Annotated in this window: 102 protein-coding genes and 1 riboswitch (1 of these 103 cut by a window edge); of the genes, 57 read left to right on the forward strand and 45 right to left on the reverse strand. The window is 61.5% G+C overall.

Annotated features, from left to right (window positions below):
• The 5 genes in view from JOE33_RS11585 to JOE33_RS11605 are tightly spaced (at most 16 nt apart) and all read right to left on the reverse strand, a layout consistent with a single transcriptional unit that may run on beyond the window.
• Positions 1-381, reverse strand: the beginning of a protein-coding gene (locus JOE33_RS11585; protein WP_187625027.1) for a biotin carboxylase N-terminal domain-containing protein. The gene continues 1,353 nt to the left of window position 1, outside the view; only the first 381 of its 1,734 coding nucleotides appear in the window; its start codon is at positions 379-381; its stop codon lies beyond the left edge, outside the window.
• Entirely contained in the window at positions 378-1,982 is a 1,605-nt protein-coding gene (locus tag JOE33_RS11590; protein ID WP_010440074.1) for a 5-oxoprolinase/urea amidolyase family protein, read from the reverse strand. Before JOE33_RS11590 ends, JOE33_RS11585 begins: the two co-directional genes overlap by 4 nt.
• Positions 1,983-1,991: 9 nt before the next feature.
• Positions 1,992-2,786, reverse strand: a complete 795-nt coding sequence (locus JOE33_RS11595) for a putative hydro-lyase (RefSeq protein ID WP_010440072.1) — start codon at positions 2,784-2,786, stop codon at positions 1,992-1,994.
• A 2-nt stretch (positions 2,787-2,788) separates the two neighbouring features.
• Positions 2,789-3,553: a 5-oxoprolinase subunit PxpA gene (locus JOE33_RS11600; RefSeq protein WP_010440069.1), complete on the reverse strand. Its 765-nt coding sequence runs from the start codon at positions 3,551-3,553 to the stop codon at positions 2,789-2,791.
• A 16-nt stretch (positions 3,554-3,569) separates the two neighbouring features.
• On the reverse strand, positions 3,570-4,802 hold the full coding sequence (locus JOE33_RS11605) for an NRAMP family divalent metal transporter (protein ID WP_010440067.1): 1,233 nt from the start codon (positions 4,800-4,802) through the stop codon (positions 3,570-3,572).
• Positions 4,803-5,055: 253 nt separating this feature from the next.
• Between JOE33_RS11605 and JOE33_RS11610 the strand changes: the two genes are divergently transcribed.
• Positions 5,056-5,721, forward strand: a complete 666-nt coding sequence (locus JOE33_RS11610; RefSeq protein ID WP_080009348.1) for a GntR family transcriptional regulator — start codon at positions 5,056-5,058, stop codon at positions 5,719-5,721.
• Between the two features lie 138 nt (positions 5,722-5,859).
• Positions 5,860-7,323, forward strand: a complete 1,464-nt coding sequence (gene selO, locus JOE33_RS11615; protein ID WP_010440062.1) for a protein adenylyltransferase SelO — start codon at positions 5,860-5,862, stop codon at positions 7,321-7,323.
• A gap of 111 nt (positions 7,324-7,434) precedes the next feature.
• On the opposite strand, the gene JOE33_RS11620 is transcribed toward selO, so the two are convergent.
• The 6 genes from JOE33_RS11620 to pilG are packed head-to-tail and all read right to left on the reverse strand — an operon-like array spanning position 7,435 to position 17,396.
• The gene (locus tag JOE33_RS11620; RefSeq protein WP_003392217.1) at positions 7,435-7,905 is read right to left on the reverse strand and encodes a chemotaxis protein CheW; all 471 of its coding nucleotides are present in this window, start codon (positions 7,903-7,905) and stop codon (positions 7,435-7,437) included.
• On the reverse strand, positions 7,898-13,879 hold the full coding sequence (locus JOE33_RS11625) for an Hpt domain-containing protein (RefSeq protein ID WP_209924073.1): 5,982 nt from the start codon (positions 13,877-13,879) through the stop codon (positions 7,898-7,900). Before JOE33_RS11625 ends, JOE33_RS11620 begins: the two co-directional genes overlap by 8 nt.
• A gap of 47 nt (positions 13,880-13,926) precedes the next feature.
• Positions 13,927-15,969 (reverse strand): methyl-accepting chemotaxis protein, encoded by a 2,043-nt coding sequence (locus JOE33_RS11630; protein WP_010440052.1) that lies wholly within the window; start codon positions 15,967-15,969, stop codon positions 13,927-13,929.
• A gap of 50 nt (positions 15,970-16,019) precedes the next feature.
• Positions 16,020-16,559 carry a chemotaxis protein CheW gene (locus JOE33_RS11635; protein ID WP_187625025.1) on the reverse strand — a complete coding sequence of 180 codons (540 nt, stop codon included), beginning with the start codon at positions 16,557-16,559 and terminating at the stop codon, positions 16,020-16,022.
• A 14-nt stretch (positions 16,560-16,573) separates the two neighbouring features.
• Positions 16,574-16,939 (reverse strand): twitching motility response regulator PilH, encoded by a 366-nt coding sequence (pilH, locus tag JOE33_RS11640; RefSeq protein ID WP_003316741.1) that lies wholly within the window; start codon positions 16,937-16,939, stop codon positions 16,574-16,576.
• 46 nt (positions 16,940-16,985) lie between these two features.
• On the reverse strand, positions 16,986-17,396 hold the full coding sequence (gene pilG, locus JOE33_RS11645) for a twitching motility response regulator PilG (RefSeq protein ID WP_002551738.1): 411 nt from the start codon (positions 17,394-17,396) through the stop codon (positions 16,986-16,988).
• Positions 17,397-17,650: 254 nt separating this feature from the next.
• On the opposite strand from pilG, the gene gshB reads away from it, so the two are divergent.
• The 7 genes from gshB to JOE33_RS11680 all read left to right on the forward strand — a co-directional run bounded on the left by gshB (position 17,651) and on the right by JOE33_RS11680 (position 23,664).
• Positions 17,651-18,610, forward strand: coding sequence for a glutathione synthase (gshB, locus tag JOE33_RS11650; RefSeq protein WP_003316740.1), 960 nt, complete (start codon positions 17,651-17,653; stop codon positions 18,608-18,610).
• Positions 18,611-18,776: 166 nt separating this feature from the next.
• On the forward strand, positions 18,777-19,679 hold the full coding sequence (locus JOE33_RS11655) for an energy transducer TonB (RefSeq protein ID WP_187625024.1): 903 nt from the start codon (positions 18,777-18,779) through the stop codon (positions 19,677-19,679).
• 76 nt (positions 19,680-19,755) lie between these two features.
• Complete coding sequence (locus tag JOE33_RS11660) at positions 19,756-20,328, forward strand: YqgE/AlgH family protein (RefSeq protein ID WP_010440039.1); 573 nt, start codon at positions 19,756-19,758, stop codon at positions 20,326-20,328.
• The gene (gene ruvX / locus JOE33_RS11665; RefSeq protein WP_010440037.1) at positions 20,328-20,768 is read left to right on the forward strand and encodes a Holliday junction resolvase RuvX; all 441 of its coding nucleotides are present in this window, start codon (positions 20,328-20,330) and stop codon (positions 20,766-20,768) included. The genes JOE33_RS11660 and ruvX overlap by 1 nt, the downstream gene beginning before the upstream one ends.
• A gap of 98 nt (positions 20,769-20,866) precedes the next feature.
• Positions 20,867-21,379, forward strand: a complete 513-nt coding sequence (gene pyrR / locus JOE33_RS11670) for a bifunctional pyr operon transcriptional regulator/uracil phosphoribosyltransferase PyrR (RefSeq protein WP_122694561.1) — start codon at positions 20,867-20,869, stop codon at positions 21,377-21,379.
• 12 nt (positions 21,380-21,391) lie between these two features.
• Positions 21,392-22,396, forward strand: a complete 1,005-nt coding sequence (locus JOE33_RS11675) for an aspartate carbamoyltransferase catalytic subunit (RefSeq protein WP_003366142.1) — start codon at positions 21,392-21,394, stop codon at positions 22,394-22,396.
• Positions 22,393-23,664 carry a dihydroorotase gene (locus JOE33_RS11680; RefSeq protein ID WP_010440032.1) on the forward strand — a complete coding sequence of 424 codons (1,272 nt, stop codon included), beginning with the start codon at positions 22,393-22,395 and terminating at the stop codon, positions 23,662-23,664. The genes JOE33_RS11675 and JOE33_RS11680 overlap by 4 nt, the downstream gene beginning before the upstream one ends.
• Before the next feature lie 283 nt (positions 23,665-23,947).
• On the opposite strand, the gene JOE33_RS11685 is transcribed toward JOE33_RS11680, so the two are convergent.
• Positions 23,948-24,352: a TM2 domain-containing protein gene (locus tag JOE33_RS11685; RefSeq protein WP_003345171.1), complete on the reverse strand. Its 405-nt coding sequence runs from the start codon at positions 24,350-24,352 to the stop codon at positions 23,948-23,950.
• A gap of 250 nt (positions 24,353-24,602) precedes the next feature.
• Here JOE33_RS11685 and JOE33_RS11690 point away from each other — a divergent pair, with 250 nt between their 5' ends.
• Positions 24,603-25,283: a C40 family peptidase gene (locus JOE33_RS11690; protein WP_010440029.1), complete on the forward strand. Its 681-nt coding sequence runs from the start codon at positions 24,603-24,605 to the stop codon at positions 25,281-25,283.
• A gap of 93 nt (positions 25,284-25,376) precedes the next feature.
• On the opposite strand, the gene JOE33_RS11695 is transcribed toward JOE33_RS11690, so the two are convergent.
• Entirely contained in the window at positions 25,377-26,411 is a 1,035-nt protein-coding gene (locus tag JOE33_RS11695) for a type IV pilus twitching motility protein PilT (RefSeq protein ID WP_003366137.1), read from the reverse strand.
• Positions 26,412-26,466: 55 nt separating this feature from the next.
• Between JOE33_RS11695 and JOE33_RS11700 the strand changes: the two genes are divergently transcribed.
• The 8 genes from JOE33_RS11700 (at position 26,467) to JOE33_RS11735 (ending at position 33,180) form a co-directional block, all read left to right on the forward strand.
• Positions 26,467-27,153 (forward strand): YggS family pyridoxal phosphate-dependent enzyme, encoded by a 687-nt coding sequence (locus tag JOE33_RS11700; RefSeq protein ID WP_010440022.1) that lies wholly within the window; start codon positions 26,467-26,469, stop codon positions 27,151-27,153.
• A 21-nt stretch (positions 27,154-27,174) separates the two neighbouring features.
• The gene (proC, locus tag JOE33_RS11705; protein ID WP_010440018.1) at positions 27,175-27,993 is read left to right on the forward strand and encodes a pyrroline-5-carboxylate reductase; all 819 of its coding nucleotides are present in this window, start codon (positions 27,175-27,177) and stop codon (positions 27,991-27,993) included.
• 25 nt (positions 27,994-28,018) lie between these two features.
• Positions 28,019-28,609, forward strand: coding sequence for a YggT family protein (locus tag JOE33_RS11710; RefSeq protein ID WP_010440016.1), 591 nt, complete (start codon positions 28,019-28,021; stop codon positions 28,607-28,609).
• 632 nt (positions 28,610-29,241) lie between these two features.
• Positions 29,242-30,381 (forward strand): homoserine O-acetyltransferase, encoded by a 1,140-nt coding sequence (locus tag JOE33_RS11715; RefSeq protein WP_010429616.1) that lies wholly within the window; start codon positions 29,242-29,244, stop codon positions 30,379-30,381.
• A 7-nt stretch (positions 30,382-30,388) separates the two neighbouring features.
• Positions 30,389-31,009, forward strand: coding sequence for a methionine biosynthesis protein MetW (gene metW, locus JOE33_RS11720; RefSeq protein ID WP_003316724.1), 621 nt, complete (start codon positions 30,389-30,391; stop codon positions 31,007-31,009).
• Between the two features lie 33 nt (positions 31,010-31,042).
• Positions 31,043-31,636, forward strand: a complete 594-nt coding sequence (rdgB, locus tag JOE33_RS11725) for an RdgB/HAM1 family non-canonical purine NTP pyrophosphatase (protein ID WP_187625023.1) — start codon at positions 31,043-31,045, stop codon at positions 31,634-31,636.
• Positions 31,637-31,707: 71 nt separating this feature from the next.
• Positions 31,708-32,847, forward strand: coding sequence for a radical SAM family heme chaperone HemW (gene hemW / locus JOE33_RS11730; protein WP_187625095.1), 1,140 nt, complete (start codon positions 31,708-31,710; stop codon positions 32,845-32,847).
• 9 nt (positions 32,848-32,856) lie between these two features.
• A complete protein-coding gene (locus JOE33_RS11735) occupies positions 32,857-33,180 on the forward strand; it encodes a DUF3392 domain-containing protein (RefSeq protein WP_002551720.1) in 324 nt (107 codons plus the stop codon).
• 69 nt (positions 33,181-33,249) lie between these two features.
• Here JOE33_RS11735 and ilvD read toward each other — a convergent pair whose 3' ends face one another.
• On the reverse strand, positions 33,250-35,097 hold the full coding sequence (gene ilvD, locus JOE33_RS11740) for a dihydroxy-acid dehydratase (RefSeq protein WP_187625022.1): 1,848 nt from the start codon (positions 35,095-35,097) through the stop codon (positions 33,250-33,252).
• Positions 35,098-35,434: 337 nt separating this feature from the next.
• On the opposite strand from ilvD, the gene alaC reads away from it, so the two are divergent.
• From alaC to otnI, 7 genes are all read left to right on the forward strand, one after another.
• Positions 35,435-36,643 carry an alanine transaminase gene (alaC, locus tag JOE33_RS11745; protein WP_003346356.1) on the forward strand — a complete coding sequence of 403 codons (1,209 nt, stop codon included), beginning with the start codon at positions 35,435-35,437 and terminating at the stop codon, positions 36,641-36,643.
• A 173-nt stretch (positions 36,644-36,816) separates the two neighbouring features.
• Entirely contained in the window at positions 36,817-37,272 is a 456-nt protein-coding gene (locus JOE33_RS11750; protein ID WP_002551717.1) for a YkgJ family cysteine cluster protein, read from the forward strand.
• A 225-nt stretch (positions 37,273-37,497) separates the two neighbouring features.
• Complete coding sequence (gene ltnD / locus JOE33_RS11755; protein WP_003316718.1) at positions 37,498-38,403, forward strand: L-threonate dehydrogenase; 906 nt, start codon at positions 37,498-37,500, stop codon at positions 38,401-38,403.
• A gap of 10 nt (positions 38,404-38,413) precedes the next feature.
• On the forward strand, positions 38,414-39,703 hold the full coding sequence (otnK, locus tag JOE33_RS11760) for a 3-oxo-tetronate kinase (RefSeq protein WP_187625021.1): 1,290 nt from the start codon (positions 38,414-38,416) through the stop codon (positions 39,701-39,703).
• Positions 39,703-40,341, forward strand: coding sequence for an aldolase (locus tag JOE33_RS11765; RefSeq protein ID WP_122529466.1), 639 nt, complete (start codon positions 39,703-39,705; stop codon positions 40,339-40,341). The genes otnK and JOE33_RS11765 overlap by 1 nt, the downstream gene beginning before the upstream one ends.
• Positions 40,342-40,476: 135 nt before the next feature.
• Entirely contained in the window at positions 40,477-41,934 is a 1,458-nt protein-coding gene (locus tag JOE33_RS11770; RefSeq protein WP_032613339.1) for an SLC13 family permease, read from the forward strand.
• 22 nt (positions 41,935-41,956) lie between these two features.
• Positions 41,957-42,742 carry a 2-oxo-tetronate isomerase gene (gene otnI / locus JOE33_RS11775; RefSeq protein WP_010429645.1) on the forward strand — a complete coding sequence of 262 codons (786 nt, stop codon included), beginning with the start codon at positions 41,957-41,959 and terminating at the stop codon, positions 42,740-42,742.
• A gap of 182 nt (positions 42,743-42,924) precedes the next feature.
• Here otnI and JOE33_RS11780 read toward each other — a convergent pair whose 3' ends face one another.
• A complete protein-coding gene (locus JOE33_RS11780) occupies positions 42,925-43,320 on the reverse strand; it encodes a hotdog domain-containing protein (protein WP_002551711.1) in 396 nt (131 codons plus the stop codon).
• Positions 43,321-43,386: 66 nt separating this feature from the next.
• Positions 43,387-45,483 (reverse strand): patatin-like phospholipase family protein, encoded by a 2,097-nt coding sequence (locus JOE33_RS11785; RefSeq protein WP_348635081.1) that lies wholly within the window; start codon positions 45,481-45,483, stop codon positions 43,387-43,389.
• Between the two features lie 57 nt (positions 45,484-45,540).
• Positions 45,541-45,651: riboswitch (S-adenosyl-L-homocysteine riboswitch) on the forward strand.
• A 23-nt stretch (positions 45,652-45,674) separates the two neighbouring features.
• Between JOE33_RS11785 and ahcY the strand changes: the two genes are divergently transcribed.
• The 3 genes from ahcY (at position 45,675) to JOE33_RS11800 (ending at position 50,281) form a co-directional block, all read left to right on the forward strand.
• Positions 45,675-47,084, forward strand: a complete 1,410-nt coding sequence (gene ahcY / locus JOE33_RS11790) for an adenosylhomocysteinase (protein ID WP_032613334.1) — start codon at positions 45,675-45,677, stop codon at positions 47,082-47,084.
• 150 nt (positions 47,085-47,234) lie between these two features.
• Entirely contained in the window at positions 47,235-48,080 is an 846-nt protein-coding gene (metF, locus tag JOE33_RS11795; protein ID WP_187625020.1) for a methylenetetrahydrofolate reductase [NAD(P)H], read from the forward strand.
• A gap of 311 nt (positions 48,081-48,391) precedes the next feature.
• Positions 48,392-50,281 (forward strand): DEAD/DEAH box helicase, encoded by a 1,890-nt coding sequence (locus JOE33_RS11800; protein WP_003316710.1) that lies wholly within the window; start codon positions 48,392-48,394, stop codon positions 50,279-50,281.
• A gap of 241 nt (positions 50,282-50,522) precedes the next feature.
• Here the strand turns inward: JOE33_RS11800 and JOE33_RS11805 are convergent, their stop codons facing one another.
• The 3 genes from JOE33_RS11805 to JOE33_RS11815 all read right to left on the reverse strand — a co-directional run bounded on the left by JOE33_RS11805 (position 50,523) and on the right by JOE33_RS11815 (position 53,907).
• Positions 50,523-51,101 (reverse strand): YceI family protein, encoded by a 579-nt coding sequence (locus JOE33_RS11805; RefSeq protein WP_003346342.1) that lies wholly within the window; start codon positions 51,099-51,101, stop codon positions 50,523-50,525.
• A gap of 27 nt (positions 51,102-51,128) precedes the next feature.
• Positions 51,129-51,677 carry a cytochrome b gene (locus tag JOE33_RS11810; RefSeq protein ID WP_002551706.1) on the reverse strand — a complete coding sequence of 183 codons (549 nt, stop codon included), beginning with the start codon at positions 51,675-51,677 and terminating at the stop codon, positions 51,129-51,131.
• A gap of 355 nt (positions 51,678-52,032) precedes the next feature.
• Complete coding sequence (locus JOE33_RS11815) at positions 52,033-53,907, reverse strand: flavin monoamine oxidase family protein (RefSeq protein WP_187625019.1); 1,875 nt, start codon at positions 53,905-53,907, stop codon at positions 52,033-52,035.
• Positions 53,908-54,116: 209 nt separating this feature from the next.
• On the opposite strand from JOE33_RS11815, the gene JOE33_RS11820 reads away from it, so the two are divergent.
• On the forward strand, positions 54,117-55,523 hold the full coding sequence (locus tag JOE33_RS11820; protein ID WP_187625018.1) for an adenosylmethionine--8-amino-7-oxononanoate transaminase: 1,407 nt from the start codon (positions 54,117-54,119) through the stop codon (positions 55,521-55,523).
• A 134-nt stretch (positions 55,524-55,657) separates the two neighbouring features.
• The gene (locus JOE33_RS11825) at positions 55,658-56,377 is read left to right on the forward strand and encodes a 16S rRNA (uracil(1498)-N(3))-methyltransferase (protein WP_054992554.1); all 720 of its coding nucleotides are present in this window, start codon (positions 55,658-55,660) and stop codon (positions 56,375-56,377) included.
• A gap of 266 nt (positions 56,378-56,643) precedes the next feature.
• Here the strand turns inward: JOE33_RS11825 and JOE33_RS11830 are convergent, their stop codons facing one another.
• The gene (locus JOE33_RS11830) at positions 56,644-57,258 is read right to left on the reverse strand and encodes a hemolysin III family protein (protein ID WP_003414317.1); all 615 of its coding nucleotides are present in this window, start codon (positions 57,256-57,258) and stop codon (positions 56,644-56,646) included.
• Between the two features lie 158 nt (positions 57,259-57,416).
• Between JOE33_RS11830 and JOE33_RS11835 the strand changes: the two genes are divergently transcribed.
• A complete protein-coding gene (locus JOE33_RS11835) occupies positions 57,417-58,343 on the forward strand; it encodes a LysR substrate-binding domain-containing protein (protein WP_010438857.1) in 927 nt (308 codons plus the stop codon).
• A gap of 1 nt (position 58,344) precedes the next feature.
• Here JOE33_RS11835 and madM read toward each other — a convergent pair whose 3' ends face one another.
• The 9 genes from madM to mdcA form a co-directional block, all read right to left on the reverse strand.
• Positions 58,345-59,109 (reverse strand): malonate transporter subunit MadM, encoded by a 765-nt coding sequence (madM, locus tag JOE33_RS11840; protein ID WP_003316700.1) that lies wholly within the window; start codon positions 59,107-59,109, stop codon positions 58,345-58,347.
• 1 nt (position 59,110) lies between these two features.
• Positions 59,111-59,527 (reverse strand): malonate transporter subunit MadL, encoded by a 417-nt coding sequence (madL, locus tag JOE33_RS11845; protein WP_010438854.1) that lies wholly within the window; start codon positions 59,525-59,527, stop codon positions 59,111-59,113.
• 69 nt (positions 59,528-59,596) lie between these two features.
• On the reverse strand, positions 59,597-60,532 hold the full coding sequence (gene mdcH / locus JOE33_RS11850; RefSeq protein ID WP_187625017.1) for a malonate decarboxylase subunit epsilon: 936 nt from the start codon (positions 60,530-60,532) through the stop codon (positions 59,597-59,599).
• Positions 60,529-61,167: a malonate decarboxylase holo-ACP synthase gene (locus tag JOE33_RS11855; RefSeq protein WP_010438848.1), complete on the reverse strand. Its 639-nt coding sequence runs from the start codon at positions 61,165-61,167 to the stop codon at positions 60,529-60,531. The genes mdcH and JOE33_RS11855 overlap by 4 nt, the downstream gene beginning before the upstream one ends.
• Positions 61,161-61,961, reverse strand: a complete 801-nt coding sequence (gene mdcE, locus JOE33_RS11860; RefSeq protein ID WP_010438845.1) for a biotin-independent malonate decarboxylase subunit gamma — start codon at positions 61,959-61,961, stop codon at positions 61,161-61,163. Before mdcE ends, JOE33_RS11855 begins: the two co-directional genes overlap by 7 nt.
• A complete protein-coding gene (locus JOE33_RS11865) occupies positions 61,958-62,809 on the reverse strand; it encodes a biotin-independent malonate decarboxylase subunit beta (RefSeq protein WP_096140188.1) in 852 nt (283 codons plus the stop codon). Before JOE33_RS11865 ends, mdcE begins: the two co-directional genes overlap by 4 nt.
• Positions 62,802-63,101, reverse strand: a complete 300-nt coding sequence (locus JOE33_RS11870; RefSeq protein WP_003316694.1) for a malonate decarboxylase subunit delta — start codon at positions 63,099-63,101, stop codon at positions 62,802-62,804. The genes JOE33_RS11865 and JOE33_RS11870 overlap by 8 nt, the downstream gene beginning before the upstream one ends.
• A gap of 1 nt (position 63,102) precedes the next feature.
• A complete protein-coding gene (locus tag JOE33_RS11875; RefSeq protein ID WP_096131420.1) occupies positions 63,103-63,978 on the reverse strand; it encodes a triphosphoribosyl-dephospho-CoA synthase in 876 nt (291 codons plus the stop codon).
• Positions 63,978-65,654 carry a malonate decarboxylase subunit alpha gene (gene mdcA, locus JOE33_RS11880; RefSeq protein WP_187625016.1) on the reverse strand — a complete coding sequence of 559 codons (1,677 nt, stop codon included), beginning with the start codon at positions 65,652-65,654 and terminating at the stop codon, positions 63,978-63,980. The genes JOE33_RS11875 and mdcA overlap by 1 nt, the downstream gene beginning before the upstream one ends.
• A 262-nt stretch (positions 65,655-65,916) precedes the next feature.
• Between mdcA and JOE33_RS11885 the strand changes: the two genes are divergently transcribed.
• A complete protein-coding gene (locus JOE33_RS11885) occupies positions 65,917-66,321 on the forward strand; it encodes a PAAR domain-containing protein (protein ID WP_096140187.1) in 405 nt (134 codons plus the stop codon).
• A gap of 185 nt (positions 66,322-66,506) precedes the next feature.
• On the opposite strand, the gene JOE33_RS11890 is transcribed toward JOE33_RS11885, so the two are convergent.
• Positions 66,507-67,286 (reverse strand): ParA family protein, encoded by a 780-nt coding sequence (locus JOE33_RS11890; protein WP_003304810.1) that lies wholly within the window; start codon positions 67,284-67,286, stop codon positions 66,507-66,509.
• 308 nt (positions 67,287-67,594) lie between these two features.
• Here JOE33_RS11890 and JOE33_RS11895 point away from each other — a divergent pair, with 308 nt between their 5' ends.
• The 19 genes from JOE33_RS11895 to JOE33_RS11985 are packed head-to-tail and all read left to right on the forward strand — an operon-like array spanning position 67,595 to position 84,540.
• Complete coding sequence (locus tag JOE33_RS11895) at positions 67,595-68,314, forward strand: beta-ketoacyl synthase chain length factor (RefSeq protein ID WP_096124849.1); 720 nt, start codon at positions 67,595-67,597, stop codon at positions 68,312-68,314.
• On the forward strand, positions 68,290-69,102 hold the full coding sequence (locus tag JOE33_RS11900) for a lysophospholipid acyltransferase family protein (protein WP_096103585.1): 813 nt from the start codon (positions 68,290-68,292) through the stop codon (positions 69,100-69,102). Before JOE33_RS11895 ends, JOE33_RS11900 begins: the two co-directional genes overlap by 25 nt.
• The gene (locus JOE33_RS11905) at positions 69,077-69,337 is read left to right on the forward strand and encodes a phosphopantetheine-binding protein (RefSeq protein ID WP_003316688.1); all 261 of its coding nucleotides are present in this window, start codon (positions 69,077-69,079) and stop codon (positions 69,335-69,337) included. Before JOE33_RS11900 ends, JOE33_RS11905 begins: the two co-directional genes overlap by 26 nt.
• A gap of 9 nt (positions 69,338-69,346) precedes the next feature.
• A complete protein-coding gene (locus JOE33_RS11910) occupies positions 69,347-69,601 on the forward strand; it encodes an acyl carrier protein (RefSeq protein ID WP_010438835.1) in 255 nt (84 codons plus the stop codon).
• Complete coding sequence (locus JOE33_RS11915) at positions 69,598-70,143, forward strand: hypothetical protein (RefSeq protein ID WP_187625015.1); 546 nt, start codon at positions 69,598-69,600, stop codon at positions 70,141-70,143. The genes JOE33_RS11910 and JOE33_RS11915 overlap by 4 nt, the downstream gene beginning before the upstream one ends.
• Positions 70,144-70,153: 10 nt before the next feature.
• A complete protein-coding gene (locus tag JOE33_RS11920) occupies positions 70,154-71,836 on the forward strand; it encodes an acyl-CoA synthetase family protein (protein ID WP_163023344.1) in 1,683 nt (560 codons plus the stop codon).
• Positions 71,829-72,563, forward strand: a complete 735-nt coding sequence (locus JOE33_RS11925; RefSeq protein ID WP_122529473.1) for a glycosyltransferase family 2 protein — start codon at positions 71,829-71,831, stop codon at positions 72,561-72,563. The genes JOE33_RS11920 and JOE33_RS11925 overlap by 8 nt, the downstream gene beginning before the upstream one ends.
• Positions 72,560-73,507: a glycosyl transferase gene (locus tag JOE33_RS11930; protein WP_122529474.1), complete on the forward strand. Its 948-nt coding sequence runs from the start codon at positions 72,560-72,562 to the stop codon at positions 73,505-73,507. The genes JOE33_RS11925 and JOE33_RS11930 overlap by 4 nt, the downstream gene beginning before the upstream one ends.
• Complete coding sequence (locus JOE33_RS11935; protein WP_010438829.1) at positions 73,488-75,035, forward strand: aromatic amino acid ammonia-lyase; 1,548 nt, start codon at positions 73,488-73,490, stop codon at positions 75,033-75,035. The genes JOE33_RS11930 and JOE33_RS11935 overlap by 20 nt, the downstream gene beginning before the upstream one ends.
• Complete coding sequence (locus tag JOE33_RS11940; RefSeq protein WP_010438826.1) at positions 75,025-75,474, forward strand: acyl-CoA thioesterase; 450 nt, start codon at positions 75,025-75,027, stop codon at positions 75,472-75,474. The genes JOE33_RS11935 and JOE33_RS11940 overlap by 11 nt, the downstream gene beginning before the upstream one ends.
• On the forward strand, positions 75,471-76,085 hold the full coding sequence (locus tag JOE33_RS11945; RefSeq protein ID WP_187625014.1) for an outer membrane lipoprotein carrier protein LolA: 615 nt from the start codon (positions 75,471-75,473) through the stop codon (positions 76,083-76,085). Before JOE33_RS11940 ends, JOE33_RS11945 begins: the two co-directional genes overlap by 4 nt.
• The gene (locus tag JOE33_RS11950) at positions 76,069-78,432 is read left to right on the forward strand and encodes a hypothetical protein (protein WP_187625013.1); all 2,364 of its coding nucleotides are present in this window, start codon (positions 76,069-76,071) and stop codon (positions 78,430-78,432) included. Before JOE33_RS11945 ends, JOE33_RS11950 begins: the two co-directional genes overlap by 17 nt.
• A 54-nt stretch (positions 78,433-78,486) precedes the next feature.
• Positions 78,487-79,734, forward strand: coding sequence for an NAD(P)/FAD-dependent oxidoreductase (locus JOE33_RS11955; protein ID WP_010438820.1), 1,248 nt, complete (start codon positions 78,487-78,489; stop codon positions 79,732-79,734).
• Entirely contained in the window at positions 79,731-80,465 is a 735-nt protein-coding gene (locus tag JOE33_RS11960; protein ID WP_096124852.1) for a class I SAM-dependent methyltransferase, read from the forward strand. The genes JOE33_RS11955 and JOE33_RS11960 overlap by 4 nt, the downstream gene beginning before the upstream one ends.
• Positions 80,462-80,944: a hypothetical protein gene (locus tag JOE33_RS11965; protein ID WP_054992545.1), complete on the forward strand. Its 483-nt coding sequence runs from the start codon at positions 80,462-80,464 to the stop codon at positions 80,942-80,944. Before JOE33_RS11960 ends, JOE33_RS11965 begins: the two co-directional genes overlap by 4 nt.
• Positions 80,941-82,137, forward strand: a complete 1,197-nt coding sequence (locus JOE33_RS11970) for a beta-ketoacyl-[acyl-carrier-protein] synthase family protein (RefSeq protein WP_122578849.1) — start codon at positions 80,941-80,943, stop codon at positions 82,135-82,137. Before JOE33_RS11965 ends, JOE33_RS11970 begins: the two co-directional genes overlap by 4 nt.
• Complete coding sequence (locus tag JOE33_RS11975; protein ID WP_054992543.1) at positions 82,134-82,589, forward strand: hotdog family protein; 456 nt, start codon at positions 82,134-82,136, stop codon at positions 82,587-82,589. Before JOE33_RS11970 ends, JOE33_RS11975 begins: the two co-directional genes overlap by 4 nt.
• A complete protein-coding gene (fabG, locus tag JOE33_RS11980; protein WP_010438812.1) occupies positions 82,586-83,314 on the forward strand; it encodes a 3-oxoacyl-ACP reductase FabG in 729 nt (242 codons plus the stop codon). Before JOE33_RS11975 ends, fabG begins: the two co-directional genes overlap by 4 nt.
• Positions 83,314-84,540 carry a beta-ketoacyl-ACP synthase gene (locus JOE33_RS11985; RefSeq protein ID WP_010438809.1) on the forward strand — a complete coding sequence of 409 codons (1,227 nt, stop codon included), beginning with the start codon at positions 83,314-83,316 and terminating at the stop codon, positions 84,538-84,540. The genes fabG and JOE33_RS11985 overlap by 1 nt, the downstream gene beginning before the upstream one ends.
• 367 nt (positions 84,541-84,907) lie before the next feature.
• Here the strand turns inward: JOE33_RS11985 and JOE33_RS11990 are convergent, their stop codons facing one another.
• Positions 84,908-85,798 (reverse strand): LysR family transcriptional regulator, encoded by an 891-nt coding sequence (locus tag JOE33_RS11990; RefSeq protein WP_010438806.1) that lies wholly within the window; start codon positions 85,796-85,798, stop codon positions 84,908-84,910.
• 115 nt (positions 85,799-85,913) lie between these two features.
• Between JOE33_RS11990 and JOE33_RS11995 the strand changes: the two genes are divergently transcribed.
• From JOE33_RS11995 to JOE33_RS12010, 4 genes are all read left to right on the forward strand, one after another.
• Positions 85,914-87,182 carry an MFS transporter gene (locus JOE33_RS11995; RefSeq protein ID WP_187625012.1) on the forward strand — a complete coding sequence of 423 codons (1,269 nt, stop codon included), beginning with the start codon at positions 85,914-85,916 and terminating at the stop codon, positions 87,180-87,182.
• Between the two features lie 291 nt (positions 87,183-87,473).
• Positions 87,474-88,823 carry a gluconate:H+ symporter gene (locus JOE33_RS12000; RefSeq protein ID WP_187625011.1) on the forward strand — a complete coding sequence of 450 codons (1,350 nt, stop codon included), beginning with the start codon at positions 87,474-87,476 and terminating at the stop codon, positions 88,821-88,823.
• Positions 88,824-89,684, forward strand: coding sequence for a MurR/RpiR family transcriptional regulator (locus JOE33_RS12005; RefSeq protein ID WP_010438795.1), 861 nt, complete (start codon positions 88,824-88,826; stop codon positions 89,682-89,684).
• A 3-nt stretch (positions 89,685-89,687) separates the two neighbouring features.
• Entirely contained in the window at positions 89,688-91,163 is a 1,476-nt protein-coding gene (locus JOE33_RS12010) for a D-aminoacylase (protein WP_187625010.1), read from the forward strand.
• Between the two features lie 60 nt (positions 91,164-91,223).
• Here JOE33_RS12010 and hemE read toward each other — a convergent pair whose 3' ends face one another.
• From hemE to JOE33_RS12065, 11 genes are all read right to left on the reverse strand, one after another.
• Positions 91,224-92,288, reverse strand: coding sequence for a uroporphyrinogen decarboxylase (gene hemE / locus JOE33_RS12015; protein ID WP_054992537.1), 1,065 nt, complete (start codon positions 92,286-92,288; stop codon positions 91,224-91,226).
• A gap of 413 nt (positions 92,289-92,701) precedes the next feature.
• Positions 92,702-94,120 (reverse strand): FAD-dependent oxidoreductase, encoded by a 1,419-nt coding sequence (locus JOE33_RS12020; RefSeq protein ID WP_010438787.1) that lies wholly within the window; start codon positions 94,118-94,120, stop codon positions 92,702-92,704.
• A 121-nt stretch (positions 94,121-94,241) separates the two neighbouring features.
• Positions 94,242-98,687 carry a glutamate synthase large subunit gene (gene gltB / locus JOE33_RS12025; RefSeq protein ID WP_032613288.1) on the reverse strand — a complete coding sequence of 1,482 codons (4,446 nt, stop codon included), beginning with the start codon at positions 98,685-98,687 and terminating at the stop codon, positions 94,242-94,244.
• A gap of 358 nt (positions 98,688-99,045) precedes the next feature.
• On the reverse strand, positions 99,046-100,671 hold the full coding sequence (locus JOE33_RS12030) for an AAA family ATPase (protein WP_209924074.1): 1,626 nt from the start codon (positions 100,669-100,671) through the stop codon (positions 99,046-99,048).
• Between the two features lie 10 nt (positions 100,672-100,681).
• Positions 100,682-101,785, reverse strand: coding sequence for a 3-dehydroquinate synthase (gene aroB / locus JOE33_RS12035; RefSeq protein ID WP_010438776.1), 1,104 nt, complete (start codon positions 101,783-101,785; stop codon positions 100,682-100,684).
• A gap of 115 nt (positions 101,786-101,900) precedes the next feature.
• Positions 101,901-102,419, reverse strand: coding sequence for a shikimate kinase AroK (gene aroK / locus JOE33_RS12040; RefSeq protein ID WP_024684306.1), 519 nt, complete (start codon positions 102,417-102,419; stop codon positions 101,901-101,903).
• 4 nt (positions 102,420-102,423) lie between these two features.
• Complete coding sequence (pilQ, locus tag JOE33_RS12045) at positions 102,424-104,529, reverse strand: type IV pilus secretin PilQ (protein ID WP_010438770.1); 2,106 nt, start codon at positions 104,527-104,529, stop codon at positions 102,424-102,426.
• Positions 104,530-104,576: 47 nt separating this feature from the next.
• Positions 104,577-105,104, reverse strand: a complete 528-nt coding sequence (pilP, locus tag JOE33_RS12050; protein ID WP_003350151.1) for a type 4a pilus biogenesis lipoprotein PilP — start codon at positions 105,102-105,104, stop codon at positions 104,577-104,579.
• Entirely contained in the window at positions 105,101-105,724 is a 624-nt protein-coding gene (gene pilO / locus JOE33_RS12055) for a type 4a pilus biogenesis protein PilO (RefSeq protein WP_010438765.1), read from the reverse strand. Before pilO ends, pilP begins: the two co-directional genes overlap by 4 nt.
• Complete coding sequence (locus JOE33_RS12060; protein ID WP_096140169.1) at positions 105,721-106,296, reverse strand: PilN domain-containing protein; 576 nt, start codon at positions 106,294-106,296, stop codon at positions 105,721-105,723. The genes pilO and JOE33_RS12060 overlap by 4 nt, the downstream gene beginning before the upstream one ends.
• The gene (locus JOE33_RS12065) at positions 106,296-107,360 is read right to left on the reverse strand and encodes a type IV pilus assembly protein PilM (RefSeq protein WP_003414236.1); all 1,065 of its coding nucleotides are present in this window, start codon (positions 107,358-107,360) and stop codon (positions 106,296-106,298) included. The genes JOE33_RS12060 and JOE33_RS12065 overlap by 1 nt, the downstream gene beginning before the upstream one ends.
• 206 nt (positions 107,361-107,566) lie before the next feature.
• Between JOE33_RS12065 and JOE33_RS12070 the strand changes: the two genes are divergently transcribed.
• Complete coding sequence (locus tag JOE33_RS12070; RefSeq protein WP_010438754.1) at positions 107,567-110,011, forward strand: penicillin-binding protein 1A; 2,445 nt, start codon at positions 107,567-107,569, stop codon at positions 110,009-110,011.
• Between the two features lie 217 nt (positions 110,012-110,228).
• Here JOE33_RS12070 and JOE33_RS12075 read toward each other — a convergent pair whose 3' ends face one another.
• From JOE33_RS12075 to rpmE, 3 genes are all read right to left on the reverse strand, one after another.
• Complete coding sequence (locus JOE33_RS12075; protein WP_010438752.1) at positions 110,229-111,497, reverse strand: malic enzyme-like NAD(P)-binding protein; 1,269 nt, start codon at positions 111,495-111,497, stop codon at positions 110,229-110,231.
• 355 nt (positions 111,498-111,852) lie between these two features.
• The gene (locus JOE33_RS12080) at positions 111,853-112,656 is read right to left on the reverse strand and encodes a thermonuclease family protein (protein ID WP_054992534.1); all 804 of its coding nucleotides are present in this window, start codon (positions 112,654-112,656) and stop codon (positions 111,853-111,855) included.
• Between the two features lie 13 nt (positions 112,657-112,669).
• Entirely contained in the window at positions 112,670-112,891 is a 222-nt protein-coding gene (gene rpmE / locus JOE33_RS12085; protein WP_002551648.1) for a 50S ribosomal protein L31, read from the reverse strand.
• A gap of 169 nt (positions 112,892-113,060) precedes the next feature.
• Between rpmE and JOE33_RS12090 the strand changes: the two genes are divergently transcribed.
• Positions 113,061-115,280 carry a primosomal protein N' gene (locus JOE33_RS12090; RefSeq protein WP_054992533.1) on the forward strand — a complete coding sequence of 740 codons (2,220 nt, stop codon included), beginning with the start codon at positions 113,061-113,063 and terminating at the stop codon, positions 115,278-115,280.
• The last annotated feature ends 63 nt before the right edge of the window (positions 115,281-115,343 follow it).

The following is a 115,343-nucleotide window of genomic DNA, read 5'->3' on the forward strand; positions in this document are numbered from 1 at the left end:
TGCGCCGACCTTCAGGGCGATACGCCGGGCCTGGACTTTGTCCCCCAGCGCGTCGATGGTCGCAGGATCGGGACCGATCCAGATCAGACCGGCGTCGATCACAGCGCGGGCGAATTCGGCGCGCTCCGAGAGGAAGCCGTAGCCGGGGTGAACCGCATCGGCACCGGCACGAGCGGCAACCGCCAGCAGCTTTTCGATGTTCAGGTAGGTGTCGGTCGGGCGCTCGCCCTGCAGCCCATAGGCTTCATCGGCCTGACGTACGTGCAGCGCGTCGATATCGGCATCGGCGTACACCGCCACCGAGGCGACCCCGTAGTCACGGCAGGCACGGGCAATACGAACGGCAATTTCGCCACGATTGGCAATCAGAACCTTTTTCATCTGTTCTTGGTCTCGTCTGAAGTGGCGGGGCGCACGGGCTCGAAGGCGCTCAGCGGGTTGAAGCGAATGCGGGCATTGACCGGAATCTGCCCGGCCTTGTCCAGGTGGTAGGTGGCGACTGCGCCGATCACCGGGTAACCGCCGGTCAACGGGTGATCGGCCAGGAACAGCACCGGCTGGCCACTGGGCGGCACCTGAATGGCGCCGACCGTGGTGCCCTCGCTGGGCAACTCGCCATCGACGGCACGTTGCAGCGATTGCTCGCCCGCCAGGCGAATACCGATACGGTTGGACTGCGGCGTGACCCGCCAGGTCTGTTGCGCCAGCAGTTGCTGGGCTTCGGCGCTGAACCAGTCACTGCGCGGGCCCATGACCACATCCAGGGTGATGACCTGATCGGCACGCGGCATTTCGAAGGAGGGCTGTTCACTGACCGACACAGCCGATCCACCGGACCTGCGTTGAAAACCAAGTCGATCACCCGCCGCCAGCGGCGCCGGTCCGACCTGGGCCAGCGTGTCGGTGGACAGGCTGCCAAGCACCGGTTCATGAATGAAACCGCCACGAACCGCGAGATAATTGCGCAGGCCGGCGCTGGGCGAGCCGATGCTCACCTGATCGCCGCTCTGCAAGGCCAGCGGTGCATACAACGGTGCCTGCAGCCTTTCTCCTTCGGCGGTCAGCACTTCAACGCTGGCCTGAGCCCCGGTAATCGCCACAACGGTCTGCCCCTGACAAGTGAACGTCAGGCCACCCATGAGAATTTCCAGGCACGCCGTCGCCGGATCGTTACCCACCGCGCGGTTGGCAGCGCGCAAGGCGCCGCGATCCAGCGCACCCGATGCGGAAACTCCCTGCCCCGCCCGGCCGGGGCGGCCCAGGTCCTGAAACAGGGTCTGCAGACCTGGCGTCTCGATCTGCAGATAGTCTTCGCTGACCGTCGTCGCCTGCGGCCGGACAGGTGCGGCAACCTGCACACGGGTCTCCGGGAGCGGTCCGGCATCCTGGAAACGCACGCGGTAGCCGGGCTGGAGCAAGGCGGGCTCGTCGCGGCCCAGATCCCACATGGTTGAGGTGGTCACCCCGATAATCTGCCAGCCGCCGGGGCTGGCCTGTGGATAAATGCCACTGAAACCACCGGCCAGTGCCACGGCGCCAGCCGGAATACGTGTGCGCGGCGTGCTGCGCCGTGGCACCACGAAACCGGCGCCGCCGCTGAGGTAGGCAAAACCGGGCGCAAAGCCGCAGAAGGCAACGTTGTAGTCGCTGCCGGTGTGGCGCTTGATCACTTCCTCGACGCTGATGTCCAGCTCGCGGGCGACATCGGCCAGGTCTTCGCCGTTGTAATGCACAGGTATTTCGATCAGCTTGCCCGCCTCGCGGGCCTTGCCACGAATGTCGCGCGAGGCGATCTGTGTGGCGAGCGCTTCGAAACCGATGGCTGCCGGACGAAAATGCACCAGCAACGTTCGAGCAGCCGGGACGATTTCCTCGACGCCAGCGATGGGCATCTGCTGTAACGATTCGAACAGGGCCAGGGTCTCGTCCAGATTCGACAGTTCAACCAGGAGGGCATCCAGGTTGGCCGGGTAGAAACGCATGAGCCTCTCCTATACGTGGTAGTAGCTGTCCGGAATATCGGTAATGAACATGTGGCCCGGCGCGTGGGAAATCGCAAACGGCACACGGGACGCCATGACCACCGCCTGCGGGGTCACGCCGCAGGCCCAGAACACCGGAATCTCGCCGGGCCTGATCGTCACCGCATCACCAAAATCAGGGGTCGCCAGGTCGTTGATGCCGAGCAGTCCAGGCTCGCCGACATGTACCGGCGCGCCGTGCACACCGGGATAGCGACCGGTGATGCGCGCCGCTTCGGCAACCCGGTCCGCCGCGATCGGGCGCATCGACACCACCATGTTGCCCTGCAGGCGGCCGGCCGGGCGGCAGACCCGGTTGCTGCGGTACATTGGCACATTGCAGCCTTCGCTGATGTGGCGCACATCAATGCCAGCGTGCATCAGGTCGGTTTCGAAGGTGAAGCTGCAGCCGATCAGAAAGCTGACCAGATCAGTGTGCTGCGCCCAGATGTGGCTCACATCACTCAGTTCTTCGGCCAGTTGCCCATCGCGCCAGACCCGGTACAGCGGCAGGTCGGTGCGCAGATCAGCCTGCTCGGCCAACAGTGTGGTGTGGCTGCCGGGCTCGGTCACATCCAGCACCGGGCAGGCTTGCGGGTTGCGCTGCGCGAACAGCAGAAAGTCATACGCCCATTCACGCGGCAGCGTGATCATGTTGCACTGGGTCAGGCCGGGCGCTTCGCCAGCGGTCGGCGCGACGAATCCCTGGCGATAACGGGCACGGGCGGCGCTGGCGGCCTCGCGGGCGTGTTGCAGTGAGTTCATGATCAGCCTCGATTGAATGCGCGGACAGTAACGCCTGCGTCGTGCAAACGGTTTTTCAGGATGCGTGCGATGTTCACCGCTCCCGGGCTGTCGCCATGTACGCAGATAGAATCGGCCTGCAGGCTGATTTCGCGGCCATCTTCAGCCTCGATGACGCCTTCGCGCACCAGGCGCAGCATGCGCTCGGCGATCCGTTCGGCGTCGTGCAGCACGGCACCGGGTCGCGAGCGCGAGACCAGCGTGCCTTCAGCGGTATAGGCGCGGTCGGCGAACGCTTCGGCGACGCAGGAAAGCCCTGCTTCGCGTGCCCAGTCGAGCAACGGCGAGTTGGCCAGGCACACCAGCTTCAGCGCGGGATCAATGCGCAACAGCGCCTGAATGACCGCCGTGGCCTGACGCTGATCACCGGCGATGGTGTTGTACAGCGCGCCATGAGGCTTGACGTAGCTCACGCTTGTCCCGGCGCTGCGGGCCAGACCCTGCAGCGCGCCGATCTGATAAATGACATCGGCGGTCAGCTGGTCGCTCGGGATGTCCATGTTACGGCGGCCGAACCCTACCAGGTCCGGGTAGGCCACATGCGCACCGATGGCAACGCCCCGGGCCGCAGCGGCCTCGAGGGTGCGCAGGATCCCGGCCGGGTCACCGGCATGGAAACCGCAGGCCACGTTGGCGCTGCTGACCACATCGAGAATCGCCTCGTCATCGCCCATGCTCCAGGCGCCGAAGCTTTCACCGAGGTCGCTGTTGAGGTCTATCGCAGGCATTTTTTGTTCTCCGAAATCAGGCTGCATTGATAAAGGCAAAGATGGGACCGACTGATTTGAACGCCATGTACCACGACAGAAGACAAGTCAGCACGCCCAGCACCAATAGCCAGCGCGGGTAGTGGTAGCCGTCCATCATGTCGGACCGGCGCCAGCCGACGTACATGAAAATGCTCAGGCCCAGTGGCAGGATCAAGCCGTTGAAGCCCCCGGCAAAGACCAGCAGCGCGGCCGGTGGTTTGCCCCACATGACGTATACGACCACGGTAATCAGGATAAAGCCGACAGTCGCCAGATTGCGTGCGCGCTCGGTGATGCGTTTGGAAAACACTGTGATGAACGACATCGACGTATAGGACGCGCCGATCACACTGCTGATGCCGGCCGCCCAGAGCACCAGACCGAACATGATCAGGCCGAAGTTGCCAGCGGCAGCGGTGAACGCCTGGGCCGCAGGGTTTGCGCCCTGGCCGGACACGTCGATGACGACGCCGCTGGCGACCACGCCGAGGATCGCCAGAAACAGTATGTAACGAACAACCCCGGTGACCAGAATACCGGTCAGTGCCGCCTTGGACACCACATCGATGTTCTCGACCCCGACGGTGCCGCGATCCAGCAAGCGGTGAGCACCGGCGTAAGTGATATAGCCGCCGACCGTGCCGCCGACAATGGTGGTGATGGCCGCGAAATCGACCATGTCCGGCAGGACTGTCTGACGCAGAGCCTCGCCCAGCGGCGGGTGCGATGCGAAAGCGGCGAACAGAATCAGGCAGACCTTCAGGGTGCCCAGCACCATCATGATGCGGTCCATGGCGATGCCGGCGCGGTGCGACGAGAAGATCGCGATGGCGATCAGCGCGCTCAAGGCGCCACCCCACTTGGGATCAAGACCAGTCAACGCATTCAAGCCCAGGCCTGCACCGGCGATGTTGCCCAGACTGAATACCAGGCCGCCGAAGATGACCAGTACCGCGAGCAGATAACCGCTACCCGGGATCGCCGCGTTGGCCAGATCGGCCGCGCGCATTCTGGTCAGCGTCACGATGCGCCAGACATTCAACTGCACCACGAAGTCGATCAGGATCGAGGCTAGGATGCCGAAGGCAAACGCTGCTCCCAGAGTCGCGGTGAACGTGGCTGTCTGGGTCAGAAAGCCAGGACCGATGGCAGACGTCGCCATCATGAAGATCGCGGCGATCAGAGAGGCGCGGCGCGCCTTGGTGAACTCATTGGCAGTCTGTGTCACGGCGGCATTCCTGAGATGAGAGGTATTCTGCCAGAGCAATGACCATGCCAAGGGTCATTCAGGCGCGCCAAGTTGTAGATACATAAAGATAATATTGTTGAACAATGCTGATTACATGAATCAACCATATGCACCATGTTGTTACGCCGGGACTCACGCGTGCTACCTGATGAAGCATCTGCTGACCTTCGTCCTTGCCAGCCAATGAGCGGTCGTGGAATATCGACCTGGCTTTTCTTTCTCTGGACCCTTTATGAACGACGCTGCTTCTGTCCTCCCGCGCACCCTCGGAGAATCGATCACCACTGAGCTTCGCAGAATGCTGGTCGAGGGCGAGCTGGTACCCGGTCAACGCCTCTCGGAAGCCGCTCTGGCCGAGAGTCTGGATATTTCCCGTAATACCCTGAGAGAAGCCTTCAGAGTGCTGACCCGCGAAGGGCTGCTGACCCATGAGCCCAATCGCGGTGTCACCGTGGCCAAGCCTGATATGGCGTCGATCATCGATATCTATCGCATTCGGCGCTTCATCGAATGCGGGGCGATTGCCCAGGCTTATCCACAGCATCCCGGTGTGCTGCACATGCGCAATGCGGTCGAGGCAGGCGTGCAGGCGCGTGAGGCCAAGGACTGGATTGCCGTGGGCACCGCCAACATGATGTTTCACAAGGCCATCGTCGAGCTGTCCGACAGCCCGCGACTGGTGGCGTTTTATGCGCAGATATCGGCCGAGTTGCGACTGGCCTTCGGCTTGCTCAACAATCCGGAGCTGCTGCATTCGCCCTATCTGGACATGAACGCCGCGGTACTCGGGCGCCTGGACGCGGGCAAGACCGATGAGGCGACGCGCATGCTCGAGGATTATCTGGTGCAATCGGAACGGACGATTCTGGCCGCCTTCGAGCGAAGCCGGAACCGGTAGTCCGGGCGCAGGCCCGATCATCAGAACTACCACCAAGTGACCCGGTCTACGGGTTCTGACCGTTGCAACACGCCCGACGAGCCAGGCAGGCCGCCGCTTCGTTGAAAGCCTGAAATTCCCCTCTGGAGGCGATACGCTTTGAAAGCACTCGACGAACTCACTTTCGACAACCGCTTTGCCCGTCTGGGCGACGCGTTCTCCACTTCCGTGCTGCCTGAGCCCATTGATGCGCCGCAGCTTGTGGTTGCCAGCCAGTCAGCGCTGGCGCTGCTCGACCTGGCCCCCGAACAGGCCGACCTACCGCTGTTCGCGGAAATCTTCAGCGGCCACAAGCTGTGGTCTGAAGCCGAACCACGGGCAATGGTGTATTCCGGGCATCAATTTGGCTCCTACAACCCGCGCCTGGGCGACGGTCGCGGGCTGTTGCTCGGCGAGGTCTACAACGACGCCGGTGAGCACTGGGACCTGCACCTCAAGGGCGCAGGCCGCACGCCGTATTCACGGATGGGTGACGGGCGCGCCGTACTGCGCTCGTCGATCCGCGAGTTTCTGGCCTCCGAAGCCCTGCACGCACTGGGCATCCCCAGCAGCCGTGCGGGGTGCGTGGTCAGCTCCAGCACCCCGGTATGGCGCGAAACCCAGGAACATGCAGCCATGGTGCTGCGTCTGGCGCAGAGTCATGTGCGCTTCGGCAGTCTGGAATACTTCTTCTATACCAAGCAGCCAGAGCAGCTCAAGACCCTCGCCGAACATGTGCTGACGATGCATTACCCGCACTGCCAGGAGCAGCCGGAGCCGTATCTGGCGATGTTCCGGGAAATCGTCGAGCGCAACGCCGAGCTGATTGCCAAGTGGCAGGCCTACGGCTTCTGCCACGGCGTCATGAATACCGACAACATGTCGATTCTGGGCATTACCTTCGATTTCGGACCGTTCGCGTTTCTGGATGATTTCGATGAGCACTTCATCTGCAACCATTCCGATCATGAAGGTCGCTACTCCTTCAGTAATCAGGTGCCTATCGCGCAGTGGAACCTCAGCGCACTGGCACAGGCCCTGACCCCGTTCATCAGCGTGGAAGCGTTGCGCGAGGCCATCGGTTTGTTCCTGCCGCTGTATCAGGCGCACTACCTGGACCTGATGCGCCGCCGACTGGGCCTGACCGTTGCGCATGAGCAGGACGAACAACTGGTCAGTCAGTTACTGAAGCTGATGCAGAGCAGTGGCGTGGATTACACCCTGTTCTTCCGCCGCCTGGGCGATCAGCCCGCTGTCGAGGCGCTGCGCACGTTGCGCGACGACTTCGTCGATATCAAGGGCTTCGATGGCTGGGCAGAAGCGTATCAGGCGCGTATCGGCCTAGAGGACAACGGCACCGGGGAGGAGCGTCAGACCCGCATGCATGCGGTCAATCCGCTGTACATCCTGCGCAACTATCTGGCACAGAACGCCATCGCCGCAGCGGAAAAAGGCGACTACGAAGAAGTCCGCCGCCTGCATCAGGTGCTCTGTACCCCCTTCACCGAACAGCCCGGCATGCAAGGCTATGCCCAACGGCCACCGGACTGGGGCAAGCACCTGGAAATCAGCTGTTCGTCGTGAGGCTGTGATTCCCTATCGTGCCCATGCTGGAGCGTGAGAAGCGATAACCCTGTAACTATCGTGCGGCGCTCCGCGTCGCATGCCGTTCTGGACGCTCCGCGTCCTCTTTACCTATGACAGCCCTGCATCCACCAGCCATTGCTCCAGTCCTTCTAGGTCGGGAATACGGGCTACGGTTTCGCCGATCTGTACGGCGGCCAGTTCCAGCTCGGCCAGCGGTACATCGACGTAGCTCAACTGGCTGTCGACCTTGCACGAGCGCGGGATGCCCTGAGTCAGCAGGGCGATGAACCTGACGTCGTTGCGTCCGCCCAGTGCGTTGAGCACCACGATACGGGCTCGACCACCGACGCGGGTGCGGCCTCCGCAGGCGGCTTCGAAGCTGAGCAGCGGCAAGGTCAGTTCGCGCCAGCTGATCGGCCCCAGATACCACTCGGGGGCGTCCGGCTCTGCGCTGCAATCCTGGTAATCGATCAACTCGGCGACCGCGACGTTGGGCAGCAGCAGATGCCGGTCACTCAATGGCACCAGCAGGCCGGTCAGGCTGGTCAGACGGCTGGTCTGGAACGTACCTTCAGACATGTGCCTGGCTCCAGTAAGCGATGCTCTCCAGCAACACGGTTTCCTGATACGGCTTGCTCAGGTACTCGTTGACGCCCACCGCCATCGCCCGATCGCGATGCTTCTGGCCCGAGCGGGAGGTGATCATGATGATAGGCAGTTCCTTGAGCTGTTCGTCCTGGCGGATCTGGCTGGCCACTTCAAAGCCGTCCATGCGCGGCATTTCGATATCGAGCAACATGATGTCAGGCGTGTGCTCCTGCAACAGGGTCATGGCATCGACACCGTCCTTGGCCGTCAACACATGCATGCCGTGACGTTCCAGCAGACGGCTGGTGACTTTGCGCACCGTCACCGAATCGTCCACCACCATCACCAGCAACGGTCTGGCGTGCTCGGCTTCGTGGTAGGCAGGCGCCAGCCCTCTGAAAGGCAAGCCCTGCAAGGTACGGATCTGCGCCATCAGATCGAGAATCAGCACCACCCGGCCGTCACCCAGAATGGTCGCACCGGAAATGCCCTGCACCCTGGAGAACTGGGTACCCAGGCTCTTGACCACAATCTCGCGCGAGCCTGCCAGCGCATCGACCTGCACCGCCACCCACTGATCCTGCAGATGCACCAGCAACACCGGCAGCGGCTGCAATTGCCCGGCCAGTCTGGGCGGACTGCTGCCCAGCAACTCGCCCAGATAGCGCAACTCGTAACTGCGCCCGCCATATTGATATCGCGGCGGGCTGGTCTGGTAATAGCCGTCCAGCTCATTGGCCATGACGCGCACGATGCCGTCGACGGTATTGAGCGGCACCGCATACTGTTCTTCACCGCACGTGACCATCAGCGCCCGGTTGACCGACACCGAAATCGGCAGTCGAATACGGAAGCGCGTGCCCTGGCCCGGTACCGAGTCGATGACCATCGAACCGCCCAGTTGCTTGACCTCGGCGTGCACCACATCCATGCCCACACCACGGCCGGAAATCTGAGTGATGATCTCGCTGGTGGAAAACCCCGCCTGGAGGATGAACGGCAATACCTCATGGTCGGACAGGTCGGCATCCGGATGGATCATGCCGCGCTTGATAGCCTTGCGGCGTACCGCTGCCAGATCGACGCCCGAGCCGTCATCGCTCAGCTCGATGACCATATCACCGCCTTCGTACATCAGTTCCAGACTGATATGGCCCTGTTCCGGCTTGCCGGCGGCAATGCGCTTTTCGGTGCTTTCAAGCCCGTGATCGACGGCGTTGCGCAGCATGTGCTCCAGCGGCGCGACCATTCGCTCCAGCACGTTGCGGTCCATTTCACCGTCGGCGTTGCCCACTTCGAAATGGACTTTCTTGTGCAGTTCCGAGGCCACCTGGCGCACCACACGACGCAGGCGCGGCACCAATCGCTCGAACGGCACCATGCGCGTACGCATCAGGCCTTCCTGAAGCTGGGTGTTGACCCTGGCCTGTTGCGACAGCAGCGTTTCCGCGTCGCGGGCACGCGCGCCTAGGGTTTCCTTGAGGTCCAGCAGGTCGGACGCCGATTCGAACAGGGCGCGCGACAGCTGCTGCAGCTGGGAATGACGGTCCATTTCCAGCGGGTCGAACTCTTCGTAGCCGAGCCGCTCGGCCTGGACCTGCTCACGGCTGAGAATGCGCCCCTGGGTTTCCATATCCAGACGACGCAATTGGTCGCGCATCCGCTCGATGGTGGTTTCCATCTCTACCAGGGCGATCTGTGAATCAATGATCTGCTGTTCGATACGTCCACGGAAAATGGAGGTTTCGCCGGCCAGGTTGACCAGGTCTTCCAGTTGCTCGGCAGGCACCTTGACCATTTCCGGGCCACTGCGCTCGGCCTCCCCCTCGGCGACCGGGGCCACGGCTACCACCGACTCCGAATGGACCTCCGGGTCCTGCGCAGCCAGCGGTGCGCCCGAAGGCTCATCGGTGGCCAGCCTGCGAATACTCTCAATCAGCAAGGTGGCGTCAGGCAGCGGCTTTTCATTGCGCACGGCATCGAGCATGTCCGCCAACACATCCTGACCGCTCTGCAACAGGCCGATCATCAGCGGCGCGGGCTGCAGACTTCCGGCGGAAAGCCCCTCGTAAAGCGTCTCCAGCTCGTGGGCGAGGTCGCCTATCGGAGCAATTTCCACCATCCGCGCGCCGCCCTTGAGGGTGTGCAGGTCGCGCAGCAGGTTTTCGACTTCCAGCATGTTGTGCGGATCGGCCTGCCAGCGCGCCAATGCCGCGCCGGAGCTTTCCATGATGTCGAAACCTTCCTCGAGGAAGACTTCACGCAGCTCGGTGTCATGTTCGGGAAGATCTTCATTGACGGCAGGCGAGGCCTGCACCTCGGGCCCGGCGCTCTCCAGCGTGCGGCAGCTGCGCAGCGCGTCGATCAAGGCCGAGGGGTCGCTGAGCGCTTCCTGCCGGTACAGTTGCTCCAGCAGAATCGCCAGATGGTCGTGGCTCTTGTGCAGCAGCTCGGCCAGTGTCGGCGAATGGTTGAAGCGCCGGTCGATCAAGCCTTCGTAAAGGTTTTCCAGTTCGTGGGCCAGATCGCCCACCTCGACCACCTCAGCCATCCGCGCACCGCCCTTGAGGGTGTGCAGATCGCGCTGTAACGAGGCCAGCGGTGCAGGGTTTTCCGGATCGGCCAGCCAGCGCTGCAAGGCTTGACCGGCGCTGTCGAGGATATCGACGGCCTCCTCCAGAAATATCTCGACGATTTCGTCGTCCGGACCGGCAACTTCAGTCTCAGCGTGCCCCGCCTCGCTGGCCAGTTGTTCGGTGGCGGCATTGAGCTCGGTCACGCTCAAGGTGCGATGGCCGTCGCTCTTGACCAGTCCGGTCGCCGACGGGTCAAGCGCCTGATCCAGCAACTGGTTCAAGGCACGCACGCATTCGGGACGCGGCTCGACATCCTGGCCGGCAGCCACCTGATCAAGCATGTTGATCAGCGCTTCGTGAGCATTTTCCGCCACATCGAAAAACCGGTCGCTGACCGCCAGACTGCTTTCCTCGACCGCACCGTAGAGGTCGAGCAAGGCTTCGCATAGCTCATCGACCTGCGGCAGGTCAGCCAGATGCGCGCCATGACCGAGGGTGGTCAGCTCATCGAGCAGCGCGCTCAGTTCCTGGCGTTCGCCGGGGTGCTGCCGCCAGCGCTGCAGCAGGTTTTCCGCATCCAGCACGATGTCCATGCCCTCGGCCAGAAAACCGGCGAGCAGCGTGGGGTTACGCTTGATCCGCAGGCCGCTGTCCGACTCGCGCAGCACCACGGTGAGGCGGTCGTTGAGCATCGCCAGGGCAGCCTCGATCAGCTGCGCGGCACCCGGAATATCGGCCAGCGGGGTGCTGTCGAGCTGCTCGAGGCCCTTGTGCAGCAACGGTTCGGCGCTGCGCAGCAGGACGAGCTCCGGTGAACCGATATCAATGAGGTTGGCCTTGTACTCACGCACCAACTGATCGAGCGGGCTGGCCAGTTCGGCAATCGGCAGCACCCCGGCCATGTGTGCGCTGCCCTTGAGTGTATGCAGCGCACGCAGCACCGCGTCGCTGATCGCCGGTGACGCTGATTGTTCGGCGTTGTCGAGGAAGCGACCGAGTGTGTTCAGATGGCCGAGCGCTTCCTGACGGAAAATCTCCAGCAACTGTGGATCGAGCGGTTCGTCGGCAACAGGCCTGCCTGGCGCATGATCATCCGCGGCCGGCAGCGTCGGAGGCTCCAGCCCATTGGCCAACGCATGGGCACGGGCCGCCAACAGGTCGACATCGTCACGCTGACACTGGGCATCTTCGGCGAAGTCGCGGATGACCGACGGCAGCAGCGCCTGCACTTCGCTCATCAGTTGCTGCACTTCGAGGCCCGGCAGCACATCGCCTTCCAGCACCCGGTTGAGCAGGTTTTCCACCGACCAGGCCAGTTCGCTGAGGATCAGCGCACGCACCATCCGGCCGCTGCCCTTGAGGGTATGAAACGCACGACGCACTTCGGTCAACGCCGTGCTGTCCCAATGGCCGTCGCGGCCGAGCGAGGTGAACCAGCGCGGCAGGTACTCGCGCAGCGCGTCGAGCACCTCGTCGGCCTCTTCGAGAAACACATCGCGCAACTCATCGTCCACCGCCTCTTCCCCGGCCGAGGGCGGCAACAGGCTGGTGGGGACGTTACGGGCGGGAGGGTTGACGGCCGAGACCGGGCTGGCGAGGACCTGGGCAATGGTTTGCGTGGGGCTGACCAGCGCCTTGCGGTCATCCAGTTCCAGCAACTCGTCCTGAGTGATGACTTCTTCGAGCAACGGCACTTCGAGGGTGTCCGCAGCAGGCGTATAGCCCAGCCGCGCCAGGCTTTGCTGGGCCATGTCGAGCACTTGGTCGCCCGGCGCCTGATGGTCTTCGAGCATGCGCTCCAAGTAATACTCTATGCCGGTGATGGTGTCGGCCAGGCAATCGAGCTGAACCCAGGCGGGACGGGTTTCGTCCACCAGCAGGTGTTCCTGGATGTATTCGTTGCAGGCGGCCAGCAGACTGGCAGCACGGGCCAGCGGAATCATCGCCAGCGCACCACGAACCTGCACGATCAGCGCGCAGAGCGGATCGAGCCGCTGCCGGTCCCATTCGCCGTCGATGTAATCGAGAATCACGTCCTTGGCCTGCTGCAGCACCGTGCGGGCTTCGCGAATCACCAGTTGATGAATCTGCGTCAGGTCGGTGGTCGGCAGGCGGCTTTCCTCGCGGCTGACCTGTTCGTGACTCCCGGCCATGCCGGCAAGGGTCGATTCGACGTAGAGCAAGGCACCCGCGACATCCATCAGCGCAGCGTCGCTGGGCTCGCGCTGCCCCTGCGCCAGACCGAGGACCACGGAAAGCTGATCGATGATCACCTTGCGCGGCTGGCCGAACCCCAGCACTGCCAGGGTGTCGGCAATCTGCCGCAACGGCGGCAGCAACGCGTTGAGCTCGCTGACATGCTGACGGTCGCCGCGCACGAACACATCGAGCCGCTCCTTGACCCTGACCAGCCCTTCGCACAAGGCCACGATCACCGAGCGCATGGCGTCACGGTCCGGACCGGCCATGCGGGCACGCTCTTCGTTGACCACGTCGTTGCCGGGCAAGGCATCGGCCAGCGCGTACTGGTCCTTGAGGTCGAGCATCTTCGGCGCCAGGCTGTCGGACTTGGCGATGTAGAACAGCAGGCTTTTCAACAGCTCTTCGGGGGCGGGCTGATTGATGCCGGTGACGCCCTGCTCGGCCAGACGCTTGAGTTCCTTGTCGGCGTCCTTCAACAGGCTGCGCAGCGCCGGACTGTTGGTGAAGTTGCCGTTGAGCATGGTTTCGACCAGTGCCGAGGCGATTCGCCAGAGCGCACCGAGCGGCGCGTCTTCGCACAACTGCTCAAGCCGGGCAAACACCTTGGCCATGTAGCCGAGCTGGGTCTGAACGCCCTGCTCACGCATCAGGCCGGCCAGCGCCGCCTGCAGGGTCTGGCGCAGCTTGCGTAGCAGGCTGGATAATTCCGGGGTATTGCGCCGCGCCAGCTCCTGTTCATCAAGCGCCGGCACGACGACCAACTGCGGGGCAAACAGGCTGGTTTCCGAGAGCAGACTTTCGCCCCGCGCACTGCGCAGGTCGTTGAGCAGTGGCAAGACTACCAGCGGCAGGTCCCGGCGCGCAGAATGAATACGCTCCAGGTAAACCGGCAACTGACTCATGGCCTGGATCAACAGTTGCTCGGACTCGACCGGATGGCTGACGCGGTTCTGCTGGACCGCCAGCGCCAGTTGCTCGATTTCCTCGGCCAGCAAAGCGGCGCCATAGAACTCGATCATCTGCAGACTGCCGTGAACTTGATGTACCAGGTTCAGGCACTCGGCCATTGCCGCAGCGTTGGCCGGGTCTTCGATGAACAGGTCCAGCGCCTGCCGGGCCTGGCGCAGTGTTTCGGCGATCTCGCCTTTCAGCCACTCAAGGGCTACATAATCGTGACGATCAGCCATGACGAGTACCGCCTGTTACCCAATCAAGGTTGTTCATGTGCGGTACATCATCCGGCTTTCTTCGATGACGGCAGGGCAAAGCCCGATACCGAACGACGCATTTCGCTGGCCATTTTCGCCAGATTGCCGATGCTTTCGGCGGTAGCCGATGTGCCCGAGGTGGTCTGCGAAGTGGTTTGCTGAATGACAGTCATGATCTGTGAAATCTGCCCGGCAGACTCGGCCTGCTGGTGGGCGGCGTCGGTGATACTTTCGATCAGTTCGGCCAGCACCCTGGACACCCCTTCGATTTCCCCCAGCGCTACCCCGGCGTCCTGCGCCAGACGGGCGCCGCGCACGACTTCACTGGTGGTCTGCTCCATGGAGATAACCGCCTCGTTGGTGTCGTTCTGAATGGCCCGGACCAGCGTTTCGATCTGCTTGGTCGCGGACGACGAACGCTCGGCCAGGCGCTGTACTTCGTCAGCCACCACGGCAAACCCTCGTCCGGCATCACCGGCCATCGACGCCTGAATGGCGGCGTTCAAGGCGAGGATATTGGTCTGGTCGGCAATGTCGTCGATCAGGCTGACGATGTCGCCAATCTCCTGGGATGACTCGCCCAGACGCTTGATGCGCTTGGAGGTGTCCTGGATCTGCTCGCGAATGTTGTCCATGCCATGAATGGTGTTATGCACGACCTCGTTGCCTTTATTGGCAATCGCCACGGAGCGCTCCGCCACGGCCGAGGACTCCGAGGCGTTGGTCGAGACCTGATCGATGGACGCCGCCATGTCGTTGATCGCCGTCGACGCCGCACTGATCTGCAACGCCTGGTGCTCTGAGGCAGCCGACAATTGCATGGCCGTCGCCTGGGTTTCGGTTACCGCAGCCGCCACCTGCTCGGCGGTCAGGTTGATGGTCACCACCAGCTCGCGCAATTGATCGATGGAGTAGTTGATGGAGTCGGCAATCGCTCCGGTGAAGTCCTCGGTCACAGAGGCCGTGACCGTCAGATCGCCGTCGGCGAGGTTCTCGATCTCGTCCAGCAGGCGCATGATCGCTGTCTGGTTGCGTTCGCTCTTCTGCGCGGTTTCGCGCAGCTGGCGATTGGTCTCGCGCACCATGACCAGCCCGATGAGGATGATCGACGCCAGTGCCAGCAAGCCCAGCACATAGCCGCCGACGGTGTTCATGGTACGGCGCTTGGCGAGGTTTTCCAGGCTGTTGGCGAGTACCGAGGTTTCATCCAGCAGGGTCTGTGAGGTGTTGAAGATATTGCCCGACGCCTCGCGCACCTGATACAGCTCGGGCGAGGTTTCGAGAATCTCGTCCACCGAGCCTGAGACGAATTCGAACAGTTCGGCGATCTCCGCCAGCCGCGCGCGCGCATCGCGGTCCTCGACCTGAGATATGCGCAGCGTGGCGTTGCCCTCCAGCATGCCGTTGAGCACACGACCGAACTGGCTGGCATCGCGGCCAAAGGCGTCGGCGGCCTGCACAGCCGTTTCATCGCCGGCCAGCACGGTGTTGACCGAACCGAGAATCCGTTCTGCGAGCAGCGCCTGGCGTTGCGCAACCACTACCTGCGCAGCAGGGGCCCGGCTTTGCAGAAGGTTCTCGACGACTTTTTCGTATTCGGCCTGCAATTGCGGAATGGTTTCGGCCAGCGTCGCCGCCACCTGATGCAGCGACAGGACGGTCTGTTCGCTGGCCAGAATCACGTCGGTGCTCTTGCGCAGCCCTTCCCAGTCACGTTGCACAGTGCGCAACTCGTCGCGTATCAGGTCGGGAGCTGCAGGCAGGCCGGTGGCCGGGTCGCCTTTTCTCAGGTAGCCCCAGCGCACGTCGAAATCGTTGCGCGCATCCGCCAGCAGTTTGAACGCCTGGGTTTTGCCGGCAGCCGCTTCGGTGGCGTTTTTCGCGATGCGTTGCGACAGGACGCGCAGTTCACCGGCATGCCCGATGTACTGTTTGTCGTAGTTGGACTGAGTGTTGAGGTAGGCGAAGTTGGCGAACAGCAACATGATGAAAACGATGAGCGCCACGAACAGCAGAATAATCTGCGTGCGGCTTCTTGCGCCTTCCCTTGACCGGTCTGTACTACTCATTAATCAGGCCCCCGCCTGGATCAATTGTGAAACACACCAGGCCCGACATGCTAGGAAGCCAGGTCCATGAAATCCGCAGACTGCACCAGCGCCCACGGGCTGAAGATCTGCCACGCCTGCTCGCGGATGAACTGCCCGCGCAGGAACGGCACCATACGCTGATCCATATCCTGCGGGGTCTGGGGTATGAGGCTCAACTGACTGAAACGTTGCATGCCGAACACTTCATCGACCAGCAGACCGGCAAACACATCATGGTGCTCGACCACCAGCACACGTCGCTGTTTGCGCACAGGTGCCAACTCGTGACCGAAAAACCCGCACAGATCCATCAGCGGCAACAACCGGCCCCGCAGGTTGGCGATACCTACCACCCAGAACTTCACGCCGGGCATCACGGCATGATGGGGTTCGTGAAGGATTTCAGCGATTTCGCCAATCGGCGCGACAAACCGTTGCTCGCCCATGCGAAAGCCGATGCCGACCCAATCCTGCTGATGGGCTTCCTGCAGCGGCAGGCCCGCCGCCAGCGAACGACAGCGTCGATCCATATCCAGAAGCAGTTCAAAAGCAGTGCGCGGCTCGGCCATGGCGATTCCGGCAATCAGCCGGCCAGCACCGCATTCAGGGTTTTCATCAGGGTTTCTTCGTCCACCGGCTTGGTCAGGTAATCCCGCGCGCCCTGGCGTTTGCCCCAGACCTTGTCGGTCTCCTGATCCTTGGTGGTGATCATGATCACCGGGATCATGCTGGTATCGGCATCCTTGGTCAGCTGGCGCGTGGCCTGAAAGCCGTTGAGCCCCGGCATGACGATATCCATCAGCACGGCATCGGGCTTTTCCTGACGGGCCAGGGCCACGCCATCAGCGCCGTTTTCGGCCTTGAGCACTTCATGACCGTGCTTTTCCAGCATGCCGGTAAGTTTGTACATTTCAGTCGGCGAATCATCGACGATCAATATTCGAGCCATGGGTGTTCCCCGTCAGATTACGAGCGCTCTACATCAGGCGCGGGCGTCATGATATGTGTTGTTCTGCTGCTACGAAGCCCGGCACATGAGCCTTGATCGCACTGAGCAGTTCTTCCTTGCTGAAAGGCTTGGTCAAAAACTGATCGGAACCGACAATCCGCCCCTTGGCCTTGTCGAACAGGCCGTCCTTGGAGGACAGCATGATGACCGGCGTCGACTTGAATGCCCGGTTGTTCTTGATCAGCGCGCAGGTCTGATAACCGTCCAGACGCGGCATCATGATATCGACGAATATGATTCGCGGGTGGTTATCGGCAATCTTGGCCAGCGCGTCGAAACCGTCTATCGCAGTGATGACTTCACAGCCTGCGTTCTTGAGCAGTGTTTCGGCGGTGCGGCGGATGGTCTTCGAATCATCGATGACCATGACTTTCAGGGCGGAGGCGTGTTGTTCCATAGCTGCTCTTCCATCGCCGCAGCGAATTTTTGCGCATTCTGCGAGGCACTGGGAGCCTGACGGTATCGCTTCGTTGATCGACTGGGACCGAAGACCGGATGCCGAGCCTTTTTAGCACACTCTCCAGACGCAATCCATAAAGTGCACCTCTGTGCACTGCGGCAGGCCTGCCCCTTGACCGGGAGCAATCGGAGCGCCACCCTGATGCCAATTTTACGGCCGTTGCGGCCCTTACCGATCAGAGGATATTGCCCATGAGCGTTCGCCTAGGGATTGTCATGGACCCCATTGAGCGCATTTCCTATAAAAAGGACAGCTCGCTGGCCATGCTGCTTGCCGCCCAGGAACGCGGCTGGTCACTGTTCTATATGGAACAGAAAGACCTGTATCAGAACGCCGGCCAGGCCCGCGCACGCATGAAGCCGCTCAAGGTGTTTGCCGATCCGGCCAAGTGGTTCGAGTTCGAAGCCGAAGTCGACGCAGGTCTCGACGATCTGGACGTGATCCTGATGCGCAAGGATCCACCGTTCGACATGGAGTTCGTCTACGCCACCTACCTGCTGGAGCAGGCCGAGCGTGCAGGCGTGCTGGTGGTCAACAAGCCGCAGAGCCTGCGTGACTGCAACGAGAAGCTGTTCGCCACGCTGTTTCCGCAGTGCACGCCGCCGACGCTGGTCAGCCGCCGCGCGGACATCATCCGCGAATTCGCCGAACAGCACGGCGACGTGATCCTCAAGCCGCTGGACGGCATGGGCGGCGCGTCGATCTTCCGCCACCGTGCGGGCGATCCGAACCTGTCAGTGATCCTCGAAACCCTGACCGCCCATGGCACACAGCAAATCATGGCGCAGGGTTACCTGCCCGCCATCAAGGACGGCGACAAGCGCATTCTGATGGTCGATGGTGAACCGGTCCCGTATTGCCTGGCACGTATCCCGGCAGCCGGCGAAACGCGTGGCAACCTGGCGGCAGGCGGGCGTGGCGAGGCCCGTCCGTTGAGCGACAAGGACCGCTGGATCGCCGAACAGATCGGCCCGACCCTGCGTGAAAAAGGCCTGCTGTTCGTCGGCCTCGACGTGATCGGCGAGCACCTGACCGAAATCAACGTCACCAGCCCGACCTGCATCCGCGAGATCGACAACGCCTTCGGCACCAACATTGGTGGTCTGCTGATGGACGCGATCGAGAAGAAGCTGCAAGCGCGCAAGGGCTGATCGGCCGCTGACGCCGCTGGCCACGGGCAACACCGTGCGCCACGGCGTCAGATCGATTCCCTTCGTCCGATCCGCAGCAGAGCGGCGCGGCACATTGCGTTATCATGCGCCACCTGTAACACGACACGGATTTTGACATGCAGGCTGACGAGATGCTGAACCGCCAATGACATCCATGGCCAACAACGACCTCCCCCTCGAACTCGCCAACGCCGGTGTGCGTCCTGCCGATCGCCTGGGTTTTACCATGATGATCGCGGCGCTGATTCACCTCGCGGTGATCCTTGGCGTGGGGTTCACCTATGTAAAGCCGGAGCAGATCTCACAGACGCTGGAAATCACCCTGGCCACCTTCAAAAGCGAAGAAAATCCCAAACAGGCTGACTTTCTGGCGCAGGACGATCAGCAGGGCAGCGGCACCCTGGACAAGGCCGAAACGCTCAAGACCACCGAGCTGGCGCCTTATCAGGACACCAAAGTCAACAAGGTCACGCCGCCCCCGGCCAGCAAGCCGGTAGTCAAACAGGAAGCCCCGAAGACCGCCGTCGCGACCACTGCGCCCAGCCAGCAGAAAACCGTTGCCAAGCGCGACGAGGTCAAGCCCGAGCCTACCACCAAGGCCGCGCCGACCTTCGACAGCTCGGAACTGAGCAACGAAATTGCCAGCCTGGAAGCCGAACTGTCGACCGAACAGCAGCTTTACGCCAAGCGTCCGAAGATCCACCGTCTCAATGCCGCCTCGACCATGCGCGACAAAGGTGCCTGGTACAAGGACGACTGGCGCAAGAAGGTCGAGCGGGTCGGAAACCTGAACTATCCTGAGGAAGCACGGCGCAAGCAGATCTACGGTAATTTGCGACTTCTTGTGTCAATCAATCGGGACGGCTCGTTGTATGAAGTGCTGGTGCTCGAATCTTCAGGACAGCCTTTGCTGGATCAGGCAGCGCAACGAATCGTGCGTCTGGCCGCGCCTTTTGCGCCGTTCACCGGCGATCTGGCAGATATCGATCGACTGGAGATCATTCGCACCTGGAAATTTGCACGCGGAGACAAGCTGTCAAGCAACTGAACTTTTTTGCCAGCTGACGCCCGACACCCGCACGTGTCAGTTGTCAGCCGGGCAAGGCAACGCCAAACTAGGGCTCATGAAAAAAGTCTCTCCGAGTTATCTCAAGCACCAGTTCCTCATCGCCATGCCGCACATGCACGATGAAAACTTTGCTCAGACCTTGACCTACGTTGTCGAGCACAACGCCAATGGCGCCATGGGACTGGTGATCAACCGCCCGCAAAGCCTGACCCTGGCCGATGTACTCGAACAACTGCGACCCGAGCTTCCGGCACCGAGACACTGCCAGGACATCGTCATTCATACCGGCGGACCAGTGCAGACCGATCGGGGCTTTGTCCTGCATCCCACCGGCCAGACCTTTCAAGCAACGGTCAATCTTCCGGGCGGGATTTCCTTGTCGACCTCTCAGGATGTGCTGTTCTCCATCGCCGATGGTTACGGGCCTGATCAAAATGTGATCACCCTGGGTTACGCGGGATGGGATGCAGGTCAACTGGATGCCGAAATGGCCGACAATGCCTGGCTGACCTGTTCGTTCGATCCGGCCATCCTGTTCGATGTCGACAGCGAGCAGCGTCTGGATGCCGCCGCCAGACGCCTGGGCATCAACCTCAACCTGATCTCGACCCAGGCAGGGCACGCTTGATGGCCGCCTTACGGCTGCTGCTGGGCATTGATTACGGCACCAAACAGATCGGCGTTGCAGTCGGCCAGGCGATTACCGGTCAGGCACGTGAACTCTGTACGCTCAAGGCGCAGAATGGCGTGCCGGACTGGGACAAGGTCCAGGCGCTGATCAACGAGTGGAAACCTGATGCGATCGTGGTCGGTCTGCCGTTGAACATGGACGGCACGCCCAGCGACATGAGCGCGCGCGCGGAAAAGTTTTCGCGCAGGCTCAACGGACGCTTTGGTGTAACGGTCTACACCCATGATGAACGCCTGACCACCTTCGAAGCCAAAGGCGAGCGCATGGCGCGCGGCGGCCAGAAAGGCAGCTATCGCGACAATCCGGTGGACGCCATTGCCGCTGCGCTGTTGCTGCAAGGCTGGCTCGACGAGCACCCCGAACTGCTGAATGTGTGACTTTTTCTGCCTTTATCGCTTCGAGATACCCGGATTCCACGTTATCGCTTGAGCATCGCGCCACGGACCGACGCTGCCCGAGCCTCTAAGGAGCAACCATGAGCCTGCCCGATCCCGCCGAACTGATTCGTCAGATGGCCACTGACCTGAACGCTCACCTGAGCAAGCGCGGCATCAGCGACCCTCGTTTCATCGGCATCCGCACTGGTGGTGTCTGGGTCGCCCAGGCGCTGCTCAAGACGCTGAACAACCCCGCTCCACTGGGCACCCTGGACGTTTCGTTCTATCGCGATGATTTCAGCCAGAATGGCCTGCACCCTCAAGTGCGCCCTTCTGAACTGCCGTTCGAAATCGAAGGCCAGCACCTGGTGCTGATCGATGACGTGCTGATGAGCGGCCGTACCGTCCGCGCCGCGCTCAACGAGCTGTTCGATTACGGCCGCCCGGCCAGCGTCACGCTGGTCTGCCTGCTGGACCTGGACGCCGGAGAGTTGCCGGTGCGTCCGAACGTGGTCGGCGCTACCCTGTCGCTGGCACCGAATGAACGCATCAAGCTGTCCGGCCCCGAGCCGCTGGCGCTCGAACTTCAAGACCTCTCCACCGCCCTTTAAGAGTCCATTGCGATGACGCCTCTCGACGCCAAGCGCCCGCTGCAGCTCAATCACCTGGGCCAGCTGCGCCATTTCCTGTCTCTGGACGGCTTGCCCCGCGAGCTGCTCACCGAAATTCTCGACACGGCCGACTCGTTCCTCGAGGTCGGCGCCCGGGCGGTGAAGAAAGTCCCATTGTTGCGCGGCAAGACGGTATGCAACGTATTCTTCGAGAACTCCACGCGCACCCGGACCACCTTTGAACTGGCGGCCCAGCGCTTGTCAGCCGACGTGATTACGCTGAACGTCTCGACCTCGTCCACCAGCAAGGGAGAGACGCTGTTCGACACTTTGCGCAACCTTGAAGCGATGGCCGCCGACATGTTCGTCGTACGCCACGCCGACTCGGGCGCGGCGCATTTCATTGCCGAGCACGTATGCCCGGACGTCGCGATCATCAACGGCGGCGACGGCCGCCATGCTCACCCGACCCAGGGCATGCTCGACATGCTGACCATCCGCCGTCACAAGGGCGGTTTCGAGAACCTGTCGGTGGCCATCGTCGGCGACATCCTGCATTCACGGGTGGCACGCTCCAATATGCTCGCGCTCAAGGCGCTGGGTTGCCCGGATATCCGCGTGATCGGGCCGAAAACCCTGCTGCCGGTGGGCGTCGAGCAATACGGTGTCAAGGTCTACACCGACCTCAACGAAGGTTTGAAGGACGTGGACGTGGTCATCATGCTGCGTCTGCAGCGTGAACGCATGACCGGTGGCCTGCTGCCCAGCGAAGGCGAGTTCTACCGCCTGTTCGGCCTGACCACCGCGCGCCTGGCGGCCGCCAAACCGGATGCGATTGTCATGCACCCCGGCCCGATCAACCGCGGCGTGGAAATCGAGTCCGCAGTGGCCGACGGCGCGCATTCGGTGATTCTCAATCAAGTCACTTACGGTATCGCGATCCGCATGGCGGTGCTGTCCATGGCCATGAGCGGACAAAACGCGCAACGCCAATTCGAACAGGAGAACGCCCAGTGAAGCTCAGCATCCTCGGCGCTCGCGTCATCGACCCGGTCAGCGGGCTGGATCAGATCACTGACCTGCACGTCGAAGCAGGCAAACTCAGCGCCATCGGTTCGGCACCGGAGGGTTTCGAGCCCACCCAGACCATCGACGCTACAGGGCTGGTTGCAGCACCGGGCCTGGTCGACCTCAACGTATCCCTGCGCGAGCCTGGCTACAGTCGCAAGGGCAGCATCGCCAGCGAAACCCGCGCGGCGGTGGCAGGCGGCGTAACCAGCCTGTGCTGCCCGCCACGTACCAAACCGGTGCTCGACACCTCGGCAGTGGCCGAGCTGATCCTGGACCGCGCCCGTGAGGCCGGGTTCAGCAAGGTGTTCCCCATCGGGGCGCTGAGCAAGGGCCTGGAAGGCGAACAACTGGCAGAGCTGATCGCCCTGCGCGACGCCGGTTGCGTGGCCTTCGGCAACGGTCTGAGCAGCTTCAGCAACACCCGCACGCTGTGCCGGGCGCTGGAATATGCGGCGACCTTTGACCTGACGGTGATTTTCAACTCGCAGGATCGTGATCTGGCCGAGGGCGGTCTGGCACACGATGGTCCGACGGCCAGTTTCCTGGGCCTGGCGGGCATTCCCGAGACGGCCGAGACCGTGGCGCTGGCTCGCGACCTGCTGCTGGTCGAACAGAGCGGTGTACGCGCGCACTTCAGCCAGCTGACCAGTGCACGTGGCGCGGCGCTGATTGCCCAGGCGCAGGCGCGCGGTCTGCCGGTGACGGCGGATGTCGCGCTGTATCAGTTGATTCTGACTGACGAAGCGCTGATCGACTTCTCCAGCCTCTATCACGTCCAGCCGCCACTGCGCACCCGCGCTGACCGCGATGGTTTGCGTGAAGCGGTGAAGAGCGGAGTCATCCAGGCGATTTCCAGCCACCACCAACCGCACGAGCGCGATGCCAAGCTGGCACCGTTTGGCGCTACGGAGCCGGGTATCAGCAGCGTCGAACTGCTGCTGCCGCTGGCCATGACGCTGGTGGACGACGGCCTGCTTGACCTGCCGACCCTGATCGCCCGCCTGAGCAGCGGCCCTGCCGCCGCGCTGCGCCTGCCAGCCGGCAAGCTGAGCGCAGGAGCGCCGGCCGACATCGTGCTGTTCGACCCTGCTGCCTCGACGGTTGCAGGCGAGACCTGGCTGTCAAAAGGCGAAAACTGCCCCTTCATCGGCCACTGCCTGCCGGGCTCGGTACGCTACACACTGGTGGATGGACGTATCAGCTACAGCCGTTGAGCCCGCTCCGGGCTCTCGCTCCCGCGCAGAGTACTCATCGTTATAAACAAGTCCGCTTTTGATTCTGGCCGAAGGCCGTAAGAGCGAACTTGTTCGCGAAGGGTTTCGACTATAGTGCGACGCTCCGCGTCGGCATGCCGTTCTGGACGCTCTGCGTCCGGTCTTGAGCATGCGGCGCGGCGCAGATTTGTGACGCGGAGCGTCACGACAGACATTCCCGCGCAGAGCGTGAGGACCGATAGGCGTAGGAGCCGCGCTCTGTGTCAGCCCCTCGTCCCAAGCCTCACCCGCGTCGGGCGTTCTTCATCGAGATCTGGTCATTCAATGTCCAGAAATCGTAGAGGATACCGACCAGAAACAACCCGCCGGTAAACAGGTAGATGATCCCGGTAATCCACTTGCCCTGGTACATGCGGTGCACGCCGAACAGGCCCAGGAAGGTAAGCAGCACCCACGCCACGCTGTAGTCGGTGGAGCCGGGTGTAAAGCGCAGGTCGGCGTCACGGTCCATCGACGGGATCAGAAACAGGTCGATCAGCCAGCCGATGCCAAACAGACCGAACGTGAAGAACCAGATGGTTCCGGTAACCGGTTTACCGTAGTAGAAGCGATGCGCTCCCAGGAACCCGAAAATCCACATCAGGTAGCCCATGACCTTGCTGTGTGTGTCTGAACGATAGGCGTTCATTTTTGCCCTCTTTGCGCTGATAGAAAAAAATACATAACAAAATTGTGACTTCGTTTCCCTATTCCGACGTATGGCACATGAGGCGGTTTAATGCCGCCAAGCCCTTGTCGCTAAAGGGATTAGCCCGAAAAAAGAAAGAGTCTGTCGCATAAAACGCAATGATGCCACTGTGATGCGCTCGACAAATGGGGTCAGTTTTTTTGAAAAAGCTGTTATAAAGTTGCGCGCTGACCACCATGAGCCCTGCCGAATGCGTCCTTTTTTCAAGACATGGCTAACCATTTGCCTATTTATGCCTCTGGCCGCCCACGCCACCAATCGTGAGCAACAACTTCCTGCGAGCTTCTCGGGCTACACCGCCAAAAGCCACTCTTCACCGGCACTCGCGACTCGCAATGCACCCCAGGAAGCCACCACCACCCGAACTCAGTACGGCAATAACACCCACGCCGTCCAGAAGCCGCTTTCACGCAAGAACGCCAAAAAAGTCGCGGCCTTGCAGGCTTCTGTTCCTGCCAAACAAGGCAACGCCGTTGTAAAGCGCGCCTTGCAGGCTGTGGGGACGCCTTATCGCTGGGGCGGCAACACGCCCGGCAAAGGCCTGGACTGCAGCGGGCTGGTCAAATACGCCTACACGGATGTCCGTGAGGTCGACCTGCCACGCACCTCCAATGCCATGGCCCAGGGTCATGGCCAGACGGTGGATCGCAAGGATCTGAAACCCGGTGATCTGCTGTTCTTCAACATCAAGAGCCGCAACATCAACCACGTCGCCATCTACCTGGGCGACAACAAGTTCGTTCATGCGCCGCGCCGTGGCAAGGCCGTAACTGTCGATACGCTGAACAAACCGTATTGGAACAGCCACTACAAGATCGCCAAGCGCGTGCTGCCCAAGCAGGCAGGACAGATGCGTGTGGTTCAGCGTTGATCTGATCGCAGCCTGAATCTGCAAACTGCACCTCGAAAAAGGGGCCTTGAACGCGTTCAAGGCCCCTTTTTCATTCCTGCAGGCTTCCCACGATCAGAAGTTGTCCGGCACCTTGGCGCGTTCGCGTGCGCTTTCGCGGGTGATCAGCCCTTTCTTCACCAGATCGGCCAGGCACATGTCCAGCGTCTGCATGCCCATCGAGCCGCCAGTCTGGATCGACGAATACATCTGCGCCACCTTGTCCTCGCGGATCAGGTTACGGATCGCCGGGGTGCCCATCATGATTTCGTGCGCCGCCACGCGTCCGCCGCCGACCTTCTTGAGCAACGCCTGCGAAACCACGGCATGCAGCGATTCGGAGAGCATCGAGCGAATCATCGATTTTTCCTGAGCCGGAAACACGTCGACGATCCGGTCGATGGTCTTGGCCGCTGATGTGGTGTGCAGCGTACCGAATACCAGGTGGCCGGTTTCAGCAGCGGTCAAGGCCAGACGAATGGTTTCCAGGTCACGCATCTCACCGACCAGAATCACGTCCGGGTCTTCACGCAGCGCCGAGCGCAAGGCCTCCGAGAACCCCAGTGTGTCGCGGTGAACCTCGCGCTGGTTGACCAGACACTTCTTCGACTCGTGGACGAATTCGATCGGGTCCTCGATGGTCAGAATATGGTGATGCTTGTTGTTGTTCAGGTAGTCGATCATCGCTGCCAGGGTGGTCGACTTGCCTGAGCCGGTCGGACCGGTGACGAGAATCAGGCCGCGCGCCACGTCGGTAATCTTCCGAAACACACTGCCCATGCCCAAGTCTTCCATGCTCAGGATTTTCGAGGGAATGGTGCGGAATACCGCGCCGGCACCGCGGTTCTGGTTGAAGGCGTTGACCCGAAACCGCGCCACGCCCGGCACTTCAAACGAAAAGTCGGTTTCCAACCGCTCTTCGAAGTCCTGCCGTTGCTTGTCGTTCATGATGTCGTAGATCAGCGCCTTGACCTCCTTCGCGTCCAGCGGGGGCAGGTTGATACGCCGTACATCGCCGTCGACGCGGATCATCGGCGGCAGACCTGCAGAGAGGTGCAAGTCCGACGCGCCCTGTTTGGCACTGAAGGCCAGCAGCTCGGTAATATCCATACAGCTCCTCAATCACATAGAATGCCGCAGACTTTAGCCCTGCTGGCGCAAATCAATGTCCACGATAGCAGCGAACATTTCAACGCTCGAACAGCGAATTCGCGACGCAGCGCTTGCCGCTGAACGCGATCCGGCGTCCGTCGGCCTGCTGGCGGTGAGCAAAACCAAGCCCGCCAGTGACCTGCGTGAAGCTTACACCGCAGGTTTGCGCGATTTTGGCGAAAATTATCTACAGGAAGCACTGGGCAAACAGCTCGAACTGAGCGACCTGCCCTTGTGCTGGCACTTTATCGGCCCCATTCAATCGAACAAGACGCGAGCTATCGCCGAGAACTTCGACTGGGTACATTCCGTGGACCGCCTGAAAATCGCTCAACGCCTGTCCGAGCAACGCCCCGAAGCGCTTGAACCGCTGAACATCTGCATTCAGGTGAACGTCAGTGGCGAAGCCAGCAAGTCGGGCTGTACGCCTCAGGACCTGCCTGCGCTGGCCGCGGCCATCATGGCGCTGCCGAGACTCAGGTTGCGCGGCCTGATGGCCATCCCCGAGCCCACAGACGATTCTGCGGCGCAGAACGCATCCTTCGCCGCAGTGCGCACACTGCAGCAGCAGTTGAACCTGCCGCTCGACACACTTTCCATGGGCATGAGCCACGACCTGGAAGCCGCCATTGCACAAGGCGCGACCTGGGTGCGTATCGGCACCGCTCTTTTTGGCGCCCGCGACTATGGCCAGCCATAACCTCTTCATAAGGACCCCTTCATGAGCAAGACCCGTATTGCCTTCGTCGGTGCCGGAAACATGGCCGCCAGCCTGATCGGCGGCCTTCGCGCCCAAGGCGTGGAGGCGGCATTGATCAGTGCCAGTGCGCCGGGTGCCGAAACTCGCGAGCGCATCGCCAACGATCACGGCATCCAGGTATTCGCCGACAACGCCGACGCCATCAGTGGCGCCGACGTGGTGGTACTCGCGGTCAAGCCGCAGATGATGAAGAACGTCTGTCAGGCCTTGAAGCCCAGTCTCGAACCTCACCAGCTGATTGTTTCGGTCGCGGCCGGCATCACCTGCGCCAGCCTGACTCAATGGCTGGGCGAGCAGCCGGTCGTGCGCTGCATGCCCAATACCCCCTCGCTGCTGCGTCAGGGGGCCAGCGGGCTGTATGCGACCGACAACGTCACGCCAGAGCAGCGTGAGCAGGCCGAGGCGTTGTTGGCCGCGGTCGGCATCGCGGTCTGGGTCGAGCAGGAAAAGCACATGGACGCTGTCACGGCAGTGTCCGGCAGTGGTCCGGCGTATTTCTTTCTGATGATGGAAGCGATGACCGCGGCAGGCGTGAAACTGGGGCTGCCGGAGGACATCGCTAAAAAGCTGACCCTGCAAACAGCGCTGGGCTCGGCCTTGATCGCGACCGGCAGCGATGTAGACGCGGGCGAGCTGCGGCGTCGTGTCGCCTCACCGGGCGGGACCACCGAGGCAGCCATCAAGGCATTTCAGGCGGGTGGCTTCGAGGCACTGGTGGAAACGGCACTGACCGCCGCAGACCATCGTGCAGCCGAGCTGGCTGAACAACTGGGCAAATAATTTTCGGGTTTTCTGGAGCAGATCGATGATCGGATTGAACACCGCTGCAATTTACGTCCTGCAGACGCTTGGCAGTCTTTACCTGCTGATCGTGCTGTTGCGTTTCGTCCTGCAACTGGTACGGGCCAACTTCTATAACCCTCTCTGCCAGTTCATCGTGCGCGCCACCCAGCCGCTGCTCAAGCCGCTGCGGCGCATCATCCCCAGCCTGTTCGGGCTGGACATGTCGTCGCTGGTGCTGGCAATCATCGTGCAGATGATCCTGATGGCCCTGACCCTGCTGCTGATGTTCGGCACCACGGGCGACCCGCTGCACCTGCTGCTGTGGTCGATCATCGGCGTGACCGCGCTGTTCCTGAAGATCTTCTTCTTTGCCCTGATCATCAGCGTGATTCTGTCGTGGGTCGCACCGGGCAGCCATAACCCTGGTGCGGAACTGGTCAACCAGATCTGCGAACCGGCACTGGCACCATTTCGCAAGATCGTCCCGAACCTGGGCGGCCTGGACATCTCGCCGATCCTCGCATTCCTGGTGCTCAAGCTGCTGGACATGCTGGTCATCAACAACCTCGCCGCCATGAGCAGCATGCCGGATGTGCTGCGGTTGTTGATGTAAGCATTCCTGTTCCCACGCTGGAGCGTGAGGAACGATAGGCGTCCGCAAGAATACCTATCGTGCCCATGCTCCGCGTAGGCATGCATTTCTGGACGCTCTGCGTCCTATCCTGATCGTGCAGCGCGGCGCAGATCTGTGACGCGGAGCGTCACCCAGGGCATTCCCACGCTGGAGCGTGAGGAACGATAGGCGCCCGCAAGAATACCTATCGTGCCCATGCTCCGCGTGGGCATGCATTTCTGGACGCTCTGCGTCCTATCCTGATCGTTCAGCACGGCGCAGATCTGTGACGCGGAGCGTCACCCAGGGCATTCCAACGCTGGAGCGTGAGGAACGATCACCTTGTAACTATCGTGCCCATGCTCCGCGTGGGCATGCATTTCTAGACGCTACGCGTCCTATCTTGAGTGTGCGGCGCGGCGCAGATCTGTGACGCGGAGCGTCACCCAAGGCATTCCCACGCTGGAGCATGAGGAACGATAGGCGTCCGCAAGAACACCTATCGTGCCCAAGCGTGAGGAACGATAGTTCTGTAACTATCGTGCCGTTGATTGACGCCTCACAACATCCCTTATTGCCGCTGCACCCCGCGGTCTTTAGACTTACGCCTCATTCACGCGAGAGCAGGGTCGATGCCCACGGTATTCCCCCACGATTCTGTCGGACTGGTCACACCGCAAACGGCACATTTCAGCGAGCCTCTGGCGCTGGCCTGCGGTCGTTCGTTGCCAGCCTATGACCTGATTTACGAAACCTACGGTCAACTCAACGCCGCACGCAGCAATGCCGTGCTGATCTGTCATGCGCTGTCAGGGCATCACCATGCCGCGGGTTTCCATAGCGCCGACGACCGCAAACCCGGTTGGTGGGACAGCTGTATCGGTCCCGGCAAGCCTATCGACACCGAAAAGTTCTTTGTCGTCAGCCTCAACAATCTGGGCGGTTGCAACGGTTCGACCGGACCGAGCAGCATTGATCCGGACACCGGCAAGCCGTTCGGCGCCAACTTCCCGGTGGTGACCGTGGAAGACTGGGTCAACAGCCAGGCCCGGCTGGCCGATCTGCTCGGCATCGACACCTGGGCCGCAGTGATTGGCGGCAGCCTGGGCGGCATGCAGGCGCTGCAATGGACCATCAGCTATCCGCACCGCGTGCGCCACTGCCTGGCAATCGCCTCGGCACCCAAGCTGTCGGCGCAGAACATCGCGTTCAACGAGGTGGCCCGCCAAGCCATTCTCACCGACCCTGAATTTCACGGTGGCTCGTTCCAGGAACGCGGCGTGATTCCCAAACGCGGCCTGATGCTGGCGCGGATGGTCGGGCACATCACCTACCTGTCGGATGACTCGATGGGCGAGAAATTCGGCCGTGGCCTGAAGAGCGAAAAACTCAACTACGACTTCCACAGTGTCGAGTTTCAGGTCGAAAGCTACCTGCGCTATCAGGGTGAAGAGTTTTCCGGGCGTTTCGACGCCAATACCTACCTGTTGATGACCAAGGCGCTGGATTACTTCGACCCTGCGGCGAACTTCAATGACGACCTGGCCAAGACATTCGCCAACGCCACCGCCAAATTCTGCGTGATGTCGTTCACCACCGACTGGCGCTTCTCGCCGGCCCGCTCGCGGGAACTGGTGGACGCGCTGATGGCCGCGCGCAAGGACGTCTGCTACCTGGAAATCGACGCGCCGCAAGGTCACGACGCCTTTCTGATCCCGATTCCGCGCTACCTGCAGGCTTTCGGTAATTACATGAACCGAATTTCGTTGTGAGGACGCCATGAGAGCCGATCTGGAAATCATTCAGGAATGGATTCCCGCGGGCAGCCGCGTGCTCGACCTGGGTTGCGGTGACGGCGAATTGCTGACCTGGCTGCGTGACCACAAGCAGGTCACCGGCTACGGGCTGGAAAACGACGCGGCCAACATTGCCGAGTGTGTCGCCAAGGGCATAAACGTCATCGAGCAGGACCTCGACAAGGGGCTGGGCAACTTCGCCAGCAACAGCTTCGACGTCGTGGTCATGACCCAGGCCCTGCAAGCGGTGCATTACCCGGACCGAATCCTCGACGAAATGTTGCGCGTCGGTCGCCAGTGCATCATCACCTTCCCCAATTTCGGCCACTGGCGCTGCCGCTGGTACTTGGCGAGCAAGGGCCGCATGCCGGTGTCCGAATTCCTGCCGTATACCTGGTACAACACGCCGAACATTCACTTCTGCACCTTCGGCGACTTCGAAGAGCTGTGCCGCGAGCGCGATGCGCAGGTGCTCGACAGGCTGGCGGTCGATCAGCAGCACCGTCACGGCTGGGCCAGCAAACTCTGGCCCAATCTGCTCGGCGAGATCGGCATCTACCGCGTCACCAGCCCCGGGCTGACAGACCACAGGATTGCCGTTTAACCGACCGTTTTCATGCACCACGACAGGCCAACCATGAACCTTACACAACTCGTACTGGCCAGCCACAATGGCGGCAAACTCAAGGAACTCCAGGCCATGCTCGGCGGCAGCGTAACGCTGCGCTCGGTCAGCGAGTTCAGCCTGGTGGAGCCGGAAGAAACCGGCCTGTCATTCGTCGAGAATGCAATCCTCAAGGCACGCAACGCCGCGCGCCTGTCCGGCCTGCCTGCACTGGCCGACGACTCGGGGCTGGCGGTGGACTTTCTCGGCGGTGCGCCGGGTATTTACTCCGCACGCTACGCCGACGGCCAGGGCGATGCCGCCAACAACGCCAAGCTGCTGGAGGCGCTGAAAGACGTGCCGGACGAGCAGCGTGGCGCGCAGTTCGTGTGCGTATTGGCGCTGGTACGCCATGCCGACGACCCATTGCCGATCCTCTGTGAAGGGCTGTGGCACGGGCGCATCCTGCATGCCGCCAGCGGCGAACACGGCTTCGGCTATGACCCGCTGTTCTGGGTGCCGGAGCGCAACTGCTCGAGTGCCGAACTGGGCCCGACCGAGAAAAACCAGCTCAGCCACCGCGCCCGCGCGATGATCCTGTTGCGGCAACGCCTGGGTCTGCAATGACCCACGATTCGCCTGCGCAGCCGCTGTTTCTCGGCGCGAGCGGCTTCTCGTCAGAGAGCCCGCGCCCTGCAATGCCGCACCTGCCGCCGCTTTCGCTGTACATCCATATTCCATGGTGCGTGCGCAAATGCCCGTACTGCGACTTCAACTCGCACACGGCCAGCCCGGTGCTGCCGGAGCAGGAATACGTCGACGCCCTGCTCGCCGACCTGGACCTTGATCTGCCGCACGTCTACGGCCGCGAGCTGCAGTCGATTTTCTTTGGTGGCGGTACGCCGAGTCTGTTCAGCGCCGATGCGCTGGGGCGCCTGCTGCAAGGTGTCGAACAGCGCATCCGCTTTGCCAGCGACATCGAGATCACACTGGAAGCCAACCCCGGCACCTTCGAGCAGGTCAAGTTCAGCGCCTATCGCGGTCTGGGCATCAACCGCCTGTCGATCGGCATCCAGAGCTTCGAAGAATCCAAACTCAAGGCGCTGGGCCGCATTCACAACGGTGACGAAGCGATTCGTGCCGCCGACATGGCGCGCCAGGCCGGTTTCGACAACTTCAACCTGGACCTGATGCACGGCCTGCCGGATCAATCCCAGGACGAAGCACTGGCCGATCTGCACCAGGCCATTACCCTCGCGCCGACCCATCTGTCCTGGTATCAACTGACCCTGGAGCCCAACACGGTGTTCTGGAATCAGCCACCGGTACTGCCCGAAGACGACATTCTCTGGGACATTCAGGAAGCCGGGCAGCAGTTGCTGGCTGCTCATGGCTACGCGCAATACGAAGTGTCGGCTTATGCACAGCCCGGCAAACCGGCGCGGCATAACCTCAACTATTGGGCGTTCGGTGATTTCATCGGCATCGGCGCAGGCGCACACGGCAAGCTGAGCCACCCGGACGGGCGCATCATGCGCACCTGGAAAACCCGGCTGCCCAAGGATTACCTGAACCCGGACAAGCCGTTCCAGGCCGGTGCCAAGCTATTGCCGCTCGATGAATTGCCGTTTGAATTCCTGATGAACGCACTGCGCCTGACAAATGGTGTGGACGCTGCGTTATTTCGCGAAAGAACCGGTCTAAGCCTCGATTCGCTGGCCGAGGCGCGTCGACAGGCTGAACAAAAGGGGTTGCTGCACCAGGACCCGACACGTTTGATCGCCACGCCACAAGGCCAGCTGTTCCTCAACGACCTGCTGCAATACTTTCTGATCTAAGGACCCTGCATGGATTTCGTACTCGACTTGCTCGCCACCGTCTCGCGCTGGAGCCGCAGCAATCTCTCGGAAATCGCGCTCGCGCTGGTGGGCTGCCTGCTGGTGCTGTTCGGCTCGGACATCAAAGGCTGGCTGGAACAGCGAATCAGCGGCATTACCGGTGCCCTGCGCATCCCGCTCATTGCCCTGCTGTGCGCCGTGGGCAGCGGCGCGGCGCTGATCTACGCCACACCGTGGGTGGTGCGCGGCCTCAGCCAGTTCAACAACTACAGCCTGGCGCCGGTGCTGTTGGTGGTGCTGGTGTTGATCGGGGTAATTGCGGACCGCAAGTAAGCGCTGCTTTTTCAAACGCAGCAAAAAGCCCGGCATCTCTGCCGGGCTTTTTATTGTTGCCAATGCAGATCAAGGCACCAGCTTGTCCAGCAACGCCTTGTCACGCACGGCACCTTTATCGGCACTGGTTGCCAGCAAGGCGTAGGCCTTGAGGGCGGTGGTCACTTTGCGTGGGCGCGACTCGACCGGCTTCCAGCCTTTCTTGTCCTGTTCGGTGCGACGCTCGGCCATTTCGGCATCGTCAATCAGCAGGTTGATCGAGCGATTCGGGATATCGATCAGCACTTTGTCACCGTCGCGCACCAGACCGATCGCTCCGCCTGCCGCAGCTTCCGGTGAGGCGTGGCCGATGGACAGGCCGGAAGTACCGCCCGAGAAACGGCCGTCAGTCAGCAGCGCGCAATCCTTGCCCAGCCCCTTGGACTTCAGGTAGGACGTCGGGTAGAGCATTTCCTGCATGCCCGGGCCGCCTTTCGGACCTTCGTAGCGGATGATCATGATGTCGCCGGCCTTGACTTCGTCAGCAAGAATCCCGCGTACCGCGCTGTCCTGGCTTTCGAAGATCTTCGCGTTGCCTTCGAAGACGTGGATCGACTCGTCGACACCAGCGGTTTTCACCACGCAGCCGTCCAGTGCGATGTTGCCGTACAGCACGGCCAGGCCACCTTCCTGCGAATAGGCGTGCTGGACGCTACGGATGCAGCCGTTTTCACGGTCGTCATCCAGGCTTTCCCAGCGGGTCGACTGGCTGAACGCGGTCTGCGTCGGGATGCCCGCCGGGCCTGCCTTGAAGAAGGTATGCACGGCCTCGTCGTCAGTCTGGGTGATGTCCCATTTGGCGATGCCTTCGGCCAGGGTCTTGCTGTGTACGGTCGGCAGGTCGGTGTGCAGCAGGCCGCCACGGGCCAGCTCGCCGAGGATGCTGAAGATCCCGCCGGCGCGGTGCACGTCTTCCATGTGGTACTTCTGGATGTTCGGCGCGACCTTGCACAGCTGCGGCACCTTGCGCGACAGACGATCAATATGACGCAGGTCGAAATCGATCTCGGCTTCCTGAGCCGCCGCCAGCAGGTGCAGGATGGTGTTGGTCGAACCGCCCATGGCGATGTCCAGCGTCATGGCGTTCTCGAACGCCTTGAAGTTGGCGATGTTGCGCGGCAACACCGAGTCATCGTTTTCCTTGTAGTACTGACGGCACAGGTCAACGATGGTGCGGCCAGCCTGCAGGAACAGTTGCTCGCGGTCACTGTGGGTGGCCAGTGCGGAACCGTTACCCGGCAGGGCCAGGCCCAGCGCTTCGGTCAGGCAGTTCATCGAGTTGGCGGTGAACATGCCGGAACACGACCCGCAGGTCGGACAGGCGCTGCGCTCGTACTCGGCGACTTTTTCGTCGCTGGCCGTCGAGTCGGCGGCGATGACCATCGCATCGACCAGATCCAGGCCGTGGCTGGCCAGTTTGGTCTTGCCCGCTTCCATCGGCCCGCCGGAGACGAAGATCACCGGAATGTTCAGGCGCAGCGACGCCATCAGCATGCCGGGGGTGATCTTGTCGCAGTTGGAAATGCACACGATGGCGTCGGCGCAATGCGCGTTGACCATGTACTCGACCGAGTCGGCAATGATCTCGCGGCTCGGCAGCGAATAGAGCATGCCGTCGTGGCCCATGGCGATGCCGTCGTCGACCGCAATGGTATTGAATTCCTTGGCCACGCCACCGGCACGTTCGACTTCACGAGCGACCAGTTGGCCCATGTCCTTGAGGTGGACGTGGCCCGGTACGAACTGGGTGAAGGAGTTGGCGATGGCGATGATCGGTTTCTTGAAGTCTTCATCCTTCATGCCCGTGGCGCGCCACAGGGCACGGGCGCCGGCCATGTTGCGGCCGTGGGTGGAGGTTTTCGAGCGGTAATCAGGCATTGGAGCACTCCGGCAAAAATAAGGCTGATCAGGAAGGGAGTGAGCTTCTATTGACGTCGCGGACGAGCGGCAGTGACCGCAGGCAGCGAAGAAACCGAACACCACGGGATCACCGTGTACTCGGCCTGAGCTCATAAACCCGCCGGGGATGACTGGCGATGAATAGCGTCGATTCTACACCGCCGGGTGGTTTGGTGGGGTCCGAATATCGGTCTTGGCACGGGGTTGCAAATCCCGATGGACAAAAGGCTATCAGCCCATCTATCTTCCTCGCCAGGCCGCCTCATGTGGCCACGTCGCTCGGACGGTTCCGGGCGCTTACGTACGCGAGATACTCATGGCAGACCAAGGTTCGCCGCGCCGCTTTGCGCGCATTGATCGACTCCCCCCTTACGTGTTCAACATCACCGCCGAGCTGAAAATGGCTGCTCGTCGTCGCGGTGAGGACATTATCGACCTGAGCATGGGCAACCCCGATGGGGCCACACCGCCGCACATTGTCGAAAAACTGATCACCGTCGCCCAGCGCGAAGACACCCACGGCTACTCCACCTCGCGCGGCATTCCACGCCTGCGCCGGGCGATTTCCAATTGGTACAAGAAACGCTACGAGGTCGACATCGACCCTGAAAGCGAAGCGATCGTGACCATTGGTTCCAAGGAAGGCCTGGCCCACCTGATGCTCGCCACGCTGGATCAGGGCGACACGGTGCTGGTGCCCAACCCCAGTTACCCGATCCACATCTACGGTGCCGTGATTGCCGGCGCCCAGGTGCGATCGGTGCCGCTGGTGCCGGGCGTGGACTTCTTCGACGAACTGGAAAAAGCCATTCGCGGCTCGATTCCCAAGCCGAAGATGATGATTCTGGGCTTCCCGTCCAACCCGACCGCGCAATGCGTGGAGCTGGATTTCTTCGAGCGCGTGGTGGCCCTGGCCAAACAGTACGACGTGCTGGTGGTGCATGACCTGGCGTACGCCGACATCGTCTACGACGGCTGGAAAGCCCCGTCGATCATGCAGGTTCCGGGTGCCAAGGACATTGCCGTCGAGTTCTTCACCCTGTCCAAGAGCTACAACATGGCAGGCTGGCGGATTGGCTTCATGGTCGGCAACCCCGAGCTGGTGAATGCACTGGCGCGGATCAAGAGTTACCACGACTACGGTACCTTCACGCCACTGCAGGTGGCGGCGATTGCCGCGCTGGAAGGCGATCAGCAATGCGTGCTCGACATTGCCGAGCAGTATCGCCAGCGCCGCAATGTGCTGGTCAAGGGCTTGCACGAGCTGGGCTGGATGGTCGAGAACCCCAAGGCCTCTATGTATGTCTGGGCGAAGATTCCACAAGCCTATGCGCACCTGGGTTCGCTGGAGTTCGCCAAGAAGCTGCTGGCCGAAGCCAAGGTGTGTGTCTCGCCGGGCATCGGTTTCGGCGAGTACGGCGACGACCACGTGCGCTTTGCCCTGATCGAGAATCAGGACCGCATCCGCCAGGCCGTTCGCGGCATCCGCAGCATGTTCAGGGCCGACGACAAGCTCAAGTCCTGAGCCCCCACTGAGACACCGCGCCTGCTGACCGACTGCGCTCGGCAGGCGTGGACTCTGCAGCCAACTGCCTCCCCACACCCGACCGACAGTCGCCTCGGCAATTTTTGCTTTCTGCAAATCGCTGCAGACCGGTATGATCGCGCGCCCCGATACACCCGGAAGCCTGACCTGAAATGAAACCCACCTTGATCGCCGCCGCAGAACTCGATCGCATCGACACCTGGGCCAAATACTCCAGCCACATGTGCGGAGGCTGCGTGTCCAGTTGCTGCACGCTGCCGGTCGAAGTGAAGATCAAGGACCTGATCCGCATCGGCATCGTCGATGAGTTCGAACGCGGCGACCCGGCCAAGAACATCGCCAAGCGTCTGCAGAAAGAAGGCATCGTCGAGCGCTACAACCAGAAGTCCGAGATCTTCACCTTGCAGCGCATGAGCAACAACGACTGCCTGTACCTGGATCGCAAGAGCCGCCTGTGCACCATCTATGACAAGCGCCCGGACACCTGCCGCAACCACCCGAAAGTCGGGCCGCGTCCAGGTTATTGCGCGTACAAGCCCAAAGAAGTCGTGCGTCAGGAAAGCGGCTCACTGAGAAACGCCACCAGCGCGCCAGTGCCGAAATTCTGATTTGTGAAAGGCGGCGCAGCACGCCGAACATCATCGTTGTCAATCAAGCCCCGCACAGGGGCTTTTTTGTGCGCGATGGAAAAAGCCTATTGATGTTAATTTTTGTGAAAAATAAAAATACTTCACATTATTTACTCATTGATTCACTATCCGATTCACAGATCAGAACAATAACGTCCGAATGCCGGCTTCACAGGCATCGGCACTGACTTCGAGGATTACTGCATGACTGGCAAAAACGTTGGCGTTATCGGCCTGGGTGCGATGGGTCTGGGCATTGCCCGCTCGTTGCTGCGTAGCGGCTTCACTGTGCATGCCTGTGATGTGCGCACCAGCGTGACCGAAGCATTCGCCCAGGAAGGCGGGGTTGCCTGTGATTCTCCGGCCAGCATGGCCGCTGCCTGCGATGTGATCATCACCGTCGTGGTCAATGCCGAGCAGACCGAAACCGTCCTGTTTGGCGAAAACGGCGCCATTGCCGCCCTGCGTCCAGGCTGCCTGGTCATCGGTTGCGCCACCGTCGCGCCCACCTTCGCTGTCGAGCTTGGCGAGCGTCTGGCTGCACAGAACCTGCTGTACCTCGATGCGCCTATCTCCGGGGGTGCCGCCAAGGCTGCCGCTGGCCAGATGACCATGATGACCTCCGGCCCGGCCGAGTCCTATGCCAAGGCAGAAGCCATCCTCAACGGCATGGCCGGCAAGGTCTATCGCCTGGGCGACGTCCACGGTCTGGGTTCGAAAGTCAAAATCATCAATCAGCTGCTCGCTGGCGTACACATCGCAGCCAGCGCCGAAGCCATGGCTCTGGGCCTGCGCGAAGGTGTCGATGCTGACGCGCTGTATGAAGTGATCACCAACAGTGCCGGTAACTCGTGGATGTTCGAAAACCGCGTGCCGCACATCCTCAATGCCGATTACACGCCGCTGTCGGCCGTGGACATCTTCGTCAAGGACCTGGGTCTGGTGCTGGATACCGCACGCAGCAGCAAATTCCCGCTGCCGCTCTCGGCCACCGCGCACCAGATGTTCATGCAGGCATCCAGCGCCGGCTTCGGCCGCGAGGATGACTCGGCAGTGATCAAGATTTTCCCGGGCATCGAGTTGCCGAAAGCCAAGCCGGAAAAAGCCTGAGGAGCGACTGATGAGCCTGAATAACGCTCGCCCGCTGCTGGGCTGCATTGCCGATGACTTCACCGGCGCCACCGACCTGGCCAACATGCTGGTGCGGGGCGGTATGCGCACCGTACAGAGCATTGGCATCCCCAGCGCCGAGATGGCTGCCGGTCTGGATTCCGACGCAATTGTCATCGCGCTGAAATCGCGTACCACGCCCAGCGCGGACGCGGTGGCTGAATCCCTGGCTGCTCTGGAATGGCTGCGCGAGCGCGGCTGCGAGCAGATCTTCTTCAAATACTGCTCGACCTTCGATTCCACTGCCGCCGGCAACATCGGCCAGGTCAGCGAAGCACTGCTGGAGCAACTGGGTAGCGATTTCACCCTCGCCTGCCCGGCCTTCCCGGAGAACGGTCGCACGATTTTCCGTGGCCACCTGTTCGTGCAGGACCAGTTACTCAGCGAATCGGGCATGCAGAACCATCCGCTGACACCCATGACCGACGCCAATCTGGTGCGTGTGCTGCAAGCGCAGACCCGCCACAAGGTCGGCCTGTTGCGCTACGACAGCATTGCCCAGGGCGTCGAAGGCGTACGCAACAGAATTGCCGAGCTGCGCGCCGAAGGTGTGAGCATGGCGATTGCCGATGCGCTGTCGGATGCGGATTTGTACACCCTGGGTGAAGCCTGCGCCGACTTGCCGCTGCTCACCGGTGGTTCGGGTCTGGCGCTGGGCCTGCCGGGCAACTTCCGCAAGGCGGGCAAGCTGCGCGATATCGATGCAGCCAAACAGATCGCCATCAGTGGCGGCGAAGTGGTACTGGCGGGTAGCGCATCGGTCGCCACCAATGGTCAGGTTGCGGCCTGGCTGGAAGCCGATCGTCCTGCGCTGCGCATCAATCCGCTGGACCTGGCCGCAGGCAAGCCGGTGGTCGAGCAGGCGCTGGCCTTTGCCAGAGATGCCGGGCAGACCGTATTGATCTACGCCACCAGCACCCCGGACGAAGTCAAAGCCGTGCAGAAAGAACTGGGCGTCGAACGCTCCGGCGCCATGGTCGAAGCCGCACTCGGCGAAATCGCCAAAGGGCTGCTGGACGCAGGCGTACGCCGCTTCGTGGTCGCCGGTGGCGAAACCTCCGGTGCCGTGGTTCAGGCGCTGGGCGTGCAGTTGCTGCAAATCGGCGCACAGATCGACCCGGGCGTTCCGGCCACGGTGAGCAGCGGCGCACAACCGCTGGCCCTGGCCCTCAAATCCGGCAACTTCGGTGCGCGCGACTTCTTCGCCAAGGCGCTCAAGCAACTGGCGGGAGCTGCCTGATGATCGATGAAAATGCACTGCGTCAGGAAATCTGCGACGTCGGCCGCTTGTTGTATGGCCGTGGCTATACGGTTGGCAGCGCCGGCAACATCAGCGCACGACTCGACGACGGCTGGCTGATTACCCCGACCGACGCCTGCCTGGGGCGCATGGACCCGGCCGACATCGCCAAGGTCAATCTGGCCGGTGAATGGGTGTCCGGCAGCAAGCCGTCCAAGACCCTGGCCCTGCACCGCGAAGTCTACGACCGTAACCCGCAGGTCGGTGGCGTAGTGCATACGCACTCGACGCATCTGGTGGCGCTGACCTTGGCCGGGGTGTGGCAGGAAGACGACATTCTGCCGCCGCTGACGCCGTATCAGGTCATGAAGGTTGGGCATATCCCATTGATCCCTTACGAACGTCCGGGCTCGCCGAAAGTCGCCGAGCGCGTGGCGAAACTGGCCAACAGCGTGCGCGGCGTGATGCTGGAGCGGCTCGGTCCGGTGGTCTGGGAAAGTTCGGTAGCCAAGGCCTGCTATGCCCTGGAAGAGCTGGAAGAGACTGCCCGTCTGTGGCTGATGAGCAACCCCAAACCTGCACCGCTGGACCCGGCGGCGCTTGAAGAGTTGCGTCAGGTGTTCGGCGCCAGGTGGTAACGAACACACGGTGATCGTGGGGCGCATTGCGCCTCGCGGTCGAAAAACAATAACAACAGGAATCGAGAGCATGACTCACCCCTACCCCGCTGTTTGGTTGTCAGTCTTTACCGCCATTGACCGGAGTGCACGGGCATGACGCCGCTCATGTTGATGGTCGTGGCCGGTGCGGGCATCGCACTGCTGTTGTTTCTGGTGCTCAAGTACAAATTCCAGCCCTTTGTCGCCCTGATGCTGGTCAGCATTATCGTGGCGCTGGTTGCAGGTGTTAAACCGGCCGACCTGGTTGCCACCATTGAAGGCGGCATGGGCAAGACCCTTGGCCATATCGCGATCATCATCGCCCTGGGCGCAATGATCGGGCGCATCATCGAGCTGTCCGGCGGGGCCGAAGCACTGGCCAAGACCCTGATCAACCGCTTCGGCAACAGGCGCACGCCACTGGCGCTGACCGTTGCCGGCTTCATGGTCGGCATTCCGGTGTTCTTCGAGGTCGGCGTGATCATCCTCATGCCGCTGGCCTACGGTGTCGCGCGTGCGGCACGCAAGCCGCTGCTGATTTTCGCGCTGCCGATGTGCGCCGCACTGCTCGCCGTGCATGCGTTTCTGCCGCCGCATCCGGGCGCTGTCGCCGCCGCCAGCCAGTTGGGCGCGGACCTGGGCCGGGTGCTGATGCTGGGTATTCCGATCGTTGCCGTGCTGTGCATGATCGGCTACTTCGTCGCAGGACGCATGACCCGCAAGACCTACCCGATGACCGATGACATCCGCGCCGAAGTCTATGGCCCGCACGTCACCAACGAAGACCTGGAAGCCTGGGCCCGTAACGATTACTCCGGCGTGCGCGAAGCGACCGAAACCCGAACCATGGGCGTCGAAGAAAGCGCCAGTAGTCTGGCGAGCAAGCTGCCGCCCGCGCCCGCACCGGGTTTCGGACTGATCATCGCGCTGATCCTGCTGCCGATCGTGCTGATTCTGATGGGCACGCTGGCCACCACCATGCTGCCGGCCACGTCCACACTGCGCGCAGTGCTGACCGTGCTTGGCGCCCCTCTGGTTGCGCTGCTGATCGATACCCTGCTGTGCGCCTGGCTGCTGGGCTCGCGTCGCGGCTGGAGCCGTACCCAGGTGTCCGATGTGATCGGCTCGGCCTTGCCGGGTGTGGCGATGGTGATCCTGATTGCCGGCGCCGGTGGCGTATTCGGCAAGGTGCTGGTCGACACCGGCATTGGTGCCGTGGTCTCCGAGGCGCTGCGCAACACCGGTCTGCCGGTGCTCGCGCTGGGCTTCCTGCTGACCCTGCTGCTGCGCGCCGTGCAAGGCTCGACCACCGTTGCACTGGTGACCACCGCAGGCATTCTCAGCCCGCTGATCGCCACACTGGACCTGAGCGCCAACCACTTGGCTCTGCTGTGTCTGGCCATGGGCGGTGGCGGTCTGGCCATGTCGCACATCAACGATGCCGGTTACTGGATGTTCACCAAGCTGGCGGGCCTCAACGTCGCCGACGGCTTGCGCACCTGGACCGTACTGGTCACGCTGCTCGGCACACTGGGCTTCGTGATTACCCTGCTGCTTTGGCCATTCGTCTGACCTTTTGAAGACTGGAGTTAACATGCCTCGCTTTGCCGCCAACCTCAGCATGCTGTACCCGCAGCATGATTTCCTTGAGCGCTTCGCCGCAGCCGCTGCCGATGGTTTCGGCGCGGTCGAGTACCTGTTCCCCTACGCCTACAGCACTCAGGAACTCAAACAGCGCCTGAGCGACAACGGTCTGGTGCAGGCGCTGTTCAATGCTCCGCCGGGCGACTGGGAGGCAGGCGAGCGAGGCATTGCCACGCTGCCGGGCCGTGAAGCGGAATTTCGCAGCGGTATCGAGCGGGCACTGGAATATGCGCAGGTGCTGGGCAATGACCGTGTGCACGTCATGGCCGGTCTGCTGCCCAGTGAAGGCTTGCGTGAGCGTCATCAGGCGGTCTACCTGGAAAACCTGGCGTTCGCGGCCGAGCAAGCCAAGGGCGCAGGCGTCACGATTCTGATCGAGCCGATCAACACCCGCGACATGCCGGGCTTCTTCCTCAACCGTCAGGATCAGGCGCAGGACATCTGCAAGCTGGTGGGCGCCGACAACCTGAAAGTGCAGTTCGACTGCTATCACTGCCAGATCGTCGAAGGCGACCTGACCAGCAAGCTGCGCCGCGACTTTGCAGGTATTGGCCATATCCAGATCGCCGGGGTACCGGATCGCCATGAGCCGGACCTGGGCGAACTGAACTACGAGCACCTGTTCAACGTCATCGACGAACTGGGCTACAGCGGCTGGATCGGCTGCGAATATCGCCCGAAAGGCGACACCAGCGCGGGCCTGGCGTGGTTGCGCGAGTTACAAGCCAAGGGCTGAAACGAGGGCATGGACGACGCGAAGCGTCGTGAACGGCATCCCCACGCGGAGCGTGAGGAACGATCATTCTGTAACTGTCGTGCCCAAGCATGGTCGGCGTCCGGGAGAACACTATCGTGCCCATGCTCCCCGTGGGCACGCCGTTCTGGACGCTCTGCGTCCGATGTTCAGCGAGCTGAGCATCAGTCCTCTACGTCGAACTGATCCTTGATATAGCGAATTTCAGTCCGGCCGTGTGGCGCGGGCTGACCGTCTTCGTCGAGGTTGACGAAGACGATCTTCTCGACCGTCAGGATGCTTTTGCGAGTGATCTTGTTGCGCACCTGGCATTTCAGGGTAATCGAGGTACGACCGAACTCGGTGGCGGTAATACCCAGTTCGATGATGTCACCCTGACGCGAAGCGCTGACGAAGTTGATCTCGGAAATGTACTTGGTCACCACCCGCTGATTGCCCAACTGGACGATGGCGTAGATCGCTGCCTCTTCATCGATCCAGCGCAGCAGGCTACCGCCGAACAACGTGCCGTTAGGGTTCAGGTCTTCGGGTTTTACCCACTTGCGGGTGTGGAAATTCATGTTCACTCCTGAGCGTCTGGCCTGTAGAGAACTGCATGATGGCAGAGCCAGCGGCCCATGCCCATGTCATTGCGCAGTTGCATCGGCAGTTGTTATACGCCACGACTTTGCCAGTTCCACAGTGCCTGATTGCAGCAACTGCCCAGGCAGCGCGGATCTGGAGGCGTAGGCCGCAATAATCCCATCCAGCGCGCGATTGACTTCGCTGGCAGTGGTCGCCTGCAGCAGGATCCGGTCAGCACTCAGCAACAGATTGATATTGGCTGAGGTTTGCAGAAAGAGATGCATTGAAGGGAAGATCACCGATTTTCTGATGTTGCCTGCAATGACCCGAACTTCCCGTTCACGCATTTCGGCCAACGCGGCAGCCAGAACCGGCGATGCCACTGCGTTATTGCGCACCGCATCAAGCAGGCGCAGGCGGGCCTTTCTGTCGAAGCGATTCAATTGCAGTGCCAACCACCGGAGGTGCGCCGGGTCGGTAACCAGTCCATCAAGACGCGCAACCGCCTCGCCAAGACTGCCAGTTAACGTCAATCGACTGCTGCTCTCGTAGGTTTCAACCATGGCATCCAGCATGGCAAGTGCGGCGTTGGCCCCTGAGAGCCACGTCATTATGCTGTTCATTGTGCCGTCGGGCGCCCTGCTCAGGACGCTATCAAGCATCTCGTCGTCCATGCTCAGCAGCGCCTCGTTCATGGATTCGAAAACATATTCCTCTCGTTTTTCTGCACGCAGCTTCAAATGTGCACTGACCGCCTGCTGCAAACGCTCCTGCAAGTGATCCTTGATGTCGGCGGTCATGCCAAAATTCACCGTGCCGCTCAATGCACCGCTGAAATCACCCTTTTCCGTACGCAGTGGTACTACGACGGTCTGCTCCGCAAAGGCCTTGAGGCTGAGGTTCTGGAATTCACGACTTGCAGAGACAGGGGCCCCTGTCAGCCAATCGGTCAACAACTGCGTAAAGCCGCCACGGTCGATCGGGCTCTCCTGCTGTTCGAACCGGAGGATCAGCATGTCCGAACCGGACATCAGGTCTGTGGCCAGTCCGGGATCAATGAGTTGCGGTACCGGAGTATTGAGCAGGACGCCGCCATCCTGAAAGAACGTCAGCTCGTCGATTGCCTGAAACGCCATCCCCTCTCCAGAAGGCTGTTTGAACAGCACAGGCAGGGACGCGGAAACATGGGCGGCCATTGCAATATCCAGTTCGGGAGTCGACGCCGCGCTGAATACCACCAGTTGCGGCATCCCCGCGAGCATGGCCGTGCCGGTGATGTTCAGATTCTTGATCTGCGGAATATGGCGGTTGAGCACTGCCAGGTCAGCGAACGTCACAACACCTCCGGCCACCAGACGATCCCGGATGTCAGTGACCTCGGAAGCGTGTTCATCGTGGATCCGGCTCAGGACCGCCGTCCGGGCGGTTTCACGCAGCAAGGCTTGCAGAGGCAGCGCCTGAGACTGGATACGCGGCAATACCCCCAGCAGCACACGGGTAAAGTCGCCGATGGCGCCAGGCAGGGCTTTTTGCGTTATCGCCCCGAGGCCGGAAAAGGCCTGCTGAAACCAGCCTGCGCCGTTATCAGCGCTGTCGAGCAGGGCAAGCAGATCGGTGTCGTCAGTGAGCGTGTCGAACTGCCGTGCATCTATCCCGCACGCAAGCATTACCGCCATGATCGCCCCCACTGAAGAGCCATAAACCGCCTGAATGTCGTTCAGGACCCCCTGCTGCTCCAATGCGTTGACCGCTCCGGAGTAGGCAATGCCCTTCGCGCCACCTCCACTGAGAATCAGCTTGTTAATCGGCGGCAGCGCCAGTTCCAGGCGGGTCACGCCATTTTCATAATCGGTCAACGTGATGCGGCGCTTGCCTGCATGCTCGACAATCACCCGAGAACTGCCTTCGGGGTTGGTCATTGATAGAGGGGTGTCGTTCGAGGTCATGTGCATAACGAGTTCTGCCTTCCGTTGTTTCAGGGTGCGCTGGCACGCGCTGCTTTTTGTAAGGCGCAAAGCGTGTGGCTCACGCTTTTCGCCTGCCTTATGGAAAGCGAGACTAGGGGCAACCCTGAAGCGAGGTGCGGTACAGGAATATAGAGGGTCGAAAATCCGCCGAACGGTGATCCGACAGAAAACCTTGGGAAGAATCGCGAGCACCGCTATACTGCCAAACGTTTCAAAACGGTCATCTACGCTTGATACCGTTCCCGCCACCTGTCCGAGGGGCGCTGCAGCAGGTTTTCCCTGTCAGGCTCGGATGGGGCGTTGTTTGCCAGGACGATCCTCGACCGGCAAGCCTTAAACGCACAACGGCGCCCATTCGCATATTTATGGAATGGAGACTCTCAATGAGTGCTGTAATCACGCCCGCAGAATTCAATGACTACAAGGTTGCCGATATTTCCCTGGCCGCCTGGGGTCGCCGCGAAACCATCATCGCCGAATCCGAAATGCCTGCCCTGATGGGTCTGCGTCGCAAATACGCCGGTGATCAGCCGCTCAAAGGCGCGAAGATTCTCGGCTGCATCCACATGACCATTCAGACTGCCGTACTGATCGAAACCCTGGTTGCCCTGGGTGCCGAAGTTCGCTGGTCGTCGTGCAACATTTTCTCCACTCAGGACCAGGCTGCTGCGGCCATCGCTGCTGCCGGCATTCCTGTGTTCGCCTGGAAAGGCGAAACCGAAGAAGAATACGAGTGGTGCATCGAGCAGACCATCCTCAAGGATGGCCAGCCATGGGACGCCAACATGATTCTCGACGACGGCGGCGACCTGACCGAGATCATCCACAAGAAATACCCGGCGATGCTGGACAAGATCCACGGCGTCACCGAAGAAACCACCACTGGCGTGCACCGCCTGCTGGACATGCTGGCCAAGGGCGAGCTGAAAATCCCGGCCATCAACGTCAACGACTCGGTGACCAAGAGCAAGAACGACAACAAGTACGGCTGCCGTCACAGCCTGAACGACGCCATCAAGCGCGGCACCGACCACTTGCTGTCCGGCAAGCAGGCGCTGGTGATCGGCTACGGTGACGTGGGCAAGGGCTCGGCCCAGTCCCTGCGTCAGGAAGGCATGATCGTCAAAGTGACCGAAGTCGACCCGATCTGCGCCATGCAGGCCTGCATGGACGGTTTCGAGCTGGTCTCGCCGTTCATCGACGGTGAAAACGACGGCACCGAAGCGAGCATCGACAAGGCGCTGCTGGGCAAGATCGACCTGATCGTGACCACCACCGGCAACGTCAATGTCTGCGATGCGAACATGCTCAAGGCACTGAAAAAGCGTGCTGTGGTGTGCAACATCGGTCACTTCGACAACGAAATCGACACCGCTTTCATGCGCAAGAACTGGGCATGGGAAGAAGTGAAGCCACAGGTTCACAAGATCCATCGTACCGGCCCAGGCTCGTTCGACGCACAGAACGACGACTACCTGATCCTGCTGGCCGAAGGCCGTCTGGTAAACCTGGGTAACGCCACTGGTCACCCAAGCCGCATCATGGATGGCTCGTTCGCCAACCAGGTTCTGGCGCAGATCTTCCTCTTCGAGCAGAAATACGCCGACCTGGCACCCGCCAAGAAAGCCGAGCGTCTGACCGTTGAAGTACTGCCGAAGAAACTCGACGAAGAAGTGGCCCTGGAAATGGTCCGCGGCTTCGGCGGCGTTGTGACCAAACTGACCAAGACCCAGGCCGATTACATCGGCGTGACCGTCGAAGGTCCGTTCAAGCCGCACGCGTATCGCTACTGATCGAGCCGTTTCGGTCCGCTTCTTACGCAGAAGCGGATCGAGCGTCATCAGCCATTACCGGCAGCACGCGCTACGCCGGTGATGCTCAGTACCTGAAGGCCGTTCCGGCCTTTTCGCGAACAAGTTCGCTCCTACGACGAGATCGGCTCCATGTCTCAAGAACGCCGCTTCAGCTTCGAGTTCTTTCCCACCAAAACCGACGCTGGACACGAAAAGCTGCTGACCGTCGCTCGTCAGTTGGCCACGTACAACCCCGATTTTTTCTCCTGCACCTATGGTGCCGGTGGCTCGACCCGCGACCGCACGCTCAATACCGTGCTGCAGCTGGAAAACGAGATCAAAGTACCTGCTGCGCCGCATTTGTCCTGCGTAGGCGACAGCAAGGATGACCTGCGCAACCTGTTGGCGCAGTACAAGGATGCGGGCATCAAACGCATCGTGGCACTGCGCGGCGACCTGCCTTCCGGCATGGGCATGGCCAGCGGAGAGCTGCGTCACGCCAATGACCTGGTGAGCTTCATTCGCCAGGAAAGCGGCAGCCATTTCCACATCGAAGTCGCCGCTTACCCGGAAATGCATCCGCAGGCGCGCAATTTCGAAGACGACCTCAAGCACTTCGTCAACAAGGCCAATGCCGGCGCCGACAGTGCGATCACTCAGTACTTCTTCAACGCCGACAGCTATTTCAACTTCGTCGAGCGTGTCGAGAAGATGGGCGTCAGCATTCCGATCGTGCCGGGCATCATGCCGATCACCAACTACAGCAAGCTGGCGCGTTTCTCGGATGCCTGCGGTGCGGAAATCCCGCGCTGGATCCGCAAACAGCTGGAAGCCTATGGCGATGACGTGCAAAGCATCCAGGCGTTCGGCGAACAAGTCATCACGCAGATGTGCGAACGACTGCTGCAAGGCGGCGCCCCCGGCCTGCACTTCTACACACTGAACCAGGCAGAACCGAGTCTGGCGGTGTGGAACAACCTGCAACTGCCACGCTGAAAACGGCTGCGGCACCGCGATCCGACCGGCAGTTTCCGGGGGATCGCGGCCTCATACACCGTTGGGCAGCAGGAAAGCGGCGTATTGCGCTCGCTCTGTTATACTCCAGCCTTCCCGCCAGGCTTACGCCCGGACGCCCGGTCTTGCAATCGTCACCCGTTCACGCCAACAGCGCAATTTTCATCAAGCGCAGACGTCACGGAATGCACTGAAGACCCGGCAGGACCGGACGGGATCGCGTTGTCTTTACACGCCATTCGCGCCAGGCAAGACATCCCTTGAGCTTAAGCTCCAACAGAACAGGATTACTCATGTCCTTTGCTTCCCTCGGTCTCTCCGAGGCTTTAGTCCGCGCCATCGAGGCAGCGGGCTATACCCAGCCTACCCCCGTGCAACAGCGGGCCATTCCCGCCGTGTTGCAAGGTCGCGACCTGATGGTTGCGGCACAGACCGGTACTGGTAAAACCGGCGGTTTCGCCCTCCCTATTCTGGAGCGGCTGTTTCCCAATGGTGTTCCGGACAAATCCCAGCGTCACGGCCCGCGTCAACCGCGCGTTCTGGTCCTGACCCCGACCCGCGAACTGGCCGCACAGGTGCACGAGAGCTTCAAGCTCTATGCCCGCGACCTGAAGTTCGTCAGCGCCTGCATCTTCGGCGGCGTCGGCATGAACCCGCAGGTTCAGGCCATGTCCCGTGGTGTGGACGTTCTGGTGGCCTGCCCTGGCCGCCTGCTCGACCTGGCCGGTCAAGGCAGTGTCGACCTGTCCCACGTCGAAATCCTGGTGCTCGATGAAGCAGACCGGATGCTCGACATGGGCTTCGTGCACGACGTCAAGAAGGTCCTCGCGCGGCTGCCGGCCAAGCGCCAGAACCTGCTGTTCTCGGCTACCTTCTCCAATGACATCACGTCGTTGGCCGGCAAGCTGCTGCACAACCCCGAGCGCATCGAAGTCACGCCGCCGAACACCACGGTCGAGCGTATCGAGCAACGGGTTTTCCGCCTGGCAGCCAACCACAAGCGTTCGCTGTTGGCGCATCTGATCACCGTCGGTGCCTGGGAACAGGTGCTGGTCTTCACTCGCACCAAGCACGGCGCCAACCGCCTGGCCGAGTACCTGGACAAGCACGGCCTTGCGGCTGTCGCGATCCACGGCAACAAGAGCCAGAACGCTCGTACCAAGGCGCTGGCCGACTTCAAGGCAGGTGATGTACGCATCATGGTGGCGACCGATATCGCCGCACGCGGCCTGGATATCGATCAGTTGCCGCATGTCGTCAACTTCGAGCTGCCCAACGTCGACGAAGACTACGTTCACCGTATCGGTCGTACCGGCCGTGCCGGTCGTTCCGGTGAAGCCATTTCGCTGGTTGCGCCGGACGAAGAGAAGCTGCTCAAAAGCATCGAGCGCATGACCAAGCAGAAGATCGCCGATGGCGATCTGATGGGCTTCGACATCACCGCAGTCGAGGCTGAGAAGCCGGAAGTGCGCGAGCGTCCGGATGTTCGCAATTCGCGTGGCGCACGTCCTGCACGTGGCGATGGCGACAAGAACAACGGTGGTCGTCGCGACAAGGGCAAGGATAAAGGCAAGGAAAAACCTGCCGCTGCATCCGCCACTGGCGAACGTCCTGCAAGGCAGCCACGCGAAAAAAAACCTCGTGAGGGCACGCCTCGCAGCGAACAGCGTGCATCGCAACCCGCCACACCGCGTCCGGCAGCCGATCGTGCACCGGATGAGTTCCGTGACGACGAAGTAGACAACTTCGGTAATCGCGCTGACTACGTCAGTCCTTATCAGGGCAAAGGCCAGAACCGTGGTCGTCGCCCTGCTGCCGCGCCTGGCGCAGCCGCACCGGCCGCTGGCGGCGCTGCTCGCCCGGCTAATCCGGGTCGCCCTGCCGGTGGCGCTCGCAACGGCTCGGGCAGTGGCGCGCCAAAGCGCAACGGCTCGGGTTCATCGGCACCACGCTCGCGTGATGGTCAGCCACGTGGCCGTCGCCCGGCACGTGAAGAGCAACCCTTGCCACGTGAAGGTCAGGAGCCGGTTGCACGCGCACCACGCGACGGCCAGCCTCAGCCGAAGATCGTGCACAAGGAATCCAAGATCGACCGTTTCCCGTCTGCCGAGCAACTGGACCAGTTGCCAAGCCGCCCACGCGGTGAAAAACCGGCCCTGCTGACCCGCAACCGCGACAGCTGACAGCCACGCAACACTGAAAACGCCCCGACTTGCTCGGGGCGTTTTTGTTTGTTGTATCAATGATCGCTATGGACGCTCCGCGTCCGATCTTGAGGCGGTAGCGCGGCGTCGATCTATGACGCAGAGCGTCATGCACTGCATGCCAACGCGGAGCATTGGCACGATAGTCACCTCAGGACGTTTCATCGCACCAACAAAAACGCCGACCCAAGGGTCGGCGTTCTGTCGATCAGGCGTGCAATTATTTCTTCTGTACGCCTTCGAAGCTGATGTCCAGATCCAGCGTCTGCGACGTCGGGCCTGGGCCCTTGATGCCGAAGTCGTTCAGGTTCAGCGTCGAAGTACCGTTGAAGCCGGCACGGTAGCCGCCCCATGGATCCTTGCCTTCGCCGTTGAAGGTCGCCTTGATGACGATTGGCTTGGTCACGCCGTGCAGGGTCAGGTCGCCAGTGACGTCAGCCGTTTTCTCGCCAGTCGATTTGACTGCGGTGGAAACGAATTTGGCTTCCGGGTATTTGGCAACGTCCAGGAAATCCTTGCTGGAGATGTGCTTGTCGCGCTCAGCGTGGTTGGTGAACAGGCTGGCGGTTTTCAGATCGACATTGATTTTGCTGGCTTCAGGCTTGGCAGCATCGAAGCTGAACGTGCCGTCCCAGTCCTTGAAGGTACCGTGGATGAAGCTGTAACCCAGGTGGCTGATCTTGAAGTCAACGAATGCGTGTTGACCTTCCTTGTCGATAACGTAGTCGGCAGCCATGGCCTGGCCAGCAGACAACAATGCGGTACCCAGAGCCAGAGCGGCGAGAGACTTCTTCAACATGCGTTTATTCCCGTTTTGGTTGAACAATCAATTACGACCCAGCATACGCTTGAGGGTCACATCGCGATCGATGAAGTGGTGTTTCAATGCAGCAAGACCATGGAGCCCCGCGAATATCACGATGACCCAGGCCAGATACAGGTGAATCCAGCCAGCCGTTTCTGCCTGATCAGGAAGGCCCGACACCAGCGCGGGCACATCGAACAGACCGAATACCGGAATCCCCACGCCGTCGGCGGTGGAGATGAGATACCCGGCGAACATCACGGCAAACAGTGCGACGTACAAAAACAGATGGCCGAATGCAGCACCGATGCGCGTCAACTTACTGTAGCTGGTCAACGGCGGCGGTGGCGGACTGAGCAGACGCCAGACCACACGGATCAGCATGATCGCGAACAGCGTGATGCCGATGCTCTTGTGCAGATCAGGGCCCGCCTTGCGCCACGTATCGTAGTAATCCAGCCCGACCATCCACAGCCCCAGCGCAAACATTCCAAACACGACAGCAGCCACACCCCAGTGCAGCACCATGCTGACCAGACCGTAGCGAGAGGATGAATTACGTAGCTGCATTACCAGTACCTTGTCAGAAGTGTTACCAGACTAGCTTTTTATCTATCGAATGAAAGCGCAAAATTTCGCTCGGACGTATCGAACAATACGATAGGTCTGGTGGGCATTTCGTACCTCGATTCTGTTGCCTGCATCACACCTGAACCACTGTTCAGCGCTGCCAGGCTGTCCGCGCTGCAGCAGCATCCCGATAATTTGCCGCCAGTAACACTTTGCAATGACCATCGGCCTTTCGATGCCGATGAACGGCACGATAAGGCCCGACAAGGTCAACCCACAGGGATAGAACGAATAGAGCGCGCATAAAAAAGGGATGCGGTGTGAACCGCATCCCTTTCAGTCAGCCATCGGACGGTCAGTTATTGGCGTCTGCAGGCGCTGCTTCAGCAGGGGTCTTGGCGGGAGCCGGTTTGCTCTGAGCCTTTTTCGCTGCCTCTTTTTTAGCCGCTTCCTTCTTCGCAGCTTCTTTTTTAGCCGCTTCTTTCCTGGCCGCTTCCTTGCTCTGCACTTTCTTCGCAGGTTCAGCCTTGGTCGCCGGCTTTTTGGCTGGCTCGGCTTTTACCGGCGGTGTGGCAGGCTGGACAACCGGTGCAACCACGGGTGCCGGAGCAACAGCCGGTGCAGGCGCTGGAGCAGGCTCTACGGCTTTCTCAACCGGAGCAGGTGCCGGGGCCGGTGCATCACCGCCACCGAACATGCGCGAGAAGAAGCCTGGCTTGTCAGCCTGCGGCTTGGCAGGTTCAGCCGGTTTGTCGGAGGAACCGCCGAACAGATTGCTGAAGAAATTGCCTTCGGACTTCTGCGAAGCCGGGGCCGGTGCTTTCGGCGGTGCAACCTTGACCGGTTCGAACGACTTGCCAGCGGCCAGATCCTGCACCTGGCCGGCTGCACGCTGACCACTGCGCAGGGCGCCTTCCAGGGTGCCGGGGTACAAGGTGTCGGTGTGCTCGCCAGCAAAGGCTACCCGCAGGATCGGCCGTTCCCACAAGCGCCAGTATTTGCTGATCTGGCCGGGACCGAACGCCAGGTAAGAACCGCCGGTAGAAGGATCGACGCTGTAACGGCGGATTTCATAGCCGGTGTAGGCGCCGCGTGCCTCAGGGTAGAACGCATGCAGACGGATCAGCACCTGATCGACCATCTGCTTGTCACCGAAAGCCTGCATGATGCGTGCGTTGTCGCCAGACAGGTTGATCACCACGTTGGCGCCACCTTTAAGCGCCGGCTCTACCCACAACATGCCCAGACCGGTGTTACTGAATACTTCACCGGACATACGCGCCTTGCTGTCCCAGACCGGAGTCTTGAACTTGAGCATGATCTGGTCGCGCCAGCCGTAGTTGGTGCTCTTGATCGCGCCCATGTGCTGCGCGTCCAGTGCAGGCGTCATCTGGATCTTGCCCAGCGAACGCAACGGCACGGCCATCACTACATAGTCTGCTGTATAGCTGGTGGCGCCAGCCTTGACCGTGACCTTGTCCTTCTCTTGAATGACTGCCGTCACCGGCGAGTTGGTCTTGACGGTCTTGAGTTGCTTGACGAACGCCTGGGTCAGCACCGCACTGCCACCGGGCAGGCGCGCAGCACGCAAGTCACGCTCGTCGACCGAGCGATAAACCCGCGATTGCTGGGCGAGGTACAGCAGCGACAGGCGCGAAGGCTCGTCGTAGCGGGTACGGATCTGCTGATTGATTAACTGACGCGCAGTGACAGGCAGGTTCAGACGGTCCAGCCAGTTGGCAACGTTGATCTGGTCCAGCGCAAACAGCGTGCTGTTGGACGCCGGGTTTTCCGGGTCGTCAACCGAACGCGCGAGATTATCCAGCGTGTCGTTGTAGCGCTTGATGGCTTCGGCGGTCGCGGGCTGTTTGACGGCCAGGTCAGCCTGGGTGAAGTACACACCGTCGATCAGGTAGCTAGGCGTGCGCACAAATTCAGGCGCAGGCACAGTCGACAGCTTGAAGCTGTCCAGGTAGCGGTTCAGCACAGGCTGAGCCTTGGTATTGCCGATCCACTCGCTGGTCGCCAGACCGGAGCGTCCACCCAGACTCGGCTTGGCTTCCAGCACGGTCACCTGCCAGCCTTTGGCCTGCAGTTCATAGGCGGCAGTCAAACCTGCCAGACCACCACCGACGACAATGGCGGTTCGTTGTTTTTCATCGGCGAGCGTCGAAACGCTGACCAACCCTGCCACTATCAGCGCACAGGCGCGCAGCCAACCAGAAAGCATTCGGCGAACTCCAGAAAACATAGGGAAGATAGGGCAAGTCAGCCCGACACATCGACTCGCTGCGCAGGATACGCGAGCCATCAAATAGCCGCCAGCAATGTCCATCAGCCGTTAAAACTGCATCAAAGGTTGTTCCGCAGCCGGGCATTGCATAGGCTTGCGCGATTGTTCGTCCTCGCATCAGGCGAGTCGCTACCCGGAGATTGAAAATGGGCCTCAATGACCAGTGGATGCAACGTGACCTGAAGGTCCTGTGGCACCCCTGCACCCAGATGAAAGACCACGAAAATCTGCCGTTGATACCGATCAAGCGCGGTGAAGGCGTATGGCTTGAAGACTTCGAGGGCAAGCGTTATCTGGACGCTGTCAGCTCTTGGTGGGTCAACGTTTTCGGACACGCCAACCCGCGCATCAATCAGCGCATCAAGGACCAGGTCGACCAACTGGAGCACGTGATCCTCGCCGGTTTCAGCCACCAGCCGGTGATCGAGCTGTCCGAACGGCTGGTCAAACTTACGCCTGACGGCCTGACCCGCTGTTTCTACGCCGATAACGGCTCGTCGTGCATCGAAGTCGCGCTGAAAATGAGCTTTCACTACTGGCTCAATCGCGGCCAGCCGGACAAGAAACGCTTCGTCACCCTGACCAACAGCTACCACGGCGAGACCATGGCGGCGATGTCGGTCGGTGACGTGCCGCTGTTCACCGAGACCTACAAGGCACTGCTGCTCGACACCATCAAGGTGCCGAGCCCCGATTGCTACCACCGCCCGGACGGCATGAGCTGGGAAGAGCATTCGCGCAACATGTTCGTCGCCATGGAACAGACCCTCGCCGAGCACCACGCCAGCGTTGCGGCGGTGATCGTCGAACCGCTGATTCAGGGCGCGGGCGGCATGCGCATGTATCACCCGATCTACCTCAAGCTGCTGCGCGACGCCTGCGACCGCTATGGCGTGCACCTGATCCACGATGAAATCGCTGTCGGTTTCGGCCGTACCGGGACCATGTTCGCCTGCGAACAGGCAGGCATTCGTCCGGACTTTCTGTGCCTGTCCAAGGCGCTGACCGGCGGCTACCTGCCGCTGGCAGCCTGCCTGACCACCGACGATGTGTATGACGCGTTCTACGACGATTACCCGACCCTGCGTGCATTTCTGCACTCGCACAGTTACACCGGCAACCCGCTGGCCTGTGCCGCTGCGCTGGCGACCCTGGATATCTTCGAGCAGGACAACGTCATCGAAAACAACAAGGCCCTGGCGCAGCGTATGGCGACGGCCACTGCGCATCTGGTCTATCACCCGCACGTTGCGGAAGTGCGTCAGACCGGTATGGCCATCGCCATCGAAATGGTTCAGGACAAGGCGAGCAAAACCGCCTACCCGTGGCAGGAACGCCGCGGTATGAAAGTCTTCCAGCACGCACTGGAGCGTGGCGCACTGCTGCGGCCGCTGGGCAGCGTGGTGTATTTCCTGCCGCCGTACGTGATCACTCCGGAGCAGATCGACTTCCTCGCCGAGGTGGCCAGCGAAGGCATTGATATCGCGACACGCAGCAGTGTCAGTGTTGCCGTGCGTGAGAACTTTCATCCGGATTTCAGGGATCCGGGTTAAGGGCTGAAACCAAATGCAGCCGGACTGGCGCCTTCGCGGGCAAGCTCGCTCCCACTGGCCGGGGCCTGTCCGGGCTACCTTGGTTTGCTCGCGAATGCCCCCTCACAGAATGAACATCAGAACCGAGACACACCATGAGACTGTCGCGCTTTTTTACTGAAACGCCGCTGAGTCTGGGCGAGCACGAACTGCCTGAGGCCCAGGCGCACTACATCAGCCGCGTGCTGCGCATGACCGAAGGTGACGCGCTGCAACTGTTCGACGGTTCGGGCCAGGAGTTTCGCGGCATCTTGCTGGAAGTCGGCAAGAAGCGCGTGCATGTGCAGCTCACCGAAAGCTTCGCAGGGCAGGTGGAGTCAGGCCTGCGCATTCATCTTGGTCAGGGCCTGTCGCGGGGCGAGCGCATGGACTGGGCGATTCAAAAGGCCACCGAACTGGGCGTCAGCGAAATCACGCCGATTGTCAGCGAACGCTGCGAGGTGCGCCTGAAAGACGAACGCGCCGAGAAGCGCCAGTCGCACTGGCAGCAGATCGCGATCAGCGCCTGCGAGCAGTGTGGCCGCTCCGTAGTGCCGGTGATTCATGCGCCGATGCCGCTGACCGAGTGGGTCAAGCACACCGAGGCCGACCTGAAGCTGGTCCTGCACCCGGTAGCTGAACCCCTGACCAGCCATGACAAGCCGGCCAGCCTGGCCTTTCTGATTGGTCCGGAAGGCGGTCTGAACGATGCAGAAGTCACTCAGGCGCAAGACGCCGGCTTCCACGCCGCGCGCCTCGGCCCACGCGTTCTGCGCACTGAAACCGCCCCAGTGGTAGCGCTCAGCGTGGCGCAGCAGCTGTGGGGCGACTTCTGATCGCTGATGATGGTCCCCACGCTCATGCGCTCATCGTTATACGCAAATCCTGATGGGCTTCTGCCCGGAGGGCGTAGGAGCGAACTTGTTCGCGAAGACAGTAGTTCAGGCGATGCATTTTCGACGAATATACTCGCCCTTTCGCGAAAAATGCGGATCGCCGCCCCGGTCGCTCCTACGGCCTTCGGCCAGAATCAGAAGCAGACTTGCGTATAACGCAGAGCGCTGGAGCGTGGTAACGGGAGTCAGCTCCCGACCGCCCCTCCTCACAGCACATAGAAACAAATCGCCACGAAGTGCATCAGACTGCCGCCGATGACGAACAGGTGCCAGATGCCGTGAAAGTGGCGGATCTGGTCGTAGGCGAAGAACAGGATGCCGACGGTGTACAACACGCCGCCTCCGGCCAGCCAGATGAAACCCGATACACCGAGCGCAGCCAGCAGTGGCTTGACGGCCACCAGCACGATCCAGCCCATCACGGCGTAGATCACGATGGACATGATTCGCGCTTCGGAGCGCGGTTTTATCTCTTGCAGGATGCCGATCAGCGCCAGCCCCCAGACAATTCCGAACAAGGTCCAGCCCCACGCGCCGCGCAATGTCACGAGGCAGAACGGGGTGTAGCTGCCGGCAATCATCAGGTAGATCGAAAAGTGGTCGACCTTCTGCATGATCGATTTCGAGCGCCCCTTGACGCTGTGGTAGACCGTCGAGACGCTGTACAGCGTCACCAGACACACACCATAAATGGCCATGCTGACCACTTTCCAGACATCACCATGCAGACACGCCATGACCAATAACCAGATCGCACCGACGGCCGCCAGTACGGCGCCAACCAGGTGCGACCAGGCGTTGAATTTTTCTCCGTAGTACATCCGCTCAATACCCCCCTCTTGATGGCGAAAACACTGGAAACAGAGACTCCGGGTTATTGAAACAAACCGCAACACCCGTGTCAGTGACGGATATTTTAAGCAGCTATCGACGCATGAGTTGTGCACAATCAGCGCACCTCAACCATAAGCGCCACGACATGCAGATTGATGACGAACTGACGCTCAAGAAACTGGAAATATTCCTCGCCTTCATGCGCACCGGCAATCTGGCGCGGGCGGCGGAGGAGTTGCAGACCAGTAACGTCAGCGTGCACCGCGCCATTCATTCGCTGGAAAGCGCGCTGCGCTGCCCCTTGTTCAAGCATGAGGGACGCAACCTGACGCCACTGGAAAGCGCGTATGTGCTGGAAGAACGTGCGCAGAAACTGGTCCAGGATGTGCTCGCCACGGTGGAACTGACCCGTCAGGCAGCAGGTTTCTCAGCGGCGCGGTTCCGGCTGGGGGCATTGTATTCGCTGACGGTCAAGACGGTGCCGCAGCTGATCATGGGCCTGAAGATCCGCCGCAGCGAGCTGAATATCGACCTGATTCTGGGCTCGAACATGGACCTGCTCTACAAGCTCAAGAACATGGAAGTCGATGCGATGCTGGTGTCGCTGGATGAAAGCACCCATGACCCGGACTGCGAGCATCTGGCGCTGTTTTCCGACGACATCTTTCTCGCCGTCCCCACCGACTCACCGTTCGCCGAACACCCTGAAGTGGACCTGGGCGACCTGCGCGAAGCGACGTTCATCACCCTGACCCAGGGTTTCGCCACGCACCGCGACGGGATCCGCGTGTTTCAACAGGCCGGTTTCGAGCCCAAGGTGGCGATGCAGGTCAATGACATCTTCACCTTGCTGAGCATGGTCAGCTCCGGCGTCGGCTACGCACTGCTGCCGGGAAGAATCGCCGCGGTCTATGAAAACCGCGTACGCCTGATTCCGTTGCAGAGCCGCTACCGGATGCAGCAACACATCGGCATGGTGTTCCTCAAGTCCAGACAGCGCGATCCCAACCTGCTCGCGCTGTTGGCCGAGTGCCGGATGTACGCGAACCGGCTGCTGGAACAGACGACCTGACCTAGCCGACGATGGCGCGCACGATGAAATACAGCACCGATGGCCCGAGCAGGCAGCCCAGGCCGGTGTGGAACGTAGCGGTCAGCGCGCCGTAAGGCACCAGACGCCGATCGGTTGCCGCCAGCCCTGCGGTAACGCCGCTGACAGTACCCGCCAGCCCACCGAAAACCATCGCCGAGCGCGGATTGTCCAGCCCCATCCAGCGCGCTGCCATGGGCGTGCCGACCATCACCAGAATCGCCTTGATCAGGCCGGTGGCAATCGACAGCGCCATTACATCGGAGGTGGCGCCCAGCGCAGCACCGGTCACCGGGCCGACAATGTAGGTCACCGCCCCGGCACCGATGGTGGTCATGCTGATCGCATCGCGATAACCGAATACCCAGGCAATGCTCGCGCCGACGATAAACGGCAAGATCGTGCCCAGCAGCAAAGCGATCACACCGATCAGTCCGGCCTTGCGTGCTTCAGTGGCCTGCACTTCGAAGGCGGTGGCAACGATGGCAAAGTCACGCAGCATCGCCCCGCCCATCAGGCCGATACCGGAGAACAGCGTGATATCCGCCAGCCCTTTCTGGCCGCCGGTCAAGGTGCCGCCGACCCAGGCCAGAATCAGCCCGATGACAATCGCAATGGCCGAACCATGCACCCGGCCAAACGTCAGGCGTCTGGAAAGCACCACCGAGACCCACATGATGATGCCGACGAAGGCGAATGCGGTGATCAGGCCGTTGTGTTCAAGTCCCTTCTCGATGAGGTCCCACATATCAGCGACCTCCGGCCGGGGCGATTTCAGGTGTCAGCAGCGGCTCTTCCTTGGGTAACGGCTCGCCGCGATTGGTGCGGCTGATCACTGCGATGGTGCAGGCACACAGCACCACCGAACCCACAGCGGCCAGTACCGCCACCGGCCCGCCCTTGAGTGCGGTCACCACGTTTTGCTGTGCGGCCATTGCCACCACCACCGGGATGTACAGCGCGCCCCAGAAACCCACGCCCATTTCGCAGTCTTTGCTCATGCCGCCGTGTTTCTGCATCCACAGGCGCGCGCAGATCAACAGGATCATGGCGATCCCGACCCCGCCCACATTGGATTTCACCCCCAGCAGAACGCCGAGCATGTCGCCGAGAATCACGCCCGCAAGCGTGCAGATGGCCAGTAGTGCAACACCGTAGATAATCATTGTTGTTATTCCTCTGTTTGCATTGCTGAAGTTGTTGTTTTTGTCCTTCGTAGCAGCTGCACGGCGGCTCTATGGGGTGCGGCGACCCTCCTCGCGCGACAGCGCGACCAGGCTGTCCAGACGCGCCGCCTGAAAAGCCAGTGCGGTGCCCTGCTGGAATACCTTGCGCGCCAGCCCGGTCAGCACGCTGCCGGGCGGCAATTCGATGTGCAGGCGCACGCCCCGCTCCCAGGCGGTTTCCACGGTGCTGCGCCAGTCGATGACCCGGCACATGTTGAAGGCCAGGTCGTCACGCAGCTTCTCGGCATTGCGCACAGGTCGCGCCGTGCTGCCGCTCAGGTAACGTATCGTGGGTGCCTGCAGCGCGACCCTTGAAAAGGCCTCGGCCAGTTGTTGCGCGGGGGCGTCCAGCAAGGCGCAATGCGACGGCACGCTGACCGCAAGGCGCTTGACCGTTGCCGCTCCGGCAGCCCTGGCCAGCTGACCGACCTGATGCATCGCCTCGGCACTGCCGGAGATCACCATCTGGTTGTCGGCGTTGATATTGGCGAGAAACACCGGTGTCTTCGCGCTGTGTACCTGCCCGATCAGCGCTTCTACCTGCGCCTGATCGAGACCGATGAGCGCGGTCATGCCGTAACCTTCTGGCCAGGCGCTTTGCATCAGCTCGCCACGCAGCGCGACCAGGCGCACGGCGTCGTCAAAGGCCAGCGCCCCCGAAATCACCGCTGCCGGATAAGCACCGATGGACAGCCCTGCCAGGTAGTCCGGCACACAATCATGCGCCTGCAACACGCGCGCACATGCGACGCCAGCGATCAGCAGGCAAAGCTGAACGCCACGAGTGGCTTGCAGTGCCTCAGGGGTGTCCAGCGCAAGCACGTCTTCGCCCAGCGCATCGGCGGCTTCCTGCAGACAGTCGCGCACCACGGCATCGTCCGGCAACTGATGCAGCATGCCGGCTTGCTGCGCGCCCTGGCCGGGAAACACCCACAGGCTGCTCATGCGTACACCTGAGCCAAATGCCAAGGGTCTGCAACCAGCCGCGCGCCGGTGGCGGTCTTGAGCAGCACGCGCCCCGTTGGCCGCGCCCACTCACGCAGCGCCACGGCACCCTGCTCGAGTTGCAACTGTACGTCGACCCGACAGACCGAGGTTTCCAGCGCCTCGACCAGCTCGGCGGCACAGCGGCGATTCAAGCGTCCCGGGGTGCGCAGAATCAGGTCCAGATCGCTGTCCTGATGCAACGCAGCAATACCGCTGGCCAGCTCGAATCCGGCACTGCCGCCAACGCCCCAGTCCAGCTCCAGCGCCTCCATGACCGGACGGATCTGGCGCAACGCATGCAACGCCGGCCATTGCTGATGGCTCTCGGTCGGGGCGTCGATCAACTGCTCGGGCATGACCCGTCGATGGACATCCGCCAGCGGCATGCTCGCGGCATAGCGTTGCTCCCGACCGCGACCGCGCAAGCCCACCGCCACCTGACCGGCTGGCATTGCCTGACGCCGGACCACCACCGGTTGCCCGGCCAGCACGGCGTCGACCGCCCATTTGGGCGCGTCATCCGGCAACGCAGCCAGCGGCATGCCCCACAACAAATCATGGGGCCGCACTGCGCCAGTGTTGCTGATCACCATTGCGCGCGCAGCAACTGGCGCACATTGGTCGACGCTGCACGGTTGCTCGCGCCCAGGCGGCTGCTCAGATCGACGCCACGGGCCTGCACGTCCTTGATCGCCCTGCTCAGTACATCGCGCACTTGGGTGAGATCATCCGCAGCGGGCTGTTCGATCTGGCTGACCCCCAGGGTTTCCCAGAGAAGACCGAGACTGGCGTAGCTGTCTATGTCGTAAGCCATCGGTGGAATGCTGGCGGCGAGCTTTTCCAGGTCCTCGACGCTGCGCAGGGTTACGCGGGCTGCCGAGGCCTTGCCCATTGCATGCACCATCACGCCGGGATCACGCAGTGCTATCAATCGATTGGCTTGATACCCATGAGCCAGGAACGCTCCGGACATCGCTTTGCCCACTAAAAGGCCGATCACCGGATGCCCAGCCAGGCGTGCTCGCGCGTAACTGTCCACGGCCCCGGCCAATGCCTGATGGATACCGAGCGCTTCCTCGCGACGTCCGTAGGCCTGGCTCGGTACGTCGACAATGGCAATCAGTGCGCGCTTTTCAGCGCGGTCGCGATCCAGCTCGATGGCCTCGTCCACCGCCTTGGCCAGGCCCCAGCCTTCCAGCAGGCCGACTTCGCCCTGACGCGCCCGGGGAAAGCGGTTGTCGGTATCGGCAATCACTGCAAAAAAACGCACCGCCTGCTCGCCGAGAAAACCGTCGGCGACCTTGAGTGAGGCAGGTAGGCCAGTGACTTCACGGGCACCTGCGCTCAATGCGTTGAACCAGTTCAAACCCCGCTGTGAATGACTCATGACCGGGCTCCTTGATAGAGGGTGCGCACACCTTGCGGATCGATTTGCGGCTCGGTGTCGAGGCTCGCCAGGCGTTGCAAAAACAGTTGGTACTGACTGCTGCGATGCGTTTCCGGCACGCCCTGCTTGAGCCAGGCGCTGACCTGCTGGCGGACATCGGCGACATCGTCGGCAGCAAAACCATCCACCAGAGCACTGGCAAAGCGTTGCTCGCCACCGGTCAGGCTCCAGATGAATGGACGGTCACGGGAGTCGTACTCTTCGATGCCCGCTTCCTGCTCGATCACTTGCGGGCCATTCAGGCCAAGACGTGCTTCCTGGGTCACCAGCAGGTAACTGCACAGCCCTGCGGCGATGGACATCCCGCCAAAGCAGCCGACGCTGCCGGCCACCACGCCGATCACCGGCTGGTACTGACGCAGGTCGACTATCGCCGCATGAATCTCGGCAATCGCTGCAAGGCCCAGATTGGCTTCCTGCAAACGCACGCCACCGGTTTCCAGCAGCACGATCGCGGCGGTGGGGATGCCGTTGCGGTTGTCTTCGGCGGCCAGCTCCAGCGCGCCAGCCATTTTCGCGCCGCCGACTTCGCCCATGCTGCCGCCCTGAAACGAGCCTTCAATGGCGGCGATGACCACTGGCAGACCATCGACAGTGCCTTTGGCGACCACCACGCCATCGTCCGCCTGGGGCACCACGCCCTGCATGGCCAGCCACGGCGACATGACCCGATCAAACGGACCGAGCAGTTCGCGGAAGCTGCCGGTATCCAGCAAGGCGCGGGCGCGCTGCCGGGCACCCAGTTCGATAAAACTGTGCTGACTCAGCAAACGTGCGTTATCAGTCATGACCGATCTCCTCGAAGCCTTGCTCCAGGCGCAAACGCACGACGCCGGGCGTCGCGCCGAAGTCATGAATATCGATGCTCAGCGCAGGCGGGGTCTGGCCGTCGAACATGCGTTCGAACAGGTGTTGCCAACGCAGCGAGGCGCCGTTGACCGACGTCACCACCTGAATCGACAAGGTGCCCGGTTTACCGGGTTCCAGCAGCACCTCCAGATCACCGGAGCCAACCACACCCACCAGCGCACGGCCCTTGGGCGGCTGTCCGGCAGGAAATTCAAAAGACAGGGTTTCCATTTCAGGCACTCCTCGAAACAGGGCCGAGCGCAGGCTCAAGGCCATCGATGAACAGGCAGGCAGCCAGCAGATCCGCTGCGCCACCGGGCGAAGCATTGAGGGCCAGCAGGTGCTGATCCAGCTCGTTCAGTGCACGGCGGCCCGCCAGGCTGGCGCTGCCTCCAGCGTCCAGCACGCGCTGTGCGCCTTGCTGCATGGCATTCAGCCCTTCGATGCCGGCGCGATGCAGCACGCAGGTGTCGTCCAGCGTGGTCATGATTGCCAGCAGCGCGTCCAGCCGGGCGTTCTGCTCGCCACTGCCTGCCGCACGGCTGCGTTGCAGTTGCGGCAAGGCGAACAGCCTGACCGCCGGGAAACCTTGCTGCGCCTGTTCTCTGGCCCCCATGACGCCATAACGACGAACCACTTGATCGCCGTGGCTGTTCTGCGTGAGCACCTGGCGGTCCTTGATCCGGGCCAGAGCGGCAGCGCGTGCGCAGACGGCAACGGGCGCACAATCCTGAGCATCCAGCGCGACAGCGGTCACCAGCAGGCCCAGCGCCCAGATCGCGCCACGATGCGTGTTCACCCCGCTGGTGGTGCGCAGCATCGTGGCCTCGCCTTCGCGGCCAAGCCTGCCCAAGGCCTCACGCAATGGCTGGCCCACGACACCAAACTGGGTGGCGGCGTCAGCCATCAACTTGAAGGTCGGCCACAACGACAGCGCCGAAGAATGCATCAACCCCAGGTGCAGATCGGTGTGCGCGCCGCTGCCGCGCCGGTCCACCAAGGCAGGTTTGGGCGACAGGTCGGCTTCGTCGATCAGGGCGTCGACGGCCAGATCAGCCAGTCGCACTGCCAGCGAGGCCGATTGCGGTGCCAATTGAAGTGCGCTCATTACCAACTCCTGAATTTGGCGGGCGGGTTGTAGAGGCCACCGGACCACTGAACCAGGTCGGCAATGCTCTTGGCGGCCAGCAGTTCACGGCTGGCGTCGGTGCGGCGGATCCCCAGGTCTTCGGGCAACGCGATCAACCCTTCACGGCGCATGCGCACGGTGTCCTTGGGGTTGTGGCGCAAACCGATCACGGTTACGCCCGCTACTGCGGCGATCATCGCCTGGCGTTCCTCAAGGCTGCGCGCCTTGTAGAGGTAGGCGATGCCTTCTTCTGTCAGCAGGTGGGTCACGTCGTCACCGTAGATCATGATCGGCGCCAGCGGCATGCCGCTTTTCTTCGCCACTTCGACGGCGTCCAGGGTTTCGACGAAGGTCGGTTTGCCGCCCTCCTGGAACGTCTCGACCATCTGCACCACCAGCTTCTTGCCGCGCTCCAGATAGGCAGCCGGGCCGTCATCGTGCTGCTGACGCATGTCGAGCCAGGCCGGAGTGGCATGACGCCGGCCGCGTGGGTCATGGCCCATGTTCGGCGCACCACCAAAGCCGGCCAGGCGACCACGGGTGACTGTCGAGGAATGCCCGTCGCCATCGACCTGCAGGGTTGCGCCGATGAACAGGTCCACGGCGTACTGCCCGGCCAGCTGGCAGAGCTGGCGGTTGGAGCGCAGCGAGCCGTCGCGTCCGGTGAAGAACACATCCGGGCGGGCGGCGATGTAGTTCTCCATGCCCAGTTCGGTGCCGAAACAATGCACGCTCTCGACCCAGCCGCTTTCGATGGCCGGGATCAGCGTCGGATGCGGATTGAGTGTCCAGTTGCGGCAGATCTTGCCCTTCAGGCCCAGCGACTCGCCGTAGGTCGGCAGAATCAGCTCAATGGCGGCGGTATTGAAACCAATACCGTGGTTCAGCGACTGGACGTTGTGTTTCTCGTAGATGCCGCGAATCGCCATCATCGCCATCAGCACATGCACCGGCTTGATGTGGCGCGGGTCGCGGGTGAACAGCGGTTCGATATAGAACGGTTTGTCGGCGACCACCACAAAGTCGACCCACGAGGCCGGAATGTCCACGCGTGGCAGCTCGCTGACGTCATCGACCAGTTGATTGACCTGGACGATGACGATGCCATCGCTGAATGCCGCCGGTTCGATGAGTGCGGGGGTGTCTTCGGTGCTGGGCCCGGTGTAGATGTTGCCGGCGCGGTCGGCCATGAAGCCTGCCGCCAGCACCACGTTGGGGATGAGGTCCACCACCAGCCGTGAGTACAGTTCGATGTAGGTGTGGATTGCGCCGATTTCCAGCAGGCCGTCTTCCAGCAACTGACTGATGCGCAGGCTTTGCGTGCCGGCGAACGAAAAGTCCAGCTTGCGCGCAATGCCCTGCTCGAACAGGTCCAGATGCTCGGCGCGGCCAACGCTCGGCATGATCATGTGCAGGTCATGCACCTTGCCCGGGTCGACTTTGGCCAGCGCGCGGGAGAGGAAGTCGGCCTGCTTCTGGTTGTTGCCTTCAAGCACCACACGATCGCCTGAAACCAGCAGGGCCTCCAGCGCCGCGACGATGTTGTCGGTCGGCAACACCACACCGTCGGCCAACGCCCGCACTTGCTCCAGACGCCGCTGCTTCTCGCTGCGACGACGTGTCCAGCGTGCGTCGGGGGAAGTTGTTGTTGTCATGATCGCTCCACGATTTTGCTGTCGTCGGCCACCTTAAGAGCGATAGCGATCGGGCATCAATCAAGCAGCGCGTCGAATCATTACGGCTGGAGTAACGATAGGGGAACGGATATTTCGCCGGGCGCTTCGTAGCCGATGCAACACACTCGAAATGCCCGGCTGGTAATTGCGTAGGACCGGTCTCTAAAGGCCTTGGGATGCTATCGGAATCTGTGTTTGCGCCTAGCCTTCAGGTTTTCCATAACCCAGAGGCAGTAGCGCCATGTCATTTATAGTCAGGGAAGGCGATCTCACCACCACCGGCGGCTTCGTGCTGGCCGCGTCGGCAAGCGAAGTCATCGAGCGGCGCCGTGTGGCGCGTATGGGAGACCCGGTGTGGTGCCCGGCCTGCCGGGAGATTGGTTTCATCGCTCAGGGAAACCCCACCTACATCGACGACAGGGTGGCGGTCGCCACTCAGGGTCATGAGGTGCAGTGTGGCTGCGCACTCGGCAGCAATACGCTGACTGCCTCGCAGGAGCAGATTCAGGCCGACATGAACGCAACCATCACCATCCCCGAAGAACTGGCCTCGACAGCGCGACTCTATGCCGAACATCTGGACCGCTCATTGAGAGACGGCAGCTATACGCCCGAAGTACTCAGGCCTCTTTCGCAGCCGTGTTGAGTTGCGAATCTCGTGCCCATGCTCCGTATTCAGCGTACACATGCTTTTTGGGAGTGAGCTTGCTCACGAATGCGGTCGTTTAAACGCCCTGCTTTCGGGGTCTTACCGGCCCCTTGGCGAGCAAGCCCGCTCCCACATGACTTGCGTTTCAACTATAGCGCCAAGGCTACGCATAGGTATGCCGATCACGGATGAGCGTTGGTTTCCAGCAAGTGATGCAGTTCCACGAACTGTTGCGTCAGTTTGTGCCGTGGGTCGAGGTGGATCAGCGGCAGGTTGGCTTGATGCGATTCGCGCATTTTCACCGAGGCGTTGAGGTAGACCGGCAGCACCGGCAAGCCTTCGGCAATCAGTTCGTCGAGCATCTGCTGCGGCAGGCTGGCCCTTGGCTGGAACTGGTTGACGATGATGCCTTCCACCTGAAGACCTTCGTTGTGGTCCTCTTTCAATTCCTCGATCTCGCGCATCAGCCCGTACAGCGCCTGACGCGAGAAGCTGTCGCAGTCGAAAGGGATCAGCACCCGATCAGATGCGATCAACGCCGAAACCGCATAAAAATTCAGCGCTGGAGGGGTATCCAGGTAAATACGCTCGTAATCTTCGCTCAATTCGTCGAGCAGTTTGCGCAGCTTGTTGATCTTGTGCTTGGCCTCGAGCTTGGGCTGCAGGTCAGCAAGTTCTGCAGTCGCCGTGACCACATGCAGATTGTCGAACGGTGTTTCATAGATATCGACATGGTTCTTCTTGGCCACCGGTGAGCCGGACAGCGTGTTCTTGAAGAACTCGGCAATCCCCATCGGAATGTCCTGACCGGTGAGGCCTGTGAGGTACTGAGTCGAATTGGCCTGGGCATCGAGATCGATCAATAACGTCCGATAGCCTTCGTGAGCGCTGACTGCAGCCAGATTGCAGGCGATGCTGGATTTGCCGACACCGCCCTTCTGATTGAATACCACGCGACGCATGCTTTGGATTCCTTGAAAGATGAAGAAATAGCAGGATTGGCCGATAACGACCGTAAGAGGAGGTCGAGTCTAGACATTGCATGTGACAACGATGAGCTTAACGCAAAACAGTTGCCTGCCGGTTGTCATACAGAAAAACGACTTCAACCTTAAAATACACGCCTGTAAACGGTTTTTATGTAACAAATTTGCTAGTAATGAGCCCCATCAGGATAATGCGCGCACTCGGTCAATTACCGCACCCAGGCTGATATCGACCTGATATCGATGTAGCGAGAAACAAGCCCGCAGGGGCGGGAAGAGAAGCCTTGATCACCTTCAACATTGCACGATGGCAAGCCTGGGCGCCGGGCCTGGCGAGCGCGGAAGACTGGCAGAGATGGAGCCTCGATCCGACGTTGCTGGAAACCAGTGATGCAGCGCCAGACGTGTCTTTTCTTCCTGCGATGCAACGCCGCCGCCTGGGCCGTATGGCCAGAATGGCGTTCGCCGTCGGCTGGCCATTGACTGAGGGTCTGGGGCGCGTCCCGCTGGTGTTTGTCTCGCGTCACGGAGAAACCCCGAGGACATTTGAAATCCTGCGTGATCTGGCCGCCAACGAGCCGCTTTCACCGACCCAGTTCAGCCTTTCAGTGCATAACGCCGTCATTGGTCTGTGGTCGATCATGCGTGGTGAAACAAGTGAGATGACAGCCCTGGCCGCCACAGGCGACGGGCTGGAGTATGGAGCATTCGAGGCCGCAGCGTTGCTGGCCGAGGGAGCAGAAGCAGTATTGCTTGTGGTGACTGAAGAACAGCCGCCGCAAGCCTATGCCCAATGGATTGATGACGTGCCCTTTCCCTACGCGGTCGGCTTGCTGCTGACGCCTGGGGATGAGTGGCAGCTGTCTCTGAACACCGATACGCAAGGCACAAAGCGCACTCAGTGGCCTCACGCCCTGAACCTGCTGCAAGCCTTGCACACTGATCAATCCGCCTGCCTGCACCCCTGGAATAACCGGTTATGGAACTGGCAACGCAATCACTGAAAAAAGGTCGGGACGCTTACTACTGGCGCCTGCTGGCAACAGGCATCAGCTTTGCCCTGTTCGGGTTGAGCGGTTTGTGCCTGCGGTTGTTCGTCTTTCCAGTATTGAGTTGCCTGCCTGGCAGTGTGGCCAGCCATCAGCGCCGCGCCCGGCGGACCATCAGCCGCCTGTTCTGGCGGTTCATCCGCATCATGGCGCGCATGCGTGTACTGACCTATGAAGTGCAAGGCGCCGAAAAGCTTGGCCGCCCTGGGCAGATGATCATCGCCAACCACCCGTCACTGATCGATGTCGTGTTCCTGATCGGGCTGGTGCGTGACGCCAACTGCGTCGTCAAACGCAGCCTGTGGGAGAACCCGTTTACCCGCGGCCCTGTGCGTTCCACCGGTTACATCAGCAACGATGGCAGCATGGACATGCTCGACGCCGCCGTAGAGCGTCTGCAAACCGGCCAGACGCTGATCATCTTTCCGGAAGGCACACGCACCCAGCCGGGCCAGCCGCCGGTCTTTCACCGCGGCGCGGCAGCCATTGCGCTGCGTGGCGCGAGCGTCATCACCCCGGTGACGATCAAGGTCCAGCCGACCACCCTGACCAAGGCCGAACCCTGGTATCGCATTCCGCAACGCCGCGTGCACTTCACTTTGCGCGTCGGTGCCGATATAGACCCAAACGCCTTCAGTGCGCTAGGCCCACCGCCCCTGGCGTCCCGCAAGCTCAACGATTACCTGCATGACTATTTCACCAAGGAGCTCGCCTCAGATGAGCGATCTGCACCAGGACATTAAATTGTTGATCATCGATGCCCTGGGCCTCGAAGACATCACCCCGGAAGATATCGGCAACGATATGACGCTGTTTGGCGAAGGGCTGGGACTGGACTCGGTGGATGCACTCGAATTGGGCCTAGCCATCCAGAAGCGTTATGGCATCAGGATCGATGCCGATGCAAAGGACACCCGTAACCATTTCGCCAGCGTCGACAGCCTTGCGGCCTTCGTCAGCGCCAGACAACCGGCCTGAGAATTGAACATGCAAACCCGTGAAGACATCTTCGAAATCCTGCGCACCGCAATGGTGGAACTGTTCGAACTGGAGCCTGAGAGAGTCACGCTTGACGCCAACCTGTATCAGGACCTGGAAATCGACAGTATCGATGCCGTGGACCTGATCGATCACATCAAACGCAAGACCGGCAAGAAGATTGCGGCAGAAGAGTTCAAGTCGGTGAGAACCGTGAATGACGTGGTAGAGGCCGTCTACAAACTGGTCAACAGCGCCGAATGAAGCGGCTGATTGGCCTGATTCTGGTGCTGGCCGGCGTGCTGTATCCCTTTGCCGTCTATTGGGGGACCGAGCATTTCGCCCCCTGGCAGTTCGCGCTGCTGCTCGGCAGCCTGTGGCTGGCGCGCGCGCTGACCGGAGAGCGCAAGCAAGGCAGCCTGGCGATGGCAATTGTCGCCCTGATCTTTTGCGTGGTGCTCGGCACCCTCGACAGCCACATGATGCTGCGCTGGTATCCGGTACTGGTCAGTACGTTCATGCTCGGCCTGTTCGGCTCAAGCCTTGTATACGGCCCGCCGATTGTGGAAAAAATGGCGCGCCTGAACCGCCCCGATCTGCCTGAGTCGGGTATCCGCTACACCCGCAAAGTCACACAGATATGGTGCCTGTTCTTTTTCGCCAACGGCCTCACGTCAGCCCTCCTGACGCTGTGGGCACCGTTGTCATGGTGGACGCTGTACACCGGCCTGATTTCCTACGGCCTGATGGGCGTGTTGTTCGCTGTCGAATGGATCGTCCGCCCACCCTCCGCGGGCGGCAAATGAAATGGATCGCATGAACTGGTTGAACCTGGAACACCTGCTGCTCGATGCACTGCCCGACCGGCTGCTGACGCTGGCCCCGACCCTGGACCATGTGCAGTTTCGTGATCAGGCGCTCAGCGTCGCCGCAGGTCTGCAAGCGCGCGGCATCAAGCACCTCGCCGTGCACCTCGAGGATGCCGCCGACCTGGCCATTGCATTGTTCGCGGCCTGGCGCGCAGGCGTGCATGTGTTGCTGCCCGCCGACTTGCAGGGCCAGACCCGCGAGCGCTGGGCGACTCAGGTCGACCTGTGGCTGACCGACCTGCCGGGTGACACCCACCTGAGCGATCTGCGTGCCACGCCCCTCCCTGCGGCAGCGCTGGACCTCGACCAGTGCTGGCTGAGCCTGTGCACCTCAGGCTCCAGCGGCGAACCCAAACTGATCGAGAAGCGCCTGCGGCAACTGGCCAACGAAGTCTGCGGGCTGGAGCAGCTGTGGGGCGCGGAGCTGGGCGCGGCATGCATGATCGGCAGCGTGGCGACGCAACATATTTACGGGCTGCTGTTTCGCTTGCTGTGGCCGCTGTGCGCTGCACGCCCGTTCGTGCGCCGTCAGTTGCCGTTCGCCGAAGATCTGCAACGCGCCAGCCGTGAATACCCGTCGTTCGCCTGGGTCGCCAGCCCCGCGCTGCTCAAGCGCATGGGCGACAATCTCGACTGGCCCGGTCTCGCGGCAGTGCGCCGGGTGTTCTCTTCCGGTGGCGCGTTACCAGCCGAAGCCGCACAGAGCCTGCAGCAACGCCTAGGTCAGTGGCCGACGGAAATTCTCGGCAGCTCGGAAACCGGCGGCATCGCCTGGCGTCAGGGTGGACAGCGCTGGCAGGCCTTCGACGGCGTAGAGCTGAGTCAGGATGCGCAGGGTGCGCTGCGCATCAGCTCGCCCTATCTGCCGCCCGGCCATGTCGAGCAGACCGCCGATGCAGCGCTGATCGGCGCAGACGGTCGCTTTGAACTGCTGGGCAGGCTCGACCGCATCGTCAAACTCGAAGAGAAGCGTGTGTCCTTGCCGCTGATCGAACAGGCCCTCACGACGCACCCGTGGGTGAGTGAAGCGCGCCTTGGCGTGGTTCAGGCAAACCGAGCCTCGCTGGGCGCGCTGCTGGTGTTGAGCGATGCTGGCTTGCAGGCCCTGCGCAATCAGGGCCGTCGGGCGCTCACCGAAGCGTTGCGACAGCACCTGCAGCCGCATTGCGAAACCATCGCCCTGCCACGTCGCTGGCGGCTGCTGCGGCAGATGCCACTCAATGCCCAGGGCAAGCTGCCTCAATCGGCAGTCGAGGCGCTGCTGCTGGCGCCGCGCTCGAAACAACCGGAAGTGCTCGAGCAACAAAGCGTCGAAGGTGAGCTGCACCTGCAATTGAGTGTTCCGCCCGATCTGGCGTTTTTCAGTGGCCATTTTCCCAAGGCGCCGATCCTGCCGGGCGTGGTGCAGGTCGACTGGGCGATCAGCCTGGGCCAGCGTCTGCTCGACCTGCCATCCGGATTCGCCGGCATGGAGGTGCTCAAATTCCAGCAACTGGTGCGCCCCGGCGACCGCCTGACGCTGACGCTGCGCTTCGATGCAGCACGCTCCAAGCTGCACTTCGCCTTTCGCAACGCCGACAACGCACCCTGCTCAAGTGGCCGGATCCTCCTGGAGGACGACCATGCATAAGCCTTGCGTGATCATCCCGGTGTTTGACCACGAGCTGGCCGTGCCCAGTGTGGTCAAGGCCGTGGGCAACGCCGGGTTGCCGTGCATCCTGGTGGACGATGCCAGCAGCCCGGCCTGCGCCGCCGTGTTACAGCAGTTGGCGCAGGGGGAGGATATCTACCTGCTGCGCCTGCCGGTCAATCAGGGCAAGGGCGGCGCGGTCATGGCCGGGTTCCGCGAGGCGATCCGGCTTGGCTTCAGCCATGCGTTGCAGGTCGATGCCGATGGCCAGCATGATCTGCGCGATATTCCGGTATTTCTGGAGCAGTCGCGCCAGCACCCGGATGCGCTGATCTGCGGCTATCCGCAGTTCGACGAGAGCGTGCCCAAAGGCCGTCTGTATGCGCGCTACCTCACCCATGTCTGGGTGTGGATCAACACCCTGTCGCTGCACATTCGCGATTCCATGTGCGGCTTTCGCCTGTATCCACTGGCCCCAGTCCTGGCGCTGATCGACAGCGTGCAGATCGGCAAGCGTATGGATTTCGACTCGGAAATTCTCGTGCGCCTGTCCTGGCGTGGCCAACCGATGCACTGGCTGCCGACCCGCGTTCATTACCCGCAGGACGGCCTGTCGCATTTCCGCCTGCTTCACGACAACGCCCTGATTTCGAAAATGCACGCCAAGCTGTTCTTCGGCATGCTGGTACGCCTGCCAATGATCCTGTGGCGACGGTGGCGGCCATGAGCGTCGACAAGCCGCCCAGGGAGCATTGGGCCAGTCATCAGGAGCGTGGCAGTTTCATGCTCATGAAACTCACCGCCTGGGGCATGCGGGTGCTCGGCCGGCGCCTGCTCAGCCCGGTGCTGTATGGCATCGTCCTGTATTTCTTTGTCTTCGGCCGACGTGCCCGGCACAGCATCTGGCAATACCAGCAGCACCTCGCGGACTGGAGCGGCAAACCCGAACTGCGGCCCAGCCAGCGCCGGGTGTTCGGACAGTTCATGGCATTTGCCGATGCCTTGCTCGACAAGCTCGACGTATGGAACGGCAGGCTGGGCATCGATCAGATCGAGATCGTCGACAAGGCCCTGCTGCGCCAGAACCTGCGTGGCCAACGCGGACAGATGCTGGTCGGTGCGCACCTGGGCAACCTTGAAGTGTGCCGTGCGCTGGCCGAACTCGGCGAAAAGGTCACCATGAACGTGCTGGTGCACACCAAGCACGCCGAACGTTTCAATCGCCTGCTCGGCGAAGCCGGCGCGACCCATCTGCGCCTGATTCAGGTCAGCGAGCTGGACCCGGCCATCATGCTGCAATTAAGCCAGCGCCTGGACGAAGGCGAGTGGCTGGCGATTGCCGGTGACCGCGTCGCGCTGCACGGCGGGCGCAATGTGCGGGTCGACTTTCTCGGCCAGCCGGCCACTTTCCCGCAAGGCCCCTGGCTGCTGGCCGGGCTGCTCAAGTGCCCGGTCAACCTGTTCTTCTGCCTCAAGGGCGCGAAAGGCTATCGGGTGATTCTCGAACCGTTCGCCGACGCCATCGAGTGGCGGCGCAGCGACCGCGCTCAGGTCATTGAGCACTGGGCCATGCGTTATGCCGAGCGTCTTGGGCACTATTGCCTGGAAGCGCCGCAGCAGTGGTTCAATTTCTACCCGTTCTGGAAGTCCGATGACAAACCAAGCGCCTGACCTGATCACCTTCGGCGAGCGTGCGCTACGCATCGAAGACGTGTTGGCACTGGCCAACCGGCAAACGCCGAGCACATTGCAGGGCGACGAAGAGTTCCGTGCGCGGATTGCCAGGGGCGCGCAGTTTCTGGATTCGCTGCTGGACAGGGAAGGCGTGATCTATGGCGTCACCACCGGTTACGGCGATTCCTGCGTGGTCGCCGTGCCGCTGGAGCATGTCGAAGCGCTGCCGCGTCATCTCTACACCTTCCACGGCTGCGGGCTGGGCAAACTGCTCGATGAGCAGGCTACCCGCGCAGTGCTGACGGCGCGTTTGCAGTCACTGTGTCAGGGTGTTTCCGGTGTGCGTGTCGAACTGATCGAGCGTTTGCAGGCGTTCATCGAGCAGGACGTGCTGCCACTGATCCCCGAAGAAGGCTCGGTGGGTGCCAGCGGCGATCTGACGCCGCTTTCCTATGTGGCCGCGACCCTGTCGGGCGAGCGAGAAGTCATGTTTCGCGGTGAACGCCGCCGGGCCATCGATGTGCATCAGCAATTGGGCTGGACACCGCTGGTGCTGCGCCCCAAGGAAGCTCTGGCACTGATGAACGGCACCGCCGTCATGACCGGTATCGCCTGCCTGGCTTTCGGCCGGGCCGATTACCTGCTGCAACTGGCAACACGAATCACGGCCATGAACGTGGTAGCACTGCAAGGCAACCCGGAGCATTTCGACGAACGCCTGTTCGCCACCAAGCCGCATCCGGGCCAGATGCAGGTGGCGGCGTGGTTGCGCCAGGATTTGGCCATCGATGCACCGACGGCCCCCCTGCACCGTTTGCAGGACCGCTATTCACTGCGTTGCGCGCCACATGTTCTGGGCGTGCTGGCCGACAGCCTGAACTGGCTGCGGTCATTCATCGAGATCGAGTTAAACAGCGCCAACGACAACCCGATCATCGATGCCGAGGCCGAGCGCGTGCTGCACGGCGGGCATTTCTACGGCGGGCACATCGCCTTTGCCATGGACAGTCTGAAAACCCTGGTGGCCAATGTGGCAGACCTGCTCGACCGGCAACTGGCGCTGTTGGTGGACGAGCGTTATAACCATGGTTTGCCGAGTAATCTGTCAGGGGCCAGTGCCGAGCGGTCGATGCTCAATCATGGTTTCAAGGCGGTGCAGATCGGCGCCAGCGCGTGGACGGCCGAAGCACTGAAAAACACCATGCCGGCGAGTGTCTTCTCGCGTTCCACCGAATGCCACAATCAGGACAAGGTCAGCATGGGCACGATCGCCGCGCGTGACGCCATCCGGGTACTGGAGCTGACCGAGCAGGTTGCCGCCGCCACGCTGATCGCCGCCAATCAGGGTGTCTGGCTGCGCAGCAGGGCAGCCGATGCGCGCCCGCTGCCACCGGCACTGGCGGCCATGCATCGTCAGCTGGGTGAAGACTTCGCCCCTGTCATCGAAGACCGGGCACTGGAGAGCGAACTGCGCCTGTGCCTGAAACATATTGCCAACCGCCACTGGAGGTTGCATGCGCAGTAAGGGTTTTCTGCACATCGACACTGAAATCGTCGTGCCGTTTTTCGACGTCGACATGATGAGCATCGTCTGGCACGGGCACTACGTGAAGTACCTCGAAGTGGCACGTTGCGCACTGCTCGATCACATCGGTCATAACTATATGCAGATGCTCGAATCCGGTTATGGTTGGCCGGTAATCGATCTGCAATTGCGCTATGTGCGCAGTGCCGTGTTCGGTCAGACACTGAACGTGCGCGCCAGTCTGGTGGAGTGGGAGAACCGTCTGAAGATCAATTACCTGATCACCGATGCACACACCGGTGAGCGCATGACCCGCGCCAGCACCGTGCAGGTCGCAGTCGACAGCCAGAGCCGGGAAATGCAACTGGCCTCGCCGCAAGTGTTCATCGATGCCGTCAAAATTGCCCTTGAGAACACACCAGAGAGCACCTCACCATGAACCGCCCGCTTCGAACCTTGATTCTGCTGGGGCTGCTGTGCCTTTCGTCCCTGGCGCAGGCTTTCGACCTGCAACAACTGAGCGACCAGCTCGCCAAACCTGCGGTGGTACAGGGTCGTTTCGTTCAGGAAAAACACCTGCGCGCCCTGCCGCAACCGCTGCTCAGCAAGGGCCGCTTCGTGCTCGCCAGGGATTTCGGGCTGCTCTGGCTGCTGGAAACACCGCTCAAGCAGGATTACCGCATCAATGCCGAGGGTATTGCCCGTCGTGAAACCGATGGCAATGTCAGTAGCTGGAAGCCGGTGCCGAACAAGAACGCCGGCGCCGAGCAGAACCGTCTGTTCCTGGCGGTATTGCAAGGCGACAGCAGCGGCCTGCAACGGGACTTCGACTTGCAGCTCAAGGGCGAGGCGAATGCCTGGCACCTCACCCTCACGCCACGCTCGATGCTTTTGCAACAAGTGTTCAAGCAGATCAACATCGACGGCGGCGAACTGGTGCAGCGTATCGAGCTGCTGGAGACCCAGGGCGACAGCACCGTCCTGAAAATGATCGACAGCAGCAGTGCCCCGATTCTGACCGATGCGCAGCGTAATGACTTCAAGGACTGAGCGGCTGTTGCCGCGACTGTTCCTGCTGATTCTGGCAGGCGTGCTGGCGCTCGCGGGCTGGCAGTGGCACGACCGCTCGCCGCTGTCGGCCAATCTGATGGAGCTGGTGCCGGGCACCGATAACGACGAACTGGTCGTCAGCGCCGAAAAGCGCATGCAGGAACCGCTCAACCGCGAAATGCTGGTGCTGGTGGGCCACAGCGATCGGCAGAAGGCCGTCGAACTGGCACGCAATCTGGCTGAACAATGGCAGTCGACCGGCCTGTTCGAGAAGGTCCAGTGGTCATTGCAGGCCGACCTGCCCGCGTTGCGCACCCAGTTGCTGCAAGGGCGCATCGCCATGTTGCCGACAGCGGACCGCACACTGCTGATCGACGACCCGAAAACCTTCATCGAACAGCGCGTACAGACGCTGTTCGACCCGTTTGCCGGGTTCAGCCTGGTGCCTGGCCAGGATGACTGGCTGGGGCTGACCGGACGTATCCAGAACGGCCTGCCGAAACAGGGCTCGGTCGAAGCGGACCTGGCCAGTGGTGCGCTGGTGGCCACCGCCGAGGGTAAAAGCTGGGTACTGCTGCGTTCGCGAACCCGAACCGATGCGTTCGACATGCACCTGCCCGGCCAGATTGCGGACCTGCTGGCGAAAGCGCGGGTACAGGCCAGTCAGGCCGGTGGTCAATTGCTCGCGGCCAGCGGGCTGCTTTACGCTGCCGACGGGCAGAAGCAGGCCAGCCGGGAAATCACCTGGGTCGGCGGTGGCGCAACGGTCGGTATCCTGTTGTTGCTGTTGCTGGCCTTCCGGCGCTGGAGCGTGTTGCTGGCATTCGTGCCGGTGGTGGTCGGCATGCTCTTCGGCGCGGTGGCCTGCGTCGCGATATTCGGCAGCATGCACGTCATGACGCTGGTGCTGGGCTCGAGCCTGATCGGGGTGGCGGTGGATTACCCGCTGCATTACCTGTCCAAGAGCTGGAGCCTCAAGCCCTGGCGCAGTTGGCCCGCCTTGCGCCTGACCCTGCCCGGCCTGAGCCTGAGCCTGATCACCAGTTGCATCGGCTACCTGGCGCTGGCCTGGACGCCGTTCCCGGCACTCACGCAAATTGCAGTGTTCTCGGCGGCCGGCCTGATCGGCGCTTATCTGACCGCGGTTTGCCTGTTGCCCGCGCTGATCGCCAACGTCGAGATCAGCCCTGCACAGTGGCCACTGAAACTGGCGCAATTGATGCTCGACTGCCGCGCCGCCTTGCTGCTGCGCGTCAGCACACCGATTCTGCTGGTGCTGCTGTTGGCATTCTGTGGCGGCGGGCTCTGGCACCTGACCACCAAGAACGATATTCGCCAATGGGTGGCAGCGCCTCAAGCGTTGACCGATGAAGCCCAGGCCATCGCACGAATCACCGGCTATCAGCCCACCAGCCAGTTCTTTCTGGTGCGGGGCAAGGACCAACAGCAATTACTGGATCGGCAGTCCGAATTGACCCAACGGCTCGACCAACTGGTCAGCATGGACAAGCTGCAAGGCTACATGGCGCTCAACCAGTTGCTTGATTCGCCGGCCGAACAACAGAGCACCCGCGACGCTCTGGGCAAACTGCCGCAATACTGGGCGCCGCTGGTAGAGCTTGGCGTTCCGGCCAGCGCCTTGAAGGCTGAGCTGGCCCAACTGCAGGCACTGCCGACGCAAGATATCGATCATGCGCTTCAAGGCCCACTGAGTGAGCCGTGGCGTACGCTCTGGCTGGGGCCGGCGCGCAATGACAACGGCGAACAGGGTGTCGCCAGCATCGTCAGCCTGCGTGGCATGAACAGCATGGCGTTGCTGCGTGTGCAGGCCATCGGCCTGGAGGGTGTGCAACTGGTCGACCGCCTGGGTGAGCTCAACGAGGTGTTTGCCCACACGCAGATCAGCGCAGCGGAATTGAAGCTGGCGTCTTGCGTACTGATTGTCCTGCTGCTGATCGCACCGTTTGGCTTTGGTGGTGCGTTGCGCATCGTCGCCCTGCCCCTGCTGGCGGCCCTGTGCAGCCTCGCCAGCCTGGGCTGGCTCGGTCAGCCGCTGACTCTGTTCAGCCTGTTCGGCCTGTTGCTGGTCACGGCGATCAGCGTCGATTACGCCATCCTGATGCGCGAGCAGATAGGCGGCGCGGCCGTCAGCCTGCTGGGCACGCTGCTGGCAGCGGTCACCACCTGGCTGTCGTTCGGGCTGCTGGCCGTTTCCAGCACCCCGGCGATCAGCAACTTCGGTCTGTCGGTCAGTCTGGGGCTGGCGTTCAGCTTCCTGCTGGCGCCCTGGGCCAGCCCGCGTAAAGCGTCTCATCCGCCAGCCAATGCTGAAGGGCCACACGCATGAGTCTTGCAGCGTTGTCGTCACTCCCTGCCACCGCCCAACCGGAAAGGAATACCTGTGCCCATCACTGATAGGGAAATTCGTCAGGTCGTCGTCATCGGTGCCGGCCCGGCCGGTTCAATAGCGGCTGCCCTGCTCAAACGCCAGGGCCATGACGTGCTGATCATCGAGCGCCAGCTGTTTCCGCGCTTCTCCATCGGTGAGAGCCTGCTGTGCCATTGTCTGGACTTCGTCGAAGAGGCCGGGATGCTGGAGGCCGTGCAGGCCGCCGGTTTCCAGCCCAAGAATGGCGCAGCGTTCGCGCGGGGCGAGCAATACAGCGATTTCGACTTCGGCGATACGTTCAGCAACGGCAAGCCGACAACCTTTCAGGTGCAGCGCAGCGAGTTCGACAAACTGCTCGCCGATCAGGCTGCGCTGCAAGGCGTGGACATCCGCTACCAGGAAGAAATCGTCAGCGCCGACTTCGATGGCCCGCAGCCGGTTTTATGTGTAAAGCGCGAGGACGGCAGCGAATACAGCGTGCAGGCGGCCTTCGTACTCGACGCCAGCGGCTATGGCCGTGTGCTGCCGCGCTTGCTGGACCTGGAAGCGCCGTCGGGTTTTCCAGTGCGCCAGGCAGTGTTTACCCATATCGAAGACCGCATCGAAAGCCCGCCCTTCGACCGCCGCAAGATTCTCGTCAGCATCCATCCGCAGCACAGCGATGTGTGGTTCTGGTCGATTCCGTTCAGCGAAGGCCGCTGTTCGATAGGCGTGGTGGCCTCGGCTGAACGCTTCAAGGACAAGCCCGATGATCTGGATGCCTGCCTGCGCGCCTTCATCGATGAAACGCCGCAACTGGCCAGCGTGCTGAAAAACGCGGTCTGGGATACGCCAGCGAGGACCATCGGCGGCTACTCGGCCAACGTCAAGACCCTGCACGGCAAAGGCTTTGCGCTGCTGGGCAATGCGGCAGAATTCCTCGACCCGGTGTTTTCTTCGGGCGTGACCATCGCCATGCGTTCGGCGAGCATGGCGGCTGGCGTGCTGAGCCGGCAGTTGCAGGGCGAAAACGTGGACTGGGAAAGCGAGTTCGCTGTGCCGTTGAAACGTGGCGTCGACACCTTCAGGGCCTATGTCGAAGGCTGGTACGACGGTACGTTCCAGAGCGTGATTTTCTACCCCGGCAGCGCTCCGGATATCCGCCGGATGATCAGCTCGATTCTGGCCGGTTATGCCTGGGACGAACGCAATCCGTTTGTCAGCGAGCCCAAGCGCCGCCTGCGCACGCTTTCGGAAATCTGCGCGGACAGTGGCTCATGAATCGACCGTTCCTGAGTGACAGTTATGTCGAGGAAACCCGCTTCGGCCTGTGGTTTCTGCGCAGCAACATCTGGCAGTACCGCGTGCTGCGCGTGGCGATAGATGATTTGCGCAACCTGTTCGCCAGCCCGCCGCCGGTTGCGCCGGTGGTGCTCGACGCCGGTTGCGGGCAAGGCCGCTCGTTCCAGCATCTGAACAAGGTTTTTCAGCCATCCAGGCTCATCGGCGTCGACGCCGACCCGCACAGCCTCGACATGAGTGGCGAAGAGGCGCGGGCCAGAGGCATAGACGTCGAACTGCTCGGCAGCGACTGCGCAGCCCTGCCAGTACCCGACGCCAGCGTCGATTTGCTGTTCTGCCATCAGACTTTCCACCATCTGGTCGAGCAGGAACAAGCGCTGGCCGAGTTTTATCGTGTACTCAAACCGGGCGGCTACCTGCTGTTTGCCGAGTCGACCGAGGCGTACATCGACACCTGGGTGATTCGCTGGCTGTTCCGCCACCCGATGCACGTTCAGAAAAGTGCGGCGCAGTACCTGCAGATGATCCGCGACCAGGGTTTCGAGTTCGATGCACAGAATGTTTCGTATCCGTACCTGTGGTGGAGCCGCGCCAGGGACTTCGGCCTGCTCGAAGCCTTGAAACTGCAAAAACCCAGGCCGTTCGGCCAACGGGAGGAAACGCTGGTCAATGTCGTGGCCCGCAAACCCTTGGAAGTTGGAGCATCATGATTCGCGTACTGTTTTTAGCCTTCCTGCTGCTCGGCGGCTGTGCGGCACAAGCCCCGCTGCCGACCAGCGCACCGACCATGCAATTGCCGATGCAACTGCACATCGAACGCCGACAGACCGATCAGCGTCAGGACTGGTTGCTGATCATCCAGCGTGAGAACGGCGGATTGCGCTGGTCGATGATGGACCCGCTGGGCATTCCCCAGGCGCGCCAGTTGCTGATCAACGGAAAATGGCAGGCCGATGGTTTGCTGCCGCCCAATCCGGAGGCCCGCGAGCTGTTCGCTGCGCTGATGTTCGCCATGACCCCGGACCTGGAGATGCATGGCCGCTACCCGACGGCTTACCGCCAGGGCATGCAGCGTCGTCTGGATGATCGCTGGCTGGTCGAATATCAGTCGGCCAATGCGTTCACTATCCGCCTCAAGGACGGGCTGAGCTACAAGGTCACACCGCTGAACAACGAGAGCCTGCCATGACTGCCTATCTCAATGCACTGGGCCTGATCTGCGCGCTGGGCGACAGCCGTGAAGAGGTGTCGCGCAGGCTGTTCGCCGGCGACAGCTCGGGCATGGTGTTCGAAAGCGGCTGGGTGCCGGAACGTGCATTGCCGGTCGGCGCGGTCAAATCCGCACTGCCGCCCATTCCGCCTGCCGTGCATTTGCATCGCAGCCGCAATAACCAGTTGCTGCTGGCCGCCGCTCTGCAGATCGAGGCTGACATCAGCCGAGCCATCGCGCGCTTCGGCGCCGGGCGGATTGGTGTGATCATCGGCACCAGCACCTCGGGTATCGATGAAGCGAGCGAGAGCATGGCCGTCTGGCTGCGTGACCGGATATTCCCCGACGATTACGATTATCGGCAACAGGAACTGGGCGCACCGGCGAATTTTCTCGCCGCCTGGCTGCAATTGAGCGGCCCGGCCTACGTCATATCGACAGCCTGCACCTCCAGCTCGCGGGCGTTGCTCAGTGCGCGACGGGCGCTGGACATGGGCCTGTGCGATGCCGTGCTGTGCGGCGGCGTCGACAGCCTGTGCAGGCTGACCCTGCAGGGGTTCTCGGCACTCGAGGCCATGTCGCCGCAGCTCTGCAACCCGTTCTCCAGCAACCGCAACGGGATCAATATCGGCGAGGCGGCCGCGCTGTTTCTGATGACTCGCGAAGCCGACAGCAGGCACTCGATTGCCCTGCTGGGCGCAGGTGCCAGCTGCGATGCTCACCATATCTCGGCCCCCGAACCCACCGGGCGTGGTGCACGCGATGCGATGTTGCAAGCGTTGCGCAACGCCCGGCTCGAGGCGGAGCAGATCGGTTATCTGAACCTGCATGGCACCGCCACGCAGCACAACGATGCGATGGAGAGCCTGGCCGTGCAGGGCGTATTTCCGAACGGCGTGCCCTGCTCTTCGACAAAACCACTCAGCGGCCACACCCTGGGAGCGGCCGGCGCGCTGGAAGCGGCGTTTTGCTGGCTGAGCCTGGCCCCGGAGAATACCGAGCAGGCCCTGCCCCCGCACCTGTGGGACGGCGAGGCCGATCCGCTCCTGCCTGCGCTGCAGTGGACACACCCAGGCTCGCGCCTGACACCTGATAACGCTCGTTACATGATGAGCAATTCGTTTGCCTTCGGTGGCAACAACATCAGCCTGATTATCGGAGATGCCCCATGACCGAGTGGCCGCTCGCCGAACTTATCCCCCATGCCGGCGACATGATTCTCATCGATCAGGTGCTGAGCTTTGACGAAGAACAGATTCGAACCCGCCTGACCGTGCGCGCCGACGGCCTGTTCAATCAAGCGGACGGCAGCCTGCCGGCATGGCTCGGCATAGAACTGATGGCGCAGAGCGTCGCGGCCTATGCCGGTTGCAAGGCACGCAACGAGGGCGAAGCAGTCAAGCTGGGTTTTCTGCTTGGCAGCCGCAAGTTCGACTGCAACGTGGCGCGCTTCCCGCTGGGCAGTGAACTGCACATCCACGCCGTGCGCTCGCTGCAGGACGACAACGGCATGGGCATGTTCGAATGCACCCTCACCGGACCGGGTATCGAGGCTTTTGCCCGACTCAATGTATATTGCCCGCCCAACACTGCTGACTACCTGGCTGAAGGAGCCCCGGCATGACTGAATCGATACTGGTCACCGGCTCCAGCCGTGGCATCGGCCGCGCCATCGCCCTGCGTCTGGCGCAGGCCGGATACGACCTGATCCTGCATTGCCGCACCGGCCGCAGCGAAGCCGAAGCCGTACAGGCCGAAGTCGTTGCGCTGGGCCGTCAGGCACGCGTGCTGCAATTCGATGTCTCGGACCGAGCCGCCTGCAAGGCAATTCTGGAAGAAGACGTGGAGACGCACGGCGCCTATTACGGCGTGGTACTCAACGCCGGGCTGACCCGCGACGGCGCTTTTCCGGCGCTCAGCGACGATGACTGGGATCAGGTGCTGCGCACCAACCTGGACGGCTTCTATAACGTGCTGCACCCGTTGACGATGCCGATGATTCGCCGTCGTGCAGCAGGGCGCATCGTCTGCATCACCTCGGTTTCCGGGCTGATCGGCAATCGCGGCCAGGTCAATTACAGCGCGTCCAAGGCAGGGCTGATCGGTGCCGCCAAGGCGCTGGCCATCGAACTGGGCAAGCGCAGGATCACCGTCAACTGCGTCGCGCCGGGCCTGATCGATACGGCCATGCTCGACGAGAACGTGCCGGTGGAAGAACTGATGAAAATGATTCCGGCACAGCGCATGGGCACGCCCGAGGAAGTGGCAGGTGCGGTGAATTTTCTGATGTCGGCCGAAGCGAGCTATATCACTCGTCAGGTTCTGGCCGTCAACGGGGGACTGTGCTGATGAAGCGTGTGGTAGTGACCGGGATGTCCGGCATCACCTCAGTGGGCAGCGACTGGCCGACGATCGATGCCAGCTTCACGGCCAATCGCAGCGGCATTCGCCGGATGGACGAGTGGAATCGTTTTGCCGAGCTCAATACCCGCCTGGCTGGCCCCATCGACGATTTCGCCGTGCCGGGGCACTGGACACGCAAGCAACTGCGCAGCATGGGCCGCGTGTCACGTCTGGCCGTGGCGGCGGCGGAGCAGGCCCTGATCGACGCAGGGCTGCTGAATGACCCGATCATCCGCGATGGGCGCATGGGTACGGCCTGCGGCTCGTCCACCGGCAGCACCGACGAGATCAAAGCCTTCGGCAACATGCTGATCAACTCGGTGGCCGTGGGCCTGAACGCCAACTCCTACGTGCGGATGATGCCGCACACCACCGCCGCCAACATCAGCATCTTCTTCGGCCTGACCGGACGCCTGATTCCGACTTCAAGCGCCTGCACCAGTGGCAGTCAGGGCATCGGCTATGCCTACGAGGCGATCAAGTTCGGCCGTCTGCCGCTGATGCTGGCGGGCGGCGCCGAAGAGCTGTGCCCGACCGAGGCCATGGTCTTCGACGCGCTGTACGCCACCAGCCTAAAGAATGACGCGCCACACACCACACCACGCCCCTACGACAGCGCACGCGACGGTCTGGTAATCGGTGAAGGCGGCGGCATGCTGGTGCTTGAAGAGCTGGAACATGCCCAGGCACGCGGCGCGCATATCTACGCCGAAATCGTCGGCTTCGGCAGCAACGCCGACGGCGCCCACAGTACTCGCCCCGAGCAGGCCACCATGCGCCGCGCGATGGAACTGGCCCTCGAAGACGCCAGCCTGCCGCCCGACGCCATCGGTTACGTCAACGGTCACGGCACCGCCACAGAACAAGGCGACATCGCCGAGACCCTGGCCACCAGCAGCCTGTTCGGCCCACGCATGCCGCTCAGCTCGCAGAAAAGCTTCCTCGGTCATACCCTGGGGGCGTGCGGCGCACTGGAGTCATGGTTCAGCATCGAAATGCTCAACAGCGACCGCTATATCCATACGCTGAACCTGGTCGATATCGATTCACAGTGTGGCGAACTGGACTACATCGTCGGCGAACCAAGACACATGAGCAACGAATACGTGATGAACAACAACTTCGCGTTCGGCGGCGTGAACACCTCGCTGATCTTCAGGCGTTGGGGATGAGCAGCGCTCTCCCGAGCACCTGTCTTTCCTCACGATCCAGCCCACACACCTATCGTTCCCACGCTCCAGCGTGGGAACGCCGTTCTGGACGCTCCGCGTCCGATTTTTACGTATCAACATGCCTATAAGATCCCGCTTCTGACCGGAGGGCGTGGGAGTTTCAGGAGGTTACAACGGGCTGCGAAGTAGCCCGGTCGTGCCTGATGTTCCGTATACATCAGTCTTGCTGCCGGTTCCCGGCAGATCGCGAACAAGTTCGCTCCTACGGCCTGCGGCCAGAACCAAAAGCAGAACCTCAACTATCGTGCGACGCTCCGCGTCGCATGCCGTTCTGGACGCTCTGCGTCCTATCATCAGCGCCTTTGAATCACCCGACGTTACGCGTCAACAGCTCGGTGAACGCCTTGGCCATGGGCGATTGTTCGTCCTTGCGTTGCACCAGCCACACGGCGCTGGTTGCACCGGGGTCGAGGACGTTGCGGTAGACCACGCCGTCGATGCGCATTCGCCGGTAGGACGCAGGCAGTACGGTGACGCCCAAGCCTGCTGCAACCAGGCCGATGATGGTCATCACTTCGCCCGCTTCCTGGGTGATCAGAGGGCTGAACCCTGCGGCACGCGCCAGGCTCAGGACTTGCGCGTAGATGCCGCTGCCGTAGGTGCGCGGGAAGAACACAAACGGCTCCGTAGCCAGCGCCGCCATGTAGATCCCCTCCTCGCTTTCTGCCGCCAGCGGATGGTCGGCACGCATGATCGCCACCAGTGGTTCGTTCAGCAGTTCGAACACCACCAGTGAATCGGGCAATGCCAGCGGGCGCATGATGCCGACCTGAATGGTCTTGTCCTCAAGACCTGCCGCCACTTCCTGACTGGTGATTTCGGTCAGGGTCAGGTGTACGTCCGGGTAGGCCTGACGGAAGGCAAAAATCGCCTGCGGGATGCTCGACGTAAACGGCGCAGACGAGGTGAAGCCGATCTTCAATTCGCCGATCTCACCCAGTTGCGCGCGCCGCGCCACATCGGTGGCCTTGTCGACCTGCGCCAGCACCAGCCGTGCTTCCTCGAGAAACAGCCGCCCGGATTCGCTCAACTCGACGCGCCGGTTGGTGCGCTCGAAAAGACGCGTGCCCAGTTCCTGCTCCAGAGTCTGAATCTGCTGACTGAGCGGTGGCTGAGAAATCCCCAGCGCCTGCGCTGCACGGCCAAAATGCAGCTCTTCGGCTACCGCGATGAAGTAACGCAGATGGCGCAATTCCATGCGGCCTCCATTAAGTCGTTTTACCTATCAAACAGGTCGAACAATATATTGGATGGAATGATTAGCGAGCTATATGATTTTTTCATTGCCTGCTCAATCGTGCCCTGAGGTCCTTGTGAACCCTGCCGTTGCCCCGCCCGCCCCTGACTTGAATACCTCACCCGTGCAGTCGTCGACACTGCCCGGCGATACCTACATCGAAAAGAACACGCCACTTTTCAAACGCACGGCACTGGCGCTGTTCGCTGGCGGGTTTTCGACCTTTACCCTGCTGTACTGCGTTCAGCCGATGATGCCGACGCTGTCCAGCGAGTTCTCCCTGACTGCGGCACAAAGCAGCCTGATCCTGTCGGTAGCCACGGCAATGCTCGCCATCGGTCTGCTGATCACCGGGCCGATATCCGACCGGTTGGGTCGCAAGCCGGTAATGGTCATGGCGCTGTTCTGCGCCTCGCTGTTCACCATTGCCAGCGCCCTGATGCCCAGCTGGGAGGGCGTACTGATAACCCGCGCCCTGGTAGGCCTGTCGCTGAGCGGCCTGGCGGCAGTGGCGATGACTTACTTGAGCGAGGAGATCCACCCCACGCATCTGGGCCTGGCAATGGGGCTGTATATAGGCGGTAGCGCTGTCGGCGGCATGAGCGGAAGGCTGATCGTCGGGGTGATGATCGACTACGTCAGCTGGCATGCGGCGATGCTGGTGGTCGGCGGACTGGCGCTGATCGCCGCAGCAGTGTTCTGGGGGATCCTGCCGGCGTCACGCAACTTCCGCCCGCGCTCGCTGCACCCTCGTAGTCTGATCGACGGGTTTGTGGTGCAGTTCCGCGATGCTGGCCTGCCGCTGCTGTTTCTGACCGGCTTTTTGCTGATGGGCGCTTTCGTCACGCTGTTCAACTACATCGCCTACCGCTTTCTGAGTGCACCCTACAACCTGAGCCAGGCCGTGGTCGGCGTGTTTTCCGTGGTGTACCTGTCGGGCATCTACAGCTCGGCAAAGATCGGCTCGCTGGCTGACCGCCTCGGCCGTCGACAAGTGCTGTGGGCCGTCATCGTGATGATGCTGGCCGGCCTGCTGCTGACCCTGTTCACCCCGCTGCCGCTGGTGATCGTCGGCGTACTGATCTTCACCTTCGGCTTCTTCGGCGCGCATTCGGTGGCCAGCAGCTGGGTGGGACGCAGGGCCACCACCGCCAAAGGTCAGGCCGCGTCCCTCTACCTGTTCTGTTACTACGCAGGCTCGAGCGTGGCCGGAACCGGCGGCGGCGTGTTCTGGCACTACGCGGGCTGGAACGGTATCGGGCTGTTTATCGGCGTGTTGCTGCTCATCGCCCTCGGGGTAGCGTTGCGGCTGGCAAGGTTGCAGCCGCTGGGGGCGAAGGTTTAGTCACCTGGCAGACGCTGGCTGATGAGCAGGGACGCAATGTGTCCTGCCATCGGCCATTCACCCCTCCCAAGAAAATTATTTTCATATATTTGTTTATATTTCATTTTCGTGTAATTTATTTTCATCACGAAAACAGAGATAAAAACAATGAATACCTGTGATCGCCCTGAAACGCCGCTGCTTCACCTTATTGCGTCATCCCTGCCGAGTACTCCCGAGTCGCCTTCAGGCTGACGGCTTCAGCCGTTGGTGTTGCGCGCTCGCCTACCCACTTTGCAAGGAACCGTCGCTATGTCGCCGTCACCCGGTATTTCGCTATTGGTCTACGCCGTTGTCGCCATCATCGCCTTGATCGTGCTGATCGCGCGTTATCGCCTTAATCCGTTCATCGTCATTACGCTCGTTTCGGTCGCTCTGGCACTGGTCGCTGGAATGCCGGCCAGTGGCGTGGTCGCCTCTTATGAGGCGGGGGTTGGCAAAACGCTGGGGCACATCGCGCTGGTCGTGGCGCTGGGCACCATGCTGGGCAAGATGATGGCTGAGTCTGGCGGTGCCGAGCAGGTGGCGCGCACCCTGATCGACCGCTTTGGCGAACGTAACGCCCACTGGGCCATGGTCTGCATTGCGTTTCTGGTGGGTTTACCATTGTTCTTCGAAGTCGGCTTCGTTCTGCTGGTGCCGATTGCCTTCACCGTGGCCCGGCGTGTCGGGGTGTCGATTCTGATGGTCGGCCTGCCGATGGTCGCCGGTCTGTCGGTGGTGCATGCGCTGGTGCCGCCGCACCCTGCTGCGATGCTTGCGGTGCAGGCGTATCAGGCGTCAGTAGGACAAACGCTGTTCTACGCCATCCTGATCGGCATCCCTACGGCGATCATCGCCGGTCCGGTGTATGCCAAATTCATTGTCCCGCACATCCACCTGCCAGCTGAAAACCCGCTGGCCAGGCAGTTTCTCGACCGCGAACCACGCCAGAAGCTGCCCAGCTTCGGCCTGACCATGGCAACGATTCTGCTGCCGGTGGTGCTGATGCTGCTGGGTGGCTGGGCCAACCTGATCAGCACACCGGGCAGCGCGTTCAACAGCTTTCTGCTGTTCATCGGCAACTCGGTGATTGCCTTGCTGCTGGCCACCCTGCTGAGTTTCTGGACACTGGGCATCGCGCAGGGCTTCAACCGCGACTCGATCCTGAAATTCACCAACGAGTGCCTGGCACCGACCGCGGGCATCACGTTGCTGGTAGGTGCCGGCGGCGGTTTGAACCGCATTCTGATCGACAGCGGCGTGACTAATCAGATCGTCGGCCTGGCGCAGGACTTTCACCTGTCACCCCTGCTGATGGGCTGGTTGTTCGCGGCACTGATGCGGGTTGCGACCGGCTCGGCGACGGTGGCGATGACCACGGCATCGGGCATCGTTGCGCCTGTCGCGCTTGGGCTGGGTTACCCGCACCCCGAATTGCTGGTGCTGGCGACGGGCGCAGGCTCGGTGATCTTTTCCCACGTCAACGACGGTGGATTCTGGCTTATCAAGGAGTATTTCAACATGACCGTCGCGCAAACGTTCAAGACCTGGACGGTATTGGAGACGCTGATTTCCGTCGTCGCTTTCGCCCTGACGCTGGGCCTGGCGCAGGTGATTTGAGTGGACATTCTGTACCAGATACGTGCCCGTCAGGATTCCCTCAGCGCGGGAGAAGGGCGAATCGCCAGGCTGTTGCTCAGCGATATCGCCTTCGCGGCCAGTGCCAGCCTGGACGAGCTGGCCAGCCGCGCCGAGGTCAGCAGTGCGACGCTGTCACGCTTCGCGCGCAGCATCGGTTGTCGGGATCTGCGCGACTTGCGCCTGCAACTGGCCCAGGCCAGCGGCGTCGGCAGCCGTTTTCTGCATCCCGAACCAGCGCCGGAGCAATCGGCGTTTTTCACCCGGATTGTCGACGACATCGAAGCCACCCTGCGCCAGCACCTGGCCGGCTTTGATGCAACGCGCTTTGCCGCCGCCATCGCCTGTGTCGCCGACGCACGCATGATTCACACATTCGGCATGGGCGGTTGCTCCAGCCTGTGCAGTGAGGAACTGCAAACCCGTCTGGTGCGCTTGGGTTACCCGGTAGCGGCCTGTCGCGACCCGGTGATGATGCGCATGATCGCTGCCACGCTTGGCCCGCAACACAGCCTGATTGTCTGCTCGCTCAGCGGACGCACACCGGAACTGCTCGACGCCGTGACCCTGGCCCGCAGCTACGGCGCCCGCGTGCTGGCAATCACCCTGCCTGACTCGCCGCTGGCACAGCTGGCCGAGGTCGTGCTGCCGCTGCAGATTGCTGAAACCAATTTCATCTACAAACCCACTGCAGCGCGTTACGGCATGCTGCTGACCATCGATGTGCTGGCCACTGAACTGGCGCTGTCGAGCCCTGAAGACAATCAGGAGCGGCTGCGCCGGATCAAGCTTGCGCTGGATGAATACCGTGGCGGCGAAGATGGCCTGCCGCTGGGAGACTGAACCATGCTTTATGACCTGATCATTCGCGACGCACTGGTCATCGACGGCAGTGACACACCCGGAGTGCGCGCCGATGTGGCGATCAGCGAGGGACGCATCCAGCGCATCGGCAGTCTTGGCGATGCCAGTGCCCGGGAAGAAATCGATGCGGCCGGTCGCGTGCTGGCCCCGGGGTTTATCGATGTGCACACCCACGACGATACGGTGGTCATCCGCAAACCCGAGATGCTGCCGAAAATCAGCCAGGGCGTGACGACCGTCATCGTCGGCAACTGCGGGATCAGCGCGTCACCGGTCTCGCTGAGCGGCAATCCGCCCGACCCGATGAACCTGCTGGGCGACGCGGCGGCGTTCGTCTACCCACGTTTCAGCGACTACCGCGCGGCGGTTGAAAACGCCCGGCCCGCCGTGAACGTGGCGGCCCTGATCGGCCACACGGCATTGCGCAGCAACCATATGGATGACTTGTTGCGCAGCGCCAGCCCGGAAGAAATTGCCGCGATGCGCGAGCAGTTGCGTGACAGCCTGGAAGCAGGCGCGCTGGGGTTGTCGACCGGCCTCGCCTACGCCTCGGCGTTCTCGGCCGAAACCAGCGAGGTCAAGCAACTGGCTGAAGAGCTCAGCGCGTTCGGCGCGATCTATACCACCCACCTGCGCAGCGAATTCGAGCCGGTGCTCGAGGCCATGGCAGAAGCATTCGATATAGGCCGCCATGCGCGCTCACCGGTCATCATCTCGCACATGAAATGCGCGGGTGCGGGCAACTGGGGACGCAGCCCGCAACTGCTGGCGGCACTGGAAAAAGCCGCGCAGGACCATCCGGTAGGCTGCGACTGCTATCCCTATGCGGCCAGCTCTTCGACGCTGGACCTTAAACAGGTCACAGACGCGTTCCGCATTACCATTACCTGGTCTACCCCGCACCCGAATCAGGGCGGCAGGGATCTGCAGGAGATTGCCGCCGACTGGGGGCTGTCATTACTCGACGCCGCACGCAAGTTGCAGCCTGCCGGCGCGGTGTACTACGGCATGGATGAGGGCGACGTCGAACGCATCATGTCTCACCCGCTCACGATGATCGGCTCCGATGGCCTTCCGGAAGACCCGTTTCCACACCCGCGCTTGTGGGGTGCGTTCCCAAGGGTGCTCGGGCATTTCAGCCGGGACAAGGGGTTGTTTGCACTGCACACCGCCGTACACAAAATGACCGGGCTGTCGGCCTCGCGCTTCGCCTTGCACGAGCGCGGCCTCATTCGCGAGGGTTACTGGGCGGATCTGGTGCTGTTCAACCCGCAAACCGTTCGCGACGTCGCGGATTTCAAAGACCCTCAGCGAGCGGCGCAGGGCATCGACGGTGTCTGGGTCAACGGCCGCTTGAGCTACGCCGAAGGCGAGCCACAAGGCGAGCGACAGGGCCGATTCCTGCCGCGCAGCGGTTCGCTGCGGGAAGGCTTTGCGGATGCAAAAGCGCCGACATAGTCGTCGGCGCTGGAATAAACCGATGCGTCTTGAGTTATCGACGCATCATTGCTTCGACAGTTACGCGTGATACTGCGCCGACAACTCGTGCACCGCGTTGATGAACGCACCGGCATTGGCCGGGTCGACTTCAGGGGTGATGCCGTGGCCAAGGTTGAAGACGTGGCCGGTGCCGCTGCCGTAGCTGGCAAGGATGCGTGCGACTTCCTGGCGGATGGCTTCCGGGCGCGCGTAAAGCACGGTCGGGTCCATGTTGCCTTGCAGCGAAACCTTGCTGCCGACACGCTGACGCGCTTCGCCGATGTCGCAGGTCCAGTCAAGCCCGAGGGTGTCTGCACCGATGTCGGCAATGCTTTCCAGCCACAGCCCGCCACCTTTGGTGAACACGATCACTGGCACCTTGCGCCCGTCGTTTTCGCGAATCAGGCCGTTGACGATCTTGCGCATGTAGGCCAGCGAGAACTCCTGGTACGCCGCCGAGGAGAGGCTGCCGCCCCAGCTGTCGAAAATCTGCACGGCCTGCGCCCCGGCCAGAATCTGGCCATTGAGGTAAGAGGTCACTGACTGCGCCAGCTTGTCGAGCAGCAGGTGCATGGCTTGCGGGTTGTCGTAGAGCATCGCCTTGGACTTGCGGAAGTCCTTCGACGAGCCGCCCTCGACCATATAGGTCGCCAGCGTCCAGGGGCTGCCGGCGAAACCGATCAGCGGTACACGACCGTTGAGTTCGCGGCGAATGGTGCTGACCGCGTCCATCACGTAGCCCAGATCCTGCTGTGCATCAGGGATCGGCAACGCTTCGATGTCGGCCAGCGTACTGACGGTTTTCTTGAAACGCGGGCCTTCGCCGGTTTCGAAGTACAGACCCTGGCCCATTGCATCGGGGATGGTCAGGATGTCGGAGAACAGAATCGCCGCATCCAGCGGATAGCGATCCAGCGGCTGCAGGGTGACTTCACAGGCGAACTGCGGGTTCTTGCACAGGCTCATGAAATCCCCTGCACTGGCACGGCTGGCGCGATACTCGGGCAGGTAGCGGCCTGCCTGACGCATCATCCATACCGGCGTGACGTCTACGGGTTGCTTGAGCAAAGCGCGAAGGAAACGGTCGTTCTTCAGGGCAGTCATGTCGGCATCCGCAATAAAAGTGCCGGCATTTTCTCAGAGCCCGACGCAAAAGGCACGGCGAGAGCCGTGCCTTTTGTCTATCGAGGCGATTTGTGGTGGTAATACGCTGCAACGGATCGTGTCGCTACGCCACCTGAACTTTCTTTTTGCGGGTGTCCTTGATCTCCAAAGCCTCTTGATGGCGCCCTTCTCGCCCGGTTCGAGTATCAAGCGCCATTTGCCCCGCCCTGTTGAATCAGGAGGATGCAGCGCATCGGGATTGACTTCGATGACCGCGTTAAGCTCCGGCCCCTTGTTGTTCAGGGTAAGCAGTGAGAGGAGGAATGTCAGAGACATTGGCACAGTGCATACGAAGGGTAGACGCATGTTGCCAGAGCGCGCCTCAGTAACGGCGCGCTCTGGCAACACTAGGCTCAGACGCCCAGGTAATCCAGAATCCCTTCAGCCGCATTGCGGCCTTCGAAGATCGCAGTCACCACCAGGTCGGAGCCGCGCACCATGTCGCCACCGGCGAAGATTTTCGGGTTGCTGGTCTGGTGCTTGTACTGCGCCTGCTCCGGGGCCACGACACGGCCCTGGCTGTCGGTGCTGATCGTGAACTGCTCGAACCAGGGCGCCGGGCTCGGGCGGAAGCCGAAGGCGATGACCACGGCTTCTGCCGGGATGATCTCTTCGGAGCCCGGAATCGGTTCGGGACTGCGACGACCACGGGCATCCGGTTCGCCCAGGCGTGTCTCGACCACTTTCACGCCTTCAACCTTGCCCTCGCCGATGATGGCGATAGGCTGACGGTTGTAGAGGAACTTCACGCCTTCTTCCTTGGCGTTTTTCACTTCCTTGCGCGAACCCGGCATGTTTTCTTCGTCGCGACGGTAGGCGCAGGTCACTGACTTGGCGCCCTGGCGGATCGAGGTGCGGTTGCAGTCCATCGCCGTGTCGCCACCGCCCAGAACCACAACCCGCTTGCCTTTCATGTCGACAAAGTCTTCCGGCGCCTTTTCAAAGCCCAGGTTGCGATTGACGTTGGCGATCAGGAAGTCGAGCGCGTCGTGCACGCCCGGCAGATCCTCACCGGGGAAACCGCCTTTCATGTAGGTGTAGGTGCCCATGCCCATGAACACGGCATCGTATTCTTCGAGCAGTTGATCGATGGTGACATCCTTGCCGACTTCGGTGTTGAGACGGAATTCGATGCCCATGCCGGTGAACACTTCACGGCGATGGCTCAGCACGGATTTCTCCAGCTTGAATTCCGGGATGCCGAAGGTCAGCAGACCGCCGATTTCCGGGTTCTTGTCGAACACCACCGGGGTCACGCCGCCACGCACCAGCACGTCGGCACAGCCCAGGCCCGCAGGCCCTGCGCCGATGATCGCGACGCGCTTGCCGGTCGGCACGACTTTGGACATGTCCGGACGCCAGCCCATGGCGAAGGCGGTATCAGTGATGTACTTCTCGACCGAACCGATGGTTACCGCACCGAAGCCGTCGTTCAGTGTGCAGGCACCTTCACACAGGCGATCCTGCGGGCACACGCGGCCGCAGACTTCCGGCAGGGTGTTGGTCTGGTGCGACAATTCCGCAGCCGCAAGGATATTGCCCTCGGCGACCAGCTTGAGCCAGTTGGGAATGAAGTTGTGCACCGGGCACTTCCATTCGCAATACGGGTTGCCGCAGCCCAGGCAGCGGTGTGCCTGATCGGCAGACTGCTGTGGCTTGAAAGGCTCGTAGATTTCCACGAACTCTTTCTTGCGTTGACGCAGCAGTTTCTTCTTCGGGTCTTTACGTCCGACGTCGATGAACTGGAAGTCGTTACTGAGACGTTCAGCCATTCTCTGGAGCCTCTTTGCAGCAGCTTCAGGTTACAAGCCTGAAGCTGCGGGAATCATGATCGCAGGCAATTGGCGCACTGCTGTTAACGTGCGGCGTGATGCTTGCCGCTCGCAGCTGCTGTTATTGCGGATTGGCCCGTGTACTGGAGAGCAGCGATTTCAGGTTGGCAGCCTTGGGCTTGACCAGCCAGAAACGACGCAGGTAATCGTCCAGGTTTTCCGCGATATTGCGGCCCCATTCGCTGTCGGTTTCCGCGACGTATTCATTCAGGACACTTTGCAGGTGAGTGCGGTAAGCCTCCATCGATTCGCCGCTGATACGCTGGATCTCGACCAGTTCATGGTTGACGAGGTCAACGAAGGTGTTGTCCAGGTCGAGCACATAGGCGAAACCGCCGGTCATGCCGGAACCGAAGTTGTAGCCGGTCTTGCCCAGTACGCAGACGAAACCACCGGTCATGTATTCGCAGCAATGATCGCCAGTGCCTTCCACGACGGTGTGGGCCCCGGAGTTACGCACGGCGAAACGCTCGCCTGCCGTACCCGCCGCAAACAGCTTGCCGCCGGTTGCGCCGTACAGGCAGGTGTTGCCGATAATCGCGCTTTCGTTGGTCTTGAACGGGCTGCCCTTGGGCGGCACGATTACCAGCTTGCCAGCGGTCATGCCCTTGCCGACGTAGTCGTTGGCATCGCCTTCCAGGTACATGTGCAGGCCACCGGCGTTCCACACCCCGAAGCTCTGACCGGCAGTGCCCTTGAAGCGGAAGGTGACAGGTGCCTTGTTCATGCCCTGGTTGCCATGCAATCTGGCGATTTCGCCGGAGATGCGCGCGCCGATCGAACGGTCGCAGTTGCAGATATCCAGTTCGTAGTCGCCGCCGCTGAGCGACTCGATGGCCGGCTTGGCCATTTCTACCATCTTCTCGGCCAGCAGGCCCTTGTCGAACGGTGGGTTGCGATCCACCAGGCTGAACTGAGGCTTGTCGGCCGGGATGTGGTCGCTGCCCAGCAACGGTGTCAGGTCCAGATGCTGCTGCTTCTCGGTTTCGCCCGGCAGGATGTCCAGCAGGTCGGTACGACCGATCAGCTCTTCCAGCGAGCGAACACCCAGCTTGGCCAGCCACTCACGGGTTTCTTCTGCCACGTAGGTGAAGAAGTTGATCACCATGTCGACGGTGCCGATGTAGTGGTCCTTGCGCAGCTTTTCATTCTGGGTCGCTACGCCGGTGGCGCAGTTGTTCAGGTGGCAGATACGCAGGTATTTGCAGCCCAGCGCGATCATCGGCGCGGTGCCGAAGCCGAAGCTTTCGGCCCCGAGGATGGCGGCCTTGATCACGTCCAGGCCGGTTTTCAGACCACCATCGGTCTGTACCCGGACCTTGCCGCGCAGGTCGTTGCCACGCAGGGTCTGGTGAGTTTCGGCCAGCCCCAGCTCCCACGGCGCGCCGGCGTATTTGATCGAGGTCAGCGGCGATGCACCGGTGCCACCGTCGTAACCGGAAATGGTGATCAGGTCGGCGTAGGCCTTGGCGACACCGGCGGCAATGGTGCCGACGCCCGCTTCTGCCACCAGTTTGACCGAGACCAGCGCCGCCGGGTTGACCTGCTTCAGGTCAAAAATCAGCTGCGACAAGTCTTCGATGGAATAGATGTCGTGGTGCGGAGGCGGCGAAATCAGCGTCACGCCCGGTACCGCATAACGCAGCTTGGCGATCAGGCCATTGACCTTGCCGCCCGGCAGTTGCCCGCCCTCGCCCGGTTTGGCGCCCTGCGCGACCTTGATCTGCAGCACATCGGCATTGACCAGATACTCTGGCGTCACGCCAAAGCGACCCGTCGCAATCTGCTTGATCTTGGAACTGCGCACCGTGCCGTAACGGGCAGGGTCTTCGCCCCCCTCACCGGAGTTGGAGCGCGCGCCCAGACGGTTCATCGCCTCGGCCAGCGCTTCGTGGGCCTCGGGCGACAAGGCACCCAGAGAAATACCGGCCGAGTCGAAGCGCTTGAGGATTTCGCTCAGCGGCTCGATTTCGTCAATGTTCAGCGGCTGATCGATTGTCCTGACCTGCAGCAGGTCGCGAATCATCGACACCGGGCGCTGATCCACCAGCGAGGTGTATTCCTTGAACTTGCTGTAGTCGCCCTGCTGCACGGCAGCCTGCAGGGTGCTGACCACGTCCGGGTTGTAGGCGTGGTACTCGCCACCAAACACGAACTTGAGCAGGCCGCCTTGCTGGATCGGCTTGCGCGGGCTCCAGGCTTCGGCAGCCAGCGCCTTCTGTTCGGCTTCGATGTCGACGAAGCGCGCGCCCTTCAGACGGCTCGGTACACCGCGGAAGCTGATGTCACAGACTTCCTCGGACAGACCGATGGCTTCGAACAGTTGCGCGCCACGGTAGGACGCAACGGTCGAGATGCCCATCTTCGACAGGATCTTGAGCAGGCCCTTGGTAATGCCTTTGCGGTAGTTCTTGAAGACTTCATACAGATCGCCCAGCACTTCGCCGGTACGGATCAGGTCGCCCAGCACTTCGTAGGCCAGGAACGGATAGACCGCCGAGGCACCGAAGCCGATCAGCACGGCGAAATGGTGCGGGTCACGCGCCGTCGCGGTTTCGACCAGAATGTTGCTGTCGCAGCGCAGACCCCGTTCGGTCAGACGGTGGTGAACCGCGCCGACCGCCAGCGAGGCGTGCACCGGCAGTTTGCCCGGCGCAATGTGTCGGTCGCTCAGCACGATCAGCGTATGACCGGCACGCACGGCCTCTTCGGCCTGATCGGCAACGCTGCGTACAGCGGCTTCAAGGCCCAGGCTTTCATCGTAGTTCAGGTCGATGATATGGCGTTCGAACCCTGGACGCTCCAGGTTCATCAGCGAACGCCATTTGGCTGGCGAAATGACCGGCGAGCTGAGGATCACGCGCGAGGCGTGCTCCGGCGACTCCTGGAAAATATTGCGCTCGGCACCGAGGCAGATTTCCAGCGACATGACGATGGCTTCGCGCAGCGGGTCGATCGGCGGGTTGGTGACCTGCGCAAACTGCTGGCGGAAGTAATCGTAAGGCGAACGAACACGACGCGACAGCACGGCCATTGGCGTGTCATCACCCATCGAGCCTACGGCTTCCTGACCCTGCTCGCCGAGCGGACGCAGCACCTGATCACGCTCTTCGAACGTGACCTGATACATCTTCATGTACTGCTTGAGCTGCTCGCTGTCGTAAAAAGCCGAACCGTGGTCGTTGTCTTCCATGGTGGCCTGAATGCGCAGGGCATTCTTGCGCAGCCATTGCTTGTACGGATGACGCGACTTGAGGCGGTTGTCGATGGCATCGGTGTCGAGGATCTGGCCGGTTTCGGTGTCCACGGCAAAGATCTGCCCCGGACCGACACGGCCCTTGGCGATGACATCTTCAGGCTTGTAGTCCCACACGCCGATTTCCGACGCCAGGGTGATGTAGCCGTTCTTGGTGGTAACCCAGCGCGCCGGGCGCAGGCCGTTGCGGTCAAGCAGGCAGACCGCATGGCGACCTTCGGTCATGACCACGCCCGCAGGGCCGTCCCACGGCTCCATGTGCATGGAGTTGTACTCATAGAACGCCCGCAGATCCGGGTCCATGGTCTCGACGTTCTGCCACGCAGGCGGAATGATCATGCGCACGCCACGGAACAGGTCGATGCCGCCGGTGACCATCAGCTCGAGCATGTTGTCCATGCTCGATGAGTCAGAACCCACGCGGTTGACCAGCGGGCCCAGCTCGTCCAGGTCCATCAGATCGTTGGTGAACTTCGTGCGCCGCGCCTGTGCCCAGTTGCGGTTGCCGGTGATGGTGTTGATCTCGCCGTTGTGGGCGAGGAAACGGAACGGCTGCGCCAGCGGCCATTTCGGCAGGGTATTGGTGGAAAAGCGCTGGTGGAACACACAGATGGCGGTCTGCAGACGCTCGTCGCTCAGGTCCGGGAAGAAGGCCGTGAGGTCGGCCGGCATCATCAGGCCTTTATAAATGATGGTCTTGTGCGAAAAACTGCAGATGTAGTGATCGGTATCTGCGGCGTTGGACACCGACGAGCGGCGACGCGCACTGAACAGTTTGATGGCGAATTCCTGATCGCTCAGGCCCTCACCGCCAATGAATACCTGCTCGATTTTCGGCAGGCGCTCCAGCGCCAGACGACCCAGAACGCTGGTATCGATCGGCACCTGACGCCAGCCGACCAGATCCAGGCCTTCGGCGAGGATTTCGCGGTTCATGTTTTCGCGTGCGGCATCGGCCTTGGCGTCGTCCTGATTGAGGAACACCATGCCCACAGCATATTGGCGGGGCAGATCGACACCGAAGTGTTCCTTGGCGATCGCACGCAGGAAGCCATCAGGCTTCTGAATCAACAGACCGCAACCGTCGCCGGTCTTGCCGTCGGCGTTGATACCGCCACGGTGGGTCATGCAGGTCAGGGCCTGAACGGCCGTCTGCAACAGGTGATGACTGGGCTCGCCCTGCATATGAGCGATCAGGCCGAAGCCGCAGTTATCCTTGAATTCATCTGGTTGGTACAGACCTGCTTTCATAGACACTTTCTCACCAGGCTGCCTCTATTTGAGGCAAATTTCCTTTTAATTCAACCAATTACCCGTCACGCCGAACGTGCGCCAGCTTCGGACAGGCAAAACGGAGGTCATTGTACACAGCGACACCAGAGCTCACAAATTTAACGACGATTGGTTGATAATCAATGTCGCAATTATGAAAGTTTTAAAACGGGTCGCTGTGCTAGTCAAAGTATTTCTTCGGGAATCTGACTGACGCGACGGGAGACTGCAAGGCGCTTGTAACGCAGACGCCGCAAGGCGCGGGCCGATAGGCCGCGCGTGCAGGCGGGTTAAGTCAGGTAGGTCGGCGAACGGCCCGGGTAGGGCCGCTGCGACTTCAACGAGTGGCGCCGAGCTCTTGTTGGACGCTGGCGACAGTACGAGGCCAAGGTTTACCAGCCTGAACCTTGGCTGGCAATACCTTGATGGCTGCCAGGGCGGCAGCGCGGTCAGGAAAGTTGCCATACGTCACAACGTACAGCGGCTTGCCCTGCAGGGTTTTCTTGAAATAACGATACTCGCCACCCTGCTCTGCAACATAGGCCTGAGCCGTCGCTTCGGAGCTGGTGCCGAGAATCTGCACCACGTAGTGGCCTGGTGCCTGGCTGCTGTACCAGCTACCGCCGGCGGCTGGTTTGGCGGCGGCCGCTGCCGGTTTTTCAGCCGGTTTGGCAGCCGGAGCCGGGGCTGGCTTGGCTGTGGCGACCTGAGTCTGCGCAGGCGCAGGCTTGGCGGCTGGCGCGGGCGCCGGGGTCGGTGCAGGGATGGACGAACGAGGCGTCTGCGCTGCGGCCTGACCTACCGGGACACCGGCTGGCGGCGCAGTCGTGGTCACGGTCGGCGGCTGTGCAGGCGAACCTGTCGGCACTGCGTCTTCGTCGGAATCACTGGACCCGGCGGCTTCAGCCAGAGGGCCGCGCATCACCGGCTGCGAGTTGCCATTCATCGGCAACGGCATCGGCTGGGAGTTGCCCGCGAACTCGATAGCCGGGCTACCGTTGTTCGATTGTTGAGCAGTTGGTTTGCCTTCACCCAGCGGCAGTTGCGCCTGAGCGGAAGCCGGGGCATTGGCGAGTGTACCCGTCTTGTCGCCGCGACCCGGGATCAGCACCGCTGCTGCCACGGCCACTATGACAACGGCACCCAAGGCCAATACGTGTTTTTTCGGCATTTTGAACCCCACACTTGGACGCTTGACCGCGGAACGACTCGCGATCATCGCCTCGATCATTGAATCGCGGGCTACCTGGTTGATTGCGCCAGGCCAGCCATCGGACTGTTCATGAATATCGGTGATCTGGTCGGCGGTAAACAACGCGATTCCCTGCCCTGCACCCTCCAGACGCTGAGCCAGATACTCCCGGGTTTCCTCTTCCGTATAGGGTTGCAGCTCGATGACGTGAAAGCGTTCGCCTTCGACATCGCCTTGGAGGTCGGCACACATCTGATCGAGACGATCGAGCAGTGATGGCTCTCCGAACAGGAATACATGCGGACGCCCTTCAGGCGTTCCCGCAGCAAGACCCAGCAACGCTTCGAGCGCCGAATCGCCAAGTTGTTCCGCATCGTCAACCAGCAAGTAGACTTCCTGGCCGGTCAGCCCGAGCTGCACGACCTGCGACAGGATCGACTGCATTTCAGCCTGCGCGACGCTCAGCGCCTGCGCGACCTGCTGCAGCACGCCCGCCGCATCGCCGGCACCGCGCGCAGAAATCACGACACTTTGTACCGACTGCTTGTTGGTGCTTGCCACCAGCGCCTGGCGCAGCAGGGTCTTGCCGCTGCCCTGCGGCCCGGTCACCGCCAGCAAAAGCTGACTGTAGCGCGCCAGGTGGTGAAGCTGACCCAGCACAGGCTTGCGTTGGGCAGGAAAGAATTTGAAGCCAGGTACCCGCGCAGCAAAGGGGTCATGACTCAACTGATAATGGCCGAGGAAGGCCTCGTCGGCATGCAAACTAGTCATGGGGTTTCCGTTAACCTCTGAGCTGATCCACCAGGGCGCGATAATCCGCAACCAGAGTGGCCTGTAATACTTCTTTTGGATATTCGTCCGTGATAACCGCTTCACCCATCCGGCGCAACAGCACCAGACGCAGGCGACCGTCGATGACTTTCTTGTCGATCGCCATGTGTTCGAGGAAATTGTCTTCCGTCATGTCCTGCGGTGGCACGACCGGCAGCCCGGCACGCTGAAACAGGCGAATGCCGCGATCCCGCTCCTGCGTGCTGATCCAGCCCAGGCGCGAGGACATTTCCAGCGCCATGACCGTACCGGCAGCAACCGCCTCGCCATGCAGCCAGACACCATAGCCCATATGCGTCTCGATGGCGTGCCCGAATGTGTGGCCCAGGTTCAATGTCGCACGAACACCGGACTCGCGCTCATCGGCGCCGACCACCAGCGCCTTGGCGGCGCAGGAACGTTCGATGGCTACAGTCAGCGCCGCCTGGTCCAGGCCGCGCAGCGCATCGACGTGCTCTTCGAGCCAGGTCAGAAAGGGCTCGTCGCAGATCAGACCATATTTGATGACTTCGGCCAGCCCGGCGGACAGCTCACGCTCGGGCAGGGTATTGAGCGAGGCGGTATCGATCAGCACTACACTCGGCTGATAGAAGGCACCTACCATGTTCTTGCCCAGCGGATGATTGATACCGGTCTTGCCGCCGACCGACGAATCCACCTGAGACAGCAGCGTGGTCGGGATCTGGATGAAGTTCACGCCGCGCTGATAACAGGCGGCGGCGAACCCGGCCATGTCGCCGATCACCCCGCCCCCGAGGGCGATAACCGTGGTGCGACGATCATGACGAGCGGTCAGCAGGCCATCGAAAATGGTCTGCAGGGTTTCCCAGTTCTTGAACGCCTCGCCATCGGGCAGAACAATCGGCAGAACGTTGTAACCGGCCAGGGTTTGCGTCAGACGCTCCAAGTACAGCGGTGCCACTGTCGTGTTGGAGACGATAGCCACCTGTCGCCCGACGATATGCGGGGTCAGGAGCTCTGGCTGATCCAGCAGGCCTTCGCCAATATGGATCGGGTAGCTACGCTCACCAAGCTCGACCTTAAGTGTCTGCATGTATCCCCACATTGATTACCGGTTGGACGGTTTGTGCTTCAGCAGGTCAGGACGCAAGGCCATGAACCGACGCTGTTTTGCTGGTCGACGAGAATAGCGCATTTTCGCCTGCGCTTTAACGGGGAGGAAGCTCTGCCAGTCGCGCCAGTATCTCGAGAACCACCATTCGGGGCGGCCGCTCATCGGTTTCAATCACTATATCGGCGATTTCCCGATAAAACGGGTCGCGGATGGCCAGCAGTTCGCTCAGCACCCGGGCAGGATCGGCGGTACGCAGCAAAGGACGATTGCGGTCACGCGCGGTGCGCCCCACCTGCTGCTCGATCGAGGCATGCAGATAAACCACGCGCCCGCCGGCCCGCAGCGCCTGGCGATTTTCGCTGCGCATGACCGCGCCTCCGCCGGTCGCCAGAACCACACCATCGGCGTCGCACAGTTCGGCAATCATGGCCTGCTCGCGATCACGAAAACCCGGTTCGCCTTCCTTGTCGAAGATCCAGGGAATGTTGGCGCCCGTACGCAGCTCGATTTCCTTGTCGGAATCCTTGAACGGCAGTCGCAATTCTTTGGCAAGCAAACGGCCGATGGTGCTCTTGCCAGCACCCATCGGCCCCACAAGTATTAAATTTCGCACAAAATCAACGACTCACAGAAATCGCCTGGTTGTTCATGATACGCGGAGTCAGAAATACCAACAGCTCGGATTTGGACTCGGATACCACATCGCGCCTGAAAAGCCGGCCAAGATACGGTACATCGCCAAGAAATGGCACTTTATCGACAACTTTACTTTGCGTATTCGAGAACACACCACCGATGACGATGGTTTCGCCGTCGGAAATCAGCACCTTGGCGTTGACCTCGTTCTTCTTGATGGGCGGTACGCCCAGTACCGCATTCAGGTAGTCCGGCTCGTCCTTGGTGACCTTCACTTCCATGATGATGCGATTGTCGGGCGTGATCTGCGGCGTCACTTCAAGCGACAGGGAAGCCTCCTTGAAACTCACCGTCGTCGCACCGCTGGAGCTGGATTCCTGATACGGGATCTCCGTACCCTTGAGGATCTTGGCGGTTTCCTTGTCGGAAGTGACCACCTTGGGCTGGGAGACGATTTCACCGTTACCGGTTTTCTCCATGGCACTCAGCTCAAGATCCAGCAGCGTGTTGTTGGTCACGAAGCCGAGACCGATGCCGGTCGTCGCATCCGCGGCACCCAGATCGACGAAGGGAATGTTCGGCCCCAGGCTGTTGCCGGTGTTGCCGGCCTCGTCGCCCCTGTTGTCCAGGCCTCCCGCGCTCCAGTTACTGGTTCCCGAGATGTTGGTTCTACCGCCCCAGCGAACCCCCAGCTGCTTGTTGTAATCGACGTTGGCCTCGACGATGCGTGCCTCGATCATCACCTGGCGTACCGGGATGTCCAGTTGCGAAACGATACGACGCAGTTCGTCGAGTCGCTCCTGGGTCTGGTAGGCAATGATGTTATTGGTCCGGTCGTCCACCGTGATCGAGCCGCGCTCGTCGGCCTTGGATTCGGCACTGGTCACGGACTGGAACAGCTTGGCGATGTCGGCGGCCTTGGCGTAATTGACCTGCAGCAGCTCGCGGCGCAAGGGCGCCAGCTCGGCGATCTGCTTGAGCGATTCCAGCTCCTGACGTTCGCGGGCAGCAATTTCATCGGCGGGCGCGACCAGCAGAACGTTGCCGACCTTGCGCTTGTCCAGCCCCTTGGTTTTCAGCACCAGATCCAGCGCCTGATCCCACGGCACATTCTGCAGACGCAGCGTGATACCGCCCTGGACCGTATCGCTGGCCACCAGATTGAGGTTGGTGAAGTCGGCAATCAGTTGCAGCACCGAACGCACATCGATGTCCTGGAAGTTCAACGACAGCTTTTCACCGGTATACACCGGCTTGTCGGCAGCGCGGCGGTCCAGGTCCTCGTTGGTCAATGGACGCACGCTGATGGTCAGCTTGTTTTCGGTCTGGAACGCCGAGTAATCGAAGGCGCCCGACGGCTCGATCAGAATGCTGGCCTTGTCACCCGACGCCGAAGCACTGACGAACTGCACCGGCGTGGCGAAGTCCTTGACGTCCAGCCGGACGCGCAGCGGTTCGGGCAACTGAGTCTTGGCGAAGTCCACGCGAATCTTGCCGCCCTGCTCCTGGATATCCGGGGCAATGCTGGGGTTGCTCAGGTCGATGACCACATTGCCCTCACCCAGCTCGCCACGCTGGAAGTCGACGTTCCTGATGGCCTTGACGCCTGCAGGGATAAACGGCTTGGCGGATGCTGGCGTGGGCGGCGGTACCGCGACCCGTTGCGCGCCCATTGCAGTGGTCGGCTGGGAGGCTTGCGCAGCGGCGGCACCCTGGCCGATGACCACGAACAGGTTGTTGCCATCGACGCGGGAGCTGTAAGGCGAAAGCGTGGTCAGGTTGATGATCACCCGAGTGCGGTCCTGAGCTTGTACCACGACGACACTGTGCGCATTGCCACTGCCCAGGTCTCGGCTTTTGGTCGCCAGTTGGCTGGTAACACCCGGCAGGTCCAGCGCAATGCGCGCCGGTTGCGCCGTGGTGTAGCCCCGCGGCGCAGGCACCGGGGCGTCGAATGCCAGTTTCAGCTCGATGCGGTCACCCGGCAGGGCGGCGACATCCAGGGTCTTGAGGTTGGCAGCCTGGAGAACCGGCGACAGCATCGCGATGCATAACGACACGCCGATAATCGAGAGAATCCGGGTCATGATCAATTTCCGTTGAGCGCTACTGTGCATACTTGGCCTTGCCCACTTCATGAGCGTTCTTTGAGGGCGATCGTGCGCGGCCTTTCCAGCCACGCCCCCTCTCCATCAGGAACAATTTCGATGACATCAACCTGCGCATCGCCGATCGACACTACCCGGCCGTTGTTACGCCCCAGATAATCGCCAACCTTGACGCGATGAACACCTCCGGCACCGCGCAGCAGGGCAAATGTGCCTGACTCGTTGCCAATCGTGCCGACCATCTCGAACGACTCGATATTGAAGCCTTCGAGGAACTGCCTGACCCGGTGTTCGTCCGGTGCCACCAGCCGTGAACCCTTCTGGCGGTTGAGCAGGTCGATCTTGACCGGCGGCTGAAAAGGACTGCGCAGCGTGGAGGCGTTGTAGGTGAACGCCTCATACGGCCGAAACTTGGGGAGCGGCTCGATGTTGCCACTCGGGCGGGCTCTGGCCTGATCCATGAATTCAGAAAGATCGGCAAAATCATTGTCATTACCGCAACCGGCCAGCCCTGCCAGAACCACACTGACGCACAGCAATCGCGCCGCCCTCATTTCTTCAGCCCTTCATCGTTGTAGCGGTAGGTCTTGGCCAGAATGCTCATGCGCAACTTGGTCGGCACCTTGGGATCGACCGGCTTGATCTCGAAATCATGCAACGTGACGATGCGCGGCAGGCTGGCCACGCCGCTGACGAAGGTCGCCAGATCGTGATAACTGCCGACCACGGTGATCTGTATCGGCAGCTCGATGTAGAACTGCTGGACCGCCTCGGGCAACAGCTTGATTTCCTCGAACTCGAGCCCGCTCCCCAGCCCGGTACGGGTGATGTCCTCAAGCAGGCCGGGCACTTCGGTGTCGCTGGGCAACTGCCGCAGCAGGGCACCGAAGGTGTTTTCCATTTCTTCCATCTGTTTCTTGTACGGCTCGAGGTTGGCCGCCTGGAAGGCCTTGTTGGAGAACTGCTCCTTGAGCGTCACCTCGCTGTTCTGCGCGCTTTCCAGCTGGGTTTCCAGGTCCTGGATAAAGAAGAAATAGCCCAGTGCGAAAATCAGTACCGCAACCAGTACCCCGGCAATGGCCTTGACCGCTGCTGGCCATGAGCCGAGGTTGTTCAGGTCCAGCTCGCTCAGATCGACCTTGCGCAGCCCTTCAAGCCATTCGGACATATTCATGGCTTGGCTCCTGCGGCAGCGGCAACCGGTGGCTGGGTCTGGCGTACGGTCAGTTGAAAGACGTTGGCCTGATCCACAGCACCGGCCGTGGTGGCCTTGACCTCGGTAAGGCTTGGCGCTTCGAGCCAGTCAGAGGCTTCAAGATTGCGCATCAGGTCGGAAACCCGGTTGTTCGACTCGGCAGCACCATTGATCGCAATCAGCTTGTCGGTCATTTTGACCTGCGAGTAATAGACGCCGTCCGGCAGGGTGCGCGCCAGTTGATCGAAGACGCGCCCGGTGATCGGCCGGTTGCCCTGCAGGTCCTGAATGATCTTCATGCGCTCAAGCAGTTGCTTGCGACGGGCCTTGAGATCGCTGATTTCCTTGATGCGGATATCGAGCTGGGCAATCTGCGTCTGCAGAAACGCATTGCGCGCCATCTGATGCTCTATGGCGTTGCTGACGTAACGATCGATCAGAAACAGAATGCCGACTGACACCACCAGCACGCCGACCAGTACGGTCAGGAAGCGTTTCTTTCGTTCTTCGCGAAGCTCTTCGCGCCACGGTAATAAGTTGATCCGTGCCATCAGTCGAAGCTCCTCAACGCCAGGCCACAGGCGATCATCAGCGCCGGCGCATCACTGGCCAGGGCGCCGGCGTTGACCTTGGAGCTCAGGGCCATATCGGCAAACGGGTTGGCGACCATGGTCGGAGTGCCGATGCGGCGCTGGATCAGATGCTCCAGCCCTGAAATCGAAGCCGTGCCGCCTGCCAGCATGATGTGATCCACGGAGTTGTATTGACCGGCTGCAAAGAAGAACTGCAGCGATCGGGAAACCTGCTGCACCAGCGCTTCCTTGAAGGGATCGAGCACCTCGCTGACGTAGTCGTCAGGCAAGCCGCCCTGCTTCTTTGCAAGCCCGGCTTCCTCCATGGAAAGCCCGTAGCGACGCTGGATTTCGTCAGTCAGCTGGCGCCCGCCAAACAGCTGCTCGCGGGTGTAAATGATCCGGCCATGATGCAGCACACTGAGGGTGGTCATGGTGGCGCCGATATCGACCACGGCCACCGTCAGCTCGTCATGACCGTTGCCCAGTTGCGCGGCCAGCAGCCCGAACGAACGCTCCAGGGCGTAGGCCTCGACATCGACGACCCGCGCGGTCAGCCCGGCCAATGCCAGCGCGGCCTCGCGCACCTCGACGTTCTCCTTGCGGCAGGCCGCCAGCAACACCTCGACGCGCTCGGGATTGCGCACCGAGTAGCCCTGCACTTCGAAATCGATGGCAACTTCTTCCAGCGGATAGGGGATGTACTGGTCAGCTTCAAGCTTGAGCTGGTTTTCCATGTCGTCGTCGGAAAGACCGGCGTCCATCTCGATGGTCTTGGTGATCACCGCCGAACCGGCCACGGCAACCGCCACGATCTTGACGCTGGTCTTGGCCTTGACGAGTACGCGTGACAACGCCTGACCGACCCCTTCGAGTTCGGCAATATTCTTTTCGACGACAGCGTTGGCCGGCAATGGCTCAACTGCGTAAGACTCGACCTTGTAACGGGTGCCGGAACGACTCAATTCCAGGAGTTTTACCGAGGTGGAGCTAATATCGATCCCTAGAAGGGTGTTGGCCTTCTTACTGAAGAGTTCGAACACAACCTGATTCCTATGAGTTTCCGTCACTTACGGAGTTATTTCGGGCCAACGTCACGGTCGACAGCCTTGACAGTAGCGCAAATCACGCTTGGGGACGAAAAATGCTTATAATGCCCAGCGTTTTTTTCATTTAATAAAGCTTCAAGGCATGTTCATTTGTAAATGCCTGCGCTTAACCCATTATTTTTTCTGGAAATCCAAAAGCCTTGATACGCCTGCTGAAGTTTTTCTGGTGGTCCCTCGTCGCGGTATTCTGCTCGCTGTTGCTTGGCCTGAGCGGCGCGTTTCTTTACCTGAGCCCGACCCTGCCCTCCGTTGACGCGCTGCGAAGCATTCAACTGCAAATCCCCCTGCGCGTGTTCACCAGCGACGGCAAGCTGATTGCCGAGTTCGGTGAAATGCGTCGCACGCCGATTCGCTTCGCGGAAATCCCGCCCAATTTCATCAACGCACTGCTGTCTGCCGAAGACGACAACTTCGCCAACCACTATGGCGTCGACCCTGGCAGCCTGATGCGCGCCGCCACTCAGTTGGTCAAGAGCGGCCATATTCAGTCAGGCGGCAGTACCATCACCATGCAGGTCGCGAAAAACTTCTTCCTGACCAGCGAGCGCAGCTTTTCGCGCAAAACCACCGAGATTCTGTTGGCCTTGCAAATCGAGCGCCAACTCACCAAGGACGAGATTCTCGAGCTGTACGTAAACAAGATTTATCTGGGTAACCGCGCCTACGGAATCGAGGCGGCGGCGCAAGTCTACTACGGCAAATCGATTCGCGATGTAAGCCTTGCGCAAATGGCCATGATTGCCGGTCTGCCCAAGGCACCTTCACGTTTCAACCCACTGGCCAACCCGACCCGTGCCAAGGAACGTCGCGACTGGATCCTCGGCCGTATGTATCGCCTGGGCAAGATCGACCAGACGGCTTATCAGGCAGCCCTGAACGAGCCGCTCAACGCCAGCTATCACGTGCCGACGCCGGAAGTGAATGCGCCGTACATCGCTGAAATGGCACGCGCAGAAATGGTCGGCCGTTATGGCAGCGAGGCCTATACAGAAGGCTTCCGCGTCACCACGACGGTGCCGAGCGACCTTCAGGAACACGCCAACAAGTCCATCCAGCAGGGTTTGATCGATTACGATCAGCGCCACGGCTATCGTGGTCCGGAAAGCCGCTTCCCGGGCATGACCCGCGCCAACTGGGTACAGGAACTGACCAAACAGCGCACGATCAACGGCCTTGAGCCCGGCATCGTGACCCAGGTCGACAAGACCGGTCTGCGCGTTCTGACTCGCAACGGCGAGAAGGAAGAGACCGTCGACTGGGCCACCATGAAGTGGGCTCGCCCTTATCTGAATACCAACAGCCTGGGCGCCAATCCGAAGCAGCCAGGTGATGTTGCAAAGGTCGGCGACCTCGTTCGTCTGCTGCGCCAGGACGATGGCTCGCTGAAATTCAGTCAAATTCCCGTCGCGCAGAGCGCACTTGTCTCGCTTGATCCGCAGAACGGTGCCATCCGCGCGCTGGTCGGCGGCTTTGCGTTCGAGCAGAGCAACTACAACCGCGCCATGCAGGCCAAACGTCAACCGGGCTCCAGCTTCAAGCCATTCATCTACAGCGCCGCGCTGGATAACGGTTACACCGCTTCGAGCCTGGTGAACGACGCGCCTATCGTGTTCGTCGATGAATACCTGGACAAGGTATGGCGTCCGAAAAATGACACCAACACATTCCTCGGGCCGATCCGCCTGCGCGAGGCGCTGTACAAGTCTCGTAACCTGGTATCGATCCGCCTGCTCCAGGCCCTCGGCATCGACAGCACCATCGATTACATCACCCGCTTCGGCTTCTCCAAGCAGGACTTGCCGCGCAACCTGTCGCTGGCACTGGGTACGGCGACACTGACCCCGATGGAAATCGCCACCGGCTGGGCGACCTTCGCCAACGGCGGTTACAAGGTCAGTCCTTATCTGATCCAGACCATCGAGAACCGCGACGGCCAGACGCTGTTTGTCGCCAACCCGCCAAGCGTTCCGGCCAACGACGTCAACACCGCGCCCAACACGTCGACCTTTGCGGTACATGACAGCCCGAGCGTCGTCACCGGCGCGCCAGGGGCACCCGCTCAGCCTCAGGCGCCCGCAGTGGCTGAGCGCGTGGTCGATGCGCGCACCACTTACATTCTCAACAGCATGCTGCAGGACGTGATCAAGCGCGGCACCGGGCGTCGTGCACTGTCCATGAACAGACCGGACATCGCCGGCAAGACCGGTACCACCAACGATTCCAAGGATGCCTGGTTCTCCGGGTATAACGCAGACTACGTGACGACGGTGTGGAGTGGTTTCGATCAGCCTGAAAGCCTTGGCCGTCACGAATTTGGTGGGACGGTCTCGCTGCCGATCTGGATGGACTACATGAGCGCCGCGCTCAAGGACAAACCGCCCCATCAGCAGGCCGAACCACCTGGCATTCTCAGCCTGCGCGTCGACCCGTTGAGTGGCCGCGCGGCTACGCCAAGCACGCCGAACGCATTCTTCGAGCTGTTCAAAAGCGAAGACACACCGCCAAGCGTCAACGAACTGGGCGGCAGCAGCGCACCGGGCAGTCCGCTGCCAGCGGATGAGTCAGCGCCGATCGATCTGTTCTGATAGCACTGCGCAGGTATGTGACGCGGAGCGTCACGAAAGGCATCCCCACGCTGGAGCGTGAGGAACGATAGTCGTCAGTCAGATCACCATCGTGCCCATGCTCCGCGTGGGTATGCCGTTCTGGACGCTCCGCGTCCTATCCCGAGCAGGTGCAGCGTTATCCGTAGTCATAAAAAAACCCCTGCATCGCTGCAGGGGTTTTTTATTGGGTCAGGGATCAACCCTTGAACACGTCATCCACGCTGGTCAGCGGGTAGTGCTTCGGATACGGCAGGGTAGCAACGCCGCTTTCGATGGCAGCCTTGGCCACTGCATCGGCGATCAGGCCCAGCAGGCGGGTGTCCATTGGTTTCGGGATGATGTACTCACGGCCGAATTCCAGTTTGATGCCGCCGTAGGCGTCGCTGACTTCCTGTGGCACAGGCAGCTTGGCCAGTTCGCGCAGGGCATTGGCCGCGGCGATTTTCATTTCTTCGTTGATACGCTTTGCGCGAACGTCCAGGGCCCCACGGAAGATGAACGGGAAGCCCAGCACGTTGTTGACCTGGTTCGGGTAGTCCGAGCGGCCGGTGGCCATGATCACATCGCTGCGGGTGGCGTGAGCCAGTTCCGGGGAGATTTCCGGATCAGGGTTCGAGCAGGCGAACACGATCGGGTCCTTGGCCATCAGCTTGAGGTTTTCAGCGCTCAGCAGGTTAGGACCGGACAGGCCGACGAATACGTCAGCGCCATCCAGTGCGTCGGTCAGCGAGCGCTTCTCGGTAGCGTGAGCGAATGCCGCCTTGTACTGGTTCAAGTCGGCACGGCCGGAGTGGACAACGCCAGTACGGTCGACCATGAAGATGTTTTCGATCTTCGCGCCCATGCTCACCAGCAGCTTCATGCACGAGATGGCCGCAGCGCCAGCGCCCAGGCAGACGATCTTCGCCGAATCGAGGGTCTTGCCGACGATTTCCAGTGCGTTGATCATGCCGGCCGCCGTCACGATAGCGGTGCCGTGCTGGTCATCGTGGAAAACCGGGATGTCGCACTGTTCGATCAGTGCCTTCTCGATTTCAAAGCACTCAGGCGCCTTGATGTCTTCCAGGTTGATGCCACCGAAGGTGATGGAGATACGCTTGACGGTGTCGATGAACGCTTGAGGACTTTCGGAATCGACTTCGATATCGAAAACGTCGATACCGGCGAAGCGCTTGAACAGAACGCCTTTACCTTCCATGACCGGCTTGGAAGCCAATGGACCCAGATCGCCGAGGCCGAGAATCGCGGTGCCATCGGAAATAACTGCTACCAGGTTGCCTTTGCCGGTGTACTTGTAAGCCAGCTCGGGGTCACGGGCAATTTCACGCACGGGTTCAGCAACGCCAGGGCTGTAGGCCAGAGCCAGGTCACGAGCGGTTGCGGTCGGCTTGGTGAGTTCGACGCTCAGCTTCCCCGGACGAGGATTGGCATGGTATTCGAGCGCGGCAGTTTTCAGATCTGACATGTATTGGATTCCGCTTTTTTTACTGTGGGACAGACGGACCGCCGAGGATACGCAAGATGCATAGTCCTAACAAGACTGACCAGTCACTGCTGTCAATAGGCTCGGGCTTAGACTTTACGCTTAGAGGCCTGAAACGTGAACACTCGGTCACGCTCGTCAGATCACCGGTTTGAAGGCCGCTTCTAGGCTCTGTACGAAAAGTCGGCGAGCGAAGGTCAGGCGAGGCAAAAACAGGCGAGGAACGGCCGGGGTCGCGTTCGACTCTACGTGTTGTAAATGAGCATTCCGATTGGACTCGCATCCGAGCCTGTTTTTAACGAAGCATCACCGAGCGCAGCCACTTTTCGTACAGAGCCTAACGGCGTGAAAGGTCCAGCATTGCGGGATGGGTCAATGGCAGCAGCCAGCGGGACTGCCCCGCTTTCAGACCTCCGCGCCGGGAGCGATCGACTACCCAGCCACGCGCTTCGACCTGCTGCCCTTCGAGGCGCTGGAGCAGCGCCGTATCGAATGCACTCAGGTGGGCAGGCGCGATACGCAGGACCAGCGAGCCCTGCAACTCGATCCAGATGCCGCCGCGATTGCGCTGCACACGCCTGACCTGACCGGACACAATCGCGAACCCGCTTTTGCTCAGCCGGGTCGAGGACTGTACCGGCGAATTGCGCCACACACCCAGCCGCGCCTGACGTGCCTGACGCTCCGCGCCCTGCTGGCAAGCGACCAGCTTGACATTGGGCGCAACCGCTACCAGATAGCCCAGCCCTTCGCTGAGCAACTGCGCCTCGAGGTTTGCGCCTTTGCGGTCATAGACGTTGGCCAGCGTGCGGCCGTAATGATCCTTGCCCTGCTGACCGACACGCAGGCGAACCTTGCCACCGCTTTCATTGACCAGCGCCTGCAAGCGCTTTTTGGCAGCCTCGGCAAAGGGTTCGGCAGACCGGCCTTTATTGCCGGTTTCAGGCGTATTGAGCCCGATCATGCGCACACTGCGGCCATCGGCCAGCCTCAAGGTGTCGCCGTCGACCACACGCTGCACCTGGGCGACCGGCAATGAGGCAGGTGCCGGGCAGAAGGCCTGCGCGCCGGACACCCAAATCGCGGGCATAAAAAAGACGCCCACAAGGAGCGCCTTTTCAAGCAGCCTGGAGATGCCCATAAGGCAGCCAGTCTTACTTCGCTTTGGTAGCGCCGAACGCACCGAAACGGGATTTGAACTTGTCGACACGGCCGCCAACGTCAAGCGTCTTCTGCTTGCCGGTGTAGAACGGGTGGCACTCGTTGCACACGTCCAGGCTCAGAGGAGCGGCCAGGGTGGAACGGGTCTTGATGACATTGCCGCAGCTGCAGGTAGCGTCAATGGCTTCGTAAACTGGATGGATATCAGCTTTCATCGGTACTTCCTCGGTCTAACGCGCCGCCACTCAACACTATTGTTGAATACCGCACGGAAATAGGCTGCGGATAGTACCAGACAATCGCAACGACGCAAGCGAACCTTCACACCGGTCGTCTGCTAAGATCGCGCCTCCGTCATCACTTATCACCACAGGGAAACACCGCGTGCCCGACGCCATCCTGCGCCTTGCCCTGCCCTCACCGCTTCGCCGCCTGTTCGACTACCGCGCCCCTGCGGGCGTGACGCGCAGCGCCTTGCAGCCGGGCATGCGTCTGCGAGTGCCGTTCGGACGTCGGGAAATGATCGGCATTCTGGTGGAAGTGGTCGATCACAGCGAAGTGCCCGCCGACAAGCTCAAGCCGGCTATCGCCCTGCTCGACAGCGAAGCGCCGCTGCCAGCCGCGCTGTTCAAGCTGTGCCTGTGGACATCGCAGTACTACCAGCACAGCCTCGGGGACACACTGAGCTGGGCCCTGCCGGTGCTGCTGCGTCAGGGCGAACTGGCCGAAAGTCGCCAGGAACGCTTCTGGCACGTAGCCCCGGGCGCCAGCGTCGATGATCCGCGCATCGCCCGCGCGCCCAAGCAGCGCGAAGCCCTGACCACCCTTGCCCAACACCCGCACGGGGTGGCGCATCAACTGCTCAGCAAGCTGATGCTGAACAAGGACAGTCTCAACCTGTTGCTGGCCAAGGAGCTGGTGTACGTCGAGGTCCGCAGCCATGCGCCCAGCGCACGCCATGAACACTGGCTGGCCCAGCCTGAATTGCCGCTCAACACCGAACAACGCGCCGCTTACGAAGCGATCCGCGCCGGGTTCGACAGCTTTCATGCGTTTCTGCTGGCCGGCGTGACGGGCAGCGGCAAGACCGAAGTCTATCTGCAGCTGATCCGCGAAACCCTCGAAGCCGGCAAGCAGGCGCTGGTACTGATCCCGGAAATCAACCTCGGCCCGCAGACTCTGGCGCGCTTCGAGCAACGCTTCAATGCGCGCATTGCGCTGGTCCACTCGGCGGTCAACGACCGCGAACGGCTGGATGCCTGGCTGGCGGCTCGCGATGGCGAGGCGGACATCATCATCGGCACGCGTTCGGCGCTGTTCACGCCGATGAAAAACCCCGGCCTGATCATCATCGACGAAGAACACGACGGCTCCTATAAACAGCAGGAAGGTCTGCGCTATCACGCCCGCGATCTGGCGCTGGTGCGGGCGCGCCAGGAAAACATTCCGATTGTCCTTGGCTCGGCCACGCCGTCCCTGGAAAGCCTGCACAACGCCTACACCGGCCGCTACGGCCTGCTGCGCCTGAATCAGCGCGCGGGCGGCGCACAGCAGCCGCGCTTCATGCGCCTGGACGTCAAGAGCCGACCGCTGGACAGCGGCATCTCCGGCCCCATGCAGCAGGCCATCGGCCAGACACTCGCGGCAGGCCAGCAGGTCTTGGTATTTCTCAACCGGCGCGGCTTTGCGCCAACCCTGCTGTGCCACGACTGCGGCTGGATGTCCGGCTGCCAGCGCTGCGATGCACGCATGACCGTGCACCAGCGCTCGGGCGAGCTGCGCTGCCATCACTGCGGGTATGTCGAGCGTGTACCGCGTCAGTGCCCGTCGTGCGGCAAGGTGGATTTGCGCCCGGTAGGCGCGGGCACCGAGCGCGCCGAAGAGCGCCTGGCGATTCTGTTTCCGGACTATCCCGTGCTGCGCGTCGACCGCGACAGCACGTCGCGCAAGGACGCCATGAACCAGCTGTTCACGACGATCCAGCGCGGCCAGCCGTGCATTCTGGTCGGCACGCAAATGCTCGCCAAAGGGCATCACTTTCCCCGGGTCACGCTGGTATCGATTCTGGACGCCGACGGCGGGCTGTTTTCCGGCGACTTCCGCGCCAGCGAGCGCATGGCACAACTGATCGTGCAGGTGGCAGGCCGTGCCGGGCGCGCCGAAGAGCCTGGCAAGGTGATCATCCAGACCCACTTGGCCGACCATCCACTGCTGATCCAGCTGACCGAGCAGGGTTATTTCGCCTTTGCCGAACAGGCCTTGAGCGAGCGCCGTTCCGCGGGTCTGCCACCGTTTTCACACCTCGCACTGCTGCGCGCTGAAGCACACAAACCGGGACAGGCCGAGGCCTTTCTCGATCAGGCCTGCAGCGATGCGGAGCAACTGGTTACGCAAATGGCGCTGGGCGGCATCGAGCTGCTGGGCCCGGTTCCGGCGCCGATGGAACGCCGCGCAGGGCGTTATCGTGCGCAACTGCTGGTGCAGTCCAGCGCACGCGCGCCCTTGCATAAATTGCTTGCCACCTGGCTGCTCGCGCTGGAGCAAATGCCCAGCGGTCGACAGGTCAGATGGTCGCTGGATGTGGATCCTGTGGATCTTTATTAAGTCACGCCGTTGGCAAGCAGGCTTGAGCAACGGATAATGCGGAGTTTTTCCACCCGCGCATCG

Source organism: Pseudomonas sp. PvP027 (assembly GCF_017833005.1).
GTDB classification, from domain to species: Bacteria; Pseudomonadota; Gammaproteobacteria; order Pseudomonadales; family Pseudomonadaceae; genus Aquipseudomonas; species Aquipseudomonas congelans.

Coding starts and splice junctions, on each gene's coding strand:
- JOE33_RS11590 (WP_010440074.1), bottom strand. CDS start 1,982: ATGCGTTTCTACCCGGCCAACCTGGATGCCCTCCTGGTTGAACTGTCG.
- JOE33_RS11595 (WP_010440072.1), bottom strand. CDS start 2,786: ATGAACTCACTGCAACACGCCCGCGAGGCCGCCAGCGCCGCCCGTGCC.
- JOE33_RS11600 (WP_010440069.1), bottom strand. CDS start 3,553: ATGCCTGCGATAGACCTCAACAGCGACCTCGGTGAAAGCTTCGGCGCC.
- JOE33_RS11610 (WP_080009348.1), top strand. CDS start 5,056: ATGAACGACGCTGCTTCTGTCCTCCCGCGCACCCTCGGAGAATCGATC.
- JOE33_RS11620 (WP_003392217.1), bottom strand. CDS start 7,905: ATGTCTGAAGGTACGTTCCAGACCAGCCGTCTGACCAGCCTGACCGGC.
- JOE33_RS11625 (WP_209924073.1), bottom strand. CDS start 13,879: ATGGCTGATCGTCACGATTATGTAGCCCTTGAGTGGCTGAAAGGCGAG.
- JOE33_RS11630 (WP_010440052.1), bottom strand. CDS start 15,969: ATGAGTAGTACAGACCGGTCAAGGGAAGGCGCAAGAAGCCGCACGCAG.
- JOE33_RS11635 (WP_187625025.1), bottom strand. CDS start 16,559: ATGGCCGAGCCGCGCACTGCTTTTGAACTGCTTCTGGATATGGATCGA.
- pilH (WP_003316741.1), bottom strand. CDS start 16,939: ATGGCTCGAATATTGATCGTCGATGATTCGCCGACTGAAATGTACAAA.
- pilG (WP_002551738.1), bottom strand. CDS start 17,396: ATGGAACAACACGCCTCCGCCCTGAAAGTCATGGTCATCGATGATTCG.
- gshB (WP_003316740.1), top strand. CDS start 17,651: ATGAGCGTTCGCCTAGGGATTGTCATGGACCCCATTGAGCGCATTTCC.
- JOE33_RS11655 (WP_187625024.1), top strand. CDS start 18,777: ATGACATCCATGGCCAACAACGACCTCCCCCTCGAACTCGCCAACGCC.
- JOE33_RS11660 (WP_010440039.1), top strand. CDS start 19,756: ATGAAAAAAGTCTCTCCGAGTTATCTCAAGCACCAGTTCCTCATCGCC.
- ruvX (WP_010440037.1), top strand. CDS start 20,328: ATGGCCGCCTTACGGCTGCTGCTGGGCATTGATTACGGCACCAAACAG.
- pyrR (WP_122694561.1), top strand. CDS start 20,867: ATGAGCCTGCCCGATCCCGCCGAACTGATTCGTCAGATGGCCACTGAC.
- JOE33_RS11675 (WP_003366142.1), top strand. CDS start 21,392: ATGACGCCTCTCGACGCCAAGCGCCCGCTGCAGCTCAATCACCTGGGC.
- JOE33_RS11685 (WP_003345171.1), bottom strand. CDS start 24,352: ATGAACGCCTATCGTTCAGACACACACAGCAAGGTCATGGGCTACCTG.
- JOE33_RS11690 (WP_010440029.1), top strand. CDS start 24,603: ATGCGTCCTTTTTTCAAGACATGGCTAACCATTTGCCTATTTATGCCT.
- JOE33_RS11695 (WP_003366137.1), bottom strand. CDS start 26,411: ATGGATATTACCGAGCTGCTGGCCTTCAGTGCCAAACAGGGCGCGTCG.
- JOE33_RS11700 (WP_010440022.1), top strand. CDS start 26,467: ATGTCCACGATAGCAGCGAACATTTCAACGCTCGAACAGCGAATTCGC.
- proC (WP_010440018.1), top strand. CDS start 27,175: ATGAGCAAGACCCGTATTGCCTTCGTCGGTGCCGGAAACATGGCCGCC.
- JOE33_RS11710 (WP_010440016.1), top strand. CDS start 28,019: ATGATCGGATTGAACACCGCTGCAATTTACGTCCTGCAGACGCTTGGC.
- JOE33_RS11715 (WP_010429616.1), top strand. CDS start 29,242: ATGCCCACGGTATTCCCCCACGATTCTGTCGGACTGGTCACACCGCAA.
- metW (WP_003316724.1), top strand. CDS start 30,389: ATGAGAGCCGATCTGGAAATCATTCAGGAATGGATTCCCGCGGGCAGC.
- rdgB (WP_187625023.1), top strand. CDS start 31,043: ATGAACCTTACACAACTCGTACTGGCCAGCCACAATGGCGGCAAACTC.
- hemW (WP_187625095.1), top strand. CDS start 31,708: ATGCCGCACCTGCCGCCGCTTTCGCTGTACATCCATATTCCATGGTGC.
- JOE33_RS11735 (WP_002551720.1), top strand. CDS start 32,857: ATGGATTTCGTACTCGACTTGCTCGCCACCGTCTCGCGCTGGAGCCGC.
- ilvD (WP_187625022.1), bottom strand. CDS start 35,097: ATGCCTGATTACCGCTCGAAAACCTCCACCCACGGCCGCAACATGGCC.
- alaC (WP_003346356.1), top strand. CDS start 35,435: ATGGCAGACCAAGGTTCGCCGCGCCGCTTTGCGCGCATTGATCGACTC.
- JOE33_RS11750 (WP_002551717.1), top strand. CDS start 36,817: ATGAAACCCACCTTGATCGCCGCCGCAGAACTCGATCGCATCGACACC.
- ltnD (WP_003316718.1), top strand. CDS start 37,498: ATGACTGGCAAAAACGTTGGCGTTATCGGCCTGGGTGCGATGGGTCTG.
- otnK (WP_187625021.1), top strand. CDS start 38,414: ATGAGCCTGAATAACGCTCGCCCGCTGCTGGGCTGCATTGCCGATGAC.
- JOE33_RS11765 (WP_122529466.1), top strand. CDS start 39,703: ATGATCGATGAAAATGCACTGCGTCAGGAAATCTGCGACGTCGGCCGC.
- JOE33_RS11770 (WP_032613339.1), top strand. CDS start 40,477: ATGACGCCGCTCATGTTGATGGTCGTGGCCGGTGCGGGCATCGCACTG.
- otnI (WP_010429645.1), top strand. CDS start 41,957: ATGCCTCGCTTTGCCGCCAACCTCAGCATGCTGTACCCGCAGCATGAT.
- JOE33_RS11780 (WP_002551711.1), bottom strand. CDS start 43,320: ATGAATTTCCACACCCGCAAGTGGGTAAAACCCGAAGACCTGAACCCT.
- ahcY (WP_032613334.1), top strand. CDS start 45,675: ATGAGTGCTGTAATCACGCCCGCAGAATTCAATGACTACAAGGTTGCC.
- metF (WP_187625020.1), top strand. CDS start 47,235: ATGTCTCAAGAACGCCGCTTCAGCTTCGAGTTCTTTCCCACCAAAACC.
- JOE33_RS11800 (WP_003316710.1), top strand. CDS start 48,392: ATGTCCTTTGCTTCCCTCGGTCTCTCCGAGGCTTTAGTCCGCGCCATC.
- JOE33_RS11805 (WP_003346342.1), bottom strand. CDS start 51,101: ATGTTGAAGAAGTCTCTCGCCGCTCTGGCTCTGGGTACCGCATTGTTG.
- JOE33_RS11810 (WP_002551706.1), bottom strand. CDS start 51,677: ATGCAGCTACGTAATTCATCCTCTCGCTACGGTCTGGTCAGCATGGTG.
- JOE33_RS11815 (WP_187625019.1), bottom strand. CDS start 53,907: ATGCTTTCTGGTTGGCTGCGCGCCTGTGCGCTGATAGTGGCAGGGTTG.
- JOE33_RS11820 (WP_187625018.1), top strand. CDS start 54,117: ATGGGCCTCAATGACCAGTGGATGCAACGTGACCTGAAGGTCCTGTGG.
- JOE33_RS11825 (WP_054992554.1), top strand. CDS start 55,658: ATGAGACTGTCGCGCTTTTTTACTGAAACGCCGCTGAGTCTGGGCGAG.
- JOE33_RS11830 (WP_003414317.1), bottom strand. CDS start 57,258: ATGTACTACGGAGAAAAATTCAACGCCTGGTCGCACCTGGTTGGCGCC.
- JOE33_RS11835 (WP_010438857.1), top strand. CDS start 57,417: ATGCAGATTGATGACGAACTGACGCTCAAGAAACTGGAAATATTCCTC.
- madM (WP_003316700.1), bottom strand. CDS start 59,109: ATGTGGGACCTCATCGAGAAGGGACTTGAACACAACGGCCTGATCACC.
- madL (WP_010438854.1), bottom strand. CDS start 59,527: ATGATTATCTACGGTGTTGCACTACTGGCCATCTGCACGCTTGCGGGC.
- mdcH (WP_187625017.1), bottom strand. CDS start 60,532: ATGAGCAGCCTGTGGGTGTTTCCCGGCCAGGGCGCGCAGCAAGCCGGC.
- JOE33_RS11855 (WP_010438848.1), bottom strand. CDS start 61,167: ATGGTGATCAGCAACACTGGCGCAGTGCGGCCCCATGATTTGTTGTGG.
- mdcE (WP_010438845.1), bottom strand. CDS start 61,961: ATGAGTCATTCACAGCGGGGTTTGAACTGGTTCAACGCATTGAGCGCA.
- JOE33_RS11865 (WP_096140188.1), bottom strand. CDS start 62,809: ATGACTGATAACGCACGTTTGCTGAGTCAGCACAGTTTTATCGAACTG.
- JOE33_RS11870 (WP_003316694.1), bottom strand. CDS start 63,101: ATGGAAACCCTGTCTTTTGAATTTCCTGCCGGACAGCCGCCCAAGGGC.
- JOE33_RS11875 (WP_096131420.1), bottom strand. CDS start 63,978: ATGAGCGCACTTCAATTGGCACCGCAATCGGCCTCGCTGGCAGTGCGA.
- mdcA (WP_187625016.1), bottom strand. CDS start 65,654: ATGACAACAACAACTTCCCCCGACGCACGCTGGACACGTCGTCGCAGC.
- JOE33_RS11885 (WP_096140187.1), top strand. CDS start 65,917: ATGTCATTTATAGTCAGGGAAGGCGATCTCACCACCACCGGCGGCTTC.
- JOE33_RS11890 (WP_003304810.1), bottom strand. CDS start 67,286: ATGCGTCGCGTGGTATTCAATCAGAAGGGCGGTGTCGGCAAATCCAGC.
- JOE33_RS11900 (WP_096103585.1), top strand. CDS start 68,290: ATGGAACTGGCAACGCAATCACTGAAAAAAGGTCGGGACGCTTACTAC.
- JOE33_RS11905 (WP_003316688.1), top strand. CDS start 69,077: ATGAGCGATCTGCACCAGGACATTAAATTGTTGATCATCGATGCCCTG.
- JOE33_RS11910 (WP_010438835.1), top strand. CDS start 69,347: ATGCAAACCCGTGAAGACATCTTCGAAATCCTGCGCACCGCAATGGTG.
- JOE33_RS11915 (WP_187625015.1), top strand. CDS start 69,598: ATGAAGCGGCTGATTGGCCTGATTCTGGTGCTGGCCGGCGTGCTGTAT.
- JOE33_RS11920 (WP_163023344.1), top strand. CDS start 70,154: ATGAACTGGTTGAACCTGGAACACCTGCTGCTCGATGCACTGCCCGAC.
- JOE33_RS11925 (WP_122529473.1), top strand. CDS start 71,829: ATGCATAAGCCTTGCGTGATCATCCCGGTGTTTGACCACGAGCTGGCC.
- JOE33_RS11930 (WP_122529474.1), top strand. CDS start 72,560: ATGAGCGTCGACAAGCCGCCCAGGGAGCATTGGGCCAGTCATCAGGAG.
- JOE33_RS11935 (WP_010438829.1), top strand. CDS start 73,488: ATGACAAACCAAGCGCCTGACCTGATCACCTTCGGCGAGCGTGCGCTA.
- JOE33_RS11940 (WP_010438826.1), top strand. CDS start 75,025: ATGCGCAGTAAGGGTTTTCTGCACATCGACACTGAAATCGTCGTGCCG.
- JOE33_RS11945 (WP_187625014.1), top strand. CDS start 75,471: ATGAACCGCCCGCTTCGAACCTTGATTCTGCTGGGGCTGCTGTGCCTT.
- JOE33_RS11950 (WP_187625013.1), top strand. CDS start 76,069: ATGACTTCAAGGACTGAGCGGCTGTTGCCGCGACTGTTCCTGCTGATT.
- JOE33_RS11960 (WP_096124852.1), top strand. CDS start 79,731: ATGAATCGACCGTTCCTGAGTGACAGTTATGTCGAGGAAACCCGCTTC.
- JOE33_RS11965 (WP_054992545.1), top strand. CDS start 80,462: ATGATTCGCGTACTGTTTTTAGCCTTCCTGCTGCTCGGCGGCTGTGCG.
- JOE33_RS11970 (WP_122578849.1), top strand. CDS start 80,941: ATGACTGCCTATCTCAATGCACTGGGCCTGATCTGCGCGCTGGGCGAC.
- JOE33_RS11975 (WP_054992543.1), top strand. CDS start 82,134: ATGACCGAGTGGCCGCTCGCCGAACTTATCCCCCATGCCGGCGACATG.
- fabG (WP_010438812.1), top strand. CDS start 82,586: ATGACTGAATCGATACTGGTCACCGGCTCCAGCCGTGGCATCGGCCGC.
- JOE33_RS11985 (WP_010438809.1), top strand. CDS start 83,314: ATGAAGCGTGTGGTAGTGACCGGGATGTCCGGCATCACCTCAGTGGGC.
- JOE33_RS11990 (WP_010438806.1), bottom strand. CDS start 85,798: ATGGAATTGCGCCATCTGCGTTACTTCATCGCGGTAGCCGAAGAGCTG.
- JOE33_RS12000 (WP_187625011.1), top strand. CDS start 87,474: ATGTCGCCGTCACCCGGTATTTCGCTATTGGTCTACGCCGTTGTCGCC.
- JOE33_RS12010 (WP_187625010.1), top strand. CDS start 89,688: ATGCTTTATGACCTGATCATTCGCGACGCACTGGTCATCGACGGCAGT.
- hemE (WP_054992537.1), bottom strand. CDS start 92,288: ATGACTGCCCTGAAGAACGACCGTTTCCTTCGCGCTTTGCTCAAGCAA.
- JOE33_RS12020 (WP_010438787.1), bottom strand. CDS start 94,120: ATGGCTGAACGTCTCAGTAACGACTTCCAGTTCATCGACGTCGGACGT.
- gltB (WP_032613288.1), bottom strand. CDS start 98,687: ATGAAAGCAGGTCTGTACCAACCAGATGAATTCAAGGATAACTGCGGC.
- JOE33_RS12030 (WP_209924074.1), bottom strand. CDS start 100,671: ATGACTAGTTTGCATGCCGACGAGGCCTTCCTCGGCCATTATCAGTTG.
- aroB (WP_010438776.1), bottom strand. CDS start 101,785: ATGCAGACACTTAAGGTCGAGCTTGGTGAGCGTAGCTACCCGATCCAT.
- pilQ (WP_010438770.1), bottom strand. CDS start 104,529: ATGACCCGGATTCTCTCGATTATCGGCGTGTCGTTATGCATCGCGATG.
- pilP (WP_003350151.1), bottom strand. CDS start 105,104: ATGAGGGCGGCGCGATTGCTGTGCGTCAGTGTGGTTCTGGCAGGGCTG.
- pilO (WP_010438765.1), bottom strand. CDS start 105,724: ATGAATATGTCCGAATGGCTTGAAGGGCTGCGCAAGGTCGATCTGAGC.
- JOE33_RS12060 (WP_096140169.1), bottom strand. CDS start 106,296: ATGGCACGGATCAACTTATTACCGTGGCGCGAAGAGCTTCGCGAAGAA.
- JOE33_RS12075 (WP_010438752.1), bottom strand. CDS start 111,497: ATGTCAGATCTGAAAACTGCCGCGCTCGAATACCATGCCAATCCTCGT.
- JOE33_RS12080 (WP_054992534.1), bottom strand. CDS start 112,656: ATGGGCATCTCCAGGCTGCTTGAAAAGGCGCTCCTTGTGGGCGTCTTT.
- rpmE (WP_002551648.1), bottom strand. CDS start 112,891: ATGAAAGCTGATATCCATCCAGTTTACGAAGCCATTGACGCTACCTGC.